92 protein-coding genes, 1 tRNA gene and 1 pseudogene are annotated in these 100,469 nt (G+C 68.4%); 30 read left to right on the forward strand and 64 right to left on the reverse strand.

Annotated features, from left to right (window positions below; genetic code table 11):
• Together B5X90_RS14855 and B5X90_RS14860 are read right to left on the reverse strand one after the other, a co-directional pair.
• Positions 1-946: M20/M25/M40 family metallo-hydrolase (locus B5X90_RS14855; RefSeq protein WP_256860262.1), on the reverse strand; the 946-nt coding region annotated here is incomplete at its 3' end.
• Positions 947-989: 43 nt separating this feature from the next.
• Positions 990-2,414 carry an MFS transporter gene (locus tag B5X90_RS14860; RefSeq protein ID WP_306292831.1) on the reverse strand — a complete coding sequence of 475 codons (1,425 nt, stop codon included), beginning with the start codon at positions 2,412-2,414 and terminating at the stop codon, positions 990-992.
• A 277-nt stretch (positions 2,415-2,691) separates the two neighbouring features.
• Here B5X90_RS14860 and B5X90_RS14865 point away from each other — a divergent pair, with 277 nt between their 5' ends.
• Both B5X90_RS14865 and B5X90_RS14870 read left to right on the forward strand, forming a co-directional pair.
• Positions 2,692-3,816: an LLM class flavin-dependent oxidoreductase gene (locus B5X90_RS14865; protein WP_079554369.1), complete on the forward strand. Its 1,125-nt coding sequence runs from the start codon at positions 2,692-2,694 to the stop codon at positions 3,814-3,816.
• Positions 3,816-4,277, forward strand: a complete 462-nt coding sequence (locus B5X90_RS14870; protein ID WP_079554511.1) for a MarR family winged helix-turn-helix transcriptional regulator — start codon at positions 3,816-3,818, stop codon at positions 4,275-4,277. The genes B5X90_RS14865 and B5X90_RS14870 overlap by 1 nt, the downstream gene beginning before the upstream one ends.
• Before the next feature lie 62 nt (positions 4,278-4,339).
• Here B5X90_RS14870 and B5X90_RS14875 read toward each other — a convergent pair whose 3' ends face one another.
• From B5X90_RS14875 to B5X90_RS14885, 3 genes are all read right to left on the reverse strand, one after another.
• A complete protein-coding gene (locus tag B5X90_RS14875; RefSeq protein ID WP_079554371.1) occupies positions 4,340-5,143 on the reverse strand; it encodes a transglutaminase-like domain-containing protein in 804 nt (267 codons plus the stop codon).
• Positions 5,144-5,228: 85 nt separating this feature from the next.
• On the reverse strand, positions 5,229-6,077 hold the full coding sequence (locus B5X90_RS14880; protein WP_079554373.1) for a hypothetical protein: 849 nt from the start codon (positions 6,075-6,077) through the stop codon (positions 5,229-5,231).
• A gap of 30 nt (positions 6,078-6,107) precedes the next feature.
• Positions 6,108-7,550, reverse strand: a complete 1,443-nt coding sequence (locus B5X90_RS14885) for a M20/M25/M40 family metallo-hydrolase (protein ID WP_079554375.1) — start codon at positions 7,548-7,550, stop codon at positions 6,108-6,110.
• A 126-nt stretch (positions 7,551-7,676) separates the two neighbouring features.
• Between B5X90_RS14885 and B5X90_RS14890 the strand changes: the two genes are divergently transcribed.
• Positions 7,677-8,351, forward strand: coding sequence for a DUF1684 domain-containing protein (locus B5X90_RS14890; RefSeq protein WP_079554377.1), 675 nt, complete (start codon positions 7,677-7,679; stop codon positions 8,349-8,351).
• A 4-nt stretch (positions 8,352-8,355) separates the two neighbouring features.
• Positions 8,356-8,841, forward strand: coding sequence for a GtrA family protein (locus B5X90_RS14895; RefSeq protein WP_079554379.1), 486 nt, complete (start codon positions 8,356-8,358; stop codon positions 8,839-8,841).
• 18 nt (positions 8,842-8,859) lie between these two features.
• On the opposite strand, the gene B5X90_RS14900 is transcribed toward B5X90_RS14895, so the two are convergent.
• Genes B5X90_RS14900 through B5X90_RS14920 form a run of 5 tightly spaced genes read right to left on the reverse strand, consistent with a single transcriptional unit; the run spans position 8,860 to position 14,753 of the window.
• Complete coding sequence (locus B5X90_RS14900) at positions 8,860-10,014, reverse strand: cysteine desulfurase family protein (protein WP_079554381.1); 1,155 nt, start codon at positions 10,012-10,014, stop codon at positions 8,860-8,862.
• Positions 10,015-10,022: 8 nt separating this feature from the next.
• Positions 10,023-10,949 carry a carboxylating nicotinate-nucleotide diphosphorylase gene (gene nadC, locus B5X90_RS14905; protein WP_079554513.1) on the reverse strand — a complete coding sequence of 309 codons (927 nt, stop codon included), beginning with the start codon at positions 10,947-10,949 and terminating at the stop codon, positions 10,023-10,025.
• Positions 10,950-10,984: 35 nt separating this feature from the next.
• Positions 10,985-12,736: an L-aspartate oxidase gene (locus B5X90_RS14910; RefSeq protein WP_079554383.1), complete on the reverse strand. Its 1,752-nt coding sequence runs from the start codon at positions 12,734-12,736 to the stop codon at positions 10,985-10,987.
• Complete coding sequence (gene nadA, locus B5X90_RS14915) at positions 12,733-14,040, reverse strand: quinolinate synthase NadA (protein WP_079554385.1); 1,308 nt, start codon at positions 14,038-14,040, stop codon at positions 12,733-12,735. Before nadA ends, B5X90_RS14910 begins: the two co-directional genes overlap by 4 nt.
• Positions 14,037-14,753 carry an NUDIX hydrolase gene (locus B5X90_RS14920; protein WP_079554387.1) on the reverse strand — a complete coding sequence of 239 codons (717 nt, stop codon included), beginning with the start codon at positions 14,751-14,753 and terminating at the stop codon, positions 14,037-14,039. Before B5X90_RS14920 ends, nadA begins: the two co-directional genes overlap by 4 nt.
• Before the next feature lie 218 nt (positions 14,754-14,971).
• Between B5X90_RS14920 and B5X90_RS14925 the strand changes: the two genes are divergently transcribed.
• Complete coding sequence (locus B5X90_RS14925; protein WP_218670201.1) at positions 14,972-15,631, forward strand: maleylpyruvate isomerase N-terminal domain-containing protein; 660 nt, start codon at positions 14,972-14,974, stop codon at positions 15,629-15,631.
• Here B5X90_RS14925 and B5X90_RS14930 read toward each other — a convergent pair.
• Positions 15,628-16,104 (reverse strand): Lrp/AsnC family transcriptional regulator, encoded by a 477-nt coding sequence (locus tag B5X90_RS14930; protein ID WP_079554389.1) that lies wholly within the window; start codon positions 16,102-16,104, stop codon positions 15,628-15,630. The two genes, B5X90_RS14925 and B5X90_RS14930, sit on opposite strands and share 4 nt — an antisense overlap.
• Before the next feature lie 183 nt (positions 16,105-16,287).
• Here B5X90_RS14930 and B5X90_RS14935 point away from each other — a divergent pair, with 183 nt between their 5' ends.
• The 5 genes from B5X90_RS14935 (at position 16,288) to B5X90_RS14955 (ending at position 21,097) form a co-directional block, all read left to right on the forward strand.
• Positions 16,288-17,724 carry an amino acid permease gene (locus B5X90_RS14935; protein WP_079554391.1) on the forward strand — a complete coding sequence of 479 codons (1,437 nt, stop codon included), beginning with the start codon at positions 16,288-16,290 and terminating at the stop codon, positions 17,722-17,724.
• Positions 17,725-17,830: 106 nt separating this feature from the next.
• The gene (locus B5X90_RS14940) at positions 17,831-18,868 is read left to right on the forward strand and encodes a thiamine pyrophosphate-dependent enzyme (protein ID WP_079554393.1); all 1,038 of its coding nucleotides are present in this window, start codon (positions 17,831-17,833) and stop codon (positions 18,866-18,868) included.
• A complete protein-coding gene (locus tag B5X90_RS14945) occupies positions 18,861-19,943 on the forward strand; it encodes an alpha-ketoacid dehydrogenase subunit beta (RefSeq protein WP_079554395.1) in 1,083 nt (360 codons plus the stop codon). The genes B5X90_RS14940 and B5X90_RS14945 overlap by 8 nt, the downstream gene beginning before the upstream one ends.
• Positions 19,936-20,265, forward strand: coding sequence for a biotin/lipoyl-containing protein (locus tag B5X90_RS14950; protein ID WP_018775751.1), 330 nt, complete (start codon positions 19,936-19,938; stop codon positions 20,263-20,265). The genes B5X90_RS14945 and B5X90_RS14950 overlap by 8 nt, the downstream gene beginning before the upstream one ends.
• 4 nt (positions 20,266-20,269) lie before the next feature.
• The gene (locus tag B5X90_RS14955; protein ID WP_079554397.1) at positions 20,270-21,097 is read left to right on the forward strand and encodes an alpha/beta fold hydrolase; all 828 of its coding nucleotides are present in this window, start codon (positions 20,270-20,272) and stop codon (positions 21,095-21,097) included.
• An 84-nt stretch (positions 21,098-21,181) separates the two neighbouring features.
• On the opposite strand, the gene B5X90_RS14960 is transcribed toward B5X90_RS14955, so the two are convergent.
• The 3 genes from B5X90_RS14960 to B5X90_RS14970 form a co-directional block, all read right to left on the reverse strand.
• Positions 21,182-22,537, reverse strand: coding sequence for an MFS transporter (locus B5X90_RS14960; protein ID WP_079554399.1), 1,356 nt, complete (start codon positions 22,535-22,537; stop codon positions 21,182-21,184).
• Between the two features lie 160 nt (positions 22,538-22,697).
• Positions 22,698-24,152: a 4-hydroxyphenylacetate 3-monooxygenase, oxygenase component gene (hpaB, locus tag B5X90_RS14965; protein ID WP_079554401.1), complete on the reverse strand. Its 1,455-nt coding sequence runs from the start codon at positions 24,150-24,152 to the stop codon at positions 22,698-22,700.
• A 51-nt stretch (positions 24,153-24,203) separates the two neighbouring features.
• Entirely contained in the window at positions 24,204-24,740 is a 537-nt protein-coding gene (locus B5X90_RS14970; protein WP_143264776.1) for a flavin reductase family protein, read from the reverse strand.
• Positions 24,741-24,940: 200 nt separating this feature from the next.
• Between B5X90_RS14970 and B5X90_RS14975 the strand changes: the two genes are divergently transcribed.
• On the forward strand, positions 24,941-25,657 hold the full coding sequence (locus tag B5X90_RS14975; RefSeq protein WP_079554404.1) for an IclR family transcriptional regulator: 717 nt from the start codon (positions 24,941-24,943) through the stop codon (positions 25,655-25,657).
• A 111-nt stretch (positions 25,658-25,768) separates the two neighbouring features.
• Here B5X90_RS14975 and B5X90_RS14980 read toward each other — a convergent pair whose 3' ends face one another.
• From B5X90_RS14980 to B5X90_RS15005, 6 genes are all read right to left on the reverse strand, one after another.
• Complete coding sequence (locus B5X90_RS14980; RefSeq protein ID WP_079554406.1) at positions 25,769-27,211, reverse strand: MFS transporter; 1,443 nt, start codon at positions 27,209-27,211, stop codon at positions 25,769-25,771.
• A gap of 158 nt (positions 27,212-27,369) precedes the next feature.
• On the reverse strand, positions 27,370-30,504 hold the full coding sequence (locus B5X90_RS14985; RefSeq protein WP_079554408.1) for an AAA family ATPase: 3,135 nt from the start codon (positions 30,502-30,504) through the stop codon (positions 27,370-27,372).
• A complete protein-coding gene (locus B5X90_RS14990) occupies positions 30,501-31,682 on the reverse strand; it encodes an exonuclease SbcCD subunit D (RefSeq protein WP_079554410.1) in 1,182 nt (393 codons plus the stop codon). The genes B5X90_RS14985 and B5X90_RS14990 overlap by 4 nt, the downstream gene beginning before the upstream one ends.
• A gap of 82 nt (positions 31,683-31,764) precedes the next feature.
• Positions 31,765-32,745, reverse strand: coding sequence for an MIP/aquaporin family protein (locus tag B5X90_RS14995; RefSeq protein WP_079554412.1), 981 nt, complete (start codon positions 32,743-32,745; stop codon positions 31,765-31,767).
• Positions 32,746-32,936: 191 nt separating this feature from the next.
• On the reverse strand, positions 32,937-33,278 hold the full coding sequence (locus B5X90_RS15000; protein WP_079554414.1) for a DUF202 domain-containing protein: 342 nt from the start codon (positions 33,276-33,278) through the stop codon (positions 32,937-32,939).
• Positions 33,275-33,631: a YidH family protein gene (locus tag B5X90_RS15005; RefSeq protein ID WP_018775740.1), complete on the reverse strand. Its 357-nt coding sequence runs from the start codon at positions 33,629-33,631 to the stop codon at positions 33,275-33,277. Before B5X90_RS15005 ends, B5X90_RS15000 begins: the two co-directional genes overlap by 4 nt.
• Before the next feature lie 183 nt (positions 33,632-33,814).
• Between B5X90_RS15005 and B5X90_RS15010 the strand changes: the two genes are divergently transcribed.
• Entirely contained in the window at positions 33,815-34,984 is a 1,170-nt protein-coding gene (locus B5X90_RS15010) for an ADP-ribosylglycohydrolase family protein (protein ID WP_079554416.1), read from the forward strand.
• Between the two features lie 533 nt (positions 34,985-35,517).
• Here B5X90_RS15010 and B5X90_RS15015 read toward each other — a convergent pair.
• Positions 35,518-35,988, reverse strand: coding sequence for a DUF4395 domain-containing protein (locus tag B5X90_RS15015; RefSeq protein WP_218670202.1), 471 nt, complete (start codon positions 35,986-35,988; stop codon positions 35,518-35,520).
• 257 nt (positions 35,989-36,245) lie between these two features.
• Positions 36,246-37,262, reverse strand: a complete 1,017-nt coding sequence (locus B5X90_RS15020) for an exonuclease domain-containing protein (protein ID WP_079554418.1) — start codon at positions 37,260-37,262, stop codon at positions 36,246-36,248.
• Between the two features lie 101 nt (positions 37,263-37,363).
• Here B5X90_RS15020 and B5X90_RS15025 point away from each other — a divergent pair, with 101 nt between their 5' ends.
• Entirely contained in the window at positions 37,364-38,131 is a 768-nt protein-coding gene (locus B5X90_RS15025) for a VTT domain-containing protein (RefSeq protein WP_079554420.1), read from the forward strand.
• Between the two features lie 139 nt (positions 38,132-38,270).
• Here B5X90_RS15025 and rdgB read toward each other — a convergent pair whose 3' ends face one another.
• From rdgB to clpS, 6 genes are all read right to left on the reverse strand, one after another.
• The gene (gene rdgB, locus B5X90_RS15030) at positions 38,271-38,948 is read right to left on the reverse strand and encodes an RdgB/HAM1 family non-canonical purine NTP pyrophosphatase (RefSeq protein ID WP_079554422.1); all 678 of its coding nucleotides are present in this window, start codon (positions 38,946-38,948) and stop codon (positions 38,271-38,273) included.
• On the reverse strand, positions 38,945-39,703 hold the full coding sequence (gene rph / locus B5X90_RS15035) for a ribonuclease PH (protein WP_028276043.1): 759 nt from the start codon (positions 39,701-39,703) through the stop codon (positions 38,945-38,947). The genes rdgB and rph overlap by 4 nt, the downstream gene beginning before the upstream one ends.
• 101 nt (positions 39,704-39,804) lie before the next feature.
• Positions 39,805-40,602: an MBL fold metallo-hydrolase gene (locus B5X90_RS15040; RefSeq protein WP_079554424.1), complete on the reverse strand. Its 798-nt coding sequence runs from the start codon at positions 40,600-40,602 to the stop codon at positions 39,805-39,807.
• Positions 40,599-41,636: a glutamate racemase gene (murI, locus tag B5X90_RS15045; protein WP_256860265.1), complete on the reverse strand. Its 1,038-nt coding sequence runs from the start codon at positions 41,634-41,636 to the stop codon at positions 40,599-40,601. The genes B5X90_RS15040 and murI overlap by 4 nt, the downstream gene beginning before the upstream one ends.
• Positions 41,637-41,721: 85 nt before the next feature.
• Positions 41,722-42,288 (reverse strand): DUF2017 domain-containing protein, encoded by a 567-nt coding sequence (locus B5X90_RS15050; protein ID WP_079554428.1) that lies wholly within the window; start codon positions 42,286-42,288, stop codon positions 41,722-41,724.
• Complete coding sequence (gene clpS / locus B5X90_RS15055; protein ID WP_079554430.1) at positions 42,281-42,646, reverse strand: ATP-dependent Clp protease adapter ClpS; 366 nt, start codon at positions 42,644-42,646, stop codon at positions 42,281-42,283. The genes B5X90_RS15050 and clpS overlap by 8 nt, the downstream gene beginning before the upstream one ends.
• 37 nt (positions 42,647-42,683) lie before the next feature.
• Here clpS and B5X90_RS15060 point away from each other — a divergent pair, with 37 nt between their 5' ends.
• The 3 genes from B5X90_RS15060 (at position 42,684) to B5X90_RS15070 (ending at position 45,134) form a co-directional block, all read left to right on the forward strand.
• Complete coding sequence (locus tag B5X90_RS15060) at positions 42,684-44,012, forward strand: nicotinate phosphoribosyltransferase (protein WP_256860266.1); 1,329 nt, start codon at positions 42,684-42,686, stop codon at positions 44,010-44,012.
• On the forward strand, positions 44,013-44,711 hold the full coding sequence (locus B5X90_RS15065; RefSeq protein ID WP_079554433.1) for an isochorismatase family protein: 699 nt from the start codon (positions 44,013-44,015) through the stop codon (positions 44,709-44,711). It begins immediately after the preceding gene.
• Between the two features lie 75 nt (positions 44,712-44,786).
• Entirely contained in the window at positions 44,787-45,134 is a 348-nt protein-coding gene (locus B5X90_RS15070; protein WP_079554435.1) for a hypothetical protein, read from the forward strand.
• Positions 45,135-45,257: 123 nt separating this feature from the next.
• On the opposite strand, the gene B5X90_RS15075 is transcribed toward B5X90_RS15070, so the two are convergent.
• The 8 genes from B5X90_RS15075 to B5X90_RS15110 form a co-directional block, all read right to left on the reverse strand.
• Positions 45,258-47,045: a DEAD/DEAH box helicase gene (locus B5X90_RS15075; RefSeq protein ID WP_079554437.1), complete on the reverse strand. Its 1,788-nt coding sequence runs from the start codon at positions 47,043-47,045 to the stop codon at positions 45,258-45,260.
• 211 nt (positions 47,046-47,256) lie between these two features.
• Positions 47,257-47,574 (reverse strand): DUF3039 domain-containing protein, encoded by a 318-nt coding sequence (locus B5X90_RS15080; protein ID WP_370122952.1) that lies wholly within the window; start codon positions 47,572-47,574, stop codon positions 47,257-47,259.
• 60 nt (positions 47,575-47,634) lie between these two features.
• Positions 47,635-48,417: a glucosamine-6-phosphate deaminase gene (gene nagB / locus B5X90_RS15085; protein WP_079554439.1), complete on the reverse strand. Its 783-nt coding sequence runs from the start codon at positions 48,415-48,417 to the stop codon at positions 47,635-47,637.
• Between the two features lie 59 nt (positions 48,418-48,476).
• Positions 48,477-50,048: a transporter gene (locus tag B5X90_RS15090; protein WP_079554441.1), complete on the reverse strand. Its 1,572-nt coding sequence runs from the start codon at positions 50,046-50,048 to the stop codon at positions 48,477-48,479.
• Positions 50,030-50,845 (reverse strand): ABC transporter ATP-binding protein, encoded by an 816-nt coding sequence (locus tag B5X90_RS15095; protein ID WP_079554443.1) that lies wholly within the window; start codon positions 50,843-50,845, stop codon positions 50,030-50,032. Before B5X90_RS15095 ends, B5X90_RS15090 begins: the two co-directional genes overlap by 19 nt.
• A gap of 119 nt (positions 50,846-50,964) precedes the next feature.
• The gene (locus tag B5X90_RS15100; RefSeq protein ID WP_079554445.1) at positions 50,965-52,065 is read right to left on the reverse strand and encodes an NADH:flavin oxidoreductase/NADH oxidase; all 1,101 of its coding nucleotides are present in this window, start codon (positions 52,063-52,065) and stop codon (positions 50,965-50,967) included.
• A complete protein-coding gene (locus B5X90_RS15105) occupies positions 52,065-53,087 on the reverse strand; it encodes a tetratricopeptide repeat protein (RefSeq protein WP_079554447.1) in 1,023 nt (340 codons plus the stop codon). Before B5X90_RS15105 ends, B5X90_RS15100 begins: the two co-directional genes overlap by 1 nt.
• Positions 53,088-53,204: 117 nt before the next feature.
• On the reverse strand, positions 53,205-55,103 hold the full coding sequence (locus B5X90_RS15110; RefSeq protein WP_372702892.1) for a hypothetical protein: 1,899 nt from the start codon (positions 55,101-55,103) through the stop codon (positions 53,205-53,207).
• A 193-nt stretch (positions 55,104-55,296) separates the two neighbouring features.
• Here B5X90_RS15110 and B5X90_RS15115 point away from each other — a divergent pair, with 193 nt between their 5' ends.
• A complete protein-coding gene (locus B5X90_RS15115) occupies positions 55,297-56,613 on the forward strand; it encodes an AI-2E family transporter (protein WP_079554451.1) in 1,317 nt (438 codons plus the stop codon).
• A 108-nt stretch (positions 56,614-56,721) separates the two neighbouring features.
• On the opposite strand, the gene B5X90_RS15120 is transcribed toward B5X90_RS15115, so the two are convergent.
• The gene (locus B5X90_RS15120) at positions 56,722-57,531 is read right to left on the reverse strand and encodes an alpha/beta hydrolase (protein ID WP_079554453.1); all 810 of its coding nucleotides are present in this window, start codon (positions 57,529-57,531) and stop codon (positions 56,722-56,724) included.
• Between the two features lie 10 nt (positions 57,532-57,541).
• Positions 57,542-57,913 (reverse strand): hypothetical protein, encoded by a 372-nt coding sequence (locus B5X90_RS15125; RefSeq protein WP_028276058.1) that lies wholly within the window; start codon positions 57,911-57,913, stop codon positions 57,542-57,544.
• 81 nt (positions 57,914-57,994) lie between these two features.
• Between B5X90_RS15125 and nucS the strand changes: the two genes are divergently transcribed.
• Both nucS and B5X90_RS15135 read left to right on the forward strand, forming a co-directional pair.
• A complete protein-coding gene (nucS, locus tag B5X90_RS15130; protein ID WP_026266819.1) occupies positions 57,995-58,690 on the forward strand; it encodes an endonuclease NucS in 696 nt (231 codons plus the stop codon).
• A 286-nt stretch (positions 58,691-58,976) separates the two neighbouring features.
• Positions 58,977-59,180, forward strand: coding sequence for a cold-shock protein (locus tag B5X90_RS15135; protein WP_011692441.1), 204 nt, complete (start codon positions 58,977-58,979; stop codon positions 59,178-59,180).
• 180 nt (positions 59,181-59,360) lie between these two features.
• Here the strand turns inward: B5X90_RS15135 and B5X90_RS15140 are convergent, their stop codons facing one another.
• The 13 genes from B5X90_RS15140 to B5X90_RS15205 form a co-directional block, all read right to left on the reverse strand.
• Positions 59,361-62,006, reverse strand: a complete 2,646-nt coding sequence (locus B5X90_RS15140) for a bifunctional lysylphosphatidylglycerol flippase/synthetase MprF (RefSeq protein ID WP_179129159.1) — start codon at positions 62,004-62,006, stop codon at positions 59,361-59,363.
• Entirely contained in the window at positions 62,003-63,442 is a 1,440-nt protein-coding gene (locus B5X90_RS15145) for an alpha/beta hydrolase (RefSeq protein ID WP_079554456.1), read from the reverse strand. Before B5X90_RS15145 ends, B5X90_RS15140 begins: the two co-directional genes overlap by 4 nt.
• 5 nt (positions 63,443-63,447) lie before the next feature.
• Positions 63,448-63,879: a DUF2550 domain-containing protein gene (locus tag B5X90_RS15150; protein ID WP_079554458.1), complete on the reverse strand. Its 432-nt coding sequence runs from the start codon at positions 63,877-63,879 to the stop codon at positions 63,448-63,450.
• Between the two features lie 10 nt (positions 63,880-63,889).
• Positions 63,890-64,174 (reverse strand): F0F1 ATP synthase subunit epsilon, encoded by a 285-nt coding sequence (locus B5X90_RS15155; RefSeq protein ID WP_018775711.1) that lies wholly within the window; start codon positions 64,172-64,174, stop codon positions 63,890-63,892.
• Between the two features lies 1 nt (position 64,175).
• Complete coding sequence (atpD, locus tag B5X90_RS15160) at positions 64,176-65,630, reverse strand: F0F1 ATP synthase subunit beta (RefSeq protein WP_018775710.1); 1,455 nt, start codon at positions 65,628-65,630, stop codon at positions 64,176-64,178.
• Positions 65,631-65,711: 81 nt separating this feature from the next.
• Positions 65,712-66,605 (reverse strand): F0F1 ATP synthase subunit gamma, encoded by an 894-nt coding sequence (locus tag B5X90_RS15165; protein ID WP_018775709.1) that lies wholly within the window; start codon positions 66,603-66,605, stop codon positions 65,712-65,714.
• 76 nt (positions 66,606-66,681) lie between these two features.
• Entirely contained in the window at positions 66,682-68,319 is a 1,638-nt protein-coding gene (gene atpA, locus B5X90_RS15170; protein WP_026266817.1) for a F0F1 ATP synthase subunit alpha, read from the reverse strand.
• Positions 68,320-68,402: 83 nt separating this feature from the next.
• Positions 68,403-69,230, reverse strand: a complete 828-nt coding sequence (locus tag B5X90_RS15175) for a F0F1 ATP synthase subunit delta (RefSeq protein WP_079554460.1) — start codon at positions 69,228-69,230, stop codon at positions 68,403-68,405.
• Positions 69,230-69,781: a F0F1 ATP synthase subunit B gene (locus B5X90_RS15180; RefSeq protein ID WP_018775706.1), complete on the reverse strand. Its 552-nt coding sequence runs from the start codon at positions 69,779-69,781 to the stop codon at positions 69,230-69,232. Before B5X90_RS15180 ends, B5X90_RS15175 begins: the two co-directional genes overlap by 1 nt.
• A 48-nt stretch (positions 69,782-69,829) precedes the next feature.
• Complete coding sequence (gene atpE / locus B5X90_RS15185; protein ID WP_003804776.1) at positions 69,830-70,048, reverse strand: ATP synthase F0 subunit C; 219 nt, start codon at positions 70,046-70,048, stop codon at positions 69,830-69,832.
• Positions 70,049-70,173: 125 nt separating this feature from the next.
• Complete coding sequence (gene atpB, locus B5X90_RS15190) at positions 70,174-70,974, reverse strand: F0F1 ATP synthase subunit A (protein ID WP_079554462.1); 801 nt, start codon at positions 70,972-70,974, stop codon at positions 70,174-70,176.
• A 446-nt stretch (positions 70,975-71,420) separates the two neighbouring features.
• Positions 71,421-71,906 (reverse strand): hypothetical protein, encoded by a 486-nt coding sequence (locus B5X90_RS15200; RefSeq protein WP_079554466.1) that lies wholly within the window; start codon positions 71,904-71,906, stop codon positions 71,421-71,423.
• A 129-nt stretch (positions 71,907-72,035) separates the two neighbouring features.
• Positions 72,036-73,160 carry an MraY family glycosyltransferase gene (locus B5X90_RS15205; RefSeq protein WP_079554468.1) on the reverse strand — a complete coding sequence of 375 codons (1,125 nt, stop codon included), beginning with the start codon at positions 73,158-73,160 and terminating at the stop codon, positions 72,036-72,038.
• Positions 73,161-73,474: 314 nt separating this feature from the next.
• Here B5X90_RS15205 and B5X90_RS15210 point away from each other — a divergent pair, with 314 nt between their 5' ends.
• Positions 73,475-74,371, forward strand: a complete 897-nt coding sequence (locus tag B5X90_RS15210) for a glycosyltransferase (RefSeq protein ID WP_079554470.1) — start codon at positions 73,475-73,477, stop codon at positions 74,369-74,371.
• 32 nt (positions 74,372-74,403) lie between these two features.
• Here the strand turns inward: B5X90_RS15210 and B5X90_RS15215 are convergent, their stop codons facing one another.
• From B5X90_RS15215 to argS, 10 genes are all read right to left on the reverse strand, one after another.
• Entirely contained in the window at positions 74,404-75,171 is a 768-nt protein-coding gene (locus B5X90_RS15215) for a WecB/TagA/CpsF family glycosyltransferase (protein WP_079554472.1), read from the reverse strand.
• The gene (locus B5X90_RS15220; protein WP_079554474.1) at positions 75,168-75,917 is read right to left on the reverse strand and encodes an L-threonylcarbamoyladenylate synthase; all 750 of its coding nucleotides are present in this window, start codon (positions 75,915-75,917) and stop codon (positions 75,168-75,170) included. The genes B5X90_RS15215 and B5X90_RS15220 overlap by 4 nt, the downstream gene beginning before the upstream one ends.
• Complete coding sequence (prmC, locus tag B5X90_RS15225; protein WP_079554476.1) at positions 75,914-76,843, reverse strand: peptide chain release factor N(5)-glutamine methyltransferase; 930 nt, start codon at positions 76,841-76,843, stop codon at positions 75,914-75,916. The genes B5X90_RS15220 and prmC overlap by 4 nt, the downstream gene beginning before the upstream one ends.
• Before the next feature lie 16 nt (positions 76,844-76,859).
• Entirely contained in the window at positions 76,860-77,933 is a 1,074-nt protein-coding gene (prfA, locus tag B5X90_RS15230) for a peptide chain release factor 1 (protein WP_079554478.1), read from the reverse strand.
• A 285-nt stretch (positions 77,934-78,218) separates the two neighbouring features.
• The gene (gene rho, locus B5X90_RS15235) at positions 78,219-80,384 is read right to left on the reverse strand and encodes a transcription termination factor Rho (RefSeq protein ID WP_079554480.1); all 2,166 of its coding nucleotides are present in this window, start codon (positions 80,382-80,384) and stop codon (positions 78,219-78,221) included.
• Positions 80,385-80,704: 320 nt separating this feature from the next.
• Positions 80,705-81,691 (reverse strand): homoserine kinase, encoded by a 987-nt coding sequence (gene thrB, locus B5X90_RS15240; RefSeq protein WP_079554482.1) that lies wholly within the window; start codon positions 81,689-81,691, stop codon positions 80,705-80,707.
• A 2-nt stretch (positions 81,692-81,693) separates the two neighbouring features.
• Positions 81,694-82,800, reverse strand: a complete 1,107-nt coding sequence (gene thrC, locus B5X90_RS15245) for a threonine synthase (protein ID WP_028276075.1) — start codon at positions 82,798-82,800, stop codon at positions 81,694-81,696.
• Positions 82,801-84,117 (reverse strand): homoserine dehydrogenase, encoded by a 1,317-nt coding sequence (locus B5X90_RS15250; protein WP_079554485.1) that lies wholly within the window; start codon positions 84,115-84,117, stop codon positions 82,801-82,803.
• A complete protein-coding gene (gene lysA / locus B5X90_RS15255; protein ID WP_079554487.1) occupies positions 84,118-85,596 on the reverse strand; it encodes a diaminopimelate decarboxylase in 1,479 nt (492 codons plus the stop codon). It lies immediately after the preceding gene.
• 5 nt (positions 85,597-85,601) lie between these two features.
• Positions 85,602-87,266, reverse strand: coding sequence for an arginine--tRNA ligase (gene argS, locus B5X90_RS15260; protein WP_079554489.1), 1,665 nt, complete (start codon positions 87,264-87,266; stop codon positions 85,602-85,604).
• Positions 87,267-87,461: 195 nt separating this feature from the next.
• Here argS and B5X90_RS15265 point away from each other — a divergent pair, with 195 nt between their 5' ends.
• The 6 genes from B5X90_RS15265 to B5X90_RS15290 all read left to right on the forward strand — a co-directional run bounded on the left by B5X90_RS15265 (position 87,462) and on the right by B5X90_RS15290 (position 92,210).
• Positions 87,462-87,899: an FMN-binding protein gene (locus B5X90_RS15265; RefSeq protein ID WP_018775690.1), complete on the forward strand. Its 438-nt coding sequence runs from the start codon at positions 87,462-87,464 to the stop codon at positions 87,897-87,899.
• Positions 87,900-87,933: 34 nt separating this feature from the next.
• Positions 87,934-88,806 carry an FAD:protein FMN transferase gene (locus B5X90_RS15270; protein WP_079554491.1) on the forward strand — a complete coding sequence of 291 codons (873 nt, stop codon included), beginning with the start codon at positions 87,934-87,936 and terminating at the stop codon, positions 88,804-88,806.
• Positions 88,803-90,386, forward strand: coding sequence for an FAD-dependent oxidoreductase (locus tag B5X90_RS15275; protein ID WP_079554493.1), 1,584 nt, complete (start codon positions 88,803-88,805; stop codon positions 90,384-90,386). The genes B5X90_RS15270 and B5X90_RS15275 overlap by 4 nt, the downstream gene beginning before the upstream one ends.
• A 145-nt stretch (positions 90,387-90,531) precedes the next feature.
• Positions 90,532-90,604, forward strand: a tRNA-Arg gene (locus tag B5X90_RS15280).
• Positions 90,605-90,795: 191 nt separating this feature from the next.
• Complete coding sequence (locus B5X90_RS15285; RefSeq protein ID WP_179129160.1) at positions 90,796-91,869, forward strand: M4 family metallopeptidase; 1,074 nt, start codon at positions 90,796-90,798, stop codon at positions 91,867-91,869.
• A 44-nt stretch (positions 91,870-91,913) separates the two neighbouring features.
• The gene (locus B5X90_RS15290; protein WP_079554495.1) at positions 91,914-92,210 is read left to right on the forward strand and encodes a protealysin inhibitor emfourin; all 297 of its coding nucleotides are present in this window, start codon (positions 91,914-91,916) and stop codon (positions 92,208-92,210) included.
• A 10-nt stretch (positions 92,211-92,220) separates the two neighbouring features.
• Here the strand turns inward: B5X90_RS15290 and B5X90_RS15295 are convergent, their stop codons facing one another.
• The gene (locus tag B5X90_RS15295; protein WP_079554497.1) at positions 92,221-93,186 is read right to left on the reverse strand and encodes a GlxA family transcriptional regulator; all 966 of its coding nucleotides are present in this window, start codon (positions 93,184-93,186) and stop codon (positions 92,221-92,223) included.
• 81 nt (positions 93,187-93,267) lie between these two features.
• On the opposite strand from B5X90_RS15295, the gene B5X90_RS21290 reads away from it, so the two are divergent.
• Both B5X90_RS21290 and hrpA read left to right on the forward strand, forming a co-directional pair.
• Positions 93,268-93,435: a hypothetical protein gene (locus tag B5X90_RS21290; RefSeq protein ID WP_018775683.1), complete on the forward strand. Its 168-nt coding sequence runs from the start codon at positions 93,268-93,270 to the stop codon at positions 93,433-93,435.
• A gap of 156 nt (positions 93,436-93,591) precedes the next feature.
• A complete protein-coding gene (gene hrpA, locus B5X90_RS15300) occupies positions 93,592-97,671 on the forward strand; it encodes an ATP-dependent RNA helicase HrpA (RefSeq protein WP_079554499.1) in 4,080 nt (1,359 codons plus the stop codon).
• Positions 97,672-97,744: 73 nt separating this feature from the next.
• On the opposite strand, the gene B5X90_RS15305 is transcribed toward hrpA, so the two are convergent.
• Together B5X90_RS15305 and B5X90_RS15310 are read right to left on the reverse strand one after the other, a co-directional pair.
• Positions 97,745-98,173: an HIT family protein gene (locus B5X90_RS15305; RefSeq protein WP_079554502.1), complete on the reverse strand. Its 429-nt coding sequence runs from the start codon at positions 98,171-98,173 to the stop codon at positions 97,745-97,747.
• Positions 98,170-99,354 (reverse strand): NAD(P)-dependent alcohol dehydrogenase, encoded by a 1,185-nt coding sequence (locus tag B5X90_RS15310; RefSeq protein WP_079554504.1) that lies wholly within the window; start codon positions 99,352-99,354, stop codon positions 98,170-98,172. The genes B5X90_RS15305 and B5X90_RS15310 overlap by 4 nt, the downstream gene beginning before the upstream one ends.
• Positions 99,355-99,656: 302 nt before the next feature.
• Here B5X90_RS15310 and B5X90_RS15315 point away from each other — a divergent pair, with 302 nt between their 5' ends.
• Entirely contained in the window at positions 99,657-99,953 is a 297-nt protein-coding gene (locus B5X90_RS15315; RefSeq protein WP_143264777.1) for a hypothetical protein, read from the forward strand.
• A 54-nt stretch (positions 99,954-100,007) separates the two neighbouring features.
• A pseudogene (locus B5X90_RS15320) lies at positions 100,008-100,469 on the forward strand (HNH endonuclease); the annotation flags it as partial.

A 100,469-nucleotide genomic window follows, 5' to 3' on the forward strand; every position in this document is an offset into this window, starting at 1 on the left:
CGATCGTGTCGCAGGCCTCGTGGTAGCAGGGATCGAGGTCCTTGCCCGCCACCCCGCCGTAGGCCTGCGCCTGGGCCTGGGTCTTCCTCTTCTCATCGCCGGTGAACAGCCCGCCGCCGGGAATGCCGGCCGAGAGGAAGGCATCGTAGTCCGAGCCGCCGTCAAAGGGCGTGGTCTCCGCCGGCAGCGCGTTCTCCTGGAAGTAGCGGAAGAAGACGTCCTCGATCGCCTTGGACCCGGCCGGGCCGGCGTGGCCGAAGTCCGTCCCGTCCCCGTCATGGACCGAGCGGACCCCGTTGGGCGAGGCCACCATGTCCACGTTCAGGTTCGCCGCGGTCTGGCCGATCTCGGCCGCGCTGAGCTCGTCGACGTAGTGCTGGGACCCGTACAGGCCGTCCTCCTCACCGCCCCAGAACGCGAACCGGACCCGGTTAACCGGCGCGATCCCGGCCTCCTTCATCCACCGCGCGGTCTCCAGGACCGCCGCGACCCCGCTGCCGTTGTCATCAATGCCCGGCCCCTCCCGCACGGAGTCCAGATGCGCGCCCACCACCACGGTATGCCCGGCATTGCCCCCGGTGTCGGCCAGGATGTTGAAGGACTCCACCGTCTTGCCGCGCCGGCCGTCCTCCTTGAACGTGAAGCTCTGCCGCACCGGTGCGTACCCGGCCGCGCGGAGCTGTTCCTCGACGTACCGGGCCGACTCCTCATACCCCGGGGTCCCCGAGGCCCGGTTCCCGCCGTTGGCATCGGCCACCCGCTGCAGCGCCTGCAGGTGCCCCACCATGTCCCGGGACTTGAACGCCGCCAGCACCGTGCGCGCATCCACCGTGCTCGCCGGCGCCAGCACGGTGGGTGCCGAACATCCCGAAACCAAAAAGCTGATTGCCACCAGGACAGCCGCGGCCGCCGCCCGCCCCCGCTCGTACCTCCGCCGACCCGTCACGCTAAGAACATACTTCCTCAGCCGCCGGGGAGGAAGGCCAGCCCTAGTGCGAACCGGCCTTAAGCGGTGCGGCGGCCGCAGCCGCCGCCGGGTCGGAAAAGGCCAGCCGGGGAACCATCACCAGCGCGGCGGCGGCGGCAAGCCCGGTGACCCCGCAGATGGTCCATACCGTGAGGTAGCCGGCGAGCGGCGCCGCGGTCTGGCCGGCGTCCCCCGCGCCGGCCTCGGCCAGGACGTGGCTGAGCAGGGCGATGCCGAACACCGCGGACGCGAATGCTCCGCCGATGGTCTTGGTGGTGTTGGTCAGGCCGGTGGCCATCGCGGTCCGGTTGAGAGGCGCGGCCGCCGCGGCCGCCGAAGGCAGCGCCGCCACGAGGGCCCCGGAGCCGACACCGGCGATTGCCATGTTGGCCAGCGCTTGGAAGAGAGTGCCATGGAACGGCAGGAACAGCAGGTAGCCCAGACCCACGAGCATGGCGGCGCCCACAAGGGTCCAGCGCGGAGTGAGCCGGCGGGTCACCACCGGGTACAGCAGAGCGCCCACCAGCAGCGCCAGCACATAGACGCCGATAATGATGGAGACCTGCCCGGCGCGCAGCCCGAGGCCGTAGCCGTGCAGCGCGGGGTCCGTCCGGGCGAAGGTGGACAACGGGGCCTGCGCGCCGAGCACCGAGACGCCAAAGAGCCCCGCGGTCAGCTGGACGGGCCACATGGACTTGCCCCGCAGCATCCGGATGTCGACGAGCGGATCGGCCGCGCGCAGCTCGAACCGCGCGAACGGAATGAACACCAGAATTCCGGCTCCCACCAGCGCCCACGGCCACCACGCGCCGGCCCCATTGAGGCGCATGAAGGTCAGCCCGGACGTGATGAGCAGCAGTCCGAGGGCGAGGAACGTGAAGCCGCCGGTGTCCACGCGTCCGCCGCTGCGCTCCCGCGACTCCGGCACGCCGAACCTGACGGCGAACCAGCATGCGGAGACGGCCAGCGCGGGGACCAGGAGCACCAGCTGCAGCTGGCCCGCGAACACTTCCACGAGCGCACCGGCGGCGAGCGCCCCGGCGATGACACCGGCTTCCAGCGCCCCGACGAGGACGCCGGCCGCGCGCCGGGTGCGGGCGGCGCCGTCTGGCAGCTGATGGACGCGGCTGAAGATCAGGGCAATTTCCAGGGGCAGCCAGACCACGTAGAAACCCTGGAACGACCACGCGGCCAGGAAGGTCCAGAAGTCCGGGGCGAGCGCGACGCCCCAGGAGGCCGTGGCGGTGACCAGCGTGGAAACCAGCAGGATCCTCTTGTGCCCGTACATGTCCCCCAGCTTGGCCAGCACCGGCACAGCAAGGGCGCTGACCATGAGCTGCGCGGCCTCGAACCAGTTGACATCGGCGTCGTGGACCCCCAGGTGCCGGGCGATGTCGGTGAGGATGGGCGTGTAATAGCCCTGCAGGATTCCACTGGTGAGCTCCACCAGACACAGAAAAGCTACAACACGGCGCATGGCGGCCTTCCGGGAGGGCGGGCACCTCGCGGCCAGCCGATTGATTGCATCCTAGGCCCGCGCCAGCTCCGAAGGCGGGAACGCGGCCGGCAACGCGGCCGGGAAGACGGGCCGGGAAACCCGGCCGGAACGGCGCGGGAATATTCGTCCGCGCCGGGCGTTATACGGGTCGATAGATGCAAACGCATCTAAATCGGCTATAGTAGAAACAGATCCCGGATCCACCCCGGCCACGGAAAGGCACACCATGCAGATCGGCGTCTTCAGCGTCAGCGACATCACCACCGACCCCACCACGGGCCGCACCCCGACCGAGCACGAGCGCATCAAGGCGTCCGTGGCGATCGCCAAGAAGGTCGAAGAGATCGGCATGGATGTCTACGCCCTCGGCGAGCACCATAACCGGCCGTTCTTCTCGTCCTCCCCCACCACCACGCTGGCATACATCGCGGCCCAGACCGAGCGCATCATCCTCTCCACTGCCACGACCCTGATCACCACGAACGACCCCGTGAAGATCGCAGAGGACTTCGCGATGCTCCAGCACCTCGCGGACGGACGCGTGGACCTGGTCCTGGGCCGCGGCAACACCGCCCCCGTCTACCCCTGGTTCGGCAAGAACATCCAGGACGGGATCGAACTCGCGATCGAGAACTACTCCCTGCTGCGCCGCCTCTGGGACGAGGACACCGTCAACTGGTCCGGCAAGCACCGCACCCCGTTGCAGAACTTCACCTCCACTCCCCGCCCGCTCGACGGCGTCGCTCCGTTCGTGTGGCACGGCTCGATCCGCACGCCGCAGATCGCTGAAGTGGCGGCGTACTACGGTGACGGCTTCTTCGCCAACAACATCTTCTGGCCCAAGGAGCACTACCAGCAGCTGATCGGCCTCTACCGCGAACGCTATGAGCACTACGGCCACGGCAAGGCGGACCAGGCGATTGTGGGCCTCGGCGGCCAGTTCTTCATGCGGAAGAACTCCCAGGACGCCGTCAAGGAGTTCCGCCCCTACTTCGACAACGCCCCGGTCTACGGCCACGGCCCCTCGCTGGAGGACTTCACGTCCCAGACCCCGCTGACCGTCGGCAGCCCGCAGGAAGTGATCGAAAAGACCCTGACGTTCCGGGAGTACTTCGGCGACTACCAGCGCCAGCTCTTCCTGATCGACCACGCCGGCCTGCCGCTGAAGACCGTCCTGGAACAGCTGGATCTGTTCGGCGAGGAAGTGCTGCCGGTGCTGCGCAAGGAGTATGCCGCGCTCAAGCCGGCACACGTTCCCGAACCGCCGACGCACGCCGGCCGGGTGGCCGCCGCGCTGGCAGCGGGCACCGTCGACGCCGCCGCGGCAGAGACCACCACTCAGGGCTCATGATGCCCGCCAAGACCACCGAATCGCCGGTACGCCTGGCCGCGGAAACCTGGGAATCCCTGTTCCGGGCCCAGGTGGCGGTGATGCGCAAACTGCAGGCGGCGCCGGCATTCAAAGCCCTGGCGCTCAATGAGTACGACGTCCTGTTCACGCTCTCCCGCTGCCCCTCCGGGTGGCTGCGGCTGAACGAGCTCAACGACAAAGTGCTGCTGAGCCAGTCCAGCCTCAGCCGGCTGGTGGAGCGGCTCGAAAAGCGCGGGCTAGTTGAACGGACTCCGGCCCCGGAGGACGGCCGCGGGATCCTCATCCGGCTCACCGATGCCGGACGGGACCTGCAAAAGCAGATCGGCCGGGAACACGTGCGCGACATCGCCGCGCTCGTGGGCCCGGCCCTCTCGGCCGCCGAACAGCAGGAGCTGCTGCGGCTGACCGAGAAGCTCCGCGCCGCGGTCTCCGTACGCTGAGACCGTGCGCTGAGACCGTGCGCTGAGACCGGCCGGCCTTGCGCCGCCCGGGCGTGCGCCGCCTAGTGGATGGCGACGAGCTGCGCCGGGTCTTCCAGGGGCAGGTCATCGACGACGGCGGTGACGCTGAGTTCCTTCAGGGACAGGCTGCCGCCCACGGTGGACAGGAAGGCGGTGTCCGAGGAATCGCGGCCTGCCGTGATCCGCAGCATGCTCTCCCGTGGCGCCAGCCCCGTGGGGTCGATGACGTGCCAGGCGCCGTTGATGTGCGCCTCGGCCACGGCGTGGAAGTCCATCGGGGTCAGTCCAGGGGCGTAGACGGCGGCCAGCCGGGCCGGGACGTTCTTGGACCGCAGCAGGGCAATGGCGAGGTGGGCAAAGTCCCGGCAGACGCCGCGGCGGTGCAGCAGGGTTTCGACCGCGCCGTCGGTCCCCCGCGAGGATCCGCTGACGTAGCGCAGCTCGTTGTAGACCCAGTCGCGGACGGCATAAAGCAGCTCCTCGCCCTGGAGCCCGCCGAATTCGGCATAGGCGGTGGGCAGCAGCCGGTCCGACTCCGCGTAGCGGCTGGGCCGGACATAGCGGATCAGTTCCATGAGCCCGGGCTCCTCGGGCAGCGCGAAGCCGGTGACGGTGGCCGAATACTCAACCAGGACTTCGGTGGGTTCGGCGAATTCCATGTAGTGGAAGCGGCCGCCGTGATGGTCCGAGAGTTCGGTCAGCGGCACGTCCCCGCCTCCCGCGGTCACCCTGAGCGATTCTTCGATCGAGTCGTAGCCGGCGTTCCGGGCCACGGCCACGGCGAGAGCCACCTTGGTTTCGGCAACGGTCTTGAAGGCCAGGCGGGCGGCTACGGCGCGTTCCATGTATCTCTGTCTCCGGATGTGGGATGTGAGGTGGGTGCAGGGGAAGCCGCCGTCAACGGCCCGGGGATGTGCGGGGCGAACGGGACTAGTTTTTGATCTTCAGAGACATTAGCATCCGCTGGACGTTCGCGAACTCGGACCCCTCGTTGACGTACTTGGCCGCCTGGTCGAGAGTGTCGAACGCCTTGGCAGGGGCAACCTTCTGGTCCGGCGCCAGCGGCTTGAGCACTGTCAGGTCCCCGAACGAATAGTCCCCCTTGCCGGCCGGGCCACGGACCACGTTCTGCAACGCGCAGCTCTTGCCGCCGGCGCCGCCCACCACGTTGGTGATGCCGTAGGAGCCGAAGTACTTGTAGCCCTGGATCACCCGGAACACCACGTGCGGGTCAATGGTTCCCCCGCCGCCGGCGTGCGGCAGGTCAACCGGAACGCTGCTGACCACGACGTAGTTGCGTGCGGCGTCGTCCGGGCAGGCCGCGGCCGGCTGCGGGGGCAGGCCGGTCTGCAAGGTGGCCAGGTAAGCGCCGCCGGCGTCCTTGACGGTGATCTTCAGCGCCCCGGGCAGTGCACCGGCGTCGGGAGCTACGGACTGGACAATCCAGTCCTGCGGCACCTCAAAACTGACGGTCTTCGCCGGGTCGGTAAAGACCTTCCAGGCCGCTGCGCTTGAGCCCGGGGTGGGGGAAGCGCCGGCCGTGGCGGCGGCACCAGTGGTGGCAGACGGCGTCGCACCCTCACTCGCACCGGCACCGGCACTGGCACTGGCACCGGCACTGTCCGCCGCGCTGCTGCCTGCGGTCCAGACCGGCGTCCCCTTGCCGTCGCTGCTGCAGCCCGACAGGGCTGCCGCCGCGACCGCGAGCGCCGCGCCGGTGCGCAGCACAGCGCCCCGGATTCCTGCGCTGCCTGCTGAAGAAGGGGCCGTCCCAGTCATGGTGCCAGCGTAGCCCGGGCGCCGCACGACTCAGAGCTCCCGCATCAGTGTTTCGTAGAACCGGACCCCCTGCTCCAGCGTCTCCAGCCCGATCTTTTCGTCAACGGCGTGGATCGAGCCGCGGGCCCGGACGTCCATGAAGAAGGGCGCGAAGCGGTACACGGCGCCGCAGATCCCGGTGAAACGGCGCGAGTCGGTGCCGCCCATCATGATGTAAGGGGTGATGATCGCCTCGGGGAAGACCTGCCCGATGCAGTCCGCCAGCAGCTCCCACTGGTCCCCCGAGGACGGCGACACCGGAGACGGGTCGTTGCCCTCCACAACGCGCAATTCGACTTTCGGGTCGCGGATTATTTTCCGCAGCAGTGCCACGGTGCCCTCGACCGTCTCCCCCACCGCCACCCTGATGTTGGCGTTGGCCTTCGCCGTGGCGGCGAGGACGTTGGCCCCGGAGCTGCCTTCGAGGGTGGTGATGGCGACGGTGGTCCGGGTCATGGCGTTGGTCTCGCTGCCGAGCCGGCCGAAGAGCCAAGTGATCGGCGCCCGGAGCAGTGCCACGTTCGCGAACACGGCCCGCACCGGCGGCGGCGTGTGCGGGCCGAAGCGGCGCAGCATCTCGGCGGTCACCTCCGGCAGCGACTGCGGGAACGGGCTGCGCTCGATCCGGGTGATGGCGCGGGCCAGCCGCGCCGTCGCCCCCATCCGCGGCGGCGTGGAGGCGTGTCCGCCCGGGTCCCGGGTCAGCAGCTCCACGTCCAGGATTCCCTTTTCTGCCACGCCGACGACGGCGGCCGGCCGGCTCACCCCCGGGAACGCGCCGCCCGCGACGGCGCCGCCCTCGTCCAGCACGAGCCAGGGCACCACGCCGCGGACGGCCAGCAGGGCTGCGGCGGCCGCCGCGCTGTTGCCGGCCGTCTCCTCATTGTTGCCGAACGAGAAGTAGACGTCATGCGCGGGCGCATACCCCGCCAGCAGCAGGCTCTCGGCCGCTTCCAGGATGGCCACGAGCTGGCCCTTGTCATCGAGCGTCCCGCGGCCCCAGAGGAACGTGCCGTCGTTGTGGCCGGAGAACGGCGGGTGTGTCCACTCCCCCGGATCATCCGCCGGGACGACGTCGTAGTGCGCCATCAGCACCGACGCCCGGTGCGTGGCCGCCGGGTCCTCCGCCACGGCGGTGCCGGGCCAGCGGTACAGGAGGGCGTGGCCGTTGACCCGCTCCAGTTCCAGAGCGGCATGGACCGCCGGATATAACCGGGGCAGCGCGGCGATGAAGGCGTCGAACTCGGCTGTCTCCACCCCGGTCCCGGCCCGGGAGGACCCCTCGGCCCGGATGGACACGGTCCGGTATGTCACGAGCTCCGCCAGCGACGCCGCCGCGCGCCGGGTGCCCGGCGGGTGGCCGGTGCCGTCCGGTGTTGCGCCAGGGCTCTTGAGGGTATTGCCGGCGGCCGCGTTCTGCAGGGGGTTGCGCATGCGCGAAAGTCTACGGCCGGAGGGTCCGCCGGAACGGGCTATTCGGCGCGCGGGTCCGGCCCCGGAATCCCGGGAACAATTTCGGCGCACAAATTTCGGTCTCGCGAAAGCGGATACGCTGGGGGCATGGCCGAACAGAGCATTGACGGAACGCACTTTGGGGATCTGGGCGACGTGGCAGGCATGTCGGCCCTCGATATCGCGGACTGGCGGCTGCGGACCTTTGCCCTTTACGCCACCACGCGGAAGATCGCCGCGGACAGCCCGGCCGAGGCGCATTCCTACTGGCGCCAGGAGCGGGACCGCATGTTCGGCACCCACCCGGCCTCCGCGCTGACGGCCGAGGCCAAGGCCACGTTCGGCGGCCTGAAGACGGCGGACTACGATCCGATCTACCGTTTCCACGTCCCGCTGACCCCCGAGGGCGCCGGGCGGGAGATGAATGTGGAGACCGGGACCGACGGCCTGGTCCGGTTTGTGCGGCTGGGCACCTTCGACCTGCCCGAGATGGGACAGCTCGCTGTCTGGAAGCTCAGGGGCTACGGCGGCGGCATCTTCGTGCCGTTCCGTGACGCCACCGCGGGCCAGCCCGGCGGCAGCTACGGCGCTGGACGCTACCTCCTGGACACCATCAAGGGAGCTTTCCACGGCGTACGGGGCTCCGGTCCCGACGCCGAATTCATCCTGGATTTCAATTTCGCCTACAACCCCTCGTGCGCCTACAACGAGGCCTGGGCATGTCCGCTGGCGGGCCCGGCGAACCGGCTGGCCGTGGACATCCCCGTGGGCGAACTGTACTGAACGGATGGAGTCCCAGCTCGAACAGCTTGACCCTGCCCCCGCCGTCGTCCTCGGGCCGAAGACCCGCCGGTACCGTGGAGCCCTCCGTTACCCCGTGGTCCGGCAGCTCATCCGGTTTACCGGCGTCGGCATTGTCTGCACCCTGACCTCCCTGGCCCTGTACGCCCTCTCCCGGCCCTGGCTTGGGGCCCAGCCGGCCAACGCGGCGGCCCTGGTCCTGACGTCCTTCATGAATACTGCCCTCAACCGGCGCCTGACGTTCAAGATCACCGAACGCCGCCGGATGAAGCGCGACCACCTCAACGGCCTGATCGTGATCCTCGTCGCGCTGCTGATCACCGGCGGCAGCCTCGCCGTCCTGCACTGGGTCAACCCGGATGCCACCGTGGCCGAGGAGCTGTGGACCACCACCCTCTCCGGTTTCGCCGCCACCGCCGTCCGGTTCACGATGCTGCGGCACTGGATCTTCCGCCGCGCCCGCCACCGCTGACCTCGCTCTAGCGATAGCTCAACCGGTGGAAGGGGTGCCGAGGGAGCGGACGCCGGCGACGGCGGTGCGGACCGCGGCCGCCGCCTCTTCCAGCTGCGCCGCCGTCACGGTCGAGTCGAAGCTGAACCGCACCGCCGTCTGGGCGAGCTCGGGGGCGATGCCCATGGCCAGCAGCACCGGCGAGGGCGCATCCGAGCCCGCCGCGCATGCGGACCCGCTGGAGCACACCACACCCTGGCGCTCGAGCTCCAGCAGCACGGACTCGCCGCTGGTGCCCGGGAAAGAGAAGGAGGCCACCGAGGGCAGCCGCTCGGTGGGGTGGCCGGTGAGCCGCGCGCCGGGAACACCGGCCAGCACGGCGCCGATGAAGCCGTCGCGGAGCGCCGCCACGCTTCCGGACGGCTCCCGCGGCAGCGTCAGGGCCGTTGCCAGCGCCACGGCGCCGGCGACGTTTTCGGTGCCGGAGCGGCGGCCGCGCTCCTGCCCGCCGCCGTGGACCAGCGGTTCCATCCGGACCCGGCCGCGCACAAACAGCGCGCCGCTGCCTTTGGGCGCGCCCAGCTTGTGGCCGGAAATGCTCAGCGCGTCCACGCCCAGCGCGCCGGTGTCCAGCGGCAGCCAGCCGGCGGCCTGGACGGCGTCGGTGTGGAACGGGACCCCGTGCGCCCGGGCCAGCGCCGCGAGCCGGGCGATCGGCTGGACCGTGCCGACCTCGTTGTTGGCGTACATGATGCTGACCAGGGCCGTCCCGGGCTGCAGTGCGGCGGCGAGGGCCTCTTCGCTCACCTGCCCGAAGCGGTCCACGGGGATCACGTCGACGGCGAAGCCGTGCACCCGTTCGAGGTACCTGGCGGATTCTTCCACCGCGGGATGCTCGACGGCGCTGATCGCCACCCGGTCCAGGCGCGGATCGGCGGCGCGCCGGGCCAGGGCGATGCCCTTGACGGCGAGGTTGTCCGCTTCCGTGCCGCCGGAGGTGAAGACGACTTCCCCCGGGCGGCAGCCGAGGGCCCTGGCGGTTGCGGCGCGGGCCCCTGCGAGCGCCGCGGCAGCCGCCTCACCCAGGGAGTGATGGCTTGACGGGTTGCCGAATTCGCCCGTGAGGTACGGCCACATGGCCTCCAGCACCTCGCGGCGGACCGGGGTGGTGGCCGCGGCGTCGAGGAAGATCACGGTGCGCCTCAGCCGGCCGCCGGACCGGCACCGGACTCGACGGCCGGTGCGACGTCAAGCTCAATGTCCAGGCCCAGGTCCAGGGCCGCGACGCTGTGAGTCAGGGCGCCGATCGAGATGACGTCCACCCCGGTGGCCGCGATGTCCGCCACGGTGTCGAGATTGACGTTGCCGCTGGCCTCGACCCGGGCCCGGCCGCCCACCAGTCCGACGCCGGCCGCGAGCTCGGGCAGGGAGAAGTTGTCCAGCATGATGGTGTCCACCCCGGCGGCAAGGACGGGCTCGATCTGTTCCATGGTGTCCACCTCCACTTCGAAGTGTGTTGTGTGGCCGAGCTGGGCCTTGGCGCCGCGCAGCACCGCGGTCAGTTTCGCCGGGTCGCCGCCGGTGAGGACGGCCAGGTGGTTGTCCTTGGCCAGGACGGCGTCGGAGAGGCTGAAGCGGTGGTTGGCGCCCCCGCCGCAGCGGACGGCGTAGCGTTCGAGCACCCGCAGCCCCGGCGTGGTCTTGCGGGTATCGGTGATCCGGGCCCCGGTGCCGGCCACGAGCGCCACGAACTCGGCCGTTTTGGTGGCGATGGCGCTCATCCGCTGGACCAGGTTCAGGGCGACGCGTTCGGCCAGCAGCACGGCGCGGGCGTTCCCGGTCACGCGGGCCAGGGCGGTTCCGGCGGCGAAGGGCTCGCCGTCGCGGACCAGCAGTTCGACGACGGCGCCCGGGTCGGTCAGCCGCATCGCCGCGGCGAAGACCTCGCCGCCGCTGAGCACGCCGGGAACGCGGGCATTGAGCACCGCGGTGGCCCGCGCCTGCGCCGGGATGAGCGTCTGGGAGGTGACGTCCCCGTACGGGGCGTCCTCCTGCAGCGCCGCGCGGAGGACGGCCAGCACGGCGGCCTCGGGCAGGCTCCCGGCGAGCGCCGCGGCGCGGGCGGGCAGGGTTTCCGGGGCAGCGGTGGCGGGGGCAGTGGTGGTCACGAGGAAATCCTTTGCATGGAATGGGTGAGGACTGAGGTGGCGGCGTCTGCCCGGTAGTGGGCGCCGATGGAGTGCGTGCGCTGCCGGGCCGCCGCCACGAGGAGTTCCGCGGCCAGCAGCAGGTTCCGGTCCTCATGGCCGGCCTGGTCCAGCCCGGCCAGACCGCGGCCCTCAAGGACGGTTCCCCACTGCGCCAGCCGGAGCGCGGCGGCGTCGAGGTCGGCGCCCGTGCGCGTGACTCCCGCAGCCGCGGTCATGAGCCTGCCCAGGGCCTCCCGGCTGAAGGGGACCGCCACGGCGCCGGCGGCGCCGGTCGCCCCCGTCCTGGGAGTAGCAGCCGCCGCGGGCGGCACATGGCTGCCGGGGTGGAATTCCCCGGTGGCCGGCGCGGGCCAGTCCGTCGCCGCCGGTGCGCGCAGGAAGTCCTCGACCGCCCGGCGGCCGAACACCAGGCCCTCCAGCAGCGAGTTGCTCGCCAGCCGGTTGGCCCCCTGGGCGCCCGTGCGGGCCACCTCGCCGGCAGCGTACAGGCCCGGTACCGACGTGCGGCCCCACAGGTCGGTGCACACGCCACCCATCCAGTAGTGGGCCGCCGGGGACACGGGCACGGTCTCTCTGGTCCAGTCATACCCTGCGGCGAGGGTGGCCGCCGTGATGGTCGGGAACCGCCGGGCCAGGAAGCCCGCGCCCTTCTCTGCCTCGATGCCGCGGGCGTCCAGGTAGACCGGGCTGTCCGGTGCTGCCCCGGTGGCGGCCAGGTGCAGGGCGATGCTGCGGGAGACGACGTCGCGCGGGGCCAGTTCGGCGTCGGGGTGGTAGTCGGGCATGAAGCGGTAGCCCGCGGCGTCCAGCAGCACCGCGCCCTCGCCGCGGACCGCTTCGGAGATGAGCAGGGCCGGCGGCCCGCCGGGGGTCTCCTCGGCGGCAAGGGTGGTGGGGTGGAACTGGAAGAACTCGAGGTCCCGCACCGCGGCGCCGGCACGCCAGGCCAGGGCAAGTCCGTCGGCGGTGGCGACCGCGGGGTTGCTGGTGCGGGCAAAGAGCCGGCCCGCACCGCCGGTGGTGAGCAGGACGGCGTCGGCAGCCAGTTCCTGGGGCCGTCCGCCGGCCAGGTAGGCCACGCCGGTGACCCGGGCCGGAACCGGGGCCGGCGTCAAGGGCGTGCTGCCGGGCCGTGACAGTTCGTCCGGCAGTGCTTCAGCGAGGTCGTCTGGTTCGGTCAGGAGCCCGGTGACGAACGCGCTGGTCTCCACCCGGAGCCGGCCGTGGCCGGCGCGGTCCAGGACGGCGCGTTCGAGGACGGCGGCGACGAGCCCGCGGGCGATGCAGGCGCCCGTCGCGTCCCCGCCGGCGTGCAGGATGCGCGGGGCCGAGTGTGCCGCTTCCAGGCCCAGGGCCGGTCCTCCGTCGGGACCCAGGTCGAAGTGCACGCCGTAGCGGCCCAGGCCGGCGATGTCCCGGACAGCCTCCGAGCACAGGACCCGTACTGCCTCGGCGTCGTTGAGCCCGGCACCGGCGGCGAGCGTGTCCGCGATGTGCGCTGCCACGGAGTCCCGGGGGGCGGCATCTTCCGGGCCCAGCACGGCCGAGATGCCGCCCTGGGCGTAGAACGTGTTGCTCTGCTCCAGCGTCCCCTTGCTCAGGAGGACCACCTCGATGTCACGGCCGCCGGTGGCGGCGTCAGTGGCGAGCAGCGCGGCGTAGAGCCCCGCAATCCCGCTGCCGACGATCACGAGCCGCCTGGTCACGGCCGCGCCGCCAGCATGCGCTCCAGGGCCACCTTGGCCGGGGCGGCCACGTCCTCGCCCACGGTGATGCGGTTCAGCACCTCGCCGCGGACGAGCGCTTCCAGGACCCAGGCGAGGTAGCCGGGGTGGATGCGGTACATCGTGGAGCAGGGGCAGATCACCGGGTCCAGGCAGAAGATGGTGTGCTGCGGGTATTGAGCGGCGAGCCGGTTCACCATGTTGATCTCGGTGCCGATCGCAAACGTGGTGGGTTCCGTGGCCGCGGCAATGGCCTTCTTGATGAAGTCGGTGGACCCGGCGGAATCGGCGGCATCCACCACCTCCATGGGGCATTCCGGGTGCACGATCACCTGCACGCCGGGGAACTCGGCGCGCGCCTTTTCGATCTGGCCCACGTTGAAGCGCTTGTGGACCGAGCAGAAGCCGTGCCAGAGGATTACCCGGGAATCGAGCAGGGTCGCCTCGTCGTTGCCGCCGAGGTCCTTGCGCGGGTTCCACATCGGCATCTGCTCCAGCGGCACCCCCATGGCCTTCGCGGTGTTGCGGCCCAGGTGCTGGTCGGGGAAGAACAGCACGCGCTGGCCGCGTTCGAAGGCCCATTCCAGGACCGTCGCGGCGTTCGAGGAGGTGCAGACGATCCCGCCGTGCTCGCCGCAGAAGCCCTTGAGGGCGGCGGAGGAGTTCATGTAGGTGACCGGGATGACCGGGACCCGGCCCTCGGCGTCGGGCTCGGTGCCGAAGACCTCCTCAAGCTGTTCCCAGCACTCGGTCACCGAGTCGATGTCCGCCATGTCCGCCATCGAGCAGCCCGCGGCCAGGTTGGGCAGGATCACGGCCTGGTCGGGGCGGGACAGGATGTCCGCCGTCTCGGCCATGAAATGCACGCCGCAGAAGACGATGGCCTCCGCGTCGGGCCGGGTCAGGGCTGCGTTGGCGAGCTGGAACGAATCACCCACGAAGTCGGCGTATTCGATCACTTCGTCGCGCTGGTAGAAGTGCCCCAGCACGACGGCGCGGTCCCCCAGTGCCGCTTTGGCGGCGCGGATCCGGGCGTCGAGCTCGGCGTCGGAAGCGAGTTTGTACTCTTCCGGGAGCTGGCCCTGACAGGGGGTGGAGGCCGGTGCGACGTCGGCGGAGGAGGCACCCGGCCCGTACGCGGGGACGCCGGCGAGGGCCTCGGCGAGGTCGTAGTCCCAGGGCCCGCGGGCCAGCGCGGGGCTGCAGGTGGAGGCGGCCGCGCCCTGTGCCATGGTGGTGGCCTGCTCGCGCGTGATCAGCTGGATTGCCGTGTTGACGCTGCTCATGGTGTGCTCCTGTTGTCTGGGTCGAGGCCTGGGCGGCCGGTGAAGCGGTAGAGGCGGGGCGGGCGGTGCTTGCCGCCCTGCAGATATTGGTCGGTTTCTTCGATTTCCGGCGTGGCCTTGACCTGCCGGCGGAAGTTGGCGGGATCGAGTTCGCGGTCCAGGACGGCCTGGTAGACCTCCCGGACCTGGGCGAGGGTGAAGTACTCCCCCAGCAGGTGGTAGGCGATGGATCCGTAGGCCATCTTGTTGCGCAGCCGCCACAGCGCGTAGTCGACGATCGAGTTGTGGTCGAAGGCCAGCTCGCCCAGCCTGTCGGCGCGGAACCAGCGCACGTTCTCCGATTCGTCGGCCAGCGCGGCCTCCGTGGGCTGGACGAGTGCCCAGTACACGATCGAGACGACGCGCTGGGTGGGCGAGCGGTGCAGCCCGCCAAAGGCGTAGAGCTGTTCCAGGTAATTCGGTGCCAGCCCCGTGGTCTCGCGCAGGTTCCGCGAGGCGGCGTCCTGGAGTGACTCCGAGTGCGTGAGCGGGCCGCCCGGCAGCGCCCAGAGGCCCTTGAACGGTTCGCGGATCCGGCGCACCAGCGGGATCCACAGCGTGGGCCGGCCGGACCGCTCGCTCGGACGCAGCGCAAAGATCACAGTGGAGATGGCCAGCGACGGCGGCGCGGTCTGGCGCTCCGAGACGTTGGCTGCTGTGGTGTAAACGGTGATCTACCCGCCCTCTGAGGTCCCGGGCGCGTCCCGCGATGGACTGCCCGGCTGGATCCGGCCCGACCGCCGGATTAGTTATAGTCACATTGACTAGAACTAATGATACGGCCGCGCCGCCCGGGCGCAAAATGTTTCAGGTCACATGGGCCGGCCGGGGTTGTCCCCGGCGCCCGGACCGGGCTTGTCCGCGGGTGCCGGCAACGGTATTAATCGGGGCTATGGACGGAGAAATCATGGGCCCGGAGGGTGTGGACGCGAAGGGCACAGACGCCGAGGCAGTCAGGGCGCGATACGCGGGAGCGGCCCAGGCATTCCTGGAGCTCGCCGGGCAGGTACCGCACCAGGCGTGGTCGCGGCCGGCACTGGGTGAATGGGATGTCCGGGCGCTGACCGGCCACACGAGCCGCGCCCTGACAACCGTGGAAACCTACCTCGCCACCCCGGCCACCGGAGCGCGGGTGCCGGGTCCAGTGGAATACTTCCTGGCCGTCCGGGGCGCCGCCTCGCCCGCCGCGATTGCGCAGCGGGGCAGGGAAACCGGGGAGGCGCTGGGCGAGGACCCGGCCGCTGCCGTGCGGGAGCTTGTCCACCGCGTGACGGCCCTCGTCAGGAACACGCCGGACGATGCCCCGGTGGCCACCCCCGCCGGAGCAATGACGCTCATCGACTACCTGCCGACCCGGACCTTCGAGCTGGCCGTTCACACCCTGGATCTGGCACGCGCCCTGGGCTTCCCGCCGCCCGCCGCCTTGGCCCCGGCGGTCGCGGCCTCCCTGGAGCTCGCCGGAGCCATCGGCTCCCGGTTGCCGTCCGCCGGTGATTTGCTGCTCTTGCTCACCGGCCGGACCGGCCTGCCCGAAAACCTGAGTGTCCTCTAGCCCGTGCCGGCGGCCGCGGCTTCCAGCAGCGGCAGGGTGCGGCCCTGGAAATGCGTATTGAGCACGATCACGGAGGACGAGCGCAGGACCGACCTGGTGGCGATCATGGCATCGAGGACGCGCTGGAGGTCCGAATTGGAGCGGGCGGCTATCCTGGCCATGAGGTCCGAGCTCCCGGAGACAGTGTGGATCTCGATCAGCTCGGGGATCCGCGCCAGGGCCTCCACGACGGCGTCGTGCCCGAGGTCCTGGTTGATCGTCAGGGAGCAGAAAGCCACCACGGGATAGCCGAAGTGCGCCGGATCGGGCTGCGGCACCCATGTGCCAATCACCCCGGCGTCCTGCATCCGGTCCAGGCGCGACTGCACCGTGGCGCGGGCAACCTTCAGCACCCGGGAGGCCTCCAGGACCGAGGCCCTCGGCGAATCCGTGAAAAATCGGACAATCTTTGCATCAAGCGGATCAACGTCCACTGATTCTTCCTTCCCAAGCGGGCCCGGGCCAGACAAACAGCCGCCGACGCCCCGATTCAGTGAGCAAACTGCCACCATGCTCTCACGGCGGAGGCGCCCCGGCGGCCGGGCGCCGGGCCCAAATCCGGTAAATTCAAGAGGTCCCATAAGGACGCAAAGATCCAAACCACACGAAGGTTCGCCATGACAATGAAGTCCACCGCGACGCTACCCACCGCGGTTCCCGCCCCGAGCCTGGGGCACAGCATGAAACCACGCCAGCTGACCATGATGGGACTGGGCAGCGCGATCGGCGCCGGCCTGTTCCTCGGCTCGGGGGCAGGAATCCAGGCGGCGGGACCGGCCGTGCTGATCTCCTACCTCGTCGCCGGAACCCTGATCATCCTGGTGATGTGGGCGCTCGGGGAGATGGCCGCGGCCAATCCCAACAGCGGCGCCTTCTCCGTGTACACGCAAAAGGCCATGGGCAAGACCGCGGGCGCCACCGTCGGCTGGCTCTGGTGGCTGCAGCTCGTGGTGGTCATCGCCGCCGAGGCCCTCGGTGCGGCCGGGCTCCTGTTCACGGTGTGGCCGGTGATCCCCGTCTGGGCGCTGTCCCTGATCTTCATGGCCCTGTTCACCGCCATCAACCTGGCGGGCGTGAAGAACTTCGGCGAGTTCGAATTCTGGTTCGCCATCCTCAAGGTGGCTGCCATCGTGATATTCCTGGCCATCGGCGGGGCCCTGCTGCTGGGCCTGCTGCCGGACGTCCCCTCCCCTGGCCTCGGCAACTTCACGTCCGGCTTCGCCCCGGCAGGCCTGGGCGGCATCGCAACCGCACTCTTCGTCGTCATCTTCGCCTTCGGCGGCACCGAGATTGTCAGCGTGGCCGCGGCCGAAACGGAAAACCCGGAGCACAGCGTCGCCCAGGCGATCCGCACCGTCGTCTGGCGGATCCTCGTGTTCTACATCGGCTCGGTATTCGTCATCGCGGCCATCCTTCCCTCAACCTCCGCGGCCCTGAAGTCCCCCTTCGCCGGCGTCCTCGACGTCGCCCGGATCCCCGGCGCCGGCGCCGCGATCACCCTGGTCGCCGTCGTCGCGCTGCTGTCCGCCCTGAACGCCAACCTCTACGGCGCGTCCCGCATGGTGTACTCGCTCTCCGAGCGCGGCGAAGCCCCCAAGTTCCTCTCCAGGCTCAACACGGCCCGGGTCCCGGTCGTGGCGGTGAGCGTCTCCGTGGCCTTCGGCTTCCTGGCCGCCGTCCTGGAACTGCTCTTCCCGGACCAGATCCTGCCGGCGCTGTTCCAGCTGGTCGGATCCACCTGCCTCGTGGTGTGGGGCTCGGCCCTGGTGTCCCAGCTGATCCTGCGCCGCCGGGCAGACCGCGACGGCACGGTGCTGCCGCTGCGGATGAAAGGCTTCCCGGGGCTGACGATCTTCGGGCTCGTGCTCCTGGCACTGATCTTCGCCGTCGGCTTCAGCAGCCCGGAGAGCAGCAAGCAGCTGGTCAGCACCCTGGTACTGGTGGCCGGCATCGCCGCGGCGTGCTGGACCGGCGCCCGGATCACCCGGAACCGCAACGCCGCCGCCGCTACCGCCGGCGCAAAAGCCGACCAGGCGGAACAGCCCAGCCGCTAGACAAATTGCCAAGCTCACCGGCGCGCGGGGCGGCATAAGTGTGCAGTCTGGGCACCCCAGCCTAGGCTGATTGCCCACCCCGCCGCCGGTGACTAGGGTCACAGGCATGGACACACTTCTCCCCGTGGCTTCCGGCAGCGCTGCCGGGCCGCTCACAGCCGATGAACTCCGCGAGCTCTATTCGCTCATGGTGGCAGTCCGGCACCTCGACACCTCGGCCATCGCCTGGCAGCGGCAGGGCATCATCCCCGGCTACGCCCCCGAACTCGGCCAGGAAGCGGCCCAGGTGGGCAGCGGCTACGCCGTGGACACCACCCGGGACTTCGTCTTCCCCACCTACCGCGAAATGGGCGTTGCCCGGACCCTGGGGGTGGACATGGTGGCCTACATGTCCACCCACAAGGCCACGTGGCACGGCGGCCTGTACAACCCGATGGAATCCCGGCTGGCCCCGATCCAGGCCGTCGTCGCCGGCTCCGTGCTGCACGCCGTCGGCTGGGCCCACGGCCAGACGCTGGATGCAAAGGACGGCGTCGCCCTGACCTACTTCGGCGACGGCGCCTCCTCGCAGGGCGACGTGCACGAGGCGATGAACTTCGCCGCCGTGATGAAGGCGCCCGTGGTGTTCTTCGTCCAGAACAACGGCTGGGCCATCTCGGTCCCCACCGAACGGCAGGTGGCCGGCGGCTCCGTCGCGGCCCGCGCCACGGGTTACGGCATGCCGGCGCTGAAGATCGACGGCGACGACGTCGTCGCGGTCCTCGAGGCGACCCGCCGCGCCTTCGCGCATGCCCGTTCCGGCAACGGCCCGGTGCTCATCGAGGCCATGACCTACCGCCGCGGCCCGCACTCCACGTCCGATGATCCGGGCCGCTACCGCTCCCTCGACGAGGAACGCGACGGCGCGGGCACCGACCCGCTCGAGCGGCTCCGGCAGCGGCTGCTGGCCGATGGAATTGCCGACGAGGCGTTCTTCGCCGAAGCGCTGGCCGCGGCCAAGGCCGAGGAGGAGCAGATCCGTACCGGCATCCAGGCCCTGGGCTCCCGGCCCGGCACTGAAATGTTTGACCTGGTCTTCCAGGAAACCACCCCTGCCCTGCAGGCCCAGGCCGCCAACTGGCGCGAGGAGTCCGAACATGTCTAACTCGATTCTCGAAGGCAGAGACGCCGCAGGCGAGAGCACTGCCGACGACACGGTCGCCAGCCCGGCCGGAAGCCAGCCCGCCACCACGGTGATGTCGATGCAGCAGGCGCTCAACCGCGCCCTCGACGAGGTCCTCGCGGACAACCCCAAAGCCGTCATCTTCGGCGAGGACTGCGGCCGGCTCGGCGGCGTCTTCCGCATCACGGACGGGCTGCAGGCCAAGCACGGCGCGCAGCGCGTCTTCGACACCCCGCTGGCGGAATCCGGCATCCTGGGCATGTCCGTGGGCCTGGCGATGGCCGGGTTCCACCCCATTCCCGAAGTCCAGTTCGACGGCTTCGCCTACCCGGCCATCAACCAGATCGTCTGCCAGATCGCCCGGATGAACTACCGCAGCCGCGGCACGATGCCGATGCCCATCACCCTGCGGGTGCCCAGCTTCGGCGGCATCCGCGCCCCCGAACACCACGGCGAAAGCCTCGAGGCGCTCTTCGCCCACGTCCCTGGACTCAAGGTGGTCTCGCCGTCGAACCCGCATGAGGCCTACCACCTGCTCAAGTACGCCGCCACGCGGCCGGACCCGGTGATCTTCATGGAGCCGAAGTCCCGGTACTGGCAGAAGGGCGAGGTGGACACCGCCAGGCACGATGCCGACGGCGGCTCCCCCACCGGCGCCAAGGTCATGCGTGAGGGCCGGCACCTGACACTCGTGGCCTGGGGCGCCATGGTGGCCCGCTGCCTGCAGGTGGCGGAGCTCGCCGCCGAGGACGGGATCGACATCGAGGTCCTGGACCTGCGCTGGCTCAAGCCGATCGACGCCGAGGCCCTCGCCGCCTCCGTGCGCAAGACGCGCCGCGCCGTCGTCGTCCACGAAGCACCGCTGACCTCCGGCCTCGGCGCCGAAGTGGCGCAGCTGATCACGCAAAGCTGCTTCGACACCCTCAGGGCGCCGGTGGAGCGCGTCACCGGCTTCGACGTCCCGTACCCCTCGGGCGACCTGGAAGACGAATACATCCCGAACATTGACCGGATCCTCTTCGGCATCCAGCGAGTATTGGAGTACAAACGTGGCTGAAATTTCTTTCCCCCTCCCGGATCTCGGCGAGGGCCTGATCGAGGCCACCGTGCTGGAATGGCTGGTTTCCCCGGGCGAGCAGGTGGAGCGCAACCAGCCGCTCGTGGAAGTCGAAACCACCAAGTCGGCCGTTGAATTGCCCAGCCCGCAGGCAGGTAAGGTAGTGCGTATCTACGGCGGGCCCGGCGACAAGATCAATGTCGGCGAGCCCCTGATTGTGTTTGAGGTGCCGGACAACACCGCCGGCATCGTGGGCACCGTCCCGAAGGAAGAGGCACCTAAGCGCCGGGTCCGCCTGAGCGCCGTACTTGATGAGGACTGAGAGCATGAGCGGCAGACACACCGGCGAGCAGCATTCGCACACCGTTGAGGGCACCGACCCCCAGCTGTACGTGCAGGTGCATGAGCCCCAGAACGACGCCGGGTTCCGTCCCGTCCTGCTGCTGCACGGCTTCTCCTCCTCCTCCAAGCTCAACTGGGAGGACAGCGGCTGGCTCACCGCGCTCCTGGAAGCCGGCCGGCGCGTCATCACCGTGGACCTGCCCGGCCACGGCCGCAGCGGCGCCCCGGAGGACATGGACTCCTACTCCCCCAGCCGGATCCGTGCGGACCTGCTGCAGATAGTGTTCGACGCCGGCGCGCGGCCGTTGCGCGACGGGGACCCGTCCAGCGGGCTCGACGTGATCGGCTATTCGCTGGGGTCCCGGCTCGCCTGGGAGTTCGGGGCCACACAGCACGAACTGGTGCACCGGCTGGTCCTGGGTGGCCCGAACGTCGCCGATCCCCTGGCGGACTTCGACCTGGTCGCCGCGCAGCGGTACCTGGCCGACGGCACGCCGATCGCGGACGAGTCGACCGCCGGGCTGCTGAAGATGGCCATGCTGCTGCCCAGCAACAACATCTTCGCGCTGCTGTCCCTGGTCGAGGCAATCAAGACCGAGCCGTACGACCCCGCCGAAGCGGTCCCCCACATGCCGATGCTCCTCGTGGCGGGGGAAAACGACGACCGGGCCGCCACCATGCCGGAGCTCGCCGCCCTGGGCGCCAAGGCGGGCGGCATGGTCGAACAGCTCGTGCTGCCGGGCCGCAACCACACCAACGCCATCACCAGCCGCGCCTTCAAGCAGGGCGCCATCAGCTTCCTGGGCGTCTAGGCAACCGCGCAGCTGCACGGCAGGCCGACAGCACAAGAGAGGCGCGGACCGCGGTCCGCGCCTCTCTTGTGTCTTGCTTTGTGGCTAGCGCTTGGCCGCTTCGGCCGGCGCGTGATGGCTGACGCCGAGCGGGCGGCCCTTCGTTTCCCCGGCCAGCAGGACGCCGACGGCGGAGATGACGCAGAGGATCATGATGTAGATGCCGATGGAGCCGGTCCAGTGGGTGCCCTGCAGGAGGACTTCCGCGATGGTGGCCGCAAACGCGCCGCCGAGGATGGCACCGAAGGCGTAGCCGATCGAGATGCCGGAGTAGCGGACCTCTGCGGGGAACATCTCGGCGTACATGGCGGACATGGGGCCGTAGGACAGCCCCAGGCCGACCGTGAGGACGAAGAGAGCGACGCCGTAGAGCAGGATGTCCTTGGTGTCGATCAGCGCGAACATCGGGATCATCCAGGCGAAGACAATGCCGTAGCCGATCAGGAAGGTCTTGACCCGGCCGATCTTGTCCGAGAGCCAGCCGCCGACCAGGGTGAAGACCAGCCAGCCGAAGGAAGCCAGCGTCGTGGCGAGCAGGATCTGCGGGGTGGGCATCTTCAGCGTCTTGGTGGCGTAGGAGATGAAGAAGGCAATCAGCAGGTAGCCGGCAGCGTTGTTGCCGATGAAGATCATCGTCGAGTAGAGGACGGCCTTCTTGTGCTTGCGGAGCAGCTCGCCCAGGGGCGCCTTGCTTTCTTCCTTGCGGTCCTGCATCTCCTTGAAGACGGGGCTCTCGGCAACCGCCCGGCGGATCAGGTAGCCGACGATGATCAGCACGATGGAGAGCAGGAACGGCACACGCCAGCCCCAGGACGCGAAGTCTTCCTTGGACATGGAGGTGTTGAGGAAGTACAGCAGGCCGGTCGCGAGGATCATGCCGACCGGGACGCCGATCTGCGGGTAGGCGCCGAACAGGCCGCGCCTGCTCTTGGGAGCGTGCTCCACGGCCATCAGGGCAGCGCCGCCCCATTCACCGCCGGCGGAGAAGCCCTGGATGACGCGGAGCAGGATCAGCAGAATCGGGGCCCAGACGCCGATCTGCGCATAGGTGGGCAACATGCCGATCAGGGCCGTGGCGGCACCCATCATGATCAGGGTGAAGACCAGCATGGCCTTGCGGCCGAGGCGGTCGCCGAGGTGGCCGGCGACGATCGCGCCGAGCGGGCGGAAGAGGAAGCTGATGCCGATCAGGGCGAAGGACAGAATCTGTGCCAGGCCAGGGTTGGAGGCGTTCAGCGGGGCAAGGAACAGCGGTGAGAGCAGCGTTGCTGTCAGCTGGGCAAAAATAAAGAAGTCGTACCACTCGATGGTGGTGCCGACCAGGGTCCCGGCGAGGACCTTGCGTTCCTCGTGTTTGCTGCTGGGACCCGCCTCAGAATCTACGGATGAAGTTACGGTCATTGGAACTCCGTTGCTGGGGGCAGAGGTACTGCCCGGGGTGGGTGCGAAGTGGATAACTGATGCCTCATGAATTACTGATCGAACGGTCAGTTAGTATCCTGAATACTACTATGAAAGGTGTGATAAGGCACACATATTTCGGGGGAGTGTTTTCCGCGGGTCAGTCAGTGCGGTTGAGCAGCTCGCGGACCCTGGCCCGGACCGGCTCGCGGTCATAGGTGTTGACCAGGGCGCCGGCCATGCGGACGGGGTCGCCGAAGAAGAAGTACTCGTAGAGCGACTGGCGCCCGGAGAACCCGGAGATCGAGGCGTCGAAGGCCAGCTTGAACAGCCGGACCCGCTCGGGGCCGGTCAGGGTCTTGCCCTGCAGGTACAGCTCGATGTCCTCCCGGGCCTCGCTGTTGACGTCCGCCTCCCCCGGCAGGGCCATAAGGCCCGACGCCGAGAACTTCCGGATGATCTGCGGGAAGCGCTGGGCGATCTTCGGGTACCAGTTGCGGGCGGCGTTCAGGGTGGACCACTTCGGCAGCATGACGCCGGCGTCGTTGAGCCCGGCGTCGGCCTCGGACGCGCGGACCAGGGCCTTGCCGATTTCGACGTCGATAATCAGCTCTGCGATGTCCTCCTGGATGTGCTGGAACCCGTCGATGCCGATCGATTCGGCCAGTTCCGATGCCAGGCCCAGATAGAACTCGCTCTTGGCGATGGTGCGGGTGACCACCTGGTGGGTCATGAGCGCGCCGGCCCCGGTCTCGGTGTAGAAGCTGTTGCACAGCTGCGGGTGGCCGAGCATGAAGATGCGCTCGTTGGGCACGAAGACGTGGTCAAAAACCGCGACGGCGTCCATTTCCTCATAGCGGGAGGCCAGCGGCTCGTCGTGGGTGCTGCCGCCGTTGTACAGCGAGGTGCGGCAGAGGTAGCGCAGGCCCGGGGCGTCGTTCGGGATGGCGAACGCGTAAGAGTAGGGCGCGTCCTCCGGAGTGCCCCGCAGGACTGTGGACGGAAATACGAGCAGTTCGTCGGCGATCGGGGCGATAGTGGCGAGCATGCGCGCGCCCTGGATAACGATCCCGTCCCCGCGCTCCTCCACAATCCGGGCCGAGAGCTGGCCGCCGAGCTGCTCCGAACCGGAGACGGAGCGGTTGACCTGTGGCGGGATGAGGGTGTGGGTGGCGAGCACGTCGTTTTCCCGGACCCACTCGTAGTAGTTGCGGATGTTCTCGCCGAATTTCGGATCCGCCTGCGCGAACCACTTCCCCGCCGTGCCCAGCGCGGTCAGCGCGGAGTTCATATAGTCCCCGGAGCGGCCAAGGAAGCCGTTGGAGGACTCGGCCCAGATGGAGATGGCGCGGCGCCGCCGCTGGAGGTCCTCGACAGTCTTCGGCACCAGGAAGGAGGCATTGACCAGGTCCCCGGTGCTGGGTGAGGCGTAGGTGAGCGCCTCCTGGTACTGCGGATCATGCTGCATGTCGAAGAGCCTGGCGTAGGAGCGGGCCACATTGCGGAAGGCCGGGTGCTCGGCGATCTTCTCGCTGACCACCTCGCCGTCGATCACTACATGCGGGGTCATGGCATTGAGCTTGTCCAGATACTGCCGTCCGGTACGGATACCCATTGGTCTTCCTCCAGTCGTCGTTGAGCTGAATTGCCGGGAAGAAATGTGGCGCTAGAGCAGATCCTCCATGCCCAGGTGGCTTTCCGGGATGGTGGTAAAGGTGCTGTTGGCGAAGGCCAAGGCATCACCGTTGCGGTAGTTGAAGTCCACTACCTCGCCGATATACAGGGTGTGGTCGCCGCCGTCGTACGCCGCCCAGGGCTTGCATTCGAAATAGGCGAGGACATTGGACAGCCGCGGCGCAGTCTCCCCCTCCACCCACAACGGCTCGGGGCCGGGCCTGCCGGCGAAGTGCATGGCCAGGTACCTCTGCTCGGCACCAAGGATATTCACGGCGAAGGGCCTGCCGGCGAGCTCGTCGTGGGCCTTGGCCGTGCGGGCGATGCTCACCAGCACCAGCGGGGGGTCCATCGAGACCGAGGTGAAGGAGTTCACGGTGATGCCGTGGCGTTTCGTGGCCCCGTCGAAGGTCACGATTGCGACGCCGGTGGCAAACCTGCCGAGGCTGCCCCGGAAGTGGTTGGCCCGCGGTGACGACAGGGGGCCCTGGGCGCCCCCGGCGTGGCCGCGCGGCGTGGCAATCATCATGGATCCCTAGCGTTCGTTGCGTTTCCCGACCGTGGTGCGGGTGTGCATTGGATCAGCCGTGTTCTATGGTCGAGTTCTACACATGTGTTCTATAATCGAACAAACAGTTCCCATATAGAACGCTAGCGGACCATGAGCCGGAACACAAGGGTAGCCCGGCGTGCCCGGCGTCCAGCAACCCCGCACCTAGGATGGACCCCATGACCCCGAATGCCGGCGCCGCCCAGGCTTCCCCGTCCCAGACGCTGTCCCGCGGCATCAGGGCGCTGGAGATCCTCGCCGAGGCCCAGCAGCCGCTGACCATTGCCGAACTCGCCGATGCCATGGGCGTCCACCGCTCCGTGGCCTACCGGATCCTGCGCACCCTCGAGGACCACTCGCTGCTGGTCCGTGACGACGGCGGCCGCGTCCAGCCCGGCCCGGGCCTCGCGGTCCTCGCCCGCGGGGTCTCCCGGAACCTGCAGTCGGCGGCGTTGCCGGAACTGACGCTGCTGGCCAACACCCTGACCATGAGCGCCTTCGTGGCGGTCTGGGACCGGGAGGAGTGCGTGACGCTGGTGACCGTGGATCCGCGGCACAGCGGCGCCGCGGTGGTGCAGCACCCGGGGTCGCGGCACCCCATCAGCGCAGGGGCGCCGGGCATTGCGATCCAGTCCGCCTTCCCGGAGCCGGAGTGGCGGGCCCTGGTCCCGGGCATCCCGTACCGGTCCGAGGCGGCCGAGGCCCGGCGCCGCGGCTATGCCGCCAGCCATGACGAGGTGATCCCCGGGGTGTCCTCGATTGCGGTGCCGCTGCGTGTGCCGGGTGGGCGTCCGGCCGCCCTCGCCGTCGTCTATATCCGCGCCGCACAGGATCCGGACGAGGTCGCCGCGGCCCTGACCGACGCGGCGCGTCGCATCGAGGCGCAGCTGGGCTAGTGCGTGGAAAGTGCCGCCGACGCCCGTTTTCCCCGATGCCCCATCAGTAGATGTCCTCATGCCGCCGTTTTAGGGACCATAAGTAATGGCGCAACGGGGGCAGGTTAGGGGTTAGGCGGCCGGGGCCGTCTTCTTCCCGCGCTGCCGCAATACGACGGCGGCCGCCGTTCCCAGCAGGAACAGCGCCGTGGCGGCGCACACCGGAACCAGGAACGCCGTCGAATACCCGAAGTTCTGCGCCAGCTGTCCGGCGATGGAGGATCCGAGCGCGGTGCCGGCCACAATGCCGCTGGCCAGGGCTGTCATGACCGTGCCGAGCTTTCCGGCCGGGGCCACGAGACCGCCGATCGCGAAGACGGTGACCATGAGCGGACCGACGGGCAGGCCCAGGATGAGCAGCACAAGGACCATGGGCAGCGCCGTCGAGGGCAGCAGCAGTAACGATGCAAAGCCGGCCATGAGGGCCGCGCAGGCAATCCAGCGGGCGTTCACCGTGAAGCGCCGGGGCCAGTACGCGACCGAGAGGGCGGCCGCGGCGGAGCTCAGTCCCATGACGGCGTAGAGCAGGCCCGCGAGTTCGGAGGTGGCGAAGCTGGCGGAGAAGGAGCTCAGGGCTGTCTGGGTGGAGCCGAAGAACGTGCCCATGCACACCATCGCCAGCACGGGGAGGGCGACGGCGGCGAAGGATTGGACGCGCTGGGCTGCCGTGCGGGTTTCCCTGTGGTGGTCCACCGCCGTTGTGGGCGCCGCGCCGGCCGTGTGTCCTGCGGCCGGACCGGCGGGCCGGCGCTTCGTTGTGCGGACCACCGCAAGGTGCGTGGGGTGGACGGCGAAGGCGGGTACGAGGACCACGGTCAGTGCCGCGGCGAGGGCCAGCGGCAGCCACGGCGCGAGCATGCTCGCGAGGATCCCTACGAGTGCGGGGCCGAGCACGAAGGTGAGCTCGTCCGCGGTGCTCTCATAGGAAAGGGCGGTGTCCAGGTCCGCGGAGTTCCCGCCCGCACTGGTTCCGGAGCCGGACGTCCGGGACGTCAGCGCCATCCATCGGACGCGGGCCAGCGGACCGACCTGCGGGCAGCTCACCCCGGCCACGAAGGCCGCGGCCAGTACGGGCACCGCGGCGACAAGGTCGTGGACCCCGGGGATGAGGTAGGCCGTGAGGATCAGGGCAACGATGGCCACGGTGTTGGCGATCGCGGATACGAACAGGACGCCGCGCTGGCCGAGCCGGTCAGCCAGGACGCCGAGGACGGGGGCACCGAGTGCGGAACCGATGCCGACGGCGCCGGCCGCGGTGCCGCCCACGGCATACGAGCCTGTGACGGCGGTGACCAGTGTCAGGGCGCCGACTGTCAGCATGGCCAGCGGCAGGCGGGCGAAGAGTCCGAGGGGGATGAAGCTGCGACCGGCGAGCAAGGGCAGCTGCGCGTAGCGGCCGCCCTTGGCGGGCGCCGGGACCGGCAGAGCGTCAGCCGAAATTGCGGCGGCCGGCAGCGTATCGGTCGAAAGTGGGGCGTCAAGAGTAGACACCACAGAAGACGGTGAAGGGTTCATGGTTTCCGGGTTCGCTAAATGCTGCGCATCGTCCCTCCTCCCGATGCGCGCGACCCGGTAACAGACCAATGATACCCGATCCCGGGGTGCCCCGCCCTGGGAGCAGTCCCCGGGACCCAGACCCCGCACCGGTCCCAGAGCGGGCCCCGGGGGCGGGCTCAGACCCGGGTGTCGTCGCTGATGTGAAGGGTGGAGCCGCCGCGGCCCTTGACCACCTGGAGCTGAGTGCCGATGCGCTGCTTCATTTCGCCGACGTGGCTCACGAGCCCCACCACCCGGCCACCGTCACGGAGGCTTTCGAGGGCGTCCATGACTTGTTCCAGCGCCTGTTCGTCGAGGCTGCCGAAGCCCTCGTCCACGAAGAGGGTCTCGATGTCCACGCCGCCGGACTCGTGCTGCACGACGTCCGCCAGCCCAAGGGCCAGCGCCAGGGAGGCCATGAAGGACTCGCCGCCGGAGAGGGTGGCGGTGTCACGGCGCTGCCCGGTCCACTCGTCCACGACCTCCAGGCCAAGGCCGGACTTGGCGCCGCGTGCTGCCTTGGCGTCTGTGTGCTGCAGCGTGTAGCGGCCATCGCTCATACCGATCAGGCGTTCGGAGGCAGCGACGGCCACCTGCTCGAGCCGGGCGGCGAGGACGTAGCTGTTCAGGCTCATGCGGTAGGTGTTGTCTCCGCCGCCCTTGGCCGCGTCGGCGACGGCGGTGAGCAGCGCGGCCCGGTCCCGCGGTTCCCTGCCGGCGGCGGCGAGGTCCGCGTAGTCACCGGCGATGCGTCCGAGGATCCGGAGCGAGTTTTCCGCCAGCCCGGCCGCAAGCACGGCTTCCCTGGCTTGGCGTTCAGCCGCCGCCGATTCCGTCCTGAGCTGCTCGAGGGCGGCGCCGCTGACAACGTCCCCGGCGGCCCGCTCGGCTGCCGCCAGGGCCAGGTCCTCTCCGGCGAACAGTTCCTGGATCCTGGCGGCCTCGTCCTGTCCGGCCCGGATGGCCGTTTCGAGGCTTGTTGCCACCGGCGTTGGCAGCAGCGCTTCCCGTGCCGCGGTTTCGGTGCTGAAACCGGCCCCGGGGAGGGCCTCTTCCAGGTGCCGGCGTGCTTCCGCGGTGCGGGCGGCGGCCTGTTCGTGGGCCGAGTGCGCGGCGGCGGCGTGCTCCAGGACCGCCGTGGTTGCTGTCAGGGCGGCAATCCGCTGTTCGAGGGTCGCGTGGCCGGCGCGCAGCTTGTCCAGGGTGGCTTCGAGGGCCTGTGCCTGTTCGTCGATTTCGGCGATCGTCGAATGCGTCTGCGCGATGCCGGAGGCGGCGTCGGCCTGCGCCCGCTCGGCGTCGGCGATCGCCGCTTCGAGTTCTGCCAGCCGGGCCCGGCTGGCAGCAAGGTCCGTGGCAGCACGGACGGCGTCATCGGCCCGTTCCCGGGCCAAGGCTGCCTCCTCACGGGCTTCCCCGGCAGGTGTGTCGCCGCCTTGGGCGGCCAGGACGGCGGCGTTCTGTTGGGCCTCGGCGAGCTCACGACCTAGGGCGGCGACGGCGTCTTCTGCCGTGTCGCTGGCCAGTTGAGCGGCTTTCTCGGCCTCGGCGACGGCCAGGGCGGAGGCTGCGGCGGGGGCAGGTGCCGGGTGCTCAGGGCTGCCGCAGACAGGACATGGGACCCCGGCCAGGAGCTGGGTGGCGAGTTCGGCGGCGGCGTTGGTGAGCCGTTGCTCACGGAGGTCCAGCCAGTGCTGCCTCCGGTCCTGGTGCGTGCTGCGGGCCGCGGCGTGCTGTCCGGCGATTGCCGCGCACTGGGCCTCGGCGGCGTGGAAGCGGCCAACGATGCTCACGAGTTCGTCCGCTGCCGTGGCTTCCTTGGTGCGCAACTGGACTTCCGCGGCCAGCTCCTCGAGGGGGCGAAGGCCGGCGGACAGGGCCGCCGACTCAGTGCGCAGGGTGTCCAGTGCGGCGGCACCGGCCAGCCGTCCTTTTTCCAGTTCCTGCAGTTGCAGGCGCAGCCGGCTGCCGCGCTGGGTCAGGCCGAGGAACCGGGCTTCGTCGGGCAGGCGTTCGGTGAGCACGGCGTGCAGGGACCGCAGCCGGGCGAGGGTTCCGCGGACGGCCGCGCTGTCCAACATGACGGCTTTCCCCGCCCGGACGGGGACCGCCGCGGCGTCGCCGGCGTCGTCGTCAGCGTCGTCGGCGGCAGAGACGTCGGCGGTGGAGACGCCGGCGTCGAGGACGTCCTGCCCGGCGAGCTCCGGGGCTGTGGCGGCCGCGGACCGCAGCTGCCGCGCGGCCTCCAGGAGGGCCGTTCCTGCCAGGTCCTCCGCTGCGGCGGCGCTTTCGACTGCCTGCAACTGGCCGCCGAGCTTCTCGGCCTGGCGGTGCAGGCCCAGTGTGACGGCCTTGTCCGCCAGGACGGGGGCGGCGGCGTCGGCGTCGATCCGCCGCTGTTCCGCGGCGGCGAGTTTGGCGTGGCGGTTGGCCCGCGCGTTTGCCGCCTCCAACAGGGACGCCTGATCGGCGGCCTGCTTCTCGGCTTCCGCGGCAGAGCTGCGCCGGTCCTCCGCGGCGGCTGCCGCGGCGGAGTCGAGCCAGGCCAACAGGGCATCGGGCTCGTCCCGGCCGGGGGCGCCGTCGGGGTCGAGTTCGAGCGCCGTTGTTTCGGACTCCGCCTGTGCCAGCAGCAGGTCCAGCTTCGCGTTGAGGTTGGCGACCTCGGCCTTGGCGGTCTGCGCCTGCCGGGACAGTTCCTGTTCCACGGCTTCAAAGCGCTGGGTGCCGAACAGGCTCTGCAGCAGCTCCAGACGGTCGGACGCCTTGGAGCGCAGGAACGCCGCGAAGTCCCCCTGCGGCAACATGACCACGCGCGTGAACTGGTCCCGGTTCATGCCCAGGACGTCGGCGATCTCGGCGCCGGCCTCATCATTCCGGCCCGATTTCTCCACCCATGCGCCGTCGATGCGTTCGCGCAGCAGCGTGTTGGCCTGCTGGACAGTGAAGCCGTTCCGGCCCCGGGCACTCGGCTTGTCCCACGCGGGCGAGCGGGAGACTTCGAAGTGCCGGCCCTTGGCCGAAAATTCGCAGGTGACGCGCGGCTCGGCGGCGGCCTCCGCGTGGTCGCTGCGCAGCCGCTTTCCGTCCTGGCGGGCCCCGGGAACCGATCCGTAGAGGGCGAAACAGATGGCGTCCAGGACGCTGGTCTTGCCCGCGCCGGTAGCGCCATTCAGCAGGAAGAGCCCGTGTGCGCTCAGGCGGTCGAAGTCGATCCGCTCCGTGCCGGCAAACGGGCCGAACGCGGAAATCTCCAAGCGGTGGATCCTCACAGGGACACTCCTTCCAGGCGTACGGCGTCCAGCGCCTCGGCGAGGACGGCGGCTTCGGCCTCGGAAGCGGGCCTGCCCCGGACGTGCTCGAGGAATCCGCAGCAGACGGAAAGGTCGTCCCCGGCTTCGGCAAGGCGGCTGCTGTAGCTGGCTTTGGGCGCCGCGCCGGGACCGTCGGGATCGAAGCCGAGCACCAGGGTGTCGGGGAACCGTGCCCGCAGGCGGTCCATCGCCTGGGCCGGACGGGCCTCGTCCGTCAGCGTGATCTGGCAATAGGCGGTCTCGGCCCACGCGAAGTCCTCCGACTCCAGGAGCTCATCCAGCTTCCCGCGGAGCACTGCGAGGGTCCGGGGCGCGTCCCAGAGCACTTCGCGCACGCCGCCGATCCCCTCGGCGTCGACCTCCACGAGCCAGCTGCCCTTCCGGTGCTTCGCTTCCGAGAAGGAGTACGCCAGCGGCGAGCCGGAGTAGCGCACCGCCGGGGAGAGCTCCTGCCTGCCGTGCAGGTGACCCAGCGCGGTGTAGCCAAAACCGTCGAAAAGATCCAGCGGAACCGCGCCGACGCCGCCGATACTCAGATCCCGTTCGCTGTCGGAGCTGATGCCGCCGCTGGCAAAGGTGTGCGCCAGGACCACCGAATGCACGGTCCGGGTCTGGCTCCGGTGCCGCACGTCGGCACGGATCCGTTCGGTGGCTGCGCGGGTGACCTCGAAGTGGCTCGCGGTCTCGACCTCCAGTTGCTCGGCGACCAGCCGGGGCTCCAGCCAGGGGATCCCATAAATGGCGAGCACCGGCGCTGCCTCGTTCCCGGCGTCGTCCCCGAGCGGAAAGAGCACGGGAACATCAAGTTCGTTCAGCCGCGTGCGCAGATGCACTCCCCCGCGCTCGAGCAGCCGCGACGCGAACCCCAGCCTGATGGCGGAGTCGTGGTTGCCGCTGGTCAGCACAACCTCGGCGCCGGCCCCGGTGAGGCGCACCAGGGCGTCATCCAGCAGGCCGACGACGTCGACGCCCGGCAGTGCGCGGTCATAGACGTCACCGGCGATGAGGACGACGTCGATGCTCTCTTCCCGGACAAAGGCCACGAGCTGGTCGATGAAGGCGCGCTGGGCATCCAGCATGCCGACGCCGTGGAAGGACCGGCCCAAGTGCCAGTCGGAGGTGTGCAATAACCGCATATTCCTACGGTATCGGCTGCCACCGACACTCTTGCGCCACCACCCCGGAGGTGTGACGGAGGTTAAAAGTGGTCAGCAGTGGCTACTTCCCGCCCTTGCGGTCGAAGAAGCTGCGGGCCTCGTCGTTGCCGCCGGGTGCGGCCGAAGCAGAAGCGGTGGTGGCGGTGACGCCGGCCAGCTCAGCATCATCGAAGCCGGCGCCATTCACATCGGCTTCCGTGAGCTTTCCGTCGGTCTGGGCGGTGGGCTGGTCAGTGGCCGCGGCAGCAGCCGGGTCAGTGGTCCGGGCCGACTGGACAGTGGCCTGGACGAAGCCGCGGAAAACCAGCCCGGCGATGGCCGCACCGACCACCGGTGCCACCCAGAAGAGCCACAGCTGGCCGAGCGCGTCCGGGCCGCTGAAGATGGCCGACGCCGTTGCCCGGGCCGGGTTGAACGGCACATTGCCGAGGGCCTGGCCCAACTGCAGGAGCATCGCCGTCGTCAGGCCGACCGCGAAGGGCGCAGCCGGGCTGGCCGGATTCCGGCGGGCGGTCGTGGCAAGGAATATGGCCACGAGCAGTGCGGTGCCGAGGACCTCCACGAGCAGTACGCCTGCCATGGGCACCTGGATGATCGAGTGCTCGCCGAATCCGGCGGCCACCGTGGCGAACGCGCCCTGGGAGTCGTTGATGGTCGGCACGGTGCGCAGGACGCCGTACAGGGCGACGGCCCCGAGCACGGCGCCCACCAGCTGCGCGCCGATGTAGGCGGCGGCGTCGGCCAGCCGGATCCGGCCGGCGATGGCGTTGCCCACGGTGACGGCGGGGTTGAAGTGGCCGCCGGAGACGTAACCGACGGCGAGCATCGCCGCCGTCAGGGCCAGACCGGCAGCCAGGGCCGCGGGCAGCGGGCTGGATTGCGGAATGGTGAACAGCGGCACGCCCAGGCCTGCAACCACGACGATCAGGGTCCCCAGGGCCTCGGCGGAGAGCCGGGCCACGAGCCCGGGCCGGGGCGGGACGTCGCTGGCGGCCGGTGGCTGGTCGTCAACGGAGTCGGGGGCTGGCACAAGCAGGGTCATGGTCAGGATTCCTTTGCTGGCGGCGCGCCCGGGGATGCAGTTGCGGCGTCGCTGGACCGCCGCCGGGTTCGTGGTCCGGGGCGGCCTCGGCCGCCTGGAGAATGGGTCCGCCAGCAGTCTGCCAGCGCAATCTGGACATTGGCTGGATTCCAGCTGGGTGCCCGTTCCGGCCCCCGGTTCAGTGCCCCGGTTCAGTGCCCCAGGGCCACCGCGGCCACGGCGCTGGCAGCCAGGACCACGACGGCGCCGGCGGCCCAGCGCAGCAGCGGCGCCGGCGGCGCAGCGTTGGACCGCCGGAGCTCGCGCCCGCGGACCAGCACGCACACACCCAGGACCAGCGTCGCGGCCATGGCGGCCAGCGCGCAGAGACCGAGGAAATCGATAGGACCCGCAGTCCCGCCCCGGGACCCTGCGAGCGCCCAGCTGCGCCAGACCAGCAGGTCCGCCACGATCAGGGCAAGCAACGTCCGGCGCCAGGCCAGGGAGGTCCGCTCGGGCTGCAGCCCGGGATCCTTGGCCCCAGCTGGCTTCACCGCGCCACCAGGATCAGGACCGCGAACACCAGGGCCGCAGCCGCGACTCCGATGGTCATCACCAGCATGACTCCGGAGAACGGCAGCTCCCTGTTGTTCCGCATGGCAGCCTCCATGAGACCCCACCGGTGGTAGGACAGGGCGGCCAGGCCCGCGCCCAGGAACGCGAGGATGACGCACAACACGATCCGCACGGGTCCGGGCGCGATCTCCGGGGCCAATTGGTCGATGGCCAGGGCTCCGGCAATCAGGGCCAGGGACGTGCGGATCCAGGCCAGGAATGTCCGCTCGTTCGCCAGGGAGAACCTGTAGTCGGGAGTGGTCCCGGTCTTCCGCCACGCTGGTTCGCGCATTCGTTTCCTCCGCTGCCCGGCGATACGGCGCCGGCGGTTGCCTCGTCTGACCGCTGGACGGGTCCTACCAGCACCCTACCGGCCTTCGGCATCCGCCGCCGCCCGGCACCCAGGCGGCGGCGCTCAGTCCCCGGCGGGGGCGGCATTGCGGGGTGCGGTGCAGCGCCGGGTAAATTTGAGGGCATGAGCACCGAGCCCGGGACCAGCCCCGCACCCGCCCCGACACCCGGCCAGCCGCACGCCCCTGCCCACGGCTCGCGCATCCACGGCTGCCTGCTGGGTGGCGCGCTCGGAGACTCGCTGGGTTACGCCGTCGAGTTCGACAGCATTTCCGCCATCCGCGCCCGGTTCGGCCCCGCGGGTCTGCAGGATTTTTCCGCGCTCGACGCCGGCAGCCCGTTTTCGGACGACACGCAAATGACGCTTTACACCGCCGACGGCCTCCTCGAGGCGCTGGAATGGGCCAACGACGGCGTGGCGGCGGACATCAACGCGTGCCTGTGGCTCGCGTACCTGCGCTGGCTGGGCACTCAGGGCGTCGCCGTGCCGGCGTCGGCCCCCTTTCAGCCGCCGCGCTGGATCGATGCCCAGGATGTCCTGAAGAGCCGGCGCTCACCCGGCAACGCGTGCCTGAGCGGACTGGCCACTGGCGAGATGGGTACCGTGAAGCGGCCGGTCAATCCGGATTCGAAGGGCTGCGGCACCGTGATGCGTTCGGCGCCCTTCGGCCTGATCCCCCACCTCGAAGCGGAAACGGTCTATAAGCTCAGCGCCGATGCCGCGTCCCTGACGCACGGCCACCCCGCGGCACGGCAGAGCGCCGGAGTTTTCAGCCTTCTCATCCATGCCCTGTCTTCCGGCCACGGGCTGCGCGAAGCGGCGGAATCGGCCCTCGGGCAGCTGCTCGGCGGCGTCCTGCGCAAGGGCGAAAATCCGGATCCTGAGGTGGTGGCTCGGCTGGAGGCGGCCCTGCGGTTGGCCGGAGACGTGCCCGGCGGCGGAGATGTGCTCAGCCCCGAGGACCTGGTCGGCGAACTCGGCGAGGGCTGGGTGGCCGAGGAAGCCCTCGCCGTCGCGCTGTACGCCGTGCTGGCCACAGCCCCGGAATCCGGGACAGGAACAGGTACGGCGGACGCCGCCGTGGCCGACCCCGCCCAGGCCCACTTCCGTGCCGCGATCGCGGTGGCCGTGAACCACAGCGGAGACAGCGATTCGACGGCGTCGATCGCCGGGAACATCCTGGGCGCGTTCTACGGTGAGCGGTGCCTGCCGGCAGACTGGCTGGCGGCGCTGCAGGCGCCGGAAGTCATCCGGGGCATGGCCTCGAAGCTGGCCACAGTCACCGGCGCATAGCTTCGGCGGACAACTGTCGGCCGGGCCGGTGCACGCCAGGCGTCGAGTCTCCGGCATTTGCGCAGCGCAGCCGGCGCCGCTTGGAAGCCGCGGCCCGGATGGTCCGCGGGACATGCCCCGTTCCGCCCCGTTGCGATGGACACGTCCCTCCCCGTCCGCGGCACCCCGGGGCATGCCCATCTCCGGCTGCGGGGACTGGGCATATTGCCACTATGCCCACCTGTCATAGCCTCCGGAGGACATGTCCGTTCCTCCTCTGCTGCGCGCCCAAGGACATGTCCGGACGCCGCCCCTGGCTCGAAGGACATGTCCATTCTTGGCCGCGGCACCCCGGGACATGCCCATCTCCGGCGGCGGGGACTGGGCATATTGCCACTATGTCCAACCGTCACAGCCTCCGGAGCACATGTCCGTCCCTGGCGGCAGCGCACCCGAGGCCCACCCCTCCCGGCAGCGCACCCAAGGACTTGTCCGGTCACCCCTCGCGGCCGCCTCGGCGGGACCCAGGCGCTCCGGACCTAAGCGCCCCGAACCTAGGCGCCGCGGAGCGAGATGTTGTTGCAGGCTTCGCAGACGTCCTCGGGGATGAGCCCGCGGCGCTGCAGAAAGCCGAAAATGGTGCAGCCGAGGCAGAACCCGGCGAACGCCTCAAGGGACGCGGCGGCAATCAGCACGGCGAGCAGCACCCACGCCGCCGGCGCGAGGCCTGCGGCCAGCAGCACTGCCGCCGCCGTCGACACGGCGGCGCCGATGCCCTGGGCGAACCGCTTGGGCGGACCGGGAACAAGGCGCGTCCGCCCGAGCCAGGGCGTCAGGACCTTGACCGAGAGCTGGGCCAGTGGCGAGATCCGGGGGCCGAACAGCAAGCGCAGCCAGAAACCGGCGGCGATAACGGCGAGACCCCAGCCGAAACCGGTCAGCAGGGTCACGGCGGACAGCGCCACCACCAGGGTTGCGGTGATGCGGGCGGCGTACTCATTCACCGGGTTCGGAAACGCGAACACCCGCCGCCAGTCAATTCGGCGCGTCGCCGGTACCGACTTCGCGGGCGCCGACGACGCCGAGTCCGCCGGCTTTGACGCCGCCGGCGCTGACTTGGCCGGCGCTGCGGGGGCCTGTGCATCCGTGGGTTTGCTCATCCGCCAAGGCTACGAGCGGGCGCGCCGCGGGAGGAATGATTGTTGCGCCGTGTGACTGACCGGTCAGTCAGGACCAGGTCAGTCAGGACCAGGACAGGCAGGACCAGGTCAGTCAGGACAGGTCAGGCAGGTGCGGCAGCCAGATGTCCGCCGACCATCTGGAGGAATTCGCCCTCGGACAGGACCTCGATCCGTTGCCCGCGTTCGTGCAGTTCCAGGACGCGGCGCGCCTTGCCGGTCAACCGGCCGGAGCGCAGGTCAGCGGCCACGAACCCGTCGCCCACCACCAGGACGGTGGTACGGGCCGTCACCCGGCTTTCAGGCCTGGCGCCAAGCTCCGCGGAACGGACCTTGGCTTCGGGGCGGGGAATTGCCAGTTCGCCGGTGAACACGACGGTCTGGCCGAACAGCGGGTGGTCGGGGCTGGCGGCGGCGTTGGGGGCCGGGTTGGGGCCTTCCTCCGGCCACCCGGCCACGAACCGCCGGCCCGGGGGCGAGCCCGCGGTTCCCCCCGCGAGCGCCTCCATTGCGGCCACGGTGGCCTTGGACAGCGGGTCTCGCCGGGGGTCGAAGGCCGGCTGGTGGGACACCGTCAGGCCCAGGGACAGGTAGAGTTCCGCGATGCTTGCTGCCCCGTTGCGGGCGGCGATGTCGATCAGGATGCCGGCACAGGCGCGGGCGTCCTCGGCGGCATCGTGGTGGTTGAGCAGCGGGACCCCGGCCTCCTCGGCGGCGTAGGGCAGCGAATTGGACACGAGGGAGTAGCAGCGCCGGGACAACATCACCGTGCAGACGTAGTCGTAGGCGGGTCCGGCCAGCCCGGACACCTCCAGGCCGGAGCGGATCACACCGAGATCGAACGCTGCATTGTGCGCCGCCAGCACGTCGCCGCCAATGAACGCCCCGATCTCCGGGAACAGCTCACCGAACCGGGGCAGTCCCGCCACCTGGTCCGGCCGGATGCCGTGGATCCGCACGTTGTGGTGGTCGAAGGTGTCATGGTTTTCCGGCGGCCGCATGAGCCAGGAGGCTTCCTCGACGACGACGCCGCCCCGGACCTTGCTCAGGCCGACAGCGCAGGGTGAACCGCGAAAGCCGTTCGCAGTCTCAAAGTCGATCGCCGTAAAGTCCAAAGCCACGGCCCAACTTTACCGTCCGCGCGCAGCACCCCCGGACCGGACCGGCATGCCGGGGCCGGCCGGCGGCCGTCAAGTACCCTTAACAGGTGAACGTAATTGCAATGAGCGACCTCGCCGTGTCCGCCCTTGGCGGCGCCGGCCCCGTCCAGCCGCAGATGGCCTCCTTCCTGCCCGACTGGCTCAACCCGCAGGTATTCCTTGCGAATCCGGCCTTCGCGCCATGGGTGGTCCTGCTGGTCTGCGGCATCATCTTTGCCGAGACCGGGCTGCTGATCGGATTCTTCCTGCCCGGCGACTCCATGCTGTTCACGGCCGGGCTGCTCGTGGCCACCGGCACCATCCAGGTCAACATCTGGGTCCTGACCGCGCTCATCATCATCGCCGCGATCATCGGCAACCAGGTGGGCTACCTGATCGGGTCCAAGGCGGGACCCGCCCTGTTCAACAAGCCCAATTCCAAGCTCTTCAAGCGTGAAAACGTGGAAAGCGCGCACGCGTTCTTCGAAAAGCACGGCGGCAAGGCCCTGATCCTGGCCCGGTTCGTTCCGATCATCCGCACCTTCGTCCCGGTGATCGTGGGCGTCGCGCAGATGAGCAAGCGCAAGTTCTTCACCTACAACGTGATCGGCGCTGTGCTGTGGGGCGGCGGCGTCACGCTCCTCGGCTACCTGCTCGGGGACAAGGTCCCGTGGGTCAAGGACAACCTGGACATCATCTTCATCGCCATCGTGCTGGTCTCCGTGATCCCGATCGGCATCGAGGTTGTCCGCGGAATGATCGCCAAGCGCCAGGCTGAGAAGTACGGCACCGGCGTCGTGGACGAATTCATCGAAGAGCACGAGCCGGAGGAAGAACGCCGGACCCCGTAGCGCAGTACCGCAGTAGATGCGATACCGCAGTAGATACAGTGCCGCAATAAGTGCAGTGCCGTAGTAAACGCAGCACTTAACAAGGAAGGCGCCTCACCGTGTGGGGCGCCTTCCTTCGTCCTGAGCCTGGCCTGGCGGGCTACTTCCCGGCCAGGGCCTCGACGATGGCCGGGAGGAGCGCACGGAACGCATGGCCCCGGTGGCTGATGGCGTTCTTCTCCTCTGAACTGAGCTCGGCGCAGCTGCGGTCCAGCCCGCTCGGCTGCAGGACGGGGTCATAGCCGAAGCCACCCTCCCCGCGCGGCTCCCGCAGGAGTGTCCCTTCCAGCTGCCCGTATTCCACGACTTCCCGGCCGCCGTCGGGCGAGGATCCGGGCACCGCCAGCGCTGCCGCGCAGACGAACGCTGCCCCGCGGTACTCGTCCGGCACATCGGCCAGCTGGGCGAGCAGCAGCTGCAGGTTCGCTGCGTCGTCGCCGTGCCGGCCGGACCACCGCGCCGAGAAAATCCCGGGCGCGCCGCCGAGGACGTCCACGGCTAGTCCGGAGTCGTCGGCGATCGCCACGAGCCCCGTGGCCTCGGCCACCGCCCGGGCCTTGAGCAGCGAGTTTTCGGCGAAGGTTACGCCGGTCTCGGCGACGTCGGGGGCACCGACGGCGCCGGCGTCCACCACCTGCGTGTCGACGTCGAGCCCGGGAACCTGGCCGCGGAGCAGCTCACGGAGTTCCCGGAGCTTGCCTATGTTGTGGGTGGCGAGGACGAGCCGTGGGCCCGGGCCGTCGGCTCCCGGCCGGGCCGCGAGGGGCGTCTCCGTCACGGGGCCTCCGCCAGGGTGTCGCGCTGGATAGCGGCCAGCTGCTCCGTGCCCAGCAGCGCCAGGTCCAGCAGCTTGTTCAGCTCGTCGCGGTCGAACGGTGCGCCCTCGGCGGTGCCCTGGACTTCGACGAATTTACCGGAGCCTGTCACCACGACGTTCATGTCGGTCTCGGCGCGCACGTCTTCGACGTAGGGCAGGTCGAGCATCGGGACGCCGTCGATGATGCCGACGGACACCGCGGCGATCGTGTCGATGAGGGGCTGGGCGTTGCGGGCGATCATCTTCTTCTCGCGGGCGAACCGGATGGCGTCGGCCAGTGCCACGTAGGCGCCGGTGATCGCCGCGGTGCGCGTGCCGCCGTCGGCCTGCAGGACGTCGCAGTCCAGCACGATCGTGATTTCGCCGAGAGCCTTGGTGTCGATGATGGAGCGCAGCGAACGGCCGATCAGCCGGGAGATCTCGTGGGTGCGGCCGCCGATCTTGCCTTTGACGGACTCGCGGTCGGACCGGGTGTTCGTGGCCCGGGGCAGCATGGCGTACTCGGCCGTGACCCAGCCGCGGCCCTCGCCCTTGAGCCAGCGCGGCACGCCTTCGGTCAGGGAAGCCGTGCACAGGACCCGGGTGTTGCCGAACTCGATCAGGGCCGAACCCTCGGCCTGCTTGGACCAGCCGCGCGTGATGCTGATCGGGCGCAGCTGGTCGGGGGTACGGCCGTCGGCGCGGATGACGGGGACACTGGGAGCTTGGGAAGTCATGCCTTTAGCTTATCGACTCACCCGGTCCTGACCGCGCGGGCGGCCGATGCAGCGCGGGCCGTCAGCGCCGGCGCCGGGCTCAACCCGGCCGGGCAGGGCAGCTAGACGGTGTAATGCACACCCGCGACGGCGACGGCCACGTCCTTGCCGAAGATCTCCTTGGCCTCGGCCATGACGGTCGTCGGCGAGGTCCAGACGGGAATGTGCGTCAGCAGCAGCCGGCGCGCGCCGGCGGCGACGGCGGCCTCCCCCGCCCGCTTGCCCGTCAGGTGCACGTCCTTGATCCCGTCGTCGCGGCCCTCCTCGAACGCCGCCTCGCACAGGAAAAGGTCGGCTTCCCGCGCGGCGTCCTCCAGGCCCGCGCAGGAATCCGTGTCCCCGGAGTAGCTCAGGACGCGGGTCACGGGGGTGCCGTCCTTGGCAGGCTCGGTGACCTCCACGCGGAGGGCGTAGGCCTCCTCGACCGGATGGTTCACCGCGTAGGGCGTCACCGTGAACGGGCCGACGCTGACCGGCTTGCGCTCGGACCAGTTGCCGAAGTCGAATTCCTCGTGCATGCCCGGATCCAGGTCCAGCCCGTAAGCCGTGGCCATCCGGTCGGCCGTCGCGGCAGGCCCCCACACCGGAATCCTGCCCCGTCCCCAGCCACCCGGCTTCCAGCGCACGGCAACGTGGAGCCCGCACAGGTCCATGCAGTGGTCCGGGTGCAGGTGGGTGAGGAAGATCGCGTCAATGTCCTCCAGGTCCGTGTAGCGCTGGATGGCGCCGAGCGCCCCGCTGCCGAGGTCCAGGACGATCTTCCAGTTCCGCTCGCCGTCGTTGGCGGTCAGCAGATAGCACGACGCCGGCGAGCCCGGACCCGGGAAGGAGCCGGTACAGCCCACGATGGTCAGCTTCACAGCAGTGGTCCCCCGCCCGCGGATCCGCCCACAAAGTTGGAGATCCGCGGCCGGCCCGCGCCGGCCCGGGCGGCCGCGATCATCTCCGGGGTGATCCGGGCGAGGCTGCCGGTGGGGTACTGCGCCGCGACATGGTCCACGTGGCGGACACTGAGGACTTCGGGGCCCAGGAAGCGCCGGGCGAGGTGCTCAAACTGCGCGGCGTCGCCGGTGGCGATGAAATTGTGCTCCGGCGCCGCGGCGTCCGTGCGCTCCAGGCCCCGGGAGGCCAAAGCCCGGTAGACGTCCTTGGCCGTCTCCTCGGCGCTGGAAACCAGCGTGACGTCCTCGCCCATAACGAAGGAGATCACGCCGGTGAGCAGCGGGTAGTGGGTGCAGCCGAGCACCACGGTGTCCACCCCGGCGGCAATGAGCGGCGCCAGATAATCGCGGGCAACGGCGAGCAGTTCCGGTCCGGTGGTAATCCCGGCCTCCACATACGGCACGAACGCCGGGCAGGCCACGGACGTGATCTCCAGGTCCGGGGCCGCGGCGAAGGTGTCCTCGTAGGCGCGCGAGCCCACCGTGGCCGAGGTCCCGATCACGCCCACCCGGCCCGTCCGGGTCGCCGCGACGGCACGCCGCACGGCCGGCTGGATCACTTCGATCACGGGGATCCCGTACCGGGCCGTGTACCGTTCGCGGGCGTCACGCAGCACGGCGGCGGACGCGGAGTTGCAGGCGATGGTCAACAGCTTGACGCCGGAATCCACGAGCTCGTCCATGACGCCGAGGGCGTTGGCCCGGACTTCGGCGATGGGAAGAGGTCCGTAGGGGCCGTGCGCAGTGTCACCGACATACAGGATGGATTCGTTGGGCAGCTGGTCGATGATCGAGCGGGCCACCGTGAGGCCGCCGACGCCGGAGTCAAAAACGCCGATGGGGCGCGAGGCCAGCTCTGATGCCGGCGCGGATCCCGGGGCGTCGGTGGGGGTGCTGCTCGCTGGGGAGTCCGCACCAGCCGCTGCCGGATCCGTATTCGATGCTGAAGTCATGATTATTCGAGGATAGGACACCGCCTGCGGGGCGGCCATGACATTGTGGTGTGCAACTCGTGTCTCATGGGTCACACGCCCGCGCTCAGCGCCGGGCATCGAGCGAGTGCACCATGGCCTGGACCAGCGACTCCTGCAGCCACGTGGTGAAGTTGTACACCAGGGCCAGGTAGCTTTCGACGTCCTCGGCCTGGGCCCAGTCCTGCATGAGGTGGATGTTGTCGGCGTCGGCATCGTCACGGATGTCGAGGCGTTCGGCCAGCACCAGCCGGACATCGTTGAGCGCGGTGGCCCAGTGCCGGGCATCGTCCGGGCTCAGGACGAGGTTGTCCCGGTCCAGGCTCAGGGCGGCCGCCTTCAGCGCGCCGATCTTGCTTTCGCGCAGCGACCGCTCGGTGTACCGGCGGAACTCGAGGGAGGCGTCGTCGTCGTTCTTCATCACGTTCGGCAACAGCCGCCGCATGGCGCGGTCCGTGGGTTCGCGGGCTTCGGTGTCCAGGCCCACCAGGGCCGCCAGCGGGTCCTCGTTGGCGCGCTGCTGTGGCTCCAGCATGGAGATGACGTCATCGAAAAGGCTGCGCAGCAGCTCCCGCTCAGCCGGCTCCAGATGGCCCTTGATGCCCTTGAGCCCGTACTTGAATGCCTTAGCCACGTTTTCCCTTGCCTTTGCCGGAACCGCCCGCGTTGCCGCCGGTGGCTTTTTCCACCGTCGCCCAGAGGCCGTAGCCATGCATCGCGACGGCGTGCTGCTCCACCTGTTCCTTGCTGCCGTGCGCCACGATCGAGCGGCCCTTCTTGTGGACCTCCATCATCAGCTTGTTCGCCTTGGCCTCCGAGTAGCCGAAATAGCTGCGGAACACAAAGCTCACATAGCTCATCAGGTTCACGGGATCGTTCCAGATCACGAGGTTCCAGGGGACGTCCGGGGCGGTCAGGACGTCGCCGGACGTCACTGTTCCGGTCTGGGTGCTCTCCCGGGTGTCGGGGCCGAGCGCAACGCTGAGGGTCATCTGTCCATTCTATGGGGATGCACACTAGAGTGAATTTGTGAGTACCTCCGCCGGCTGGGATCGTCCCCGCACGTCCCTGTACACCGACCACTACGAGCTGACCATGCTGCAGGGTGCCCTGCAGTCCGGCGCGGCGCACCGCAAATCGGTCTTCGAGGCCTTCGCCCGGCGGCTCCCGGACGGGCGCCGCTACGGGATCGTGGCAGGCACCGGCCGCCTGCTGGAGGGGATCGCGAACTTCCGCTTCGGCGAGCCGGAACTGGACTACCTGCGCCGGACCAAGGTGGTCAACGACCAGACACTGGAGTACCTGGCCGGCTACAGCTTTTCCGGCGACATCTGGGGCTATCCGGAGGGTGAGGCGTACTTCCCGAACTCCCCCGTGCTGATCGTTGAGTCCACGTTCGCCGAGGCCTGCATCCTGGAGACCTACCTGCTCTCGGTGCTCAACCACGACTGCGCCATCGCCTCTGCCGCCTCCCGGATGATCTCCGCGGCCGGCACCCGCCCGTGCATCGAAATGGGATCGCGCCGGACGCACGAGGAGTCGGCGGCCGCCGCTGCCCGGGCCGCGGTCATTGCCGGGTTCGACAGCACCTCGAACCTGGAGGCCGGATTGCGCTACGGGCTGAAGACAGTGGGCACGGCCGCCCATTCCTTCACCCTCCTCCATGACACCGAGCGGGAGGCCTTCGAGGCCCAGATCGCCGCCTTTGGGCCGGACACGTCGCTGCTGGTGGACACGTACGACGTCGAAACGGCCGTCCGCACCGCCGTCGATCTCGCCGGGGACAAGCTGGGCGCTGTCCGGCTGGACTCGGGCGACCTCGTGGCCCAGGCCCAGTGGGTGCGCCGGCTGCTGGACGAGCTCGGCAACGACCACACCAAGATCGTAGTGACCTCAGACCTCGACGAATTCGCCATCGCGGCGCTGGCGTCCGCGCCGGTGGACTCCTACGGCGTGGGCACCTCGCTCGTGACCGGTTCCGGGGCCCCGACGGCGAGCATGGTCTACAAGCTCGTCAGCCGCACCGACGACGCCGGTGATTTCATCTCCGTCGCCAAGGCCGCCAAGAACAAGGCCAGCAAGGGCGGCCGGAAGTACGCGCTGCGCAAGCTCAACGAGCGCGGGACCGCCACGGCCGAGATCGTCGGCGTCGGCCATCACCCGGAGGACGATGGCAACGACCGTCCGCTGCTGCAGCAGTTCATCAAGAACGGCGAGCTCCTGCCCGGGTGGACCGGTTCGGAGGGGGTCCAGCGCGCGCGCCGGCGCCACGCGGAGACCATGCGGGAGCTTCCCGCGGTGGTCAACCGGCTCCAGCGCGGCGAGGCGGCCATCCCCACCATCTACGAGGAGGACTGAATGTCCCGCGCCCTGATCATCGTTGACGTCCAAAACGATTTCTGTGAGGGAGGTGCCCTGGCCGTGGCCGGCGGGGCAAGCCTGGCCGGGGAAATCAGCGAGTACGTTGACGCCCACCACGGCCAGTTTGACCACGTCGTGGCCACCCAGGACTGGCACATCGATCCGGGTGAGCATTTCTCGGAGGAACCCGATCTCGTCGACAGCTGGCCGCGGCACTGCGTGGCGGGCACCCGCGGGGCCGAACTGCATCCCGATCTTGATCCGGAACACATCCAGGCGTACTTCCGCAAGGGCCAGTTCGCCGCGGCGTACTCCGGCTTCGAAGGGCTGCTGGCCCCCGAGGACGACGTCCCCACCGGCGACCGCCGGCCCGGCGCCATGCCCGTTACCGGCGCCGAAGACGCTGGAGACGCCGGAGACTCCGAAGACTCCGACAGCACTGTGAGTTCCTTCGCCGGCAGTGATTTCGCCGCTGGCGAGGACGCGATCGGGCTGGACGACTGGCTGCAGAGCCACGACGTCGAGGACATCGTGGTGGTGGGCATCGCCACGGACTACTGCGTCAAAGCGACCGCCCTGGATGCCGTCCAGGCCGGCTACTCCGTCACGGTGCTGCGCGGCTTGACGGTCGGCATTGCCGAAGACCTGGACGATGCCGTGGCCGAGATGGAGCTCGGCGGCGTCGATGTCCTCTGAGCCAGTAGACTCGAAATCCTTGCCCCATCGCCAGTCTTGCCATATTGACAGACCCGTAGAACCCCGGAGTACACCATGAAGAAGACCCTGACCGTCCTGATTGCCGCCGGAGCGCTGCTCGGCGCGGCCGGCTGCTCGGCCACGCCGCAGCTGACCAACGAGGAAACCTGCGCCCGGGTCAAGACCGTGGTCTCCGCCCAGTCGGCCACATCGGACAAGACCGGCATGACCCGGGTCGCCAACCAGCTGCGGCCCATCAAGGCGGCGGCATCCGAGGACCTGCGGGCCCCGCTGCAGACCATCATCGAATACTTCGACGAGTCGGCCAAGCCCTCCCCGGACACCGCCAAGCTCGAGGACATGAAGGCCGACTACACCGCGGCGGGCCAGACCTACGGCCAGGTCTGCGGCACCGGCCAGTAGCCGAAGCAAAGTTCACAGCGGAGTAACAGCAGAGGGACCAGTTCAGATTGAACTGGTCCCTCTGCTGTTGCCCGGCGCCTAGGGGCTCTGCCCCTAACGCCTGCTTCCAACCCCTGCGCGGCGCTACTTCCGGCCGATGAACCAGTCCTGGAGCTTGCGCAGGCGGGTCTGCAGCTGTTCCTCGTTGGCTTGGGCGACGGCCGGGCCGCCGCAGACGGTCCGGAGTTTGGTGTGGATGACGCCGTGCGGGGTCCCGGTGCGGGCCGACCAGGCCGCGACGTTTTTGGCCAGCTCGGTGCGCAGGTCCATGAGCATCCGGTGGTCCGGCACGGCCGGGGCCGCAGCCGCGGCTGCCTCGGTCTGCGGGGAGCGCCGGTTCTTCCGGTTCAGCTGCTCGTGCTGGCGCTGGCGCAACAGCGTGCCGACCTGTTCAGCGTCCAGCAGGCCGGGGATCCCGAGGAAGTCGAGCTCGTCCTCCGAGCCCACTTCGCCGCCGGTGCCGAACTCGCCGCCGTCGAAGAGCACCCGGTCAAAGGACGCCTGGGAGTCGAGGGCCTCGAATTTGCCCTTCATCAGGGAGTCGGAGGCCTTCTCCTCGCGGTTCGCCTCGTCCATGAGCGAATCCTCGGGATTGAAGAGGCCGTCGCTGTCTTCCTTCTCCGGGCGGTCCAGGGCGTGGTCGCGCTCGGCCTCCATCGAGTTGGCCAGGGCCATCAGCTGCGGCACCGAGGGCAGGAAGACCGACGCCGTCTCGCCGCGCTTGCGGGCACGCACGAAGCGCCCCACGGCCTGGGCAAAGAACAGCGGGGTGGAGGTCGAGGTGGCGTAGACGCCGACGGACAGCCGCGGCACGTCCACGCCTTCGGAGACCATCCGGACGGCCACCATCCAGCGCTTCTCGCTGGCGGTGAATTCCTCGATCTTGCTGGAGGCCTTGGCGTCGTCGGAGAGGATGACGGTGGGCGATTCGCCGGTGATCTTCTTCAGCTGGCCGGCATACGCGCGGGCGTCCTCGTGGTCGGTGGCAATGACCAGGCCGCCGGCATCCGGGACGCTGCGCCGGACTTCGCTGAGACGTTTGTCCGCGCCGGCCAGGACGGCCGGGATCCATTCGCCGGCCGGGTTCAGCGCGGTGCGCCAGGCCTGCGACGTGATGTCCTTCGTGACGGCCGACTCTCCGAGCGAGGCGGCCATCTCGTCCCCCGCGCTGGTGCGCCAGCGCATCTGGCCGGAGTACGCCATGAACATCACCGGGCGGACCACGTGGTCGCGCAGGGCCTTGCCGTAGCCGTACGTGTAGTCGGCCTTGGAGCGCCGGATCCCGTCCCGGTCCTCGGCGTACTCCACGAACGGGATGGGCGAGGTGTCCGAGCGGAACGGGGTGCCCGTCAGGGAGAGCCGCCGGGCCGCCGGGTCGAACGCCTCACGGAGTCCGTCGCCCCAGGACAGGGCCTCGCCGCCGTGGTGGATTTCGTCCAGGATCACCAGCGTGCGGGCGGCTTCGGTCTTGGCCCGGTGCAGCATGGGCTTGCTGGCCACCTGGGCGTAGGTCACGGCGACGCCGATGAACCCGCGGCCGTGCTGGCCGTCGGCATTCTTGAAGTTCGGGTCGATCGCGATGCCCACCCGGGCAGCGGCGTCAGCCCACTGGCGCTTGAGGTGGTCGGTGGGCGCCACGATGGTCACGCGGTTGACCACGCCGGAATCGATGAGCATGGACGCCACGCGCAGGGCGAAAGTGGTCTTACCCGCGCCGGGGGTTGCGACCGCCAGGAAATCCTTGGGATGGGTGCTGAAGTAGCTGTCCAGCGCCTCCTGCTGCCAGGCGCGCAGCTTGGGGGCGGTGCCCCAGGCGGCCCGCTCGGGATAGGCGGGGGGAAGCGTGGGGCCGCCGAAAAGTGTCTCCGTCATTAAGGCGCCCTCCATCCGCGCATGGCTGCAGCCGACGGAGAAACCCAATTAAGCACAAAAACACCAATCTTTTTGGATGGACCGTAAGGCAGTACCCGGACAGCATGGACCGGCAATCAGGAAAGCAGAAAATCAGGCGCGACGGCGCGCCGCCACAGGGAAGCGCCGTCCGAAGACGGCTAACGGAACCTGTTGGTTCCGTTGATTGCCCTTACTTGTCGCCGGAGCCCTTGCCGCCGTCGTTTCCGGGGCGCAGGCCCTCGTAGACTTCCTTGCATTCGGGGCAGACGGGGAACTTCTGCGGATCCCGGCCCGGAGTCCAGACCTTGCCGCAGAGCGCGATCACCGGTTCACCGGTCAGCGCGGATTCCATGATCTTTTCCTTGCGCACGTAGTGCGAGAAGCGCTCCCGGTCACCGGGCTCAACTTCCTGGCGCAGTTCCTCGCGCTCGATCGTGGCCGTTGACGTCCCGGCTCCGGAGAGCTCGCGCATCGGATCGTTTTCGAGAGGATCGGTCATGCTAGTCATGACACCCATCTTAGCCGTTGGAAGGGCGCTGCCGGACCTGCGGGGTGCCGGCGGCGGGGCCTAGAGGCCCTGCCAGGCGGGTTTGTGGTCGTAGCTGTGGCGGTAGTAATCCGCCAGCCGCAGCGACGACGCCGCCGCCTCGTCCAGGAGGATGGTGGCGTGCGGGTGCATCTGCAGCACGGAGGCCGCACAGATGGCGGCGACGGGACCCTCCGCGAGGTCCCGGACGGCCTGGGCTTTTTGCGCACCGGTGGCGATCAGGATCACGTGGCGGGCATCCAGGATGGTGCCCAGGCCTTGGGTCAGGACGTGGTGCGGCACGTCGGCCAGGCTGCCGAAAAACCGTGCGTTGTCCCGGCGTGTCTGCTCGATCAGCGTCTTGATCCGCGTCCGGGACGCCAGCGACGAGCCTGGCTCGTTGAACCCGATGTGGCCGTCCGTTCCGACGCCGAGGAGCTGCAGGTCCACTCCCCCGGCGTCGCGGATGGCGTCTTCATAGGCCCGGCAGGCCGCGGGGATGTCCGCCGCCGCGCCGTCGGGCACGTGGACGTTGGCCGGACTGATGTTCACCCGTGCGGTGAATTCGCGGGCGATCACCTCGCGGTAGGACTCCGGGTGCCCGGCCGGCAGCCCCACATACTCGTCCAGGGCGAAGGCGCGGACCCGGCTGAAATCCAGTCCCCCGCGCTCGTGCCGCGCCGCCAGTTCGACATACACCGGCAGGGGCGTGGAACCGGTCGCCAGGCCCAGGACGGCGTCGGGCTTGCGACGGAGAAGGGCCTCCACCGCATCCGCGGCAAGCGACGCGATCTGTTTGCTGCCGGGAAGGATGACAACTTCCATGATCCTGCCTTTGCTGACCTTCCTGGTGTCCGAGTCTGCGCACTCCCAGCATGCACCCGTCAGCGGTTGACGGCCAGTTGTGCCAGCAGCTCCGGTGCCCGCCGGTCCAGCCATGCTCCACCGGTCCGGACACCGACGGCGAAGAGTGTGAGACCGAGCACGGGTCCGAGGGCCAGCGCGATCCAGCCCGGCACGGTGCTGCCGGTGATGAACTGCGCGGCCACGAGCGCCGCCTCGGGCGCCACGAGGACCATGAGGACTGCCATGCCGCCGAACTGCACGGCGAGGGTCTGGGCCACGTTGCCCGGCGGCTTCTTGAACGGGCTGTCCCCCGGCAGCGGGACGCTCACGGTGTAGCGCGCCGAGACCACCGAGGCCAGGCCCAGGCCGGTGAAGAGGACGCCGAGGCAGAGGCCCAGGACCGCGGGCAGCTTGTCCCAGTCGCCGGTGAAGAAGAACGGCCCGACGCTGAAGAGGACGGCCACCGGCAGCGCGAAGCTCAGGCACGCCAGCGCCCGGCCGAGCCGGTCGTCGGCGCCGCGCACCCCCGTTGCCACGTGCAGCGCGAAGGCGGTGCTGTCATAGGAGACGTCCGTGGAGATCGACCAGGCCAGCAGGAAGGCCGTCAGCGGCCCGACGAACTGGAACGGGCCGTAGAACCCGCTCTGGCTGCCCTGGAAGAGGAACAGCACCGGCAGGAGCGGAACGACCACGAGCGCGCCGGCGTAGCGGGGATCGCGCAGCCAGTAGTACAGGGACCTCGCGGCGACGGCGGCGGCCGGTGTCGCCGGGAGCAGCCCGAACAGGCCCGTGCCCCCGGTCCGCCGCTTGGATGTCCCGGCGTAGGGCGGGGTCACCAGGGCGCGCTGCAGCAGGAGCTTCCACGCCAGCGCCAGGCCCGCCAGTGTGGCCGCGGCGATGAGGAACTTCACGGCCGCGGCCGCGTAGCTGCCGGCAGCGAGCTCGCCGCCGAGCGAGAAGGCCGCGCCGGCCGGCGTCCAGGACAGGGCCCGGGCCAGTCCGGTCAGGAAATCGCCGGAACCGGCGATTCCCCTCGCGATGCCGGCCACGATGGGCCCCGTGAGCACCAGCGGGATGAGGAAGGCGACGGAGCTGATGTCCTTGAAGCGCCGGGAGCTTGCCAGTCCGGCTGTGGCCGTGGTCACGACCTTGGAGAGAACGATGCAGCTCAGCACGCCCAGCACGGCACCGACGAGGGCGCCCGCTGCGGCCGGCAGGCTGCGGGACCAGGTGCCCACCGTGGCGAGCGCAACGAGTGAGGTTGCGAGACCCGGTATGCCGATCAGGCCGCCGAGCGCCAGCCCGGCCAGCAGCTGCGGCATGGGCACGGCAAAGGTGGTGAACCGGGCAGGGTCCAGCGTCATGTCCGCGGCGGAGACAGCGACGGGAATGATGGCCCAGCCCAGCAGTGCCGTGGCGCCGCCCAGGACCACCACGGTCTGGGCAAGTTCAATTTCCACCCCGCGCAGGACGAACAGCCCGGCCACGCAAACAGCCACGATTCCCAGGGCATACAGGGCGCCGATCCCGAGGCCCACCAGCTGCCACGGGCTGCGCCGGACGCTGTTGCGCAGCAGGGTCAGCTTGAGCCTCAGAAGGTGCGCAACCATTCCAGACCTTCCGTGTGGTTCCGGCCGCCCACGAGCTGCACGAAGCGGTCCTCGAGGCTGGCGCCGGCGCGGACCTCCTCCACCGTCCCGGCGGCGAGGACCCGGCCGCCGGCGACGACGGCGACGTGGTCGCACATGCGCTGGACCAGGTCCATGACGTGGCTGGAGACGATGACCGTTCCGCCCGAGGAAACGTAGCGGTCCAGGATGTCGCGGATGTTCGCCGCGGAGATCGGGTCCACCGATTCGAACGGCTCGTCGAGGACCAGCAGCCGCGGGGCGTGGATCAGCGCCGAGGCCAGCGCGATCTTCTTGGTCATGCCGGCGGAGTAGTCCACCACCAGCGTGCCGGCGTCATTGGCCAGGTCCAGGGCAGCGAGCAGTTCCGACACCCGCGACGCCACCATCTCCCGGTCCATCCCGCGCAGCAGACCGGCATAGGTGACCAGCTGCTCGCCGCTGAGGCGGTCGAACAGCCGGACGCCGTCGGGCAGGATTCCCATCAGCTTCTTGGCCTCCAGCGGATGCTGCCAGACGTCGACGCCGTGGACCAGGGCGGTGCCGAAGTCCGGACGCAGCAGGCCGGTCGCCATGGACAAGGTGGTGGTCTTACCGGCGCCGTTGGGCCCGACCACCCCGTAAAAGGAGCCGGCCGGAACGTCCAGGCTGATGCCATCGACGGCGATTTTGTCGCCGAAGCGCTTGGCGAGGCCAAGCAGGGACAGGGCAGGAACCGGCGGCGAAGACGGGCCGGGCAAGGCTGGCTGTCCCTGCTGGCCAGGGGGTTGGAATGTCATGACGCCAGACTAACCGCCGGACGGCGCGAAAAGGATAGTCCGCAAGGCGTACGTTTTCGCTCGCAGGAACCGGCCCGCTGCTTCTGGCATGAATGCCGGTTCTGGAATGGCTGCCGGTTCTAGAACGAATGCCGGGGCATGGCGCGCTCGTACTGCGGCGGCCACGCCAGGTCATGGCCGAGCTCGAACGCGGCCCGCAGCCACCAGTGCGGATCCCGCAGGGCGGCACGGGCGATGAACACGCCGTCCGCCTGGCCGGTGGCCACCGCGTGCTCGGCCTGCCCGGCCGACGTCAGGAGTCCCACAGTGCCGGTCCTGACCCCGGTCTCGCGCCGGATCCGGGCGGAGAACCCGGTCTGGTAGCCGGGGCCCACGGGAATCTGCTGGTGGGCCACGGCCCCGCCGCTGGAAACGTCCACCAGGTCCACCCCGCGCTCGGCGGCGGCGGCGGCCATCCGGACCGAGGCCTCGGCCTCGATCCCGCCCGGCGCCCAGTCCGAGGCCGAGATCCGCAGCAGCAGGGGCATGGAGTCCGGGATGACCGCGCGGACGGCGTCCACCACGGCAAGCGTCAACCGGTTCCGGCCCGCCTCGTCCCCGCCCCAGCGGTCCGTGCGGTCGTTGACCAGCGGGCTCTGGAACTGGTGCAGCAGGTAACCGTGCGCGCCATGGATTTCGATCGTGTCGAACCCGGTATCGACGGCCCGCACCGCGGACGCGGCGAAATCGGCGATCACGCCGTCGATCTGCGCTTCGGTCATGGCCGACGGCGGCGCGTAGCCGTCGAATGCGCCGGTGCCAGGACCCACGGTGTCCCAGCCGCCCTCGAACGCCGGCACGCTGCCCACTTTCCCCGAGAACGGCCAGTAGGAGGACGCTTTCCGGCCGGCGTGCGCCAGCTGGGTGCCGATCTTGGTCTCCGCGGTGCCGTGGCGGTGCACGAAGGCGGTGATGCGTTCCCAGGCCGCGGCCTGGTCGTCGTTGTAGAGGCCGGCGTCGCGGGGGCTGATCCTGCCCGCGGCGTTCACGGCGTTGGCCTCGGTGAGGATCAGGGCCGCTCCCCCGGTGGCAAAGGAGCCCAGGTGCATCAGGTGCCAGTCGGTGGGCACGCCCGCGCCCGTTTCGGGGTCGCAGCTGTACTGGCACATCGGGGACACCCAGCCGCGGTGCTGCAGCCGCAGGGACCGCAGATCCAGCGGCGCGAAGAGTGCCGATCCCACTAGAACAGCACCCGGGCGAGTCCCTGGCGGGCCTTGGCGACGCGCTCGTCGCCGGTGCCGACGACGTCGAAGAGTTCAAGCAGCCGGACCCGGGCGGTCTCCCGTTCCGGGCCGAAATTGCGGCCAATGAACGTGACGATCCGGCCAAGGCCGTCCTCGATGTGGCCGCCGGCGATATCCAGGTCTGCCACCCCGAGCTGGGCCTCGAGGTTGTCCGGCTCGTCGGCCGCGAGCCGGCGCAGGGCATCTGCCTCGGGCCCGGAGAGGGCCTGCAGGCGATCCATCAGTTCCACCTGCGCCAGGCCGGCCTTGGCCTCCGCGTCGGCGGGCATCTCGTTCAGGGCCTGCCGGTAGGCGGCGGCCGCGGCCGCGTAGTCGCCGGCCTCGATTGCATCGAACGCCGCCTGGTGCAGCGGCGGCAGCGGAGGCGCCTCCGGTTCCGCGCCACCTGGCCCGCCGGCGCCGATCCGTCCGGTCACGCCGTTGGCGGCGGCGACCTTGAGGAGTTCATCGAACAGGCTGCGTACCTGCTGCTCGTCCGCGCCGCCCTGGAAGAGCGGCACGGGCTGGCCCTTGACCACCGCGACGGCGGTCGGCACGGCCTGCACCTGGAACGCCTGGGCAAGTTCCGGGAACACGTCGATGTCCGCGGCCCCGAGGACCAGCCGGCCGTCGTAGCTCTCGACGATGCCTTCGAGGACGTCCACCAGCTGGCCGGAACCTGGCGAATAGGAGGCCCAGAGGGCGATCACCACAGGCACCTGGGCCGAGAGGTCCACGAGCTCCTGGAAGTTGCCCTCGGTCACATCCACACGCAACGGCCGGCCTGCATGGTCGGCCGGGCCGGATGCCGGGGATGCCGGGGCACCGGCAGAACCGGCGGAGCCCGCGGGACCGGGGGCTGCGGCGCCCGCTCCGGATGGCGCCGGCCGCTGTTTGAGGGCGGAGAGGTCGACGGCGCCGCGCAGGTTCAGCGGGCTGGCGGCAACTGGCGGGACCGGGCGGGAAGCTGGCGTAGTCATAGCTCCACTCTATCCACTACGCCACACGCAGCAACGACCGGGCCGCGATGGCGGCCCGGTCGTCTGCTGTGCTGTGCCCCTGCCGCGCTTCTCGGCGGGGGCAGGTTCCTGCGGGGGCTACTTGAACTTGGCCCCGACCAGGCCGCGGGTGGCGGCCACGAGCTTCATCGGATCCTTGGAACCGGCCGGCGGAACATAGACAGCCACGGACTCTGCGAAGTCCAGCACCATGCCGGTGCTGGTCTCCTTGCCGCCAGCCAAGGCGGCCGCGTCGTCGCCGATGGTGAGCTTGTCCCCGTCGGCCCTCGGAGTGCCGTCGAACGAGAAGTTCAGCCGTCCCAGGACCAGGGCCCCGCCGTCAGCGGTACGGAACACGACAGTGTTGTCCGCGGCCGCCTTGTGCGTGAAGGCGAAGGTGCCGTTGACGCCTGATTTGACGACGTCGGCCTGGTAGGCGAGGGTGTCCGCGATGTACGGGGAGGACTGGCCTTCGACGAGCTTGTCCTTGAAGGTGGAGTCGGCCGTGGTCAGTCGGTCACCGAGCCCGGCGAGGGCTTCGTCGCCGCTGTACGCGAGCCCGGTCTTGTCCGAGGGCGCCAGCGTCTCCGTGCCGGCCCGGCCGATCCCCGGGAAGGTAGCACCGGGCTGAAGCGGGGTGCTGCTGACCAGCTTGTAGTTATCCCGCGGGGAGTCCTGGGTCAGGGTCAGCAGCTGCGGGACGACGTTGCCCTCGCCCTGCGTCACGGCCATGACCGAGCGCGGCCAGCTGCGCTTATTGGTGACCACCGTGGTCAGCAGCTTGGTGGAGCGGACAGGCATGCGGGCCTCGTAGGAACCGACCTGCGAGCGGATCTTGTAGTTCTGTGTGCGCACCTGGAGTTCGGACTTGGCCACCCGCGGCGCCAGCTTGGCGGCGTCCTTGGCAGCGTCTCCTGCATCGACGGCTCCGGCAACCTGTTCCAGGACGCGGCGGAACTGCGCGTCCAGCAGCACCGGCGCATCGCCGGTCTGGCCCTCGTCGGCACTCCCGGGGGTCGCGGCGTCGGAGGCAGGAGCACTGGAGGCCGGGGCACTGGGCGACGGCGCGGGCGTCTGGCTGGCCTGGGCGGCCACTGACGTTCCGGCGACGGCCGCGGCGGTCAGCACTGCCACCACGATGCCGGAACGGCGCACCGTGCCGGAGCCCTTCTTCTGGCCGGCCGCTGCTTTCTCCGGCGCTGTCTTTTCCGGGCCTGTTTTCTCCGGAGTGGCCTGCTGCGGTGCAGTCTCGGGTGCTGCGGTGCCGGACGCGGAGGTGCCGGGTTCGGCAGGATCCTGGGTGCTTGCCGTCGAGCCGTGGTCCCCGCGGCGTGCCGCGGCCTTGGCCTGCGCGCGGCGGGCGAACGTGCTGCCGCCGCCGGTGCGGTTGCCTGACTTGGGCTTGAGGACCAGCAGCGCCCCGCCGGCGATGATCAGCAGGCCGCCGAGCACCATGAGCGGAATGGCCCAGGGCGTGGAGGTGTCGTTCGGGAACGTCATCGTGATGGAGCCCGGGGCGGCCTTGGTGCCGTCCGCGGCAAGGAGCAGCGACCAATCGCCGTCGGCCGGAGCGTTCCACGAGTAGTCCATTTCGCCAGTGGCGTTCTCGGTGGTGACCCAAAGATCTGATCCGGCGGGCGACGGCGCGGTAGCTTCGCCGTCGGTATGCGTCAGCTGCAGCGCCTTGCCGTCCTCGGAGACGCCGTCGACCGTGTTGTGGGCCGTCTTACCCACCCAGGCGTCGACGTCGTCCGGCCGTCCCGCGGCCAGCAGGAAGGCCCCTTCACCCTTGACCGTGATCTTCACGGTCCCGGGGTGCAGAGTCTTCAGCTTCTCGTCGAAGACGGTCAGCGGCGCGGCGGTGCCGGTCGGAGCGGTGGCCGTAATCGTCTCCGGGGGAGCCCAGAACGTCTTCTGGCCAATCCCGGCCAGGAGTGTCAGGAGGCCAAGCAGCACCAGGGCGACTGCAGTCTTGAAACGCAAAATACTACCTATCATCAGCGGACAGTTAGCTTCAATAGTAACCATTTTGTTACCCGCGAGTCAGATCGGGGACGCGGAGGGGCACCCGGAGCGGTGCCCGCGGGGGCGTTTTTCCCCTCTGGTGACAAGCCTGCTGATAGTGTTTGCGGTGATCATCACACAAGTGCCGCCAGTGTGGCGCAGCAAGGAATTAAGGGCATTTAACGCAGTGACTGAACATACGGATTCGTCCTCCGCCGGACCAGAAGAAGCGCAGGAATCCGACAGCCAGGAACCCGGCCCCGAACAACCCGTTTCCAGTCCCCGGCCAACAACCTCCCGCTCCCGGATAGCCGCGGCAAACGTCCTGCTGTCCGCGGCCCGGCGCCTGCGCCAGCCCCTGCCCGGAGCCCAGCCGAGAATCCGCTTCGAGATGCCCCCGGAGCACGAGGCCGGGGACGAGGAGACGTCCGCGGCCGATGCCCGCTTCGGCAGTCCCGGTCCACGCATGTCGGCCCAGCACCCCTTGTACATGGGCTTCATGGGCACCGTCGGAGTCGGCTTCGCCCTCCTGGTCTACTGGATCGGTTCGAACACGACGCAGCTGCTCTTGTGGATCATCACGGCGCTCTTCATCACCCTCGGCCTGGACCCGGTGGTGCGGTGGCTCGAGCACCGGAATGTCCCCCGCGCCGCCGGCATCCTCCTGTCCGTGTCCACCCTGGCACTGGGAGTCGCCGCTTTTTTTGCCACCCTGATCCCCACGATCGTGCAGCAGGTGACGCAAATCGTGCAGCAGGCGCCCAAGTGGGTCCAGGACTTCATTGACTCGGACTTCTTCCGGAGCATTGACAGCCAGTTCGGCATCCGGGACCGCATCAGCCAGGAGCTGGAGAAGTTCGTCAACAACCCGGACGCCATGGGCGGCATCTTCGGCGGAGTGGTGGGCTTCGGCTCCACCGTGGCAAACGGCATCTTCGGCGCACTGATCGTGCTGGTCCTGAGCCTGTACTTCCTCGGCGCCCTCCCTGCGATGAAAAAATGGGGCTACCGGCTCGCGCCGCGGTCGCGGCGCGCCCGGGTAGAAGCCCTGTCCGAGGAAATCACCGGTTCGGTGGGCAACTACGTTATCGGCCAGGCCGCCGTCGCCCTGCTGAACGCCACATTCGCGTTCATTGTGATGTCGATCATTGGAGTGCCTTTTGCAACGCTTCTGGCGTTCGTGGTGGCCCTGCTGGCCTTCATCCCCCTCGTCGGCGGCATGATTGCCGGGTGCCTGGTGACGCTCGTTGCCCTAACCGCCGGCTGGCAGACCGCGCTTGTCTTCGCCATCTGCTATTTCGCGTACCTCCAGTTCGAGGCCTACTTCATCTCTCCGCGGATCATGCAGAAAGCCGTGGCGGTGCCGGGCGCCGTCGCCGTCATCTCCGTGATCGCCGGCGGCAGCCTGCTGGGAGTCCTCGGAGCCTTGATCGCCATTCCCACTGCGGCGGCCATCATGCTGCTGGTCAAGGAAATCCTCATCGCGCGCCAGGACAGCCGCTAACCGGCCCCCTGGCGGGTTTCCGCGCCGAAAAAGGACAGCCGCACCGTGGATCCACGGTGCGGCTGTCCTTTTCCGGCGCGGTTTTCTCTTTTTGCGCCGTTGGCGGCCTCAGGCGTGTGCCGTCGCGACCGGACCGTCCCATTCCTGCGGCAGCACCGTTCCGGCACCCCCTGTGGCGCCGCCGGGGATGACCTCGTCCACGATTTCGTTGAGAACCCGCCCGGCGTACTTCTCCCCCACCCACAGGTGCTTGGCGCCGTCGACCCCCACCACCTGGGCCTGCGGAACCAGCGCGAACCTCGCGGCCGCAGCCGCCGGCTGCAGGTAGTCGTCGTGCTCGGGAACCAGGACCTTCAGCGGCTTGCCGGCCTCGGCCCATTCCTTCAGGTGCACGTCCGTGGCCCGGTGCAGCGGGGGCGAGAGCAGCACAGCCCCCTCGATTTCAGAGGCGACGGGCTCGGTGGCGCCGTACATCAGGGCCAGCTCGGTGCCGAAGGACCAGCCGACCAGCCACCGGTTCGGCAGGCCGCGGTCCACGGCGAACTGCACCGCGGCCTCGACGTCGAGACGCTCGCCGACGCCTTCCTCGAAGGCTCCCCCGCTGGTTCCCCGCGGCGATGACGTGCCGCGTGTATTGAAGCGCAGGACGGCGATTCCCGCGAGGGCGGGCAGCCGGTAGGAGGCCTTGCGGTAGACGTGCGAATCCATGAAGCCGCCGTGCGTCGGCAGCGGGTGCAGCGTGATGAGTGTTGCCTTGATCCCGCCGGTTTCCGGGACGGCGAGCTCGCCCACCAGCCGGTGCCCGTCCGACGTGCGGAGTTCGACGTTCTCGCGGCGGGCCGGCAGGACCGTGGAGGCGCGGATGGCAGTGGGAGCAGAGGGCTGGGTGAAGACGTAGGACGCGGGATCAAAGCTCATGCTGACCAGCTTAGCGATACCGGTAGCTCCGCGAAGTCCAGCAGTTGCTGTGCCAGTGCCGCCGCTCGGCGAGCCCCGCGGCGGCACCAAAGAGGTGGTCCTCGGACCAGACCACCAGGTGGGCGATTCCCGGCAGCACGGCGGTGGAGCAGCCCGGGCAGATGTAGGTCTTCTCGGCGCGGCCCGCGGTGATGGGGCGGACCATCCATTCGCCGTCCGGTGCGCTCTCCCGGCGGGCGAAACCCGAGCGGGCGCGCTCCAGATCAAGTTCCGGTGCCGGGCCGTGCTTGGCTCCGGCGGCTTTGCTCTTTCCGGGGGCTGTGCCCTTGCCGGAGCCTGTCTTCGCAGAACCGGCGCGGCGGGGTCGGTTGGAACGGGGCATGCCTCCATTCTGCCCCAGTCCGGCTGCCGCCCCTTGCCGCCCCGCCAAGCCGCCGCCCGCGCAGGCGGTAGAGTTGACCGGGTGCGTTTAGTCATAGCCCGCTGCTCCGTTGATTACGTCGGCCGCCTCAAAGCCCACCTGCCGCTGGCCACCAGGCTGTTGCTGGTCAAGGCCGACGGCTCGGTCCTGGTCCATTCCGATGGCGGGTCCTACAAGCCGCTGAACTGGATGAGCCCTCCCGCGTCCCTGCGGGTCTCCACACCGGATGAGGTCGACGTCGAGGTCGGCGTCGTCGAACAGTGGACGGTCCAGTCGGCCAAGACCGATGACCGGCTCATCATCAACATCCACGAGCAGCTGCACGACACCTCCCACGAACTGGGCCAGGACCCCGGCCTGATCAAGGACGGCGTCGAGGCGGACCTCCAGCGGCTCCTGGCCGCCCAGATCGAACTCCTGGGCACCGGGTTCTCGCTGATCCGCCGGGAGTACTTCACCGCGATCGGCCCCGTGGACATCCTGGCCCGGGACGCGGACGGTGCCACCGTGGCCATTGAGCTCAAGCGCCGGGGCGACATCGACGGCGTCGAGCAGCTCACCCGGTACCTGGAACTGCTGAACCGGGACCCGCTGCTGGCCCCGGTCCGGGGAATCTTCGCGGCCCAGCAGATCAAGCCGCAGGCCAAGGTCCTCGCCAAGGACCGCGGAATCGACTGCGTGACCCTGGACTACGACGCGATGCGCGGCGTTGACGACAGCGAATCCCGGCTCTTTTAAGCACCGCGGCAGGTTTTCCGTGGCGGCGATTCGCGTTAAGACGTTCTTCGCACAATATTTATGCAATTCTTCCGTTCGCCCGTTGACCTGACGCAAGTGTCGTGAAATTCTTATACGAGTCTTTGTGTAGGTGTTTTTCATGCTCGCAAGACATGTTGCGAGCGTGAAGCTCCTGCCGCCACGGTCCGTGAATCCGGTTCCGTTGCCAAAGGTTCTTCTCGCAGAGTGACCAGGTCCGGTGCGAAGTGCGCCGGATTTATCCAAGATCCACAATGAGGAGAAACAAATGGCTCAGGGAACCGTCAAGTGGTTCAACGCAGAAAAGGGCTTCGGCTTCATCACCCCGGATGACTCCGATGGCGATGTCTTCGTTCACTACTCCGAGATCCAGACCGGTGGCTTCAAGACCCTCGACGAGAACCAGCGTGTTCAGTTCGAGATCGGCCAGGGCGCCAAGGGCCCACAGGCCACCGGCGTAACGCTGGTCTAGCCTGCCGTCGGGAAGTGCTTTAGGGCATTTCCGGCACCAGGAATGATCCCCGGCATTTGTGCCGGGGATCATTTTTTTGTGCATTCTTGGGCGTGGTGTTTCAGGTGGTCCGCATTGGCCCGTATGCATTCTTCAGCCGAATTCCGCACTAACACCGGGCACTAACCCGCCGGGGCATGCCTAACGCACCAAAGTGCGCAGCAGGCGGGCACTTTGCCGGACGGACAACCCGGGAAGGTACGCGCGGCTCAGGGCCCGGCCCATCGCCGGCAATTGCAACGGGTCCTGGTAGTAGAGGTACAGCGTGCGGTAGTCCGGTTTGAAACGCGACTTGAAGGTTGCCAGCGAGCGGAAGCCGTAGACGGGTTCCAGGGCCCTGCCCACCACGTCCAGGATCCCGGCCAGCCCCTCCGGCCCGGAATCGCTGCCGGCGTCGCTGCCGCCGGAACCGCCGCCGGCGTCGCTACCTCCAGAGTCGCCGCCGGAGTCGCTGCCGCCGGCGATGTCTCCGTCACGGTCCTTCGCCAGGGGCGAGCCGGACAGTGAGATCACCTCAACCGTGCGCTTGAGTTCCAGCACGGCGGAAGCAATGAGGAACTCCATGACACCAGGGAACGCGTCGCCGCGCCGGCGCATGAAGTCCAGGGTCCAGCTCACGAGCTGTCCGCCCGCATACACCGGCAGCCAGCTCGTGACCCCCTGCACGCGTCCGGAGGCGTCCACCGCCAGGCAGCACAGCACCTCGTCGTCGTCGAGCTCGTCGATGCTGCCGAGCGTGAAGCCCATCTCCGGCACGTGCTTTTGCGCCGCCCACTCTTCGGAGACCTCGCTGAGCTGGGTCCGCAGCGGGGCCGGGAATTCGCTGTAGCGCCCCCACACGGCCTGGACACCGGTCTTCGCGGCACGGTTCAGGGCGGTGCGGACGTTCTGCCACTCCTTGCCCTTGAACTCGAGTTCGCGCACGGCGAGCCTGGTTTCCTGGGCCACGGCCACGCGGCGGAATCCGCGGGCCCGGAGCATCGGCCAGAGCCCGGCGGTGCAGGAGTAGAAACACGGGATCAGGGCGTGTTCGGCGCAGTAGCGCATGAAGCCCGCCGCGGTCTCCTCGTGGAGGGCAGCGGATCCGAACGGGCCTGCCAGCGTCAGGGCCACGTTGCCGTGCTGCTGATAGGCCACGCCGCCGCGCCGGTCCGGCGTAAACCAGTACTTATTCGGTTCCCAGAGCGCCATCCAGGACAGTGAGTCCCCGCCTTGGCGGATCAGGTCACGGGCCGTGTCGCGATCCCCGGAGCCGACGTCGGTGCTGTGCCCGGTACCGTGCAGCCGCCGCCGCAGCACCAGCCAGACCGCCGCCAGGGCCACGCCCCAGAAGATGATGCCGGCATAGGCGAACAGAAAGGACTCGACGGCGTTGCGGTTCTGGAACAACCGGCTGTAGGCGCCCGGAATGGGCAGCGGCAGGTATTGCCGGGCGAGTTCCGCCGCGAGGCCCAGCACTCCCCCGTCGCGGTCCATCCCGCCGGCGGCGAGCCAGGCCACCGAATAGGCCCCGGCGAGCACCAGCCACGTGCCCCCGACCACGAGGCCCAGGATCCGTCTGGCCCGCGGGGCAGTCTCCACCCTGAACTGCCGCCGGTTAAGCCAGAGCAGCACAACGAGCAGCAACGGGACGGCCACGAGCGGCAGGACGCGGACGAAGCCGGAGCCCATCACGGCCGTGTGCGGCTGGCTGGCGTAGTGCGGAATCCGTGCGAAGAGGGCCAGGTACACGGCGGCCAGGGCTGTCACGCCGAGCTGGACGATGATCGCGATCCGCAGGGCCAGGCGGCGGCCCTGCCGCATGCCGTCCGCACAGATCAACAGCAGGACCACCGGGACAACAGCCAGCGCGAGGCCCAGCGGACCGGCGAGTCCGGCCCGGCCGGCTTCCAGGCAGCTGACGTCCACCGTCCCGCCGCAGTTTTCCTCCAGCTGGCCCAGTGTGGGCAGCGGGTTCAGCACGACGTCGCGCAACAGGGCCAGCGGCCCGGTGGGGCTGCTGACGGCGGCCGTGAGGATCGGCCCCACGGCGAAGATCGCGACCGTGAGTGCCAGCAGGTTGCGTGTCTCGCGTCCGGTTGAACGGTGCCGGTGCAGGGTGCCCCGGTCGCCCTGGATCCACCAGCCCGCGGCCAGGCCGGCGAGGGCACCGGCGAGCCCAACCACTGTCTCCGGATGCCCGACGTAGAGCACCAGCAGCAGGGACGCGGACAGGCCGGCGGTCCGCAGCCTGCGTTGCCACAGCGTCGGCAGCAGCCCGCTGGCGGCCAGGGCCACGGCCAGGACGGCGGCGTAGGGGCCGATCAGCCGGGCGTTGACCATCGGCCCCAGCCAGCCGTCGCCGATATACCGGGCCAGCTGGGTGACGAGCAGGAACACCGTGACAGCAGCGAACTGGCCTACAAAGTAGAACACGGCCGTCCGCAGGGTCCCCAGATGCCGTTCAGCGAGCCCCAGCAGCAGGAGGATCATCAGTGATGCGGCCAGGTAGGCCAGCAGGTTGGTGGCGAAGAACAGCGAGGTGAACAGGGACCACCAGTGCCCCGCCTTCAGCCCCGAGGCGTTGACGGACGCTATGGGCAACAAGGCACCGGGCGGCCCCGACAGGAAGCTGCCCGTGACGGCCCCGACACCGAGGAAGACCGCGAGAACCGCCAGCGTGAAGGGTACGGCACGGAAGTGCGCGAGCGTGCGGCGCAGGCCCTGGCGCCAGACACCCTGCCACGGCGGGATCTCCGGCCCCGTGGCCGCCGCGGTCCGGGTGCTGCCGGTCTTGGCCTGGCTCATGGCGCGATCCCCCAGCGTCGGGCCAGGAAGTCCAGGCCGCCGGGAAGGCCGCCGGATGCCACGTCCCAGGAGTGCCCCGCGTTTGCGATCCGGTGTGTTTCGACGCTGAACCCGGCCCGGCGTGCCGCCTCGGAGAGCACGTCCATGTAGCCGGTGAACTGCGGGTCGCGGTCTCCGGCGGCGAAGTACACGCCGTGGCCGTCGAAGCGGTGTTCCGCCATGACGCGCAGCGGGGTCAGCTGGTCGAAGGCCCCGGCGTCGGCGCCGAAGGAGGCCTCAATGGTCTTGGCCCGCACCTTCGCGAGGGCCGGCTCCTCCTCGCTGGAGAAGGCCAGCGCGGCGCTGTACACGTCGGGATGCCTCGTGACCATCTGAATGGCGCACGTACCGCCGAAGGAGAAGCCGCCCGCGGCCCACTGGCGGGGATCCGGGTCGACGTCGAGCGTGCGTTTGATCCAGTCCGGCACATCCTGCGCCAGGAAGGTGTCCGCCTGGGCAATCCGGCTGTCCATGCACAGCGTGTTTCCCGACGCCGAGCCGTTGGGATCGACCACCACGGTTACGGGCGCCACCCCGGCGTGCTCCGCGGCGAACCGGTCGAGCCGGCTCCGGAGTGCGCCGCCGGTCAGCCAGTCGGCAGGACCGCCGGGCTGTCCGGAAAAGAGGACCAGCACCGGCAGCGCGGGCCGGGGGGAACCCAAATAGGCCGGAGGGAGGTAGACGTAGGCGTCCCGGCTCTGGAAGCCGGAGACGGTGCCCGGGATGACCGCCTTGCGGATGACGCCGTCGGGAAGGTGGGCCGGCGCCTGCCAGTGGGTGAGCCCGGTGGCGGCTGGGGCGCCGGCGGCGCGCGTCAGGCCGGCCTCGAGCGGCTCGATCCGGGCTGCGGCCGCTCCGGTGAGGTCGCCGACAGTGTGGTTCAGGCCGAAGTAGATGTTGATCTGGACGGCGGACAGCGCGAGGACGGCCAGGAAGGCGGCCGTGGCTGCTGCGCTTGAACGCAAGCGATGGGGACGGCTCGGAGTGGTGCCGGTCGGGCTGGTGCCGGTTGAATCAGTGCCGGTCGAGATAGTGCCGGTCCGTCCGCGGCCCCAGAGTCCAAGCAGGCGCATGAGCCACAGCAGCAGGGCGACGACGCCGGCAACAGACCAGGCGAGGGTCTCCCCCGGCAGTTCGGCAGGGAAGACGGTGACGGCGTAGAGCAGGAACCAGTGCACGGCAGCGACAAGCGCCGCGGCGAGCAGTGTCACGGTGGCCGCGACGGCCACGGCCGCGCCGGGCTCGCGGCGGCCGGCGTGCGCCAAACCCGTGCGCGCCAAACCCGTGTGCCGGAGGGCAACGTGCCAGAGGAGGTAGGCCAGGCCCGCCGCGGCGGAGGCCCACACGAGCCACACCACCGGGCCGTCGACCAGGCTAAGGCCATCGAGGTAGTCCACCGGGGCTAGCGCCAGGTGCCGACGCCGATGACGGGTCCGGCCTCAAGCCAGGACGACAACCCCGTGTAGGCATCGAAGCGCATGGCGAGGAGGACCTGCTGGCCCTCGTAGCGGAGCTCCACGATGACGGCGTCGGGCTGGACCTTGAGGAGCTCGGATTCGGTCGGCTTGCGCCGGCCAAGCAACTCCAGCGAGCTGCGCCGGAAGGTGTGCTTGGGGCGGACGCTCAGTGAGACCAGGCGGAACCACTCGAGGTCGTTGTCCTGATAACGACAAACCCCCATCTGCCAACTGTTTCCAGCCGTGCAGATGGAGGCGTCCACCGTACCGAGGGCGCGCCGCAGATTGAAGCGGCGCACCCCCGAAAGGCACAGTGCAAATACCAGCAACGCAAACGCAGTTGCCAGGACGATGAACGGCCAACCAATATCGTTCATCAAGGTCGTGCTAGCGGATCCCCGCAGTAGCCGCTTCGCCCATTTGGGCGTTGTCAGCAACAATGACCACCCTGTTGTTGTCAACAGAGAAGAATCCCCCGTCAACAACTACAGCGATGCGGTCACCGGATACCGGCTCGATTGCCAGCTCACCTTCGGCCAGAATCGCCAGCAGGGGCGAGTGGCCGGGCAGGATTCCGATTTCACCATCGCTGGTGCGGGCCTTGACCATCTTGGCCGCTCCGGACCACACGAAGTGGTCCGCTGCGACAATCTCAACCTCAAGCTCAGCCATATTACTTGGTCTGTTCCTGGATCTTGGCCCACTGGCGCTCGACGTCGTCCAGGCCGCCGACGTTGAAGAACGCCTGCTCTGCAACGTGGTCAAGGTCGCCGTCGCAGATAGCGGTGAAGCCCTCAACAGTGTCCTTGATGGACACGGTGGAGCCCTCGACGCCGGTGAACTGCTTGGCGGTGTAGGTGTTCTGCGAGAGGAACTGCTGGATGCGGCGTGCACGCGACACGACGATCTTGTCTTCTTCAGAGAGTTCGTCAACGCCGAGGATGGCGATGATGTCCTGAAGTTCCTTGTTCTTCTGCAGGATCTGCTTGACGCGGACGGCCGTGTTGTAGTGGTCGTGGCCGATGTACTGCGGATCCAGGATGCGGGAGGTCGACGTCAGCGGGTCAACGGCCGGGTACAGACCACGGGAAGCGATTTCACGGGAAAGTTCCGTGGTCGCGTCGAGGTGTGCGAAGGTCGTGGCCGGAGCCGGGTCGGTGTAGTCATCTGCGGGGACGTAGATGGCCTGCATCGAGGTGATGGAGTGGCCCTTGGTGGACGTGATGCGCTCCTGGAGGAGACCCATCTCGTCAGCCAGGTTGGGCTGGTAACCCACGGCCGACGGCATGCGGCCGAGGAGGGTGGAAACCTCGGAGCCTGCCTGGGTGAAGCGGAAGATGTTGTCGATGAAGAGCAGCACGTCCTGGTTCTGCACATCGCGGAAGTACTCCGCCATGGTCAGGGCGGACAGTGCAACGCGCAGACGCGTTCCCGGCGGCTCGTCCATCTGGCCGAACACAAGGGCGGTGTCCTTGAGGACGCCGGCCTCTTCCATTTCGACCCAGAGGTCGTTACCTTCACGGGTACGCTCGCCGACACCGGCGAACACCGAGGTGCCGCCGAAGTTGCGGGCAACACGGGTGATCATTTCCTGGATCAGCACGGTCTTGCCGACGCCGGCACCACCGAACAGGCCGATCTTGCCACCCTTGATGTACGGGGTGAGGAGGTCGATCACCTTGATGCCGGTTTCCAGCATCTCGGTGGAGCCTTCCAGTGTCGCGAAGGCCGGAGCCTTGCGGTGGATAGGCCAGCGTTCGCTGATCTGGAGTTCGGACTCGGCAACGTCGAGGGGCTGGCCCAGCACGTTGAAGATGTGGCCCTTGACGCCGTCGCCCACAGGCACGGAGATCGGGGCACCGGTGTCCACCACGTTGGTACCGCGGACAAGTCCGTCGGTGGCCTGGAGGGAGATGGCACGGATCAGGTTGTCACCCAGGTGCAGGGCAACCTCGAACGTGATGGTTCGGGTCTCACCATTGAGAGTGATCTCGGTGGTGAGTGCGTTGTAAATCGAGGGGATTGCGTCAGCCGGGAATTCGACGTCGACAACCGGGCCAATAACACGTGCAATACGACCGGTAGCACCGGACGTTGCGGCTACGTGATCGGTAGCAGTGGCAGTCATCTCTCTCACTTCACTCAGTAGATGGCGTGGGGTTAAGTTTATCTTTTGTTGCAGGTACAGCTGGATCCGGGCTCGTGCTGGCTAGGACGCGGACAACGCGTCGGCACCGGCAACGATTTCGGAAAGCTCCTGCGTAATTTCAGCCTGACGGGCAGTGTTGCGCAGACGCGTGTACTTCTTGATGAGATCCGTCGCGTTGTCGCCGGCGGACTTCATCGCACGCTGGCGGGCTGCGAGCTCGGAAGCTGCTGCCTGCAACATGGCGGCGAAGATACGTGATTCGATGTAGCGCGGCAGCAGGGCATCGAGAACCTGCTCCGTTTCCGGCTCGAATTCGTAGAGGGGCAGCAGGTCCGATTCGGACGCGGCTTTCTCTTCGACAACCTCGAGCGGCAGCAGACGGACGACCGTCGGCTCCTGGGTCACCATCGACTTGAAGCGGGTGTAGACGACGTGGATTTCGTCGACGCCGCCCTCTTCGTAGGCGGTAGCGAATTCGGCCAGCAGTGCTTCACTGACTTCGCGGGCGGTCGCAAACTCCGGTGCATCCGTGTTGCCGGTCCATACGCGGGCGTATTCACGGTTCCGGAAGTCGAAGTAAGCCTGCGCCTTGCGGCCGACCAGGAACGTCTTGACTTCCTTGCCTTCCCCGTGGAGCAGCTCATTGAGGCCTTCGGCCTGCTTGAGGACACTCGCCGAGTAAGATCCGGCGAGGCCACGGTCCGAGGTGATGACCAGGACGGCGGCCCGGCGGATCTGCGCCGGCTCGGTGACCAGCGGGTGGTCGATTTCGCTCTGGCTTGCGACAGCAGAAACGGCACGCGTGATCGCGTTCGCGTAAGGCAGTGAAGCTGCTACGCGTGCGCGGGCCTTGCCGATGCGCGAGGTAGCGATCAGTTCCATCGCCTTGAAGATCTTGCGCATCGACGTCGTCGAGCTGATCTTCTGGCGGTAGACCCGGATCTGGGCTCCCATACTTATCCTTTCCTAAGATCCCGATGGCCGGGACTGCCGGAACCCGTGCGGGTCCCGGCAGTCCCTGCCAGCGAAACTAGCGCTTCTGCTTGACGATTTTTTCCTGGTCGACCTGATCCTCGCCGATGGGGGCGTGCTCCTCGTGCCCCGCACCGACCAGGAGGTTGTCTCCCTCGCCGAAGAAGCCCTTCTTGAAGTCCACGATTGCGGTCTTCAGTGCTTCAGCGGTGTCATCGTCCATGACGTTGGTCTGGGCCAGCGTCGTCAGGATGGAGGACTTGTGCTTGAGGTGCTCCAGGAACTCGGTCTCGAAGCGGTTGATGTCTTCAACCGGAACCTCGTCCAGGTGGCCGTTGGTGCCGGCCCAGATGGAGACGACCTGGTTCTCGACCGGGAACGGCGAGTACTGGCCCTGCTTGAGCAGTTCCATCAGGCGTGCACCGCGGGTCAGCTGCTGGCGCGATGCGGCGTCCAGGTCCGAGGCAAACATAGCGAAGGCCTGCATGTCGCGGTACTGGGCCAGTTCCAGCTTCAAGGTACCGGAGACCTTCTTCATGGACTTGACCTGGGCGGCGCCACCAACACGGGAGACGGACACGCCGACGTCGACAGCGGGACGCTGGTTGGCGTTGAAGAGGTCCGACTGCAGGAAGATCTGGCCATCGGTGATGGAGATCACGTTGGTCGGGATGTAGGCGGAAACGTCGTTCGCCTTGGTCTCGATCAGCGGCAGACCGGTCATCGAGCCTGCACCGAGCTCATCGGAGAGCTTGGCACAACGCTCCAGCAGACGGGAGTGCAAGTAGAAGACGTCGCCCGGGTAGGCTTCGCGTCCCGGCGGGCGGCGGAGCAGCAGCGACACTGCACGGTAGGCCTCGGCCTGCTTGGACAGGTCATCGAACACGATGAGGACGTGCTTGCCGCCATACATCCAGTGCTGGCCGATGGCCGAGCCGGCGTACGGTGCCAGGTACTTGAAGCCTGCGGGGTCGGACGCCGGGGAAGCCACGATCGTGGTGTATTCCAGGGCGCCGTTGTCCTCGAGGGTCTGGCGGACGGCTGCGATCGTGGATGCCTTCTGGCCGATCGCCACGTAGATGCAGCGCACCTGCTTCTTCACGTCACCGGAAGCCCAGTTGGCCTTCTGGTTGATGATCGTGTCGATGGCAATGGCGGACTTGCCGGTCTGGCGGTCACCGATGATCAGCTGGCGCTGGCCGCGGCCGATCGGGATCATGGCGTCGATAGCCTTGAGCCCGGTCTGCATCGGCTCGTGGACCGACTTACGCTGGGTCACGCCGGGTGCCTGGAGTTCCAGGGCACGGGTGGTCTCGGCCTTGATCTCGCCGAGGTCATCGATGGGCTGGCCCAGCGGGTCAACCACGCGGCCGAGGAAGGCGTCGCCAACCGGAACGGACAGAACCTGCCCGGTGCGGTGGACTTCCTGGCCTTCTTCGATTCCGGTGAAGTCACCGAGGATGATGACGCCGATCTCGCGGACGTCGAGGTTCTGGGCCAGGCCCAGCGTGCCGTCTTCGAAGCGAAGCAGCTCGTTCGCCATGACCGAGGGAAGGCCCTCAACACGGGCGATGCCGTCACCTGCGGTTGTTACACGGCCGACCTCTACGCGCTCTGCGTTTCCGGGTTCGTAGGACGCCGCGAACTCGTTCAACGCATTACGGACGTCGTCGGCGTTGATGGTCAATTCGGCCATCTGCAGTCCCTGCTCTCCTGTTTTCGTGATCATCGTTGCTCACGATGACCGGGGTTTCTTGTCGTTAGGTTGTGCTTGTCCGGCTAGCCGGCAAGCTGACGCTGGAGCTGGCCCAGGCGGCCGGCGACCGAAGCGTCAACCACTTCGTCACCTACCTGGATCCGGATGCCACCGATCAGTGCCGGGTCAACGTTCATGTTGATCTTGAGCTCGCGCCCGTAAAGGGCGTTCAGCCCCGCCTGCAGGCGGCTGATCTGCGTCTCCGTCAGCGGACGGGTGACGTCGACCGTTGCAATCCAGCGCTGCTGGCGCTTGGCTGCAAGTTCGGCGAAACGGCGGACCAGCCTGGTGACCTTAAGTCCGCGCGGAGCCGTGACGGCCTGCCCGATCAGGACTTTCGCTTCCTCGCTCGCACCGGGTACGAGCTTGTCGGCGAGGGACACCTTGGCGGCCGGGCTGGCCTGCGGCTCGGACAGAGCACGCTGGACCTCGTGGCTGGACTCGACGGCCTGGTTGAAGGCGAACAGATCGTTCTCCAGCGATTCCAGTCCGGTGAGCCCGGAGGCAGAGACGGCCGACTTGTTCTCGGCAACAGCGATGACCACCGAAGCGGCAAGAGTCTCGAGTGCATCGCCGATATCCCGTGCCGATGCCCAGCGGGAGCTGGCCAGTCCGGCTGCGATTTCGACAGCCTCAGCGGAGACTTTCCCGCTGAAGAGCTGCTTGACCAGCGCCGACTTTTCGTCACCGCTGCGGGACGGGTCAGTCAAAGCACGGCGCAAGCCGGCCGAACTGTCCACAGTTCCCAGGATTCCGAAGAGTTCCTTTGCCAACTGCAGCGACGCGGTGGGAAGCTTGGCCTCCAGTGCCGCCAGCGCAGCGGCCAGCGATTCGCTCGATACACCTGCCATTACTTAGCTACACCCGCGTTCTGGTTCTCCAGATCTGCCAGGAAGCGGTCCACCACTCGGGCCGACCGTGCATCGTCGCTCAGTGCCTCGCCGACGATGCGGCTCGCCAGCGTCGTGGCCAGCGTGCCGACCTCCGCGCGGAGCGACACGACGGCCGCCTGGCGCTCGGATTCGATCTGCGTGTGGGCCTGCGCGGTGATGCGGGCAGACTCGGCAGCCGCCTTCTCCTTCAGCTCTGCAAGGATCTGGGCGCCTTCGGCGCGTGCTTCCTCGCGGATGCGGTTGGCTTCGGTGCGGGCTTCCGTGAGCTGCGCCTTGTACTCTTCGAGTGCTGCGGAGGCCTCGGCCTGGGCCTTTTCGGCCTTGGCGATACCACCCTCGATGGCTTCGGCCCGCTCCGCGAAGGTCTTCTCGAACATCGGGACAACGTACTTGACCACGATGAACATGAGGAGAGCAAAGCCGGCGAAGACGACAAGCATTTCCCAAGGATTGGGAACGAGGGGGTTAGTACCGCCTTCGGTGGCGGCTGAGATGATCGCTTGATTCATATTTCACCCGTCCTTATCTACTCGGTTCTGGATGTTCGGTTGTTCTGTTTACTTGAGAACGAACGCGAAGACCAGGCCAAGGATGGCGAGGGCTTCAGTCAGCGCGAGGCCGAGGAATGCGATCGGCTGCAGGACGCGCTGGGCTTCCGGCTGACGTGCTACACCGTTGATGTACGCGGCGAACACGAGACCCACACCGATACCACCGCCGATGGCGGAGAGGCCGTAGCCGATGAGGTTGAGGGAGCCGTTGATGGAGCCTTCCATTTTTCTTCCTTTCAAGATGCCACCCATGTGGCAGGTTGTTTGGGTTGCTTCATCCCCGTGAGGGGAAGACTATGTTGTGCCGGCTGGGGTTGTGCCTTCTGGCGTTTGCGCCTGAAGGCCTTCGCCTAGTGGCTGTCGGCGTGCAGCGCGCCTTCGATGTAGATCGCGGTCAGCAGCGTGAAGACGTAGGCCTGCAGCACCATGATCAGCGCTTCGAGCATGTACATGGCGATCGCACCGCCAAGGACGAGTACGGACGCGCCCTTGAGGAGGACGTTTTCCTGCATCACGAGGTATTCGATGCCCGCACCGGAGATCATGATGATGAGGTGGCCGGCCAGCATGGTGGCGAACAGACGGAGGCTGTGCGTGACCGGACGGACCAGGAAGTTGGAGATGATCTCGATCGGTACGACGATCGGGAGAATGTAGAACGGCACGCCGGACGGAACCGTGGCGAGCTTGAAGTACCGCACGCCGCTCTTCCTGACGCCGACGGCGATCCAGGTGACGTACACGATCGCTGCGAGCACGTAGGCCCCGCCGACGTGCGAGAAGGTCGGAAGCTGGATCAGCGGGATTGCACCGTAGATGTTGTTCACGAGGATGAAGAAGAAAAGCGTGAACAGCAGGGGGACATACTTCATGAAGTCCCGGCCGCCGATAATGTCCTTGGCGATGCTGTTGCGGACGAAGCTATAGGCAGCCTCGCCAGCGAACTGCAGCTTGCCGGGGACGAGCTGCTGCTTCCGTGCAGCGATCACAAAGAATGTACCGATAATGACGACCGACAGGATTACCAGCAGCATCTGCTTGGAAAAACCGTCGGCAGCACCCCAGGGGATGATAGCCGGCAGGTGAAGTTCTTCAATTCCAGGAGGCGTGAAGGTTCCTGAATCTTGGGCCGGGAGCGCAAGCGCGATCAACGCGTTTCCTCTCTGCAGTGTCCATCATTGGGCGTTGGGCGGGGACCGGCGACATTGGTGCCCGCCTCTCCCCCTGTGAAATTATTTGGCATTACTGTTCCTCGTCCTGGGACGGGCCACGTGCAGCAGTGCCGTCATCAGCTGAAGTTCTGTTACTGGTGAGGCCGTGCATATGAGAAAGATAGAACCCTCCCGCAGCTCCAAGCAGAGCGCCTGCGAGCACAATCCAGCGGGTTCCCCACAGATTATCCAGTCCCCACCCTATCAAACTCCAGACGATGATTCCGCCAACAATGTAGCTGAAGACGGCGATTCCGGCGTTGTATCCGCCGTCGCTTCCGTCGGCCGATACACCGGGGGCACCGGGCGTAGTTTTGGGTGATTTGGCTGGCTGGTTTTCTGGTCCGGTACGTCGTCCGGTAACTGGCCTGCGGCCGGATTTGCGGCTAAACATCGGTGCCGCCTTTTCGCGTTTCGGGATCGTTGTAAATCTGGAGCCTGGCCTTGCTAAAACCGTAAATTTCGGCTGCCTGCCAGAACACGACGGTGACGACGGCGCCGATCAGGAACCAGCGGCCATGCAGCCATGCCGGGGCACCGATGACGAAGAGGACCACGGCGAAGCCGACAACCTTGACGAAGTACGTCGCGACGAACAGCCCGATCGCTCCGGAGGGGTTGTTGCGGCCGACGAAGTGGCCCACCGCGAGGCTGATGGCGAAGAAGGCCATCACCAGCGCGCCCCCGAACAGGGCGGACCAGAAACCCACGGCGCCGTTAAAGATGAAGGCGGCTGCGCCGGTCAACACCAGGGCTGCGGCGGAGGCCGCGGAACTCATCGCCAGCAGCCTGAGCCACAGGGACTTTGTGGGGCCGGAGACGCCAACGGGTCCGTTGCCGGAAGCGGGTTCCGGTTCGGCGTTGGAGGTCATCAGATCCCAATCGTCGCTGGCGTATTGCTGGTCAAGGCAGGCGGCGAAGTACCGCCCCTGAATTCTACATTAGATAGAAATTATTCGGAAAAGCGCGTCGGAGCGGGTTCCCCGGGCATGCCGGTCAAGCTATTCGGGAGTGCCGGCCATCTGCCGCGGACCGCGCTGGCGCAGGTACGGCCACGCCGTCGCCACGGCCATGATTGCCGCGGCGGCCAGATCGACGGCGAGGACTATGTGCCAGGGGAAGATCGCGAAGGCGAGGCCGCCGAAGGCCAGGATGCAGGTCCACAGGTACATCAGCACAACGGCGCCGCGGTGCGAGTATCCGATGTCCAGGAGTTTGTGGTGCAGGTGTCCGCGGTCCGCCGACCACGGCGACCGGCCCAGCGCCGTCCGCCGCACCACCGCCAGGCACAGGTCCAGCAGCGGCAGGAACAGCACCGCGAACGGCAACAGGATGGGGATGATCGTGGGGATGCCGTTGGCCCGGTCGTAGAGGCCGGAGCTGATCTGGCCGGTCGAGACGACGCCGGCCGAGGCCATCAGCAGGCCAATCAGCATGGCGCCGGAATCGCCCATGAAGATCTTGGAGGGGAACCAGTTGTGCGGCAGGAAACCGACGCAGCTGCCGACCACGACGGCGGTCAGCAGGGTGGCGAGGTCCGAACGGTCCAGCAGGACGGCCGTGCGGTGGACCCAGTAGGCGGTGAGGAAGAACGCCGCTCCGCCGATGATCGCCACGCCCGCGGCGAGCCCGTCCAGTCCGTCGATGAAATTGAACGCATTCATGGTGGTGACGATCAGCCCGGCCGTCAGCACAATGCTCACGGCCTCGTTCTGGATCACGATCGGCTCGGGGATGAACGGGATGATCGTCATCCGGACCCCCCAGGTGGCCACGACCAGTGCCGCGGCGCTTTGGCCGATCAGCTTGACCCACCACCTCAGATCCAGCAGGTCGTCCGCCACGCCGACAACGACGATCACAGCGGCCCCGGCCAGGATTCCCCAGGGAGCCGTGTTGTTCCGGAAGATGTCCTTGACGAAGAACGAATTGCTCGCCGTGACCAGGGCAACCAGCACGCCCGCGAAGATGCCGAGGCCGCCGAGCCGGGAGATCGGGGTGGAATGCATGTCGCGGCTGCGGATCGGGGAATACAGCTCCAGCTTGTTGCCCGCGAGCCGGGCACCCCATGTCGCCGCGTAGGTCACGATCGCTGCCGTCAGCATCATGAGCAGGTACATGATCACGGGACGACCACCAGCCGAACACCGTGCGTACCGTCAGCACCGTCAGCACAGGCACCGCACGCCGGCACGTCCCGCAGCACCGGACGCGCCGGTGAGCTGCGGAAATGGGGTGGATTCGATTGCGGTGGAACTGTCTTTCGAAAAATGAAACTTCTCCGTCGCCGTGCGCAGGGCAGGCAGTGCGTAGTGCCTGACAGGGCTGTATTACAGTGGACTCTAGTCAAGATACTAATGCCAACGGCCACCTGTCTTCGCGTCACACGGCCCTCTGCCGGCGGGAAAACCACTGACGGTCGTGCTGAAAGGACCCCGCGATGACCCCCTCGGTTGCAGTCGCTGCCGTGACGTTTGACCGTCCCAGGGAGCTGGCGGTCCTGATGGACGCCATCAACAACCAGACCGCTCCAGTGCAGTCCATTTGCCTCGTCGACAGTGGCACAGTGCCGTCGAAGGACGTGGCCGGCCAGCACGCCAACGTGGACTATGTCCGGTCCGAGGCAAACCTTGGCGGCGCCGGCGGATTCTCGTTGGCCATCCTCAAGGCCGTGGCCAGCGGGGCTGACTGGATCTGGATGATGGACGACGACGCCGAACCGGCGGATCCCGACTGCCTTGCCACGTTGCTCCGTGAGGCCCAGGAACGTGACCTGGACGCCGTCGTGCCCCTCGTGGTGGCCCCCGGCCACCCGGACCAGCTGTCCTTTTTCTTCCGGCTGGGCGGCAAGGTCACGCATGAGCGCGCGGAGGTGGAAAAGGTCGGCTTCCTGCCCGACGACGGGCACTTCTTCAACGGCGCCCTGATCCGTTCCGATGTCTTCTTCAAAGTCGGCCTGCCGGACATGCGCCTTTTCATCCGCGGCGACGAGGTGGATTTCACGCTCAGGCTCAGGAAGGCCGGGATCCGCTTCGGCACGGTGACCACCGCCGCCATCACGCACCCGCACGCCTTCGCTGAAACCAAGCACGTCTTCGGTGCGCGCTGGCACGTGATCGTTCCGGATTCCGCCTTCAAGCGCTACTTCTACTACCGGAACCGCGGGTACATGATCCGCCGCCACTTCCGGGTCAAGTCCTTCATCGCGGATGTGGGCGGCTACCTCGGCTACTTCCTGCGCAGCGGCGACTTCCGCGGGCTCGCTGACTGGTTCCGCGCCTTTTCCGCCGGGCTCCGCGGCAAAGGCTTCGGCCCGCTGGAGGACCAGAAGTTCTGACGCGCTCCCCGGCTGGCAGCCCCGCCGGCAGCCTAGGGCTGCCGGCGCAGGCGCCGGCGGAGCAGCAGGCCCAGCAGCACCCAGGGTTCGCCGAACACCCGGTAGGCCACCCGCTGCGGGTGGAGCATGAGCCGCCAGGCCCACTCCAGCCCGAGCCGGCCGATCCAGCGCGGCGCCAGTTTCTGCACACCGGCAATCTGTTCGATGGCGCCGCCGACGGTGCAGTAGACCGCAGGCGGAAGTGCGGCAAGCCGGCGGGCCATGACCTGCTCCTGCAGCGGCATCCCGAGGCCCAGCAGCACAAGCTGCGGGCGCAGCCGGTTCAGCCATTCGACCGCGGCTTCCTCAACTTCCTTGTTCCAGCCTTCGCCGGGCATGCCGTCGACCCGCGCCCCGGGGACGATTTCGCGCAGCTTGGCCACGGCGCCGGCGTTGGCCACGGCACCCGCACCGATGACCGCAATGCGCTCCAGTCCCGCGACCTTGCCGAGCGCGGGAATCCAGTCGGTCGACCCCAGCCGGTAGTCCATCACCGGATCCCTGCCGTCGTCCTCGTCGCCGGTCTTCGCCCAGAGCCAGAGCACCGGTGCGCCGTCGATCAGGACCACGTCGCTGCGCTCGTAGAACGAGCGGAAGGCAGGATCGGAGTGCAACAGCGTCACGCTGTGCAGGTTGTGCCCCACCACTATCCGGGTCTGGCCCTCGGCCATGAAGGTGCTGAGGACCGCGGTCAGCTCGGACACCGTCACGGGGGTCGCTTCGACGTCGAGGAAAGGGACGCGCTGGCGCTCCAGCGTCATGCGGAACCGGGCTCCGGCGCAGCGTCGCCCGCCGCAGCGGCGGGCTCTGCAGCGGGCTCCGGAGCATCCGCAGAATCGGGGGCGTTCCCGTCGATGTCCAGGACGCCGGGCACCACGCCGCGCAGGCGTTCGAGGCTGATGGCTCCCTGCCGGACGACGCGCAAGGGCAGCGCCGTCGCGTCGATGATGGTCGAGGCGAGGGCCTCGGCGCCGTCGGCGGGCCGGGGTCCGCCCTCCAGGTAAACCTCCACGGATTCCGCCAGCTGGGCTTCCGCGTCCGCGGCGGTCTGCGCCGCTGCGTGCCCGGTGCGGTTCGCGGAGGACACCGCGAGGGGTCCGGTAAGTGTCAGCAGGTCCTGTGCGATCTCGTCCGCCGGGATCCGCAGGGCGACCGTGCCCTTGGTGTCGCCGAGATCCCAGTCCAAAGACGGCTGGGCATGCAGGATCAGGGTCAGGCCGCCGGGCCAGAACGCCTCGGCCAGCCGCCGCGCCTCAGCCGGAACGTCCGTGGCCAGGCCATCGAGGGCGTTCAGCCTCGGGATCAGCACGGGCGGCGGCATCTTCCGGCTCCTGCCCTTGGACGCGAGCAGCAGGGTCACGGCAAGGGGGGAAAAGGCGTCGGCGGCAATGCCATAGACCGTGTCCGTGGGAAAGACCACGCACTTGTTCTCCCGGATGGCCCGTTGGGCGTGCTCAAGTCCCGCAGCGCGCTGTTCGGCCGCCGTGCAATCGTAGCTAGTCGTCACTGGCCTATTCTTTCATCACATGTCACACGATTTTTCGCAGGCGCCGGCCCAGACGGTGCCAGGACGGCGCTGGTGGCGCGGTCCTTGCCGTTGAGGTCACGGTGCGTTGTCACCTCGGCGAACACCCCGGTGCGGTTGAGCATCGCGGCGATCCATTCCGATTGGACCTCGGCGTGCTCCATCACGAAGTAGCCGCCGGGGACCAGCAGTCGGGCAGCCGAGGCTGCCGCCGCCGTCGGAAGCTCCATCCCGTCCGCTCCCCCGCCGTAGAGCGCCTCGGGCGGGTCGTGCAGCGCCACTTCGGGTTCGTTCGGGATTGCTTCGGCGGGGATGTAGGGCGGGTTGGAGACGACGACGTCGAACGTGCCGTTGTGTTCGGCCAGCGCGTCGCGCAGGTCGCCGCGGAGCAAGTGCACGCCCAGGGGAGCCAGGTTTTTCGCCGCCCACGCGTGCGCGAATTCGCTGTACTCGACTGCGTGGACTTCCGCGCCGGGAACCTCATGGGCGATCGAGCCTGCAATGGCACCGGACCCGGTGCCCAGGTCCACGACCTTGGGGTGCGCCAGGCCGTGCAGCCGGTTCCTGTCGCTGAGCCAGTCCAGCACCAGCTGCACCACGGATTCGGTCTCCGGCCGCGGGATGAACACGCCTGGACCGACGGCGAGTTCGAGGTAGCGGAAGTGCGCCACGCCCGTGATGTGCTGCAGCGGGATCCGCTGCGCCCGTTCGGCGACGAGGTCGGCGTAGCCTTCCGGCGCCGGCGAGTCCCCGAGCATCAGCGCGCGCAGCCTGCCCAGTCCGACGCCGAGCAGGTGCTCGGCCAGGAGCTCGGCGTCCACGCGCGGGCTGGGCACGCCGGCCGCCGCGAGGACCGCCGTCGCCTCGCTGACGGCCTCCGCGAGGCTCGGACCATCACCTGCAGTCATCACCAGTGACCCGCGCCTATTCGCCGATGGCGTCGAGCCGGGACTGCTCGTCCAATTCGATGGCCGACTGGATCACCGGTTCCAGGTCGCCGTTCATGACCTGGTCCAGGTTGTAGGCCTTGTAGCCGGTGCGGTGGTCCGCGATCCGGTTTTCCGGGTAGTTATAGGTACGGATGCGCTCGGAGCGGTCCATGGTGCGGATCTGCGACTTGCGCTGCGCCGAGTTTTCGGCGTCGATCAGCTCCTGCTGGTGCGCCAGGATGCGGGCGCGCAGCACGCGCATGCCGGCCTCACGGTTCTGCAGCTGCGACTTTTCGTTCTGCATGGCGACGACGATTCCGGTGGGAAGGTGCGTGATGCGCACGGCGGAGTCGGTGGTGTTGACCGACTGCCCGCCGGGACCGGAGGAGCGGTAGACGTCGATCTTGAGATCGTTCTGGTTGATCTCGAGCTCTTCGGGCTCGTCCACTTCGGGCAGCACCAGCACGCCGGCGGCCGAGGTGTGGATGCGGCCCTGGGATTCGGTGACGGGGACACGCTGAACCCGGTGCACGCCGCCTTCGAACTTGAGCCGGGCGTACACACCTTCTGCCGGATCGTTAGAGCTGCCCTTGACGGCCATCTGGACGTCCTTGTACCCGCCGAGGTCCGATTCGGTGGCAGAGATGATCTCGGTCTTCCAGCCGCGGGATTCCGCGTAACGGCTGTACATCCGCAGCAGGTCCGCGGCGAACAGGGCAGCCTCGTCGCCGCCTTCGCCGCCCTTGACCTCGAGGATCACGTTGCGGGAGTCGTCAGGGTCGCGCGGGATCAGCAGCCGGCGCAGCTTGGCCGCCGCCAGCTCCAGCGCGGCCTCCAGCTCGGGCACCTCCGCCGCAAACTCGGGGTCCTCGTCCGCCATTTCCTTGGCAGCGGCCAGGTCATCGCGGATGCCTTCCCAGCGGTGGTAGGCCTCCACAATGCCGTTCAACTGGGCAGAACGCCGCCCCAGCTTCCGGGCCAGCCGCTGGTCAGCGTAGACAGCAGGATCCCCCAGCTGAGCCTGGATAGAGTCGTGCTCATCCAACAGGCCCTGTACGGACTCAAACATTTTCAAACCTCTTTCGACTCTCTCAAGTCTAGTTACTGCAACGCGGGGTCACTTACCGCCCATTCCAACGGCTCTGATGGGCCGTAGGTGACCCCGCGTTGCTCCGGCCAGGGGGTAGTGAGTTAAACCAGAAGCCGCTCAAAATATGCCGGCCAGGGAGTGGCATCGGGCCTGCCGGAGCCGGGTGGCTACCGATCGCAGGATCGAGCCTCCACGCGAAGGGGCGGGGGCGGAAAACCCGCGCGGCGAACCACGCGAGGAATCCACTCCCCGCCCCTACGTCAGCTACTTGTCGTTATCGGACTTCGCACCAAGCGTCGTCTTCTGCACCTGCATGAGGAACTCGACGTTGCTCTGGGTCTCCCGGATCTTGTTGGTCAGCAGCTCAAGGCTCTGCTGCGTTTCGAGCCCGGAAAGGACGCGGCGCAGCTTCCACATGATCTTGACTTCCTCGGGGGAAAGCAGGTTTTCCTCACGGCGCGTACCGGACGCGTTGACGTCCACGGCCGGGAAGATGCGCTTGTCCGCGAGCTGACGGGACAGGCGCAGTTCCATGTTGCCGGTGCCCTTGAACTCTTCGAAGATGACTTCGTCCATCTTGGAACCGGTCTCGACGAGCGCGGTAGCCAGGATGGTCAGCGAGCCACCGTTCTCGATGTTGCGGGCTGCACCGAAGAAGCGTTTCGGCGGGTACAGCGCTGCGGAATCCACACCACCGGACAGGATGCGGCCGGAGGCCGGGGCTGCCAGGTTGTAGGCACGGCCCAGGCGGGTCATGGAGTCCAGGAGCACCACGACGTCCATGCCCATTTCCACGAGGCGCTTGGCGCGCTCGATGGAGAGCTCGGCCACGGTGGTGTGGTCGTCGGCGGGACGGTCGAAGGTGGAGGCGATGACCTCACCCTTGACGGTGCGCTGCATGTCCGTGACTTCTTCGGGACGTTCGTCAACGAGCACCATCATGAGGTGGACCTCAGGATTGTTGGTGGTGATGGCGTTGGCGATGGACTGCAGGATGAGCGTCTTGCCGGCCTTCGGCGGCGAAACGATCAGGCCGCGCTGGCCCTTGCCGATCGGGGCCACGAGGTCGATGACGCGCGGGCCGATCTTCTTCGGGTCCGTCTCGAGGCGCAGGCGCTCGGAGGGGTACAGCGGGACGAGCTTCGCAAATTCGACGCGGTCCTTGAGTTCTTCCGGCGTCTTGCCGTTCACCGAGGTGACACGGACCAGGGCGTTGAACTTCTGGCGGGCGGACTGCTGGCTGCGGTCCTCGCCTTCGCGCGGTGCACGGATGGCGCCGACGACGGCGTCGCCCTTGCGCAGGTTGTACTTCTTGACCTGGGCGAGCGAGACGTAAACGTCGTTCGGGCCCGGCAGGTAACCGGACGTGCGGATGAACGCGTAGTTCTCGAGCACGTCGAGGATACCGGCGACCGGCAGCAGGACATCGTCCTCGGTGACCTCGACGTCGTCGACGTCGGGTCCCTGCTGACGCCCGCGGCGGCGGTCGTTGCGGTCGCGGAAGCGGTCGTTGCGGGAGGAGTTGTCACGGCTGTCCTGCTGGCCCTGGCGGTCACCGCGGTCGTTGCGGTCACGGCGGTTGCGGCGGTTCCGGCGGCTTCCGCCGTCAGAATCATCGCTTTCGCGGGTGTTCTCGCGGGTGCTCTCGCGGGTGCCGGCCGAGTCGTCGCGGCCGCCACGGGTGCGGGTGTCGCGGCGCTGGCCGTCTTCGCTGCCGGGCTCACGCTGTTCGGTGCGCTGATCGCGCTGTTCACGCTGTTCGGTGCGCTGATCGCGCTGTTCCGTACGCTGATCGCGCTGTTCGGCGGCGGGCTGCTCGGCCTGGGCCTCGACGGCGTTCTGGCCGGCGTCCGTGGCCTGGGCTGCGGCTTCGCCGCGGCGGCGGTTGCGGGTGCGCGGCTGCCTCGTGCGGTCGCCGGATTCCGTTCCGGAAACGGCGGCGCCGGATTCTGCGGTGGCGGATTCCCGGGCGCCGGACTCGGTGGAAACCGCGGGGGCTTCAGCCGGGGCGGCGGCGGGTGCCTCAACGGCGGGAGCCGTGACGACTCCGTCGCTGCCTGCACGGCGGCTGCGGCCACGGCGGGCGCGGGGGCTTTCCTGAGCGGTGTTTTCCCTTGCCAGGGACTCGTCATCGGCGGCGGGCGCAGCTGCCGGGGCCGCTGCGTGGGAAACAGTGCCGTTGTCGCTCGCCTTTTCGGCAGCGCGGGCCGGAGCCTTGCTTACCGGGGTGCCTGCGCGGTGGGCGGAAATGGCCGTGACCAGATCACCCTTGCGCATGCGGGAACCGCCGGAAATCCCCAGTTGGCTGGCGAGGGCCTGGAGCTGGGCGAGCTTAAGGCCTGCAAGGCCGCTGCTCTTGGCGGGTGCTGCCGTTGATTCGGCAGCAGAAGATGTATCCACAGCCGGAGACAGCTCAGTGGTTTCGGTCACGAAGGATCCTTCCCCCTCGACGGCGTCCAGGCTAAGAGCTGGACGCGGTGATTTGATCTGGGCTGCAGTTCAGATCTGCAGCCGGGATTTCGGCCTTGCCGGATGGATATCGGCCAGCAGGGCCGGATATTGCTTCACCATGCACGATCCGAGAAATGAGGAACGGCGGGCTGAGTTTCAGGGGGCAGATCAATTCTGCTGATTCCTGCGTCAGACCGAAAGCAGGTGGCACCGGAAAATATTGCGCAGTGAAAGATGAGAGAGGCTACGTGGCCAACATCGCGGTCTTACAACGGTTACTAAATTTACCGCCTGCGTATTTACCGCCGGTGCACTTCCACTTTAGCACCTTCAACGTCCACGGCCAGCTTCATCACGCGCCAGCCCACTTCCGGCGTGTTGCCCGCGGTGTGGGCGCCGATGAAGTCCACGACCTCACGGGCTTCCGCTTCGCCGTTGGCCAGGACCAGCACGGTGGGTCCGGCGCCGGATACGACGGCGGCGTGCCCTGCCCGGCGCAGCGCGCCGATCAGTTCCGCGCTGGGCCGCATGGCCTGGGCGCGATAGCTCTGGTGCAGGTAGTCCTCGGTGCCGGGCAGCAGGAATTCCGGGTTCGTGGTCAGGGCATGGATCAGCAGGGCCGCGCGGCCGGAGTTCATGGCCGCGGCATGGTGGCCCACCGAGGCGGGCAAAAGGGCCCGGGCGGCCTCAGTGGAGAGCTCGTAGTCGGGCACGGCGACCACCGGGATCACCGAGGCGGCCACGGACGCGCACGTGCTGCTGTACTGGTCACTGTCCTGCCATGACAGCGCCAATCCGCCGAAAATGGCGGGTGCAACGTTGTCCGGGTGGCCTTCCATTTCGCTTGTGAGCTGCAGGATCCAGTCGCGGCCGCGCCGTGAGGCCTCCGGGACCAGGGCATTGGCGGCGCTGACGGCCGCCACCACGGCCGAGGCCGAGGAGCCCAGGCCCCGTCCGTGGGGGTTGACGTTGTCCGCCGTGATCCGCAGGCCTTCGTGCCGGAACCCAAGGCGGTGCAGGGCTTCGGTCAGGGCCTTCACCACCAGGTGCGTCGCATCGCGGGGCAGCGACTCGGCACCCTCGCCGCTGAGCTCGAATTCAAGTTCACCGCTGGCCAGGGTCTCCACGGTCAGCGTGTCATGCAGCGAGAGGGCCAGGCCAAGGCTGTCGTACCCGGGGCCCAGGTTGGCGCTCGTGGCCGGGACACGCACGGTGACCAGCTGGCCCGCCGGAACGGCCGGGGAGCCGGCAGCTGATTCGGCCGGGACGGTGAGGGTTGTCTCCAACGTTATTTTTCTTCCAGTCCCAGTGCTGCGGCGACGGTAACGACGTCGTTTGAGACCTTGACCGGCTGCACGTCGCTGCCGTCCTCGGTGCGCAGGGCCCACTGCGGGTCCTTGAGGCCGTGACCGGTCACCGTGATCACGATCGTCTTGCCTGCCGGCACTTCCCCGGCCGCGTGCTTCTTGATCAGCCCGGCGACGCCGGCAGCGGAGCCTGGCTCCACGAAAACACCTTCCCGGGCGGAGAGCCACCGGTGCGCGGACAGGATTTCCTCGTCCGTGACGGCCTCGATCACGCCGCCGGATTCATCCCGGGCCGCCACCGCGGTGTCCCAGGAGGCCGGGTTGCCGATCCGGATGGCGGTGGCAATGGTGTCGGGCTCGGTGATCGGGTGGCCGGCCACGAAGGGCGCCGCCCCTGCGGCCTGGAAGCCCCACATAACGGGCGTCTTGGTGGACACGGCGGGCAGCGACCCGGCGGTGGGCGACTCAAACGCCGCAGCGTATTCCTTGTAGCCCTTCCAGTACGCGCTGATGTTGCCGGCGTTGCCCACCGGGAGCACGTGGAAGTCGGGGGCGTCGCCGAGCGAATCCACCACTTCGAAAGCACCGGTCTTCTGGCCTTCGATCCGGGCCGGGTTGACGGAGTTGACCAGGAACACCGGGTAGGACTCGCCGAGCTTGCGGGCGATGTCGAGGCAGTCGTCGAAGTTGCCGTCCACCTGCAGCAGCGTGGCTCCGTGCGCGACTGCCTGGCTGAGCTTGCCCATGGAGATCTTGCCCTCCGGGACCAGCACCGCGCACTGCAGCCCGGCCGCCGTCGCGTAGGCCGCGGCGGAGGCGGAGGTGTTGCCGGTGGAGGCGCAGACCACGGCCTTGGCGCCGGCCGCCACGGCTGCCGTCATGGCCATGGTCATGCCGCGGTCCTTGAAGGAACCGGTCGGGTTCATGCCTTCGACCTTGAGGTAGACGGTGCTGCCGGTCAGCTCGGAGAGGTGGCGGGCGTGCACGAGCGGGGTGCCGCCCTCGCCCAGGCTGATGACCTTGGTCGCTTCCGTGACAGGAAGACGGTCGGCGTATTCGCGGATGACACCGCGCCATTGGTGAGCCACTTAGACTCCTTCTACCCGGAGTACGGATGTGACGGAATTGATGACGTCCAGGCGCCTGACGGCCTCGACGGTTGCTGCAAGTGCGGCTTCGCGTGCACGGTGTGTCACGATCCGCAGCTCGGCCGACTCCACGTTGGAATCGGCGTCGCGGTGGATGGTCTGCCGCATGATTTCGATGGACACGCCGTGCTCGGCGAAGAGCTGCGCGATCCTGGCCAGGACGCCGGGCTGGTCCGCGACGTCGAGTCCGATGTAGTAGCTGGTGACGGCCGCGTCGATGGGCAGCGCCGGCACGTGCCCGGTGGTGGTTTCGGTGCGGCCGGGGCCGCCCAGGACGATGCGGCGGGCCGCGGAAACGAGGTCGCCCAGCACGGCGGAGGCCGTCGGGGTGCCGCCGGCACCCTGGCCGTAGAACATGAGTTCACCGGCGTTCTCGGCTTCGATGAAGACTGCGTTGAAGGCACCACGGACAGCGGCGAGGGGGTGCTCACGGGGCAGGAGCGTGGGGTGGACACGGACCGAGACGCCGGTTTTGCCGTCCTCGTCTACCAGTTTTTCGGCAATGGCCAGCAGCTTGATGACAAAGCCGGCTTCCTTGGCGGCGGCGATGTCAGCCGCGGTGACCGACGTGATGCCCTCGCACGAGACGTCTTCCAGTGCGAACCGCGTGTGGAAGGACAGTGAGGCGAGGATCGCGGCCTTGGCGGCGGCGTCGTGGCCTTCGATGTCGGCCGTGGGGTCGGCTTCCGCGTAGCCCAGGCGCTGGGCCTCGGCCAGCGCATCGGCGAACTGCGCGCCGGTGGAGTCCATCTGGTCGAGGATGAAGTTGGTGGTGCCGTTGACAATCCCGAGCACCCGGGTGATCCGGTCGCCGGACAGGCTGTCACGGATGGGCCGCAGGATGGGGATGGCGCCGGCCACGGCGGCCTCGTAGGACAGCTGCACCCCGGCCTTGTCCGCTTCCTCGTACAGTGTGGGGCCGTCCTGGGCCAGGAGTGCCTTGTTGCCGCTGACAACACAGGCACCGTGCCGCATGGCGGTCAGGATCAGGGTCCGGGCCGGCTCAATGCCGCCCATGAGTTCGATGACGACGTCGGCGTCCTTGACGAGGACTTCGGCGTCAGTGGTGAACAGCTCCTGCGGCAGCTTGACGTCGCGCTCGGCATCGAGGTTGCGCACCGCGATGCCCTGCAGTTCGAGGCGGGCGCCCGTGCGCGCGGCGAGGGCGTCGGCGTCGTCAATGAGAATCCGCGCAACCTGGGCCCCAACGTTGCCACAGCCCAGGAGGGCCACTTTCAGGGTTCGCAATTCAGACATTCAGACTCCCATGTCGCGGTTGAGCAAATCTTCTTCGGTTTCCCCGCGGACAATGAGCCGGGCAGATCCGTCGCTGACAGCGATAACGCCCGGCCGGGCCAGATAGTTGTAGTTGCTTGACAGGGCCCAGCAGTAGGCGCCGGTCCCCGGTACAGCAAGCAGATCACCGGCTGCCACGTCCTCGGGCAGATATACATCTCTAACAACTATGTCGCCGCTCTCGCAATGTTTGCCCACCACTCGGGACAGCTGCGGCGCCGCGTCGGAGCTCCGCGAGGCGAGAATCGCCGAATAATCCGCGTCGTACAGCACCGGCCGGGGGTTGTCGCTCATCCCGCCGTCCACCGACACATAGCGGCGGGGGTGCGTAACGTCCCCGGCTCCGTCGTGGCCTGCCGCGGCACCAGCAGCGGCCGGGGCATCCACCCGGACGGTCTTGAGCGTGCCGACCTCATACAGCGTAAAGGTGGTGCTTCCGACGATCGCGCGGCCCGGTTCGATCGAAATCCGGGGGGCGGTTATGCCCAGGGCAGCGCATTTGGAACGGACGACGGCGGCCATCGCCTGCGCGATTTCGGCGGCCGGGCGCGGGGTGTCCACGGGGGTGTAGGCGATGCCGTAACCGCCGCCGAGGTCAAGCTCGGGCAGCACGATGGAGTACTTCGACTGCATCGCTGCCAGGAAGTCCAGCAGCCTTTCGGCGGCGAGGGCGAAGCCGTCCGGTTCGAAGATCTGCGAGCCGATGTGGCAGTGCAGGCCCAGCAGTTCGATGCTGGCGTGTCCGGTGGCCGCGGCCACGGCTTCCTCTGCGGCGGACAGTCCGGCCTGGTCCGTGGAGTCCCCGGCCATGGACAGGCCGAATTTCTGGTCCTCGTGGGCCGTGGCGATGAATTCGTGGGTGTGGGCGTGCACTCCGGGGGTCAGCCGCAGCATCACCCTGGCGGTGTCGCCCCGGTTGGCGGCGATCGCCGCGACGCGTTCGAGCTCGTCGAGGCTGTCCACCACGATCCGTCCCAGCTGCATGTCCAGCGCCCGGTGGATTTCGCCGTCGGACTTGTTGTTCCCGTGCAGGGCGACGTCGGCGCCGGGGATGCCGGCGCGGAAGGCCACGGCGAGTTCGCCGCCGGACGCCGTGTCCAGGCGCAGCCCCTCTTCCTCGACCCAGCGGACCACGGAGGTGCAGAGGAAAGACTTGCCGGCGTAGTAGACGTCCACTCCCCCGCAAATATCGGCGAAGGCGTCGTTGAAGGCGTCGCTGAACGCCCGGGCCCGGGCCCGGAAGTCGGTCTCGCTCAGCACGAACAGCGGCGTGCCGTACTGGCGCTGCAGTTCACTGACCGTCAGCCCCTCGATGGTGAGCTCGCCGTCGTCGTTGCGCGCGACGCCGCCCGCCCACAGCGGTTCGTGGAGGGCATTGAGGTCGGCGGGGACCTCGAGCCAGTCCGGCGCGAGCGGGGACTGTCCTGACTTTGCGGTCATGGCGGTTACATCCGTTCCGGCGCCGAGACGCCCAGCAGTTCCAGTCCATTGGCCAGCACCTGGCTGGTGGCGTCGTTGAGCCACAGCCTGGTGCGGTTGGTGTCGGTGATGGGTTCCTCGCCCTGCGGCGCCACGCGGCAGGCGTCGTACCAGCGGTGGTAGGCGCCGGCGATCACTTCGAGGTGGCGGGCCACGCGGTGCGGCTCGCGCAGCTCGGCGGCCTTGGCCACGATCGAGGGATAGCTGCCCAGGTGCGAGAGCAGCTCGTTTTCGGTGGGGTGGTCCAGCAGGGCGGCGTTGAAGCTGTCTTTTCCGTCCACACGGCGCTCCACCCCGGCGGCCACAGCGTTGCGGGCCGCGCCGCGGGAGCGGGCGTGGGCGTACTGGACGTAGAACACCGGGTTTTCGTTGCTGTGCTTCTTCAGGAGCTCCGGGTCCAGCGTCAGCGGCGAATCGGCGGGGAACCGGGCCAGCGAGTACCGGACGGCGTCCTTGCCGAGCCAGGAGATGAGGTCCTTGAGCTCGATGATGTTGCCGGCGCGCTTGGACAGCTTGGCGCCGTTGACGGAGACCAGCTGGCCGATCAGGACCTCGATGTTGACCTCGGGGTCGTCCCCGGCGGCCGCCGCGATGGCCTTGAGCCGGTTGATGTAGCCGTGGTGGTCGGCGCCGAGGAGGTAGATCTTCTCGGTGTAGCCGCGGTCCTTCTTGGACAAATAGTAGGCGGCGTCGGCGGCGAAGTACGTGGGCTCGCCGTTTGCGCGGACCAGCACGCGATCCTTGTCATCGCCGAAGTCGGTGGTGCGCAGCCAGACCGCGCCGCCGTCGTCGAACACGTGGCCCTGTTCGCGCAGGCGGGCGACGGCGTCCTCGATCGCGCCGGCATCGTGGAGCTCCTGCTCGGAGAAGAAGACATCGAAGTCGACGCCAAACTCGGCCAGCGTCTGCTTGATGTCGTGCATCTGCGCCTTGTAGGCGGCGCCCCGGATCACCGGCAGGGCCGCCACTTCGGTGAGTTCGCGGATGTCCGGGTGTTCGGTGAGCACCTCGTGGCCGAGGTCCGCGATGTACTGGCCCGGGTAGCCGCCCTGAGGCACGTCGCGGCCATGCAGCCTCGCGAACACGGAGTTCGCGAACACGTTCATCTGGGAACCGGCGTCGTTGATGTAGTACTCGGCAGTGACGTCGGCACCGGAGGCCCGCAGGACGCGGGCGATCGCGTCGCCGAGGGCGGCCCAGCGGGTGTGGCCGATGTGCAGCGGGCCGGTGGGGTTGGCCGAGACGAATTCCATATTGACCACGTGCCCGGCGAGCGCGGTGTTGGTGCCGTAGGCCGCACCGGCCTCGACGATCGCCTTGGCGAGGGCACCGGCGGCAGCGGCGTCCACGGTGATGTTCAGGAAGCCGGGGCCGGCGATGTCCACCGCGGATACGCCGTCGATCGTTTTGAGCCGGGCGCTCAGGACGGACGCGAACTCCCGCGGGTTGGTGCCCGCCGTTTTGGCCAGCTGGAGGGCGACGTTGGTAGCCCAGTCCCCGTGGTCCCTGTTCTTGGGGCGCTCCACGCGCACCTCGTCCGGAATGTCGGCCGCGGAGAGGGCTATGTCACCGGCGGCGACGGCGTCCTTCAGGCAGGCGGATATGGCGAGGGAGAGTTCTTCTGGGGTCACACTTCTAGCCTACCGGTGGGCCCGGAGTGTGGCGGAATCTGACGCCCGGCATGACGGCGGGGCCGGCTCAAGGGGTACCCAAGGTCATCAACGCCTCGCGCCCAGGGTGAACCGTTACCCTAAATTCAACGTCTGCAACCCCGTCATGCCTTTCCCTTGTTCGCTGTCCGATCCCCGCAAAGAATCGAGTCCCGCATGAATACCGCCTTCCGCAAAAGCGTCCTCGTCGGCATTGCCGGCCTCTCCGTGGCCGGAACAGCGGCTGGCTGCGCCCCCTCTGCCCAGGCCCCGGCCGCACAGGGCGCGCCCCCGGCATCCGAGTCCGCTGCCGGTACCGGGTCCTACAAGGACGGCACGTACAGCGCCGACGGGAACTACACCTCCCCCAACGGCACTGAGACCGTGGGCGTGGAGCTGACCCTGGCCGGCGGTGCCGTGTCCGACGTGAAGATCACGCAGCACCCCTCGAATCCGAACACCCGAAAGTTCCAGGGCGAGTTCGCCGGCGGCATCCAGTCCCAGGTTGTTGGCAAGAAGCTCGACGAGATTAAGGTTTCCAAAGTGGCCGGATCCTCGCTGACCAGCGGCGGCTTCAACCAGGCGGTGGCGAAGATCAAGTCACAGGCCCAATAGCCCGACAGGGGAACGACAAGGGAACAGAGGACTCGTGGCGCATCCGGGCTGGACGCACTTCAGCTTTGACGGGATCGGGACCCGCTGGGAGATTTCCACGCCGTCCCGGCTCTCCGCCGAGCTCCGCCGCGGCCTGCTCGCCACGGTGGAGGAGTACGACGCCGTGTGGTCCCGGTTTCGCCCCGATTCGCTCATTGCCGACGCAGCCCGGGCGCCTGGCCGCATCGAACTGCCCGCCGAAGGGGCCGCCCTGGGCGAGCTGTACGGCACCCTGTACCGGCTCACCGAGGGTGCCATGACCCCGCTCATCGGCGGGAGCCTGGAACGCCTTGGCTACGACGCCACCTATACCCTGCGCCCGGGCGGTGCGCCGCTTCCCGCGCCCCGGTGGGAGGATGCGCTGGACTGGCAGGGCACCGCGCTGGCAACAACGGTTCCGGTGGTGATCGACGTCGGCGCGGCCGGAAAGGGGCAGCTGGCCGATCTGCTCTCCGTCAAGCTCCGGGACGGCGGCTGCGCCCGGCATTTCATCGATGCCAGCGGGGACCTGCTGAATCCGGGAGCGGATCCAGTGGTGGTTGCCCTAGAGCACCCCTACGATCCCACCCGGGCAATCGGCACCGTTCAGCTGGGGGCCGCCGCCCTGTGCGCTTCCGCCGCCAACCGGCGCGCCTGGGGCGACGGGTTCCATCATGTCCTGGACGGCACCACGGGAGCTCCGGTGCGTACCGTTGTCGCCAGCTGGGCCATGGCCGGGACAGCTATGGTGGCCGATGCGCTGGCCACTGCGTTGTTCTTTGTCGACGGTCTGCGGCTGGAGCAGGAGTTCGATTGCGCCTGGCTCACGGTTTATGCGGACGGGCGCGCGGAATATTCAGCCGACTTCGAAGGGGCCCTGTTCTCATGACTGCCATCACCACCACCGCCCTCGGCTCGAGGCTGGACACCGCCTTGGGCCGGCTCACGATGTACCGGCTGGTGCTGTGGGTCCTGGCCGTCCTGGCCGGCTACAGCCTGCTGCTCAATGTGCTGGGCTGGCTGACGTTCGGGCTGCCGGAAATGCTGGCCCACCTGGCCCTGTGCCTTGGCCTGACGTACGCCTCCAGCCAGGGGCTGGCCGGGCTGTTCCATGTGCGGGCGCACACGGAATCCTCACTCATCACCGGCCTGCTGCTGTACTTCCTTTTCTGGCCCAGCCAGCTGACCCAGGGCCTCCAGCTGGCGGAGATCGCCGGCGTCGCCCTGGCCTGCGTCCTGGCCTCGGCCTCGAAGTATGCGCTGGCCTGGCGCGGCCGGCACATCTTCAATCCGGCCGCGGCCGGTGCTTTCCTGGCCGGGCTGACCGGGCTCAACATTGCCACCTGGTGGGCCGCGACGCCGGCCATGCTCTGGCTTGTGCTGCCAGGGGTGCTGCTGGTGCTCTACCGGACCCGGAAGTTCGCCATGGCCGCCGTCTTTACCGTGGTTGCCGTGTCCATCGTCGCCGCGGATCTGCTCCGGGCCGGGATGGATCTCCCCGAGGCCCTGTGGCAGACGCTCGCGCAGCGGCCGGTGCTGTTCTTCGTCGGGTTCATGCTCACCGAGCCGCTCACCCTGCCCCCGCGGCGCTGGCAGCAACTGGCACTGGCCGCCGTCGTCGGGGCGCTGTTTGCCGTCCCCTACAACCTGGGGTTTGTGGCCAACTCCCCCGAGCTGGCGCTGCTCGCGGGCAACGTGCTTGCCTTCGCCGTCGGGCAGCGGGGCGGGGTCCGGTTGACGTTCGTCGCGAGCCGTCCCCTGACGCCCACGACGACGGAATTCAGCTTCCGCCCGGAACGTCCGGTGCGCTTCGCGCCCGGACAGGCCCTGGAGCTGCACCTGCCCCCGGACACGGCCGGCGACACTCGTGCCGCCAGGGGCAATGGGAAGGGTGATGGCAACGGAATCCGGCGGGTGTTCAGCCTGACCAGCGCACCCGGAGCATCCCTGCTGACAATCGGGGTGGGGACGGCCGAGCCGGTGTCCTCAGCCAAGCGCTCGCTGCTGGCCCTGGCACCCGGCGCGGGGCTCACCGCCACCACGGTGAGCGGCGACTTCCTCCTGCCCCGGGACCCGGCCACCCCGGTGCTGCTCGTCGCGGCCGGAATCGGGATCACCCCGTACGTGGCCCAACTGGCCGGGGCGTCGGCCGGAAACCCGGCCGGGGACCGCGACGTTGTCCTGCTGTACCTGGCCAAAAGTGCCGCCGAACTGGGCTATGCCGAGGAGCTCCAGCGCTCGGAGGCGCGCGTCGTGGCCCGGCTGGCCGACGGTTCGGCGCCGCCGGCCTTCATGGAGGACGCAGGCGCCAGGAGGATTGACGCGGCGGCCCTCAAGGACCTGGTGCCGGACATCGGCGGCCGGGAAGTCTTCATCTCCGGCTCGCCCGCCAGTGTGCGTTCGCTGCGGGCCGCGGCGCGTGGCGCGGGCGCCCGCCGGGTGCACGTGGACTTCTTCGCCGGCTACTGACGGGCTGGCCATTCGCGGGACTTGCCACGCATTTGCTGCCCCCTTATGAGCGCTCTGGACTTCCAATGTGTGCCGATTTTCCGTTGGAGGCCACCTTCCTGCTAAGCTCTAGGACGTCCCGCCGGTAACGGCAGGAACCCTGACTGCCCTCGTAGCTCAGGGGATAGAGCGTCTGCCTCCGGAGCAGAAGGTCGTAGGTTCGAATCCTATCGAGGGCACAAAACACCGGCATCGCCGGCAATCCCCCGCTGTTTCATTGAAACGGCGGGGTTTTTTGTGCCCGGAATGCCGCCAAAAGACCGCGGAAATCCAGCGGCTTTGCCCCTGCCGATTGTCGGTGCTCCCTCGTAGGCTGTTTTCATCGGTGGCCGGCTACCCTGCCGGCTCCGAAGCGTGAAGGGGGTCTCAAGTGTTCTTCTCAACTGTGTACTGTTCCATCGTTCCGCCCTACTTGCTCCGCCGGCTGGCCGCACAGCGCGAGCCGGAGCTCTCCAGGGCTGCCCGCGCGGCAAAGGAAGCCCTGCAACACGTCCCGGGCTTCCAGGCCTCCCGTGCAGTGCCCGGGCCCGGCAGCCGTCCGGGCCTGCGGGAACTGAAGCCCTCCCCGCCGGAACGGACGGTCTACGACGCCAAGTCCACGGAGAAGCTGCCTGGCAGCGTGGTCCGCAAAGAAGGCGAACCGCCCACCGGCGATCCCGCGGCCGATGAGGCCTATGACGGGCTGGGGCACACCCACCGCCTCTACGCCGAGGCCTTCGGACGCAATTCGATCGACGGAAAAGGCCTGCACCTCGATGCCACGGTCCACTACGGCCGCCTGTACGACAACGCGTTTTGGGACGGCCAGCAGATGGTCTTCGGCGACGGTGACGGCCAGGTCTTCGGGCGGTTCACGAAATCCTTGAGCGTCATTGGCCACGAGCTCACCCACGGCGTGACCCAGTACTCGGCCGGGCTGGTCTACCGCAACCAGGCCGGCGCCCTGAACGAATCGATGTCCGATGTCTTCGGGGCCCTCGTTGAGCAGTATGTGCGGAAGCAGTCGACGGCGGAGGCCAGCTGGCTGATCGGCGAAGGCCTCTTCACCGACCAGGTGCAGGGCGCCGCCCTGCGTTCCATGAAGGCTCCGGGAACGGCATACGACGACGACGTGCTCGGCAAGGACCCGCAGCCGGACTCGATGGACGGCTACGTGCGCACAAGCGCGGACAACGGCGGCGTGCACATCAACTCCGGCATCCCCAACCGCGCGTTCTGCCTGGTGGCCACGGCCCTCGGCGGCAATGCCTGGGAAGCACCGGCACAGATCTGGTACGAGACCCTGACGGGGGGCACACTGTCCCCCACGGCCACGTTCGGTGCCTTCGCCAAGGCCACTGCCGCTTCTGCCAAGGAGCTTTTCGGCGCGGATTCCAAGGAACATGACGCCGTGCGCTCCGCGTGGGAAACTGTGAAGGTCAAGCTCCCGGGAGCCCGACGATAAGCCCAGGCCCCTGCAGATCCGCGTCCAATGAAGGTCCGAGTCCGATGAAGATAACTGTCCAGCGCAGTGGCGGCGTGGCCGGAATGAAAAGGACGTGGACCGTCCGGCCCGAGCCGCCCGAGGACACCGACCGGTGGCAGCCGCTCATTGAGGCCTGCCCATGGGACGACGTTACCGGGACCAGCGGGACATCCGGCCAGCCGGACAGGTTCATGTACAGCATCCGGGCCGATCAACGGCGGGCGGTCCTGCCCGAGCGTGAACTGACGGGCCCGTGGCGCGACCTCGTCGAATGCGCACGGGCCGCGGCCGAGGAAGCGGCGCCGCCGGGCTTTGGCTAGCCGCTGCCGGTTATGCCGTGGCCAGGTGCCCGCGGAACGTGCGCCGGTAGGACTGCGGGCTGGTGTCCAGCGCCTTCGTAAAGTGGTGCCGCAACAGAACCGAGTGTCCGAAGCCGGATTCCCTCGCGATTTCGTCGATATTGAGCTCCGTGGTCTCCAGCAGCTCCTGGGCGCGGAGCACCCGCTGGGAATTGAGCCAGGCCGCCGGGGTGGCCCCCGTTTCCGCACGGAAGCGCCGCGCGAATGTCCGCGGCGACATATGGACCCGGGCCGCCAGTTCGTTGACCGCGTGTTCCTCGTCCAGGTGCCGGACCATCCACTGCAGCAGCTGCTCCATGGGTTCCGAGCCGCACTGCGGAATGGGCCGGTCGATGTATTGGGCCTGGCCGCCGTCCCGGTGCGGCGGGACCACCATGTCCCGGGCGATGGCGGCGGCCACCTTGGCGCCGAACTCAACGCGGACCAGGTGCAGGCAGGCATCGATCCCCGCGGCCGTGCCGGCACTCGTGATGATCCGTCCGTCTTCGACGTAGAGGACATTTTCATCCACCAGCACGGCCGGGTACCGGCTGGCCAGTTCCTGGGAGTAATGCCAGTGCGTGGTGCATCGGCGGCCATCGAGCAGGCCTGCCCGGGCCAGGGCAAAGGCGCCGGAACAGATGGACATCACCCAGGCGCCCCGGGCATGGGCCGCCCGCAAGGCCTCCAGGACGGATTCGGGAACGTCCTCGTCCCGGCCGTACGGCGCCATCACCACCAGGTCGGCGTCCGCAGTTGCTTCCAGCCCGAGACCGACGTGCATGGACAGGCCGGACTTGAGCGGGACGTCGCCCGGCTCGGGTGCGCAGACGCGGAAATCGAACGCGGGCACGCCGTTTCCGCGGTCCGAGCGGTCGATGCCGAAGACCTCGAAAGCCGTCGCGAACTCGAAGATCGAGAAGTTGGGAACCACGATCATTGCCACTGATTTGATCATGATTCAAGTGTGGCAGAAATTATAGCTTTTTGGGCATTTCTGCCACTTTTTTTAGTTCCCTGACCGGAGAACCATAGAGGTATGGAACTCCTCGGAATCGCCGTCATCGTCCTGATCATCGCCGGCCTCGCAGCCACCATCTCCGCCCTGCGGAAGGACGGCCTCGGTCACACCCCGCCCGTCCGCTCGGAAGAGTACTGGATGGCCCGGGACCTGCCGAGCGTCAACTACACCCTGCGGATCTTCTAACTCCGCGCACGCCATTTGGGCCCGGCTCATCAAGCCGGGCCCTCACTTTGCGCCGGGCCCGACGCAGGAACGGAACAGCCCCGCTGCAGCGGCCGGACCGGATATCCGCCGCCGCCACCCCAGCGGACAGTCCACCCCAGTAGACTGTCTCCAGCCATGACATTGCATATTTCCTACCCCGCCGAGCTGCCGGTCTCCGAGCGCCGCGAAGATCTTATGGCCGCCATCGCGGCCAACCAGGTGACCATCATCGCCGGCGAGACCGGCTCGGGTAAGACCACCCAGATCCCCAAAATGTGCCTGGAGCTCGGCCTGGGCGAGAACGGGCTGATCGGCCACACCCAGCCCCGCCGGCTCGCGGCCCGCACCGTGGCCGAGCGCATCGCGGAGGAACTCGGCGTCGAAATCGGCCAGGAAGTCGGTTTCCAGGTCCGCTTCACCGGCGAGGTCAGCCGGTCCACCAAGGTCAAGCTCATGACCGACGGCATCCTGCTGGCGGAGATCCAGCGCGACAGGCTGCTGCGCAAGTACAACGCCATCATCATTGACGAGGCGCACGAACGCAGCCTCAACATCGACTTCATCCTCGGCTACCTCAAGCGCATCCTGCCGCAGCGCCCGGACCTGAAGATCATCATCACCTCGGCCACCATCGATCCGGAGCGCTTCGCCAAGCACTTCGGCACCGACGAGGAGCCCTCCCCCATCATCGAGGTGTCGGGCCGGACCTTCCCGGTGGAAATCCGCTACCGGCCGCTTTCCCAGCCCGCCGGCGGCGCCGAAGATGGAGACGGAGCCGGGGAAGGCGCGGCCTCGGACGACGAACTCGAAGAGGACCGCGACCCGCTCGATGCGGTGTGCGACGCCGTCGACGAACTCGCAAACGAGGCGCCGGGCGACATCCTGATCTTCTTCTCCGGCGAGCGCGAAATCCGCGACGCGGCGGAGGCCCTCAACGCCCGTATCCAGTCCACCCGGCGCCTGGCCGGCACGGAAGTCCTTCCCCTCTTCGCCCGGTTGAGCCTGCAGGAGCAGCACAAGGTCTTCCACCCGGGCAGCAAGCGCCGGATCGTGCTTGCCACCAACGTCGCCGAAACCTCGCTGACGGTCCCCGGCATCAAGTACGTGATCGACACCGGCACGGCCCGGATCTCGCGCTACTCGCACCGGACCAAGGTCCAGCGCCTGCCGATTGAGCGCGTCTCCCAGGCCTCGGCCAACCAGCGCTCGGGCCGTTGCGGCCGCGTCTCGGACGGCATCGCGATCCGGCTGTACTCCGAGGAGGACTTCGAGTCGCGGCCTCTCTTCACGGACCCGGAGATCCTGCGCACCAACCTCGCGGCCGTCATCCTGCAGATGACCGCCATGGGCGTGGCCCGCGGACCCAAGGATGTGGAGAACTTCCCGTTCGTCGAGCCGCCGGATTCGCGCGCCATCAACGACGGCGTCAGCCTCCTGCGCGAGCTCGGCGCCCTCAGCGCCGCCCGGGTCCAGGAAACAGCGGACGACGGCGACGGCCGTACTGGCCGCCGTCCCGCGGGAGCCGCCGGTGCGGCTGCCGGAAGAAACGGCGGCGGCAGGAACGGCGGCGGGCTCACCGCCGTCGGGCAGCAGCTGGCGCAATTGCCGGTGGACCCGAGGCTCGGCCGGATGATCGTGGAGTCCGGTAAGCGCGGCTGCGTCCGGGAAGTCATGATCCTGGCCGCCGCGCTGACCATCCAGGACCCGCGCGAGCGTCCGACGGATAAGCAGCAGCTCGCCGCGGAGAAGCACGCCCGCTTCCGGGACGAGAACTCGGACTTCACTGGCTACCTGAACCTGTGGAACTACCTGCAGGAGAAACAGCAGGAACTGTCCTCCACGGCGTTCCGCCGGCTCTGCCGCAGTGAGTTCATCAACTACCTGCGGGTCAGGGAGTGGCAGGACCTGTTCGCCCAGCTCCGCCAGCTGGCCCGGCCGCTGGGCATCAGCCTGGACAACAAGCGCCTGGCCGATCCGGTCGGCAACCACGACGGCATCCACATCAGCCTCCTCTCGGGGCTGCTGAGCCATATCGGCATCCTCGACGAGCGCAAGCGCGAGTACGCCGGTGCCCGCGGCAGCCGCTTCGCGATTTTCCCGGGGTCTGCGCTGTTCAAGAAGTCACCCACATTCGTGATGGCCGCCGAGCTCGTGGAGACGAGCCGGCTCTGGGCCCGCGTCGCGGCGAAGTTCGATCCGCTCTGGGCCGAACAGGTGGCCCCCGACCTAATCAAGCGCAGCTACAGCGAGCCGCACTGGTCCAAGAAGATGGGCGCGGTGATGGCCCACGAAAAGGTCACGCTGTACGGCGTGCCCATCATCCCGAGCCGGCGGATCAACTACGGCAAGGTTGATCCGGAGCTCTGCCGCGAGCTCTTCATTCGCCATGCCCTGGTTGAAGGCGACTGGCAGACCCACCACAAGTTCTTCCACCGCAACCGCGCGCTGCTGCACGAAGTCGAGGAGCTCGAGGCCCGGATGCGGCGCCGCGACATCCTGGTGGACGACGAGACACTGTTCGAGTTCTACGACGCCCGGATCGGCGCGGAGGTCGTCTCGGAGCGGCACTTCGACAAGTGGTGGAAGGACGCACGGCAGCAGGATCCCACGCTGCTCGACTTCGACCAGTCCCTGCTGATCAGCGAGGACGCCGCTGCCCTGGACGACTCGGCCTATCCCAAGACCTTGTTGCACAAGGGCTTCGAGCTGCCGCTGAGCTACGAGTTCCACCCTGTGGCGCCCGGTTCGCCGCCAAATCCGTCCGACGGCGTCACCGCCGAGGTCCCGGTGCTGTTCCTGAACCAGCTCGACGACGCCGCATTCCGCTGGCTGATCCCCGGGCAGCGCGTGGAACTCGTCACGGCGCTCATCAAGTCGCTGCCCAAGCAGATCCGCAAGAACTTCGTTCCTGCCCCGGATGTGGCCCGCCAGGCCGTCGCGGCGCTGGAAGCGGACTTCGATCCCGCCACGGACGAACTAGAACCGTCGCTGGAACTGGTGCTGCGCCGGATCCGCGGACAGATCATTCCACCGGGCTCCTGGAACTGGGACGCCGTGCCGTCGCATTTGCGCGTCAGCTTCCGCGTGGTGGATTCCCGCGGCAAGGTGCTGGATGAAGGCAAGGACCTGAACGCGCTGCAGGAGCGGCTGGCCCCGGCCACCCGCCGGGCAATCGCGGAATCCCTCGGTGCCACGCCGGGCACCACGGCACCCCAATCCAAGGGAAATGGCACGGCGAAGGCGAAAGCCGGCGAGAACGGCAAGGACGGCGCGCGTTCAGCACGGTCCGGCACGTCCCCGTCGGCCGCCCTGGCCGCTGCCGCAGCCGCGGCCCCGGGCGGGTTCACCGAAATGTCCGGGCTCAAGGACTGGACCTTCGGAACCGTCCAGCGCCAGGTCCAGGGAACGGTTGGCGGGCACACCGTCACCGGCTATCCGGCCCTGGTGGACGAGGGAACGTCCGTGGCGCTGCGGCTGTTCCAGACGCCGTCGGAACAGCAGGAAGCCATGCGCGGCGGGGTCATCCGGCTCCTGGCCCTGAAAGTGCCGCCGCCGGACCGCTATGTCCTGGAGCACCTGAACAACACCGAGAAACTGACGTTCAGCCAAAACCCGCATGGTTCCGTGGCCGCGCTGATCGCCGACTGCGCCCTGGCCGCTATCGACAAACTCACGCCGGCCCCGCTGCCGTGGGACGAGGGATCGTTCAAAGCGCTCTACGAGAGCGTCCGGGCGGAGTTGATCGACACCGTCTTCACCGTCACCGCCGTCGTCGAACGCATCCTGGCCAGCACCCGCCGGATCGAAAAACAGCTCAAGGGCACGACAAGCCTGGCCCTGATCAGCGCGCTCAACGACGTCAAGAGCCAGCTCGAGCAGCTGGTGTATCCGGGTTTCGTGGCACGCACGGGCTACGCCCAGCTCAGCCAGCTGCCCCGCTACCTCGCGGCGATTGAAAAGCGGCTCGAGAAGCTGCCGGGCAACGTCCAGCGGGACGCCCAGCACATGGCCGCTGTCCAGGCGCTGGAGGACGATTACGACGACGCCGTCTCGGCGCTGCTGCCCGGGCGGCGGGCCGGCGCGGAGTTAACCCACGTGCGCTGGATGATCGAGGAACTGCGGGTGAGCCTCTTCGCCGTCGAACTCGGGACCGCCTATTCGGTGTCCGAAAAGCGTATCCGGGCCGCGCTTAACAAAGTGCTGGCGCCGGCGTAGACCCCTGGGGGTGCTGCGCCGGCGCCAGAACTGGCGGCCGGGAGTGTCCGGGCTGTCCCCGGCGTCTCTGGAGCTAGGCGGCCGGGACGTGCTCGGCGTGGCCGGCCGTGCGGAGGCCTTCGCGGAGCTTCTCCGCGTTGGCGTCCAGCCTGGCCGGATCCGGGTGGTGGTCCGCCGAGCCGAAATCAAAGTCCGCCATTGAGTTCGATGGCCACACGTGGACGTGCATGTGGTTGATTTCGTAGCCGGCCACGATCAGCCCGGCCCGGGCGGCGTCGAACACCTCCACCTGGACGGCGCCGATCTTGCGGGCAACCTCCATGACCCGGCCGAGGACCTCGGGCGAGGCGTCCGTCCAGCGGTCCACTTCCTCGGTGGGCACCACAAGGGTGTGGCCGTCGGCCAGCGGGCCCATGGTCAGGAACGCCACGACGTCGTCCTCGCGCCAGACGAACCGGCCCGGGATCTCGCCGTTGATGATTTTGGTGAAGAGAGTGCTCATGCGTCCGCCTTTTCTGCCGGGGACCCCAGGGTACTGACGTCCAGGACAAACCGGTACTTTACGTCGCCTGCCACCATGCGGTCGTAGGCTTCGTTGAGCTGGCCTGCGCCGACCACCTCAACGTCGGACACCACGCCGTGTTCGGCGCAGAAGTCCAGCATCTCCTGGGTTTCGGCGATGCCGCCGATCAGCGAACCCGCGTAGGCGATCCGGCGCCGGATCAGCGCCCCGGGGTTGACGGGCGGCATCGCTTCGGCGGGCAGGCCCAGCTGGAACAGCACGCCGTCCAGGCCCAGCGTGCGGAAGTAGGGGTTGAGGTCGTGCGGTGCGGCGACGGTGTCGATGATGACGTCGATGCTGCGGTTCGCGGCTTCCATCGCGGCCGGGTCTGTGGAGAGGATGACGTCGTCGGCGCCCAGCTCGCGCGCTGCGGCGAACTTGTTCTCCGACGTCGTGAAGACCTTGACCTCGGCGCCCATGGCCTTGGCGATCTTGACGGCCATATGGCCGAGGCCGCCCAGTCCGACGACGCCGACGACGTCGCCTTCCTCGACCTCGAAGTGGTTCAGGGGCGAATACGTGGTGATGCCGGCGCACAGCAGGGGCGCCGCCGCGGCGGGATCCAGGCTCTCCGGGACCCGCACGACGTAGTTGCGGTCCACCACGATCGACGTCGCATACCCGCCCTGGGTGATGGCGCCGTCGTTGCGGGCATCCTTCGCCCCGTAGGTTCCCACCGCGGCGTTTTCGCAGTACTGCTCGAGGCCGTCCAGGCAGCTCTCGCACTCGCGGCAGGAGTCCACGATGCAGCCGACGCCGACGCGCTCACCCACCGTAAAGTCGTCGACGGCGGAACCGAGCCGGGTGACCCGGCCGACGATCTCGTGGCCCGGGATCAACGGGTAGGTGTCGCCGCCCCATTCGCCCCGGGTGGCGTGCACGTCAGAGTGGCACAGTCCGCAGAATTCGACGGCGATCTCGACGTCGTCCGCCTTCGGGGCCCGTCGGGAAACCGTCAAGGGAACAAGTCCGCTGTCCGGTGAGGTGGCACCGTACGCAGCAGCGAGTGTGGGGCCGTCGCTCTGCGCGGCGCTGTCCGCGGTGGCGGATTTGGTTTCTGTGGTGTCCAAATCCGGCAGCGGCTTGGCAAGGGGCGGGGGTACGGGACGTCCAGGTGTCATACGTTGACGCTACCCCCGGTCCCGGCATCTGTTCCACTTTGGGGTGGCTCGCTGCACTGCTGGCCCCGCCGATTTCTCACCAACACCTATACCCACAGCGAGTGTAAGCAGGGGAAAGACGCGACTCCGACATCGTCTCGCGACGCCGACAGAATCGATGCGGGATTTCTGGTGTCGCAGCGGGTTGCTGCTACCGCTGATGTGGCCGCTTACAAGGCCTTTTTCCTCCACCTCTGGTTGTGCCTTTTAATGTCAGACCCCCGGAGTTAAGTGGAACTATGGACGGCAATAAGAGGCCCGAAGTGGCTTCATCCGTAGCAGGGCGGGGTGGCGATGATTTCCAGGACCTGCTCGCGTTCTGCGCCCGCACGCTCCGGGACATTCGTCAGGCCGAGGATCGAGCCGGAATCATCGAACAGTACCGGCGACTCGACGAGTTGAAGTCTGCGATCGACACGTTGCTGACGCGCCTTCGGCTCGACGTTATCTTGGGCAGCGTTCCGGGAGTTACGGCCGAACCCGGAATCTCCCCCCTGGTCTCCGAAGCGGTCGAGCGGCTGCGGACGGCCATAAGTGTCATAGCCCGCAGGGACACTTGACTCATGGAAGGCAATCAGGGGTCCGATGTGGTTCCGGCAGACTGGGCACCGGCAATGACTGCGGCGGTCGCTGACTTGGCCACGCTCCTGGCCGGCCTCCCTGCCCCTGACAGCGCCGCTGCACTGATCGATGAGATCCGGGAACTCGAAGACCTGAAATCCGCCATGGCAGCCCGGCAGGCACGGCACGCCGTCGCACTGGATCTGTCCCAGCGCCGCGCCCAGGCCGCCGCCGGGGTGCCCGCGGAGAAGCTCGGCGCCGGGGTCGGCGCGCAGATCACCCTGGCCCGGCGCGAATCCCCCGCCAGAGGCGGCCGGCTCCTCGGCCTGGCCAAAGCCCTCGTGACCGAAATGCCCCACACCCTCACCGCCCTGCAGACCGGGCAGCTCAACGAATGGCGCGCCACCCTGCTCGTGCGCGAAACCTCCTGCCTGGCCGCCGCCGACCGGGCCGCCGTCGACGCCGAACTCGCCGCCGACACCGGGACGTTCGCCGGGGCCGGTGACCGGTCCCTG

This window comes from Arthrobacter sp. 49Tsu3.1M3 (assembly GCF_900168135.1).
GTDB lineage: Bacteria > Actinomycetota > Actinomycetes > Actinomycetales > Micrococcaceae > Arthrobacter.

Coding starts and splice junctions, on each gene's coding strand:
- B5X90_RS15250 (WP_079554485.1), bottom strand. CDS start 84,117: ATGTCTGAATTGCGAACCCTGAAAGTGGCCCTCCTGGGCTGTGGCAAC.
- nadA (WP_079554385.1), bottom strand. CDS start 14,040: ATGAGCAGCGTCAACACGGCAATCCAGCTGATCACGCGCGAGCAGGCC.
- atpA (WP_026266817.1), bottom strand. CDS start 68,319: ATGGCCGAATTGACCATCAACGCCGACGACGTCCGTAATGCGTTGAAC.
- B5X90_RS15025 (WP_079554420.1), top strand. CDS start 37,364: ATGAGCGACCTCGCCGTGTCCGCCCTTGGCGGCGCCGGCCCCGTCCAG.
- B5X90_RS14940 (WP_079554393.1), top strand. CDS start 17,831: ATGGACACACTTCTCCCCGTGGCTTCCGGCAGCGCTGCCGGGCCGCTC.
- B5X90_RS15075 (WP_079554437.1), bottom strand. CDS start 47,045: ATGACGGAGACACTTTTCGGCGGCCCCACGCTTCCCCCCGCCTATCCC.
- B5X90_RS15290 (WP_079554495.1), top strand. CDS start 91,914: ATGAAGATAACTGTCCAGCGCAGTGGCGGCGTGGCCGGAATGAAAAGG.
- B5X90_RS14955 (WP_079554397.1), top strand. CDS start 20,270: ATGAGCGGCAGACACACCGGCGAGCAGCATTCGCACACCGTTGAGGGC.
- B5X90_RS15125 (WP_028276058.1), bottom strand. CDS start 57,913: ATGCCCCGTTCCAACCGACCCCGCCGCGCCGGTTCTGCGAAGACAGGC.
- B5X90_RS15080 (WP_370122952.1), bottom strand. CDS start 47,574: ATGACTAGCATGACCGATCCTCTCGAAAACGATCCGATGCGCGAGCTC.
- B5X90_RS15090 (WP_079554441.1), bottom strand. CDS start 50,048: ATGGTTGCGCACCTTCTGAGGCTCAAGCTGACCCTGCTGCGCAACAGC.
- B5X90_RS14970 (WP_143264776.1), bottom strand. CDS start 24,740: ATGATGATTGCCACGCCGCGCGGCCACGCCGGGGGCGCCCAGGGCCCC.
- B5X90_RS15010 (WP_079554416.1), top strand. CDS start 33,815: ATGAGCACCGAGCCCGGGACCAGCCCCGCACCCGCCCCGACACCCGGC.
- B5X90_RS15070 (WP_079554435.1), top strand. CDS start 44,787: ATGAAGAAGACCCTGACCGTCCTGATTGCCGCCGGAGCGCTGCTCGGC.
- prmC (WP_079554476.1), bottom strand. CDS start 76,843: ATGACTGCAGGTGATGGTCCGAGCCTCGCGGAGGCCGTCAGCGAGGCG.
- B5X90_RS15165 (WP_018775709.1), bottom strand. CDS start 66,605: ATGGGAGCCCAGATCCGGGTCTACCGCCAGAAGATCAGCTCGACGACG.
- clpS (WP_079554430.1), bottom strand. CDS start 42,646: ATGACCCTCAGCGTTGCGCTCGGCCCCGACACCCGGGAGAGCACCCAG.
- B5X90_RS14990 (WP_079554410.1), bottom strand. CDS start 31,682: ATGCGGTTATTGCACACCTCCGACTGGCACTTGGGCCGGTCCTTCCAC.
- B5X90_RS14975 (WP_079554404.1), top strand. CDS start 24,941: ATGACCCCGAATGCCGGCGCCGCCCAGGCTTCCCCGTCCCAGACGCTG.
- B5X90_RS14885 (WP_079554375.1), bottom strand. CDS start 7,550: ATGCGCAACCCCCTGCAGAACGCGGCCGCCGGCAATACCCTCAAGAGC.
- B5X90_RS15310 (WP_079554504.1), bottom strand. CDS start 99,354: ATGACACCTGGACGTCCCGTACCCCCGCCCCTTGCCAAGCCGCTGCCG.
- B5X90_RS15200 (WP_079554466.1), bottom strand. CDS start 71,906: ATGACCTCCAACGCCGAACCGGAACCCGCTTCCGGCAACGGACCCGTT.
- B5X90_RS14890 (WP_079554377.1), top strand. CDS start 7,677: ATGGCCGAACAGAGCATTGACGGAACGCACTTTGGGGATCTGGGCGAC.
- B5X90_RS14875 (WP_079554371.1), bottom strand. CDS start 5,143: ATGGAACGCGCCGTAGCCGCCCGCCTGGCCTTCAAGACCGTTGCCGAA.
- B5X90_RS15005 (WP_018775740.1), bottom strand. CDS start 33,631: ATGCGCGAACCAGCGTGGCGGAAGACCGGGACCACTCCCGACTACAGG.
- B5X90_RS14870 (WP_079554511.1), top strand. CDS start 3,816: ATGCCCGCCAAGACCACCGAATCGCCGGTACGCCTGGCCGCGGAAACC.
- atpE (WP_003804776.1), bottom strand. CDS start 70,048: ATGGAAGGCTCCATCAACGGCTCCCTCAACCTCATCGGCTACGGCCTC.
- nagB (WP_079554439.1), bottom strand. CDS start 48,417: ATGGAAGTTGTCATCCTTCCCGGCAGCAAACAGATCGCGTCGCTTGCC.
- B5X90_RS15140 (WP_179129159.1), bottom strand. CDS start 62,006: ATGAGCCAGGCCAAGACCGGCAGCACCCGGACCGCGGCGGCCACGGGG.
- B5X90_RS15175 (WP_079554460.1), bottom strand. CDS start 69,230: ATGGCAGGTGTATCGAGCGAATCGCTGGCCGCTGCGCTGGCGGCACTG.
- B5X90_RS15110 (WP_372702892.1), bottom strand. CDS start 55,103: ATGATAGGTAGTATTTTGCGTTTCAAGACTGCAGTCGCCCTGGTGCTG.
- B5X90_RS15215 (WP_079554472.1), bottom strand. CDS start 75,171: ATGACGCTGGAGCGCCAGCGCGTCCCTTTCCTCGACGTCGAAGCGACC.
- B5X90_RS15265 (WP_018775690.1), top strand. CDS start 87,462: ATGAATACCGCCTTCCGCAAAAGCGTCCTCGTCGGCATTGCCGGCCTC.
- B5X90_RS14895 (WP_079554379.1), top strand. CDS start 8,356: ATGGAGTCCCAGCTCGAACAGCTTGACCCTGCCCCCGCCGTCGTCCTC.
- B5X90_RS15150 (WP_079554458.1), bottom strand. CDS start 63,879: ATGAACGATATTGGTTGGCCGTTCATCGTCCTGGCAACTGCGTTTGCG.
- rph (WP_028276043.1), bottom strand. CDS start 39,703: ATGACTTCCCAAGCTCCCAGTGTCCCCGTCATCCGCGCCGACGGCCGT.
- B5X90_RS15120 (WP_079554453.1), bottom strand. CDS start 57,531: ATGAGCTTTGATCCCGCGTCCTACGTCTTCACCCAGCCCTCTGCTCCC.
- B5X90_RS14880 (WP_079554373.1), bottom strand. CDS start 6,077: ATGACTGGGACGGCCCCTTCTTCAGCAGGCAGCGCAGGAATCCGGGGC.
- B5X90_RS14980 (WP_079554406.1), bottom strand. CDS start 27,211: ATGAACCCTTCACCGTCTTCTGTGGTGTCTACTCTTGACGCCCCACTT.
- B5X90_RS15180 (WP_018775706.1), bottom strand. CDS start 69,781: ATGAATCAAGCGATCATCTCAGCCGCCACCGAAGGCGGTACTAACCCC.
- B5X90_RS15210 (WP_079554470.1), top strand. CDS start 73,475: ATGACCCCCTCGGTTGCAGTCGCTGCCGTGACGTTTGACCGTCCCAGG.
- B5X90_RS15155 (WP_018775711.1), bottom strand. CDS start 64,174: ATGGCTGAGCTTGAGGTTGAGATTGTCGCAGCGGACCACTTCGTGTGG.
- B5X90_RS15065 (WP_079554433.1), top strand. CDS start 44,013: ATGTCCCGCGCCCTGATCATCGTTGACGTCCAAAACGATTTCTGTGAG.
- lysA (WP_079554487.1), bottom strand. CDS start 85,596: ATGACCGCAAAGTCAGGACAGTCCCCGCTCGCGCCGGACTGGCTCGAG.
- hpaB (WP_079554401.1), bottom strand. CDS start 24,152: ATGGGTATCCGTACCGGACGGCAGTATCTGGACAAGCTCAATGCCATG.
- atpD (WP_018775710.1), bottom strand. CDS start 65,630: ATGACTGCCACTGCTACCGATCACGTAGCCGCAACGTCCGGTGCTACC.
- B5X90_RS14945 (WP_079554395.1), top strand. CDS start 18,861: ATGTCTAACTCGATTCTCGAAGGCAGAGACGCCGCAGGCGAGAGCACT.
- B5X90_RS15135 (WP_011692441.1), top strand. CDS start 58,977: ATGGCTCAGGGAACCGTCAAGTGGTTCAACGCAGAAAAGGGCTTCGGC.
- B5X90_RS14865 (WP_079554369.1), top strand. CDS start 2,692: ATGCAGATCGGCGTCTTCAGCGTCAGCGACATCACCACCGACCCCACC.
- B5X90_RS14995 (WP_079554412.1), bottom strand. CDS start 32,745: ATGACCCTGCTTGTGCCAGCCCCCGACTCCGTTGACGACCAGCCACCG.
- B5X90_RS14925 (WP_218670201.1), top strand. CDS start 14,972: ATGGACGGAGAAATCATGGGCCCGGAGGGTGTGGACGCGAAGGGCACA.
- hrpA (WP_079554499.1), top strand. CDS start 93,592: ATGACATTGCATATTTCCTACCCCGCCGAGCTGCCGGTCTCCGAGCGC.
- B5X90_RS14960 (WP_079554399.1), bottom strand. CDS start 22,537: ATGACCGTAACTTCATCCGTAGATTCTGAGGCGGGTCCCAGCAGCAAA.
- B5X90_RS15095 (WP_079554443.1), bottom strand. CDS start 50,845: ATGACATTCCAACCCCCTGGCCAGCAGGGACAGCCAGCCTTGCCCGGC.
- B5X90_RS15105 (WP_079554447.1), bottom strand. CDS start 53,087: ATGACTACGCCAGCTTCCCGCCCGGTCCCGCCAGTTGCCGCCAGCCCG.
- B5X90_RS15305 (WP_079554502.1), bottom strand. CDS start 98,173: ATGAGCACTCTCTTCACCAAAATCATCAACGGCGAGATCCCGGGCCGG.
- B5X90_RS21290 (WP_018775683.1), top strand. CDS start 93,268: ATGGAACTCCTCGGAATCGCCGTCATCGTCCTGATCATCGCCGGCCTC.
- prfA (WP_079554478.1), bottom strand. CDS start 77,933: ATGTTTGAGTCCGTACAGGGCCTGTTGGATGAGCACGACTCTATCCAG.
- murI (WP_256860265.1), bottom strand. CDS start 41,636: ATGACTTCAGCATCGAATACGGATCCGGCAGCGGCTGGTGCGGACTCC.
- B5X90_RS15295 (WP_079554497.1), bottom strand. CDS start 93,186: ATGATCAAATCAGTGGCAATGATCGTGGTTCCCAACTTCTCGATCTTC.
- B5X90_RS15275 (WP_079554493.1), top strand. CDS start 88,803: ATGACTGCCATCACCACCACCGCCCTCGGCTCGAGGCTGGACACCGCC.
- B5X90_RS14935 (WP_079554391.1), top strand. CDS start 16,288: ATGACAATGAAGTCCACCGCGACGCTACCCACCGCGGTTCCCGCCCCG.